At 53.6% G+C, this 115,343-nt stretch carries 94 protein-coding genes (2 of these 94 running past the window's edge); 47 read left to right on the top strand and 47 right to left on the bottom strand.

From position 1 onward, the window contains the following. Both ppdD and nadC read right to left on the bottom strand, forming a co-directional pair. A protein-coding gene (ppdD, locus tag IV433_RS07855) for a prepilin peptidase-dependent pilin (protein WP_195813733.1) crosses the window boundary here: on the bottom strand, nt 1-292 show its 5' portion. It extends 158 nt beyond the left edge of the window; 292 of the gene's 450 nt are visible here — the first part of the coding sequence; its start codon is at nt 290-292; its stop codon lies beyond the left edge, outside the window. A 292-nt stretch (nt 293-584) separates the two neighbouring features. Next, nucleotides 585-1,478 carry a carboxylating nicotinate-nucleotide diphosphorylase gene (nadC, locus tag IV433_RS07850; RefSeq protein ID WP_195813734.1) on the bottom strand — a complete coding sequence of 298 codons (894 nt, stop codon included), beginning with the start codon at nt 1,476-1,478 and terminating at the stop codon, nt 585-587. A 94-nt stretch (nt 1,479-1,572) separates the two neighbouring features. Between nadC and ampD the strand changes: the two genes are divergently transcribed. Beyond that, the gene (ampD, locus tag IV433_RS07845) at nt 1,573-2,145 is read left to right on the top strand and encodes a 1,6-anhydro-N-acetylmuramyl-L-alanine amidase AmpD (protein ID WP_195813735.1); all 573 of its coding nucleotides are present in this window, start codon (nt 1,573-1,575) and stop codon (nt 2,143-2,145) included. Nucleotides 2,146-2,201: 56 nt separating this feature from the next. After that, on the top strand, nt 2,202-3,056 hold the full coding sequence (gene ampE / locus IV433_RS07840; RefSeq protein WP_195813736.1) for a beta-lactamase regulator AmpE: 855 nt from the start codon (nt 2,202-2,204) through the stop codon (nt 3,054-3,056). 72 nt (nt 3,057-3,128) lie between these two features. Here ampE and IV433_RS07835 read toward each other — a convergent pair whose 3' ends face one another. The 3 genes from IV433_RS07835 to aroP form a co-directional block, all read right to left on the bottom strand. Beyond that, nucleotides 3,129-4,109, bottom strand: a complete 981-nt coding sequence (locus IV433_RS07835) for a glycoside hydrolase family 43 protein (RefSeq protein WP_195813737.1) — start codon at nt 4,107-4,109, stop codon at nt 3,129-3,131. After that, the gene (locus tag IV433_RS07830) at nt 4,102-5,538 is read right to left on the bottom strand and encodes an MFS transporter (protein WP_195813738.1); all 1,437 of its coding nucleotides are present in this window, start codon (nt 5,536-5,538) and stop codon (nt 4,102-4,104) included. Before IV433_RS07830 ends, IV433_RS07835 begins: the two co-directional genes overlap by 8 nt. Nucleotides 5,539-5,756: 218 nt before the next feature. Continuing rightward, nucleotides 5,757-7,127, bottom strand: a complete 1,371-nt coding sequence (gene aroP / locus IV433_RS07825; RefSeq protein WP_195813739.1) for an aromatic amino acid transporter AroP — start codon at nt 7,125-7,127, stop codon at nt 5,757-5,759. Nucleotides 7,128-7,556: 429 nt separating this feature from the next. Between aroP and pdhR the strand changes: the two genes are divergently transcribed. The 7 genes from pdhR (at nt 7,557) to yacL (ending at nt 23,016) form a co-directional block, all read left to right on the top strand. Continuing rightward, complete coding sequence (gene pdhR, locus IV433_RS07820) at nt 7,557-8,327, top strand: pyruvate dehydrogenase complex transcriptional repressor PdhR (RefSeq protein ID WP_013576986.1); 771 nt, start codon at nt 7,557-7,559, stop codon at nt 8,325-8,327. 164 nt (nt 8,328-8,491) lie between these two features. Further along, nucleotides 8,492-11,155, top strand: a complete 2,664-nt coding sequence (aceE, locus tag IV433_RS07815) for a pyruvate dehydrogenase (acetyl-transferring), homodimeric type (protein WP_195813740.1) — start codon at nt 8,492-8,494, stop codon at nt 11,153-11,155. A 13-nt stretch (nt 11,156-11,168) separates the two neighbouring features. Continuing rightward, a complete protein-coding gene (aceF, locus tag IV433_RS07810; RefSeq protein ID WP_195813741.1) occupies nt 11,169-13,058 on the top strand; it encodes a pyruvate dehydrogenase complex dihydrolipoyllysine-residue acetyltransferase in 1,890 nt (629 codons plus the stop codon). 213 nt (nt 13,059-13,271) lie between these two features. Further along, complete coding sequence (lpdA, locus tag IV433_RS07805; protein ID WP_165059027.1) at nt 13,272-14,696, top strand: dihydrolipoyl dehydrogenase; 1,425 nt, start codon at nt 13,272-13,274, stop codon at nt 14,694-14,696. Between the two features lie 488 nt (nt 14,697-15,184). Continuing rightward, a complete protein-coding gene (gene acnB, locus IV433_RS07800; protein WP_195813742.1) occupies nt 15,185-17,782 on the top strand; it encodes a bifunctional aconitate hydratase 2/2-methylisocitrate dehydratase in 2,598 nt (865 codons plus the stop codon). 443 nt (nt 17,783-18,225) lie between these two features. Beyond that, nucleotides 18,226-22,518, top strand: coding sequence for an Ig-like domain-containing protein (locus IV433_RS07795; protein WP_195813743.1), 4,293 nt, complete (start codon nt 18,226-18,228; stop codon nt 22,516-22,518). 132 nt (nt 22,519-22,650) lie between these two features. Then, nucleotides 22,651-23,016: a protein YacL gene (gene yacL / locus IV433_RS07790; RefSeq protein WP_195813744.1), complete on the top strand. Its 366-nt coding sequence runs from the start codon at nt 22,651-22,653 to the stop codon at nt 23,014-23,016. Nucleotides 23,017-23,019: 3 nt separating this feature from the next. Here yacL and yddG read toward each other — a convergent pair whose 3' ends face one another. From yddG to IV433_RS07765, 5 genes are all read right to left on the bottom strand, one after another. After that, entirely contained in the window at nt 23,020-23,898 is an 879-nt protein-coding gene (gene yddG, locus IV433_RS07785; RefSeq protein ID WP_195813745.1) for an aromatic amino acid DMT transporter YddG, read from the bottom strand. A 101-nt stretch (nt 23,899-23,999) separates the two neighbouring features. Next, on the bottom strand, nt 24,000-24,869 hold the full coding sequence (locus tag IV433_RS07780; protein WP_229893278.1) for a hypothetical protein: 870 nt from the start codon (nt 24,867-24,869) through the stop codon (nt 24,000-24,002). 438 nt (nt 24,870-25,307) lie between these two features. Next, a complete protein-coding gene (gene speD, locus IV433_RS07775) occupies nt 25,308-26,102 on the bottom strand; it encodes an adenosylmethionine decarboxylase (RefSeq protein ID WP_195813747.1) in 795 nt (264 codons plus the stop codon). 28 nt (nt 26,103-26,130) lie between these two features. Further along, the gene (gene speE / locus IV433_RS07770) at nt 26,131-27,006 is read right to left on the bottom strand and encodes a polyamine aminopropyltransferase (protein WP_195813748.1); all 876 of its coding nucleotides are present in this window, start codon (nt 27,004-27,006) and stop codon (nt 26,131-26,133) included. A 191-nt stretch (nt 27,007-27,197) separates the two neighbouring features. Continuing rightward, entirely contained in the window at nt 27,198-27,545 is a 348-nt protein-coding gene (locus tag IV433_RS07765; RefSeq protein ID WP_195813749.1) for a YacC family pilotin-like protein, read from the bottom strand. Nucleotides 27,546-27,757: 212 nt separating this feature from the next. On the opposite strand from IV433_RS07765, the gene cueO reads away from it, so the two are divergent. Both cueO and hpt read left to right on the top strand, forming a co-directional pair. Next, nucleotides 27,758-29,368, top strand: a complete 1,611-nt coding sequence (cueO, locus tag IV433_RS07760) for a multicopper oxidase CueO (RefSeq protein ID WP_195813750.1) — start codon at nt 27,758-27,760, stop codon at nt 29,366-29,368. Nucleotides 29,369-29,515: 147 nt separating this feature from the next. Beyond that, nucleotides 29,516-30,052, top strand: a complete 537-nt coding sequence (hpt, locus tag IV433_RS07755; protein WP_195813751.1) for a hypoxanthine phosphoribosyltransferase — start codon at nt 29,516-29,518, stop codon at nt 30,050-30,052. A gap of 116 nt (nt 30,053-30,168) precedes the next feature. On the opposite strand, the gene can is transcribed toward hpt, so the two are convergent. Further along, the gene (gene can / locus IV433_RS07750) at nt 30,169-30,825 is read right to left on the bottom strand and encodes a carbonate dehydratase (RefSeq protein ID WP_152327650.1); all 657 of its coding nucleotides are present in this window, start codon (nt 30,823-30,825) and stop codon (nt 30,169-30,171) included. Nucleotides 30,826-30,958: 133 nt separating this feature from the next. Here can and IV433_RS07745 point away from each other — a divergent pair, with 133 nt between their 5' ends. Beyond that, nucleotides 30,959-31,882: an ABC transporter ATP-binding protein gene (locus tag IV433_RS07745; protein ID WP_152327651.1), complete on the top strand. Its 924-nt coding sequence runs from the start codon at nt 30,959-30,961 to the stop codon at nt 31,880-31,882. Further along, complete coding sequence (locus IV433_RS07740; protein WP_195813752.1) at nt 31,882-32,652, top strand: ABC transporter permease; 771 nt, start codon at nt 31,882-31,884, stop codon at nt 32,650-32,652. Before IV433_RS07745 ends, IV433_RS07740 begins: the two co-directional genes overlap by 1 nt. A 67-nt stretch (nt 32,653-32,719) precedes the next feature. Here the strand turns inward: IV433_RS07740 and panD are convergent, their stop codons facing one another. From panD to panB, 3 genes are all read right to left on the bottom strand, one after another. Then, nucleotides 32,720-33,100 carry an aspartate 1-decarboxylase gene (gene panD / locus IV433_RS07735; RefSeq protein WP_101075221.1) on the bottom strand — a complete coding sequence of 127 codons (381 nt, stop codon included), beginning with the start codon at nt 33,098-33,100 and terminating at the stop codon, nt 32,720-32,722. Nucleotides 33,101-33,206: 106 nt separating this feature from the next. Beyond that, complete coding sequence (gene panC / locus IV433_RS07730) at nt 33,207-34,061, bottom strand: pantoate--beta-alanine ligase (protein WP_195813753.1); 855 nt, start codon at nt 34,059-34,061, stop codon at nt 33,207-33,209. A 14-nt stretch (nt 34,062-34,075) separates the two neighbouring features. Continuing rightward, a complete protein-coding gene (panB, locus tag IV433_RS07725; protein WP_195813754.1) occupies nt 34,076-34,870 on the bottom strand; it encodes a 3-methyl-2-oxobutanoate hydroxymethyltransferase in 795 nt (264 codons plus the stop codon). Nucleotides 34,871-35,028: 158 nt separating this feature from the next. Here panB and qseB point away from each other — a divergent pair, with 158 nt between their 5' ends. Then, entirely contained in the window at nt 35,029-35,706 is a 678-nt protein-coding gene (gene qseB, locus IV433_RS07720) for a quorum sensing response regulator transcription factor QseB (protein ID WP_195813755.1), read from the top strand. A gap of 5 nt (nt 35,707-35,711) precedes the next feature. Next, the gene (qseC, locus tag IV433_RS07715) at nt 35,712-37,070 is read left to right on the top strand and encodes a quorum sensing histidine kinase QseC (protein ID WP_195813974.1); all 1,359 of its coding nucleotides are present in this window, start codon (nt 35,712-35,714) and stop codon (nt 37,068-37,070) included. 5 nt (nt 37,071-37,075) lie between these two features. Here qseC and folK read toward each other — a convergent pair whose 3' ends face one another. The 6 genes from folK to thpR form a co-directional block, all read right to left on the bottom strand. Next, nucleotides 37,076-37,555 (bottom strand): 2-amino-4-hydroxy-6-hydroxymethyldihydropteridine diphosphokinase, encoded by a 480-nt coding sequence (gene folK / locus IV433_RS07710; RefSeq protein WP_195813756.1) that lies wholly within the window; start codon nt 37,553-37,555, stop codon nt 37,076-37,078. Beyond that, a complete protein-coding gene (gene pcnB, locus IV433_RS07705; protein ID WP_195813975.1) occupies nt 37,552-38,877 on the bottom strand; it encodes a polynucleotide adenylyltransferase PcnB in 1,326 nt (441 codons plus the stop codon). The genes folK and pcnB overlap by 4 nt, the downstream gene beginning before the upstream one ends. A 522-nt stretch (nt 38,878-39,399) precedes the next feature. Further along, nucleotides 39,400-40,266: a tRNA glutamyl-Q(34) synthetase GluQRS gene (gene gluQRS, locus IV433_RS07700; protein ID WP_195813757.1), complete on the bottom strand. Its 867-nt coding sequence runs from the start codon at nt 40,264-40,266 to the stop codon at nt 39,400-39,402. 62 nt (nt 40,267-40,328) lie between these two features. Then, on the bottom strand, nt 40,329-40,784 hold the full coding sequence (gene dksA, locus IV433_RS07695; protein WP_095924702.1) for an RNA polymerase-binding protein DksA: 456 nt from the start codon (nt 40,782-40,784) through the stop codon (nt 40,329-40,331). Nucleotides 40,785-41,028: 244 nt separating this feature from the next. Continuing rightward, nucleotides 41,029-41,748: a DNA/RNA nuclease SfsA gene (gene sfsA / locus IV433_RS07690; protein WP_195813758.1), complete on the bottom strand. Its 720-nt coding sequence runs from the start codon at nt 41,746-41,748 to the stop codon at nt 41,029-41,031. 23 nt (nt 41,749-41,771) lie between these two features. After that, a complete protein-coding gene (gene thpR / locus IV433_RS07685; protein ID WP_195813759.1) occupies nt 41,772-42,314 on the bottom strand; it encodes an RNA 2',3'-cyclic phosphodiesterase in 543 nt (180 codons plus the stop codon). Between the two features lie 94 nt (nt 42,315-42,408). Here thpR and hrpB point away from each other — a divergent pair, with 94 nt between their 5' ends. The 6 genes from hrpB to fhuB all read left to right on the top strand — a co-directional run bounded on the left by hrpB (nt 42,409) and on the right by fhuB (nt 54,010). Then, the gene (gene hrpB, locus IV433_RS07680; protein ID WP_195813976.1) at nt 42,409-44,853 is read left to right on the top strand and encodes an ATP-dependent helicase HrpB; all 2,445 of its coding nucleotides are present in this window, start codon (nt 42,409-42,411) and stop codon (nt 44,851-44,853) included. Between the two features lie 214 nt (nt 44,854-45,067). Continuing rightward, nucleotides 45,068-47,707, top strand: a complete 2,640-nt coding sequence (gene mrcB / locus IV433_RS07675; RefSeq protein ID WP_195813760.1) for a bifunctional glycosyl transferase/transpeptidase — start codon at nt 45,068-45,070, stop codon at nt 47,705-47,707. A gap of 294 nt (nt 47,708-48,001) precedes the next feature. After that, the gene (gene fhuA / locus IV433_RS07670) at nt 48,002-50,230 is read left to right on the top strand and encodes a ferrichrome porin FhuA (RefSeq protein ID WP_195813761.1); all 2,229 of its coding nucleotides are present in this window, start codon (nt 48,002-48,004) and stop codon (nt 50,228-50,230) included. 78 nt (nt 50,231-50,308) lie between these two features. Further along, the gene (gene fhuC / locus IV433_RS07665; RefSeq protein ID WP_195813762.1) at nt 50,309-51,121 is read left to right on the top strand and encodes a Fe3+-hydroxamate ABC transporter ATP-binding protein FhuC; all 813 of its coding nucleotides are present in this window, start codon (nt 50,309-50,311) and stop codon (nt 51,119-51,121) included. A gap of 1 nt (nt 51,122) precedes the next feature. Then, the gene (fhuD, locus tag IV433_RS07660) at nt 51,123-52,025 is read left to right on the top strand and encodes a Fe(3+)-hydroxamate ABC transporter substrate-binding protein FhuD (protein ID WP_195813763.1); all 903 of its coding nucleotides are present in this window, start codon (nt 51,123-51,125) and stop codon (nt 52,023-52,025) included. Continuing rightward, nucleotides 52,022-54,010, top strand: a complete 1,989-nt coding sequence (fhuB, locus tag IV433_RS07655; protein ID WP_195813764.1) for a Fe(3+)-hydroxamate ABC transporter permease FhuB — start codon at nt 52,022-52,024, stop codon at nt 54,008-54,010. The genes fhuD and fhuB overlap by 4 nt, the downstream gene beginning before the upstream one ends. Before the next feature lie 61 nt (nt 54,011-54,071). On the opposite strand, the gene hemL is transcribed toward fhuB, so the two are convergent. After that, complete coding sequence (gene hemL, locus IV433_RS07650) at nt 54,072-55,352, bottom strand: glutamate-1-semialdehyde 2,1-aminomutase (RefSeq protein WP_195813765.1); 1,281 nt, start codon at nt 55,350-55,352, stop codon at nt 54,072-54,074. Nucleotides 55,353-55,538: 186 nt separating this feature from the next. Here hemL and clcA point away from each other — a divergent pair, with 186 nt between their 5' ends. After that, the gene (gene clcA / locus IV433_RS07645) at nt 55,539-57,002 is read left to right on the top strand and encodes a H(+)/Cl(-) exchange transporter ClcA (RefSeq protein ID WP_195813766.1); all 1,464 of its coding nucleotides are present in this window, start codon (nt 55,539-55,541) and stop codon (nt 57,000-57,002) included. Between the two features lie 88 nt (nt 57,003-57,090). Next, entirely contained in the window at nt 57,091-57,450 is a 360-nt protein-coding gene (erpA, locus tag IV433_RS07640) for an iron-sulfur cluster insertion protein ErpA (RefSeq protein WP_369825840.1), read from the top strand. A 98-nt stretch (nt 57,451-57,548) separates the two neighbouring features. Here erpA and IV433_RS07635 read toward each other — a convergent pair whose 3' ends face one another. From IV433_RS07635 to mtnN, 3 genes are all read right to left on the bottom strand, one after another. Beyond that, on the bottom strand, nt 57,549-57,794 hold the full coding sequence (locus IV433_RS07635) for a hypothetical protein (RefSeq protein ID WP_152327667.1): 246 nt from the start codon (nt 57,792-57,794) through the stop codon (nt 57,549-57,551). A gap of 349 nt (nt 57,795-58,143) precedes the next feature. Beyond that, entirely contained in the window at nt 58,144-58,950 is an 807-nt protein-coding gene (gene btuF, locus IV433_RS07630) for a vitamin B12 ABC transporter substrate-binding protein BtuF (RefSeq protein WP_195813767.1), read from the bottom strand. Further along, nucleotides 58,950-59,654: a 5'-methylthioadenosine/S-adenosylhomocysteine nucleosidase gene (gene mtnN, locus IV433_RS07625; protein ID WP_195813768.1), complete on the bottom strand. Its 705-nt coding sequence runs from the start codon at nt 59,652-59,654 to the stop codon at nt 58,950-58,952. The genes btuF and mtnN overlap by 1 nt, the downstream gene beginning before the upstream one ends. 184 nt (nt 59,655-59,838) lie before the next feature. On the opposite strand from mtnN, the gene dgt reads away from it, so the two are divergent. The 6 genes from dgt to gudD all read left to right on the top strand — a co-directional run bounded on the left by dgt (nt 59,839) and on the right by gudD (nt 68,891). Continuing rightward, complete coding sequence (dgt, locus tag IV433_RS07620) at nt 59,839-61,353, top strand: dGTPase (RefSeq protein WP_195813769.1); 1,515 nt, start codon at nt 59,839-59,841, stop codon at nt 61,351-61,353. A 329-nt stretch (nt 61,354-61,682) separates the two neighbouring features. Then, entirely contained in the window at nt 61,683-63,128 is a 1,446-nt protein-coding gene (gene degP / locus IV433_RS07615) for a serine endoprotease DegP (protein WP_195813770.1), read from the top strand. A 217-nt stretch (nt 63,129-63,345) separates the two neighbouring features. Next, nucleotides 63,346-64,506, top strand: a complete 1,161-nt coding sequence (locus tag IV433_RS07610) for a CdaR family transcriptional regulator (RefSeq protein ID WP_152327672.1) — start codon at nt 63,346-63,348, stop codon at nt 64,504-64,506. Nucleotides 64,507-64,811: 305 nt separating this feature from the next. Next, the gene (locus tag IV433_RS07605) at nt 64,812-66,188 is read left to right on the top strand and encodes an MFS transporter (RefSeq protein ID WP_195813771.1); all 1,377 of its coding nucleotides are present in this window, start codon (nt 64,812-64,814) and stop codon (nt 66,186-66,188) included. After that, entirely contained in the window at nt 66,185-67,522 is a 1,338-nt protein-coding gene (locus tag IV433_RS07600; protein WP_195813772.1) for an enolase C-terminal domain-like protein, read from the top strand. The genes IV433_RS07605 and IV433_RS07600 overlap by 4 nt, the downstream gene beginning before the upstream one ends. Before the next feature lie 31 nt (nt 67,523-67,553). Beyond that, nucleotides 67,554-68,891: a glucarate dehydratase gene (gene gudD, locus IV433_RS07595; protein WP_195813773.1), complete on the top strand. Its 1,338-nt coding sequence runs from the start codon at nt 67,554-67,556 to the stop codon at nt 68,889-68,891. 92 nt (nt 68,892-68,983) lie between these two features. Here the strand turns inward: gudD and IV433_RS07590 are convergent, their stop codons facing one another. The 3 genes from IV433_RS07590 to IV433_RS07580 form a co-directional block, all read right to left on the bottom strand. After that, nucleotides 68,984-69,802: a shikimate 5-dehydrogenase gene (locus IV433_RS07590; protein WP_195813774.1), complete on the bottom strand. Its 819-nt coding sequence runs from the start codon at nt 69,800-69,802 to the stop codon at nt 68,984-68,986. Between the two features lie 95 nt (nt 69,803-69,897). Beyond that, the gene (locus IV433_RS07585) at nt 69,898-70,404 is read right to left on the bottom strand and encodes an AAA family ATPase (RefSeq protein WP_195813775.1); all 507 of its coding nucleotides are present in this window, start codon (nt 70,402-70,404) and stop codon (nt 69,898-69,900) included. A gap of 40 nt (nt 70,405-70,444) precedes the next feature. Further along, nucleotides 70,445-71,245, bottom strand: coding sequence for an isocitrate lyase/PEP mutase family protein (locus tag IV433_RS07580; RefSeq protein ID WP_195813776.1), 801 nt, complete (start codon nt 71,243-71,245; stop codon nt 70,445-70,447). A gap of 91 nt (nt 71,246-71,336) precedes the next feature. On the opposite strand from IV433_RS07580, the gene IV433_RS07575 reads away from it, so the two are divergent. From IV433_RS07575 to IV433_RS07565, 3 genes are all read left to right on the top strand, one after another. Beyond that, nucleotides 71,337-72,221 (top strand): LysR family transcriptional regulator, encoded by an 885-nt coding sequence (locus tag IV433_RS07575; RefSeq protein WP_195813777.1) that lies wholly within the window; start codon nt 71,337-71,339, stop codon nt 72,219-72,221. 69 nt (nt 72,222-72,290) lie between these two features. Next, entirely contained in the window at nt 72,291-72,944 is a 654-nt protein-coding gene (gene alkB, locus IV433_RS07570; RefSeq protein WP_195813778.1) for a DNA oxidative demethylase AlkB, read from the top strand. A gap of 107 nt (nt 72,945-73,051) precedes the next feature. Further along, on the top strand, nt 73,052-73,531 hold the full coding sequence (locus tag IV433_RS07565) for a cold shock domain-containing protein (protein ID WP_195813779.1): 480 nt from the start codon (nt 73,052-73,054) through the stop codon (nt 73,529-73,531). 57 nt (nt 73,532-73,588) lie between these two features. On the opposite strand, the gene IV433_RS07560 is transcribed toward IV433_RS07565, so the two are convergent. From IV433_RS07560 to IV433_RS07535, 6 genes are all read right to left on the bottom strand, one after another. After that, nucleotides 73,589-74,557 (bottom strand): Csu type fimbrial protein, encoded by a 969-nt coding sequence (locus IV433_RS07560; RefSeq protein ID WP_195813780.1) that lies wholly within the window; start codon nt 74,555-74,557, stop codon nt 73,589-73,591. Next, nucleotides 74,554-77,094 carry a fimbria/pilus outer membrane usher protein gene (locus IV433_RS07555; protein ID WP_195813781.1) on the bottom strand — a complete coding sequence of 847 codons (2,541 nt, stop codon included), beginning with the start codon at nt 77,092-77,094 and terminating at the stop codon, nt 74,554-74,556. Before IV433_RS07555 ends, IV433_RS07560 begins: the two co-directional genes overlap by 4 nt. Before the next feature lie 18 nt (nt 77,095-77,112). Next, nucleotides 77,113-77,925 (bottom strand): fimbrial biogenesis chaperone, encoded by an 813-nt coding sequence (locus IV433_RS07550; RefSeq protein WP_195813782.1) that lies wholly within the window; start codon nt 77,923-77,925, stop codon nt 77,113-77,115. Nucleotides 77,926-77,943: 18 nt separating this feature from the next. Then, on the bottom strand, nt 77,944-78,474 hold the full coding sequence (locus IV433_RS07545; RefSeq protein WP_152327685.1) for a Csu type fimbrial protein: 531 nt from the start codon (nt 78,472-78,474) through the stop codon (nt 77,944-77,946). 8 nt (nt 78,475-78,482) lie between these two features. Continuing rightward, on the bottom strand, nt 78,483-79,001 hold the full coding sequence (locus IV433_RS07540) for a Csu type fimbrial protein (RefSeq protein WP_195813783.1): 519 nt from the start codon (nt 78,999-79,001) through the stop codon (nt 78,483-78,485). A 62-nt stretch (nt 79,002-79,063) separates the two neighbouring features. Continuing rightward, nucleotides 79,064-79,609: a Csu type fimbrial protein gene (locus tag IV433_RS07535; protein ID WP_152327687.1), complete on the bottom strand. Its 546-nt coding sequence runs from the start codon at nt 79,607-79,609 to the stop codon at nt 79,064-79,066. 424 nt (nt 79,610-80,033) lie between these two features. Here IV433_RS07535 and IV433_RS07530 point away from each other — a divergent pair, with 424 nt between their 5' ends. Then, entirely contained in the window at nt 80,034-80,810 is a 777-nt protein-coding gene (locus IV433_RS07530; protein WP_195813784.1) for a YdcF family protein, read from the top strand. On the opposite strand, the gene IV433_RS07525 is transcribed toward IV433_RS07530, so the two are convergent. Then, on the bottom strand, nt 80,789-82,324 hold the full coding sequence (locus IV433_RS07525; protein WP_195813785.1) for an MFS transporter: 1,536 nt from the start codon (nt 82,322-82,324) through the stop codon (nt 80,789-80,791). The genes IV433_RS07530 and IV433_RS07525 overlap by 22 nt on opposite strands. 117 nt (nt 82,325-82,441) lie before the next feature. Between IV433_RS07525 and IV433_RS07520 the strand changes: the two genes are divergently transcribed. Beyond that, nucleotides 82,442-83,320, top strand: coding sequence for a LysR substrate-binding domain-containing protein (locus tag IV433_RS07520; protein WP_195813786.1), 879 nt, complete (start codon nt 82,442-82,444; stop codon nt 83,318-83,320). 16 nt (nt 83,321-83,336) lie between these two features. Here the strand turns inward: IV433_RS07520 and IV433_RS07515 are convergent, their stop codons facing one another. From IV433_RS07515 to IV433_RS07500, 4 genes are all read right to left on the bottom strand, one after another. Then, nucleotides 83,337-84,467, bottom strand: a complete 1,131-nt coding sequence (locus IV433_RS07515) for an aminotransferase class I/II-fold pyridoxal phosphate-dependent enzyme (RefSeq protein WP_195813787.1) — start codon at nt 84,465-84,467, stop codon at nt 83,337-83,339. Between the two features lie 27 nt (nt 84,468-84,494). Next, on the bottom strand, nt 84,495-85,319 hold the full coding sequence (locus tag IV433_RS07510) for an amino acid ABC transporter permease (protein ID WP_152327692.1): 825 nt from the start codon (nt 85,317-85,319) through the stop codon (nt 84,495-84,497). Continuing rightward, the gene (locus tag IV433_RS07505) at nt 85,319-86,137 is read right to left on the bottom strand and encodes a transporter substrate-binding domain-containing protein (RefSeq protein ID WP_195813788.1); all 819 of its coding nucleotides are present in this window, start codon (nt 86,135-86,137) and stop codon (nt 85,319-85,321) included. The genes IV433_RS07510 and IV433_RS07505 overlap by 1 nt, the downstream gene beginning before the upstream one ends. Nucleotides 86,138-86,300: 163 nt before the next feature. After that, on the bottom strand, nt 86,301-86,960 hold the full coding sequence (locus tag IV433_RS07500; protein ID WP_195813789.1) for a DUF1345 domain-containing protein: 660 nt from the start codon (nt 86,958-86,960) through the stop codon (nt 86,301-86,303). A 171-nt stretch (nt 86,961-87,131) separates the two neighbouring features. On the opposite strand from IV433_RS07500, the gene IV433_RS07495 reads away from it, so the two are divergent. Together IV433_RS07495 and IV433_RS07490 are read left to right on the top strand one after the other, a co-directional pair. Beyond that, nucleotides 87,132-88,424, top strand: coding sequence for a hypothetical protein (locus IV433_RS07495; protein WP_195813790.1), 1,293 nt, complete (start codon nt 87,132-87,134; stop codon nt 88,422-88,424). Continuing rightward, nucleotides 88,421-89,056 carry a LysE family translocator gene (locus tag IV433_RS07490; protein WP_195813791.1) on the top strand — a complete coding sequence of 212 codons (636 nt, stop codon included), beginning with the start codon at nt 88,421-88,423 and terminating at the stop codon, nt 89,054-89,056. Before IV433_RS07495 ends, IV433_RS07490 begins: the two co-directional genes overlap by 4 nt. Here IV433_RS07490 and IV433_RS07485 read toward each other — a convergent pair. Both IV433_RS07485 and IV433_RS07480 read right to left on the bottom strand, forming a co-directional pair. After that, on the bottom strand, nt 89,046-89,855 hold the full coding sequence (locus IV433_RS07485) for a helix-turn-helix transcriptional regulator (protein WP_195813792.1): 810 nt from the start codon (nt 89,853-89,855) through the stop codon (nt 89,046-89,048). The genes IV433_RS07490 and IV433_RS07485 overlap by 11 nt on opposite strands. 104 nt (nt 89,856-89,959) lie before the next feature. Beyond that, nucleotides 89,960-90,928, bottom strand: a complete 969-nt coding sequence (locus tag IV433_RS07480; RefSeq protein WP_195813793.1) for a GGDEF domain-containing protein — start codon at nt 90,926-90,928, stop codon at nt 89,960-89,962. 570 nt (nt 90,929-91,498) lie between these two features. Between IV433_RS07480 and IV433_RS07475 the strand changes: the two genes are divergently transcribed. After that, nucleotides 91,499-92,860: an APC family permease gene (locus IV433_RS07475; RefSeq protein ID WP_101075264.1), complete on the top strand. Its 1,362-nt coding sequence runs from the start codon at nt 91,499-91,501 to the stop codon at nt 92,858-92,860. 49 nt (nt 92,861-92,909) lie between these two features. Here IV433_RS07475 and IV433_RS07470 read toward each other — a convergent pair whose 3' ends face one another. Further along, nucleotides 92,910-93,233 carry an AzlD domain-containing protein gene (locus tag IV433_RS07470; protein WP_195813794.1) on the bottom strand — a complete coding sequence of 108 codons (324 nt, stop codon included), beginning with the start codon at nt 93,231-93,233 and terminating at the stop codon, nt 92,910-92,912. Then, nucleotides 93,230-93,898, bottom strand: a complete 669-nt coding sequence (locus IV433_RS07465) for an AzlC family ABC transporter permease (RefSeq protein WP_195813795.1) — start codon at nt 93,896-93,898, stop codon at nt 93,230-93,232. Before IV433_RS07465 ends, IV433_RS07470 begins: the two co-directional genes overlap by 4 nt. Before the next feature lie 98 nt (nt 93,899-93,996). Here IV433_RS07465 and IV433_RS07460 point away from each other — a divergent pair, with 98 nt between their 5' ends. Beyond that, nucleotides 93,997-94,545 (top strand): helix-turn-helix domain-containing protein, encoded by a 549-nt coding sequence (locus IV433_RS07460; protein ID WP_195813796.1) that lies wholly within the window; start codon nt 93,997-93,999, stop codon nt 94,543-94,545. Between the two features lies 1 nt (nt 94,546). On the opposite strand, the gene IV433_RS07455 is transcribed toward IV433_RS07460, so the two are convergent. From IV433_RS07455 to IV433_RS07445, 3 genes are read right to left on the bottom strand one after another with little or no spacing between them, the layout of a single operon-like run. After that, on the bottom strand, nt 94,547-95,512 hold the full coding sequence (locus IV433_RS07455; RefSeq protein WP_195813797.1) for an acyltransferase: 966 nt from the start codon (nt 95,510-95,512) through the stop codon (nt 94,547-94,549). Then, nucleotides 95,509-98,574, bottom strand: coding sequence for an efflux RND transporter permease subunit (locus IV433_RS07450; RefSeq protein WP_195813798.1), 3,066 nt, complete (start codon nt 98,572-98,574; stop codon nt 95,509-95,511). The genes IV433_RS07455 and IV433_RS07450 overlap by 4 nt, the downstream gene beginning before the upstream one ends. Before the next feature lies 1 nt (nt 98,575). Continuing rightward, on the bottom strand, nt 98,576-99,676 hold the full coding sequence (locus IV433_RS07445; protein ID WP_370530252.1) for an efflux RND transporter periplasmic adaptor subunit: 1,101 nt from the start codon (nt 99,674-99,676) through the stop codon (nt 98,576-98,578). Nucleotides 99,677-99,954: 278 nt separating this feature from the next. On the opposite strand from IV433_RS07445, the gene IV433_RS07440 reads away from it, so the two are divergent. Continuing rightward, on the top strand, nt 99,955-102,663 hold the full coding sequence (locus tag IV433_RS07440; RefSeq protein WP_195813800.1) for a cation-transporting P-type ATPase: 2,709 nt from the start codon (nt 99,955-99,957) through the stop codon (nt 102,661-102,663). Nucleotides 102,664-102,763: 100 nt separating this feature from the next. Here the strand turns inward: IV433_RS07440 and IV433_RS07435 are convergent, their stop codons facing one another. After that, nucleotides 102,764-103,375, bottom strand: coding sequence for a flavin reductase family protein (locus IV433_RS07435; protein WP_195813801.1), 612 nt, complete (start codon nt 103,373-103,375; stop codon nt 102,764-102,766). A gap of 476 nt (nt 103,376-103,851) precedes the next feature. On the opposite strand from IV433_RS07435, the gene IV433_RS07430 reads away from it, so the two are divergent. Further along, nucleotides 103,852-104,853, top strand: coding sequence for an IS110 family RNA-guided transposase (locus tag IV433_RS07430; protein ID WP_195813802.1), 1,002 nt, complete (start codon nt 103,852-103,854; stop codon nt 104,851-104,853). Nucleotides 104,854-104,885: 32 nt separating this feature from the next. On the opposite strand, the gene IV433_RS07425 is transcribed toward IV433_RS07430, so the two are convergent. Further along, nucleotides 104,886-106,099, bottom strand: a protein-coding gene (locus tag IV433_RS07425; protein ID WP_195813803.1) for an IS3 family transposase whose coding sequence is annotated in 2 segments (ribosomal slippage) — nt 104,886-105,757 and nt 105,757-106,099 — 1,215 coding nt in all. Because the reading frame shifts where the segments join, the coding sequence is not laid out codon by codon here. Between the two features lie 1,245 nt (nt 106,100-107,344). Here IV433_RS07425 and IV433_RS07420 point away from each other — a divergent pair. The 7 genes from IV433_RS07420 to IV433_RS07390 form a co-directional block, all read left to right on the top strand. Beyond that, nucleotides 107,345-107,848: a helix-turn-helix transcriptional regulator gene (locus IV433_RS07420; protein WP_255562293.1), complete on the top strand. Its 504-nt coding sequence runs from the start codon at nt 107,345-107,347 to the stop codon at nt 107,846-107,848. Between the two features lie 88 nt (nt 107,849-107,936). After that, nucleotides 107,937-108,632 carry an EAL domain-containing protein gene (locus IV433_RS07415; protein ID WP_195813805.1) on the top strand — a complete coding sequence of 232 codons (696 nt, stop codon included), beginning with the start codon at nt 107,937-107,939 and terminating at the stop codon, nt 108,630-108,632. Nucleotides 108,633-109,003: 371 nt separating this feature from the next. Further along, the gene (gene wbaP / locus IV433_RS07410) at nt 109,004-110,434 is read left to right on the top strand and encodes an undecaprenyl-phosphate galactose phosphotransferase WbaP (RefSeq protein ID WP_195813806.1); all 1,431 of its coding nucleotides are present in this window, start codon (nt 109,004-109,006) and stop codon (nt 110,432-110,434) included. 281 nt (nt 110,435-110,715) lie between these two features. Next, complete coding sequence (locus tag IV433_RS07405; RefSeq protein ID WP_229893277.1) at nt 110,716-111,855, top strand: polysaccharide export protein; 1,140 nt, start codon at nt 110,716-110,718, stop codon at nt 111,853-111,855. Then, on the top strand, nt 111,855-112,289 hold the full coding sequence (locus IV433_RS07400; RefSeq protein WP_229893276.1) for an arsenate reductase/protein-tyrosine-phosphatase family protein: 435 nt from the start codon (nt 111,855-111,857) through the stop codon (nt 112,287-112,289). Before IV433_RS07405 ends, IV433_RS07400 begins: the two co-directional genes overlap by 1 nt. Before the next feature lie 20 nt (nt 112,290-112,309). Continuing rightward, complete coding sequence (locus IV433_RS07395) at nt 112,310-114,481, top strand: polysaccharide biosynthesis tyrosine autokinase (protein ID WP_195813808.1); 2,172 nt, start codon at nt 112,310-112,312, stop codon at nt 114,479-114,481. A gap of 56 nt (nt 114,482-114,537) precedes the next feature. Then, nucleotides 114,538-115,343, top strand: the 5' portion of a protein-coding gene (locus tag IV433_RS07390; RefSeq protein WP_195813809.1) for a lipopolysaccharide biosynthesis protein. Its footprint extends 640 nt past the window's final position; only the first 806 of its 1,446 coding nucleotides appear in the window; the start codon lies at nt 114,538-114,540; its stop codon lies off the right edge, out of view.

Below are 115,343 nucleotides of genomic sequence, written 5' to 3'. Positions count from 1 at the left end.
GCTGGCCGGTCAGTGAAATCACGCCAGCAGTGACCTGCGTTTTACTGACATAACGGCTGGTGGCGGCTGCCGGGATGCCTTCGCTGCCTGCGTTGCAGCTGCTTAATGAGCCGGTATCAATGACGCACAGTTCGATGCCGGTTTTATACGGCACCATGGTTTGCAGCATGTCGGTCATTGCGGCTTTCTGGATGTAACTTTGGTAAGCGGGAATACCAATGGCGCTCAGAATCGCAATAATTGCGATCACGACCATCAGTTCAATGAGGGTAAATCCTTGTTGCCGTTGCATGGCGTTCTCCATTTGTGAGGCTGCTGGGTTGTTGCTCGGCAGCAAACTAAATGGGGAAGAAAATTTCTGCCAGTGCCTTTGGTGAGTTTTCCAGGATGCCTTCCACGGTCTTTACCGGAGACGACAAACGCGTCAAAACTTTTGCGGCATGTCTCTCAGCAATGAAAGACAAATGAAAAAGAGGCTGGCGGTCAGAAGTGTTGAGTGGGAGGGTATTGCGGCAAGATGAAATAGACCGAAGGGAAGTCGTGTTGCCCCTTAAATGGAATTCAGGGGCAACAGCGCAAAATGCTCAGCTAAAACGCATTGAGAGATCCATTGCGCGGACATGTTTGGTCAGGGCACCCACGGAGATGTAATCCACACCCGTTTCGGCAAATTCACGCAGCGTTTTCTCTGTGACGTTACCGGAGACTTCTAGCAGCGCGCGGCCAGCGGTCAGGGCAACGCCTTCACGCATCATCGGAACGGTGAAGTTATCGAGCATAATAATGTCAGCGCCGGCATCCAGCGCCTGCTGAAGTTCGTCGAGTGATTCCACTTCCACTTCAACAGGAACATCTGCGTGGATCCACAATGCGCGTTCAACGGCAGCTTTAATCGAGCCACAGGCAATAATGTGGTTTTCTTTAATAAGAAATGCATCGGCCAGGCCGAGACGATGGTTGCTTCCGCCACCGCACAGGACGGCATATTTCAGCGCTGTACGCAGACCCGGCAAGGTTTTGCGCGTGTCCAGCAACCGGGTTTTGGTGCCTTCGAGGATTTTTACGTAGTGATTTACTTCGGTAGCCACGCCTGAGAGTGTCTGGACGAAATTAAGTGCGGTGCGTTCGCCGGTCAGCAGCATGCGCGCAGAGCCGGTCAGCTCACACAATTTCTGATTTTCAGAAACAACATCGCCGTCTTTGACGTGCCATTTTACAGAAACTTTATCACCGGCCAGTTGGTGGAAGACTTCATCCAGCCAGCGTTGTCCGCAAAAAATACCGGCTTCGCGGGTGATGATCGTCGCGCTCGCATCTTTATCCTGCGGCAGAAGTTGTGCGGTTAAGTCGTTGTTAGCGTTGGCCTCGCCCCCGAGGTCTTCGCCAAGCGCCTGAGTCACAATGGCGGGGATATCATGCTGGATACGTTCGAGTAACTGTGCGCGGCGACTTTCAGGGCTGTAGCTGCGTGTAGACATACAAATACTCCGAAATGGCGGATAAGAAGGACAAAAAAACATGCTACCCTGTTGCTGTGATAAGTACCACACAAGCACATCATTGAGGCCTTTGATGCACTTAGAACATGGCAGGATTGCCGGAGCCCGGCAGGTCGTTTCCCCTCATTTTGATCTCCGTCCTGACGACGAGATCCCTTCTTTGCTGGTCGTCCATAACATCAGCCTGCCACCTGGAAAGTTTGGTGGTCCTTATATTGATCAATTATTTACCGGTACGCTGGATCCGCAGGATGATCCTTACTTTGAAGGGATCCACCAGCTGCGCGTAGCGGCACATTGCCTGATCCGACGAGATGGCGAGATTGTTCAGTATGTTCCATTTGATAAACGCGCGTGGCATGCCGGTGTTTCCAGCTGGCGCGGGCGTGAGCGCTGCAATGATTTCTCGATTGGTATTGAGCTGGAAGGCACCGATTTTGTGCCCTTTACGCAAGCGCAGTATCGCAGCCTTGCGGACGTTACCGGCTTGTTAATTAAGCACTATCCGATTAGTCTGGACGCCATTACCGGGCACAGCGATATTGCTCCGGGGCGTAAAACTGATCCCGGACCTGAGTTCGACTGGGCATTTTATCGCAAGCTGTTGGCATCGCCGGTAGGGCAAAATGAGCCTTCTGACCAGTGAGTGAAAAGGCGCCGGTTTTTTTGTTTTAAGAATGTGTAGAGAGAGAGTGATAGTCGATGACGTTATTTACTTTGCTGCTGGTGCTGGCTTGGGAGCGGTTGTTCAAACTGGGTGAACACTGGCAGTTGGATCATCGGTTTGAGTTCATTTTCCGTCGCGGGCGGCAGACTTCTTTAGTCAAAACGCTGGCGATTATGATTGTCTGGATGGCGATTATCTGGGCCATCTTACGTGCCTTGCACGGGTTATTCTTTGGTGTGCCTTCCCTCGTTATCTGGGTGATTTTGTGTCTGCTGTGCATCGGCGCAGGCATCAAACGCAAACATTACCGTGCCTATTTGAAATCTGCCCGTCAGGGAGATGCGGACGCCTGTAAAGAGATGGCGGAAGAGCTGGCGCTGATCCACGGTTTACCGAGTGATTGCACGGAAGAAGCCCGTTTGCGAGAACTGCAAAATGCGCTCTTGTGGATAAACTACCGTTATTATCTCGGGCCGTTGTTCTGGTTTGTGGTCTGCGGGCCTTACGGACCTGTTGCGCTGGGCGGATATGCCGTTCTGCGAGGTTATCAGACCTGGCTGGCGCGTCACATGACGCCACTCAAACGTTCGCAGTCCGGCGTCGACAGCCTGTTGCACGTTCTTGACTGGATCCCCGTTCGTCTTGCCGGTGCGGCGTATGCGCTGCTCGGGCACGGTGAGAAAGCGTTACCGGCGTGGTTTGCTTCGCTCGGCGATATTCATTCTTCGCAGTATCAGGTGCTGACACGGCTGGCGCAGTTCTCATTGGCGCGTGATCCGCATCTGGATCCCGTTCAGACGCCTCGCGCCGCAGTGGGTCTGGCGCGCAAGGTCACCATGATTATTCTGGTTGTGGTCGCGGTTCTGACGATTTACGGCGCGCTGATTTAAGGCCTGTTTATCGCAAAGTAAAAGCACGCATTAAAAAAGCCCGGCACATTTCTGTTGCCGGGCTTTTTGTTTTTATTGCGCCGTGTTTTTTTGCAACGTCAGTGGCCGGTTATCCGGGGCGGGAACGCCAAAGTCCGGCAGTCCGTTTTCATCCCAGACGAAGGTTTTAATCCGGGTATGACGGTTCGGGTCATACAGCGGGTCGCCCTCAATTTCAGTGTAATTTCGGGCATGGTAAACCAGCACGTCTTCGCCCTGTTCGTTGCGCGTAAAGCTGTTGTGACCGGGGCCAAACTGCCTGTTTTGCTTATGTGTGGTGAATACCGGTCGTGGCGATTTATGCCACGCTGCCGCATCGAGCAGATTGCTGCCGGTGTCTGCAGAGAGCAGCCCGATACAGTAATTTTCATCGGTCGCGCTGGCGGAATAAGTAATGAAAATTTTATCGCCGTGCTTAATCACTGCCGGGCCTTCATTTACCCAAAAGCCGATAATTTCCCAGTCCAGTTCAGGTTTGCTGAGCATGACGGGCGGTGATTTCAGCGTCCACGGATCCTCCATTTCGGCAATGTACAAATTAGAGTTACCCCGAATAGCCGGGTCTTTTTGCGCCCACAGATAATAGCTTTTTCCCTGATGGTCAAAGTGCGTTGCATCAAGCGAGAAACTGTCGATTGGCGTCTGGATCCGGCCTTTCTCCACCCATTTTCCCGTGAGCGGATCGGCATCTTCACACACCACCGCATACATGCGGTGCTGGAATAGTCCATCAACGATGTCCTGCGAGGGCGCAGCGGCGTAATAAATTACCCATTTTCCGTCAATGAAATGCAGTTCAGGCGCCCAAATCAGTGCGCTCATCGGGCCGGTATCGGGTTTCTGCCAGACCACGGTGGCAGGTGCGTCGGCCAGCCCCGTCAGCGTTGACGAACGCCGGATTTCAAGCCGGTCATATTCCGGAACCGAGGCAATAAAGTAATAGTGGCCATCGCTGTGCAGCCAGATGTGAGGATCCGCGCGCTGTTCAATCAGCGGATTCGGGTAATTACTCATGTTTCAGCTCCTTGCTGTGAAGGGGGGCAGAGGCAAGTTCTTGCGCCTGTTTTTCATCATGATATTCATTGAGTTCGCGGTAGTTGCGACGGCGAATTTCCAGATCAGCCTGAATTGTCCGCATGGTTTCGCGATCCACTTTCAGCAGGCGTACAACCCCCGCCGTAATGAGATAACCGACGCCGGGAATGACGGTAAACAGCAGCACAATCCCGTTGATGGCGTGGTCACTTTGTTGCGCCGCACCGGCGTTGTAGCCGTAAGCGGAGAGCAGGAATCCGACCATCGCACCCGCCACGGCCAGCCCGCATTTCAGGAAGAACAGGTTGCCGGAGAAGCTGATCCCGGTGACGCGTTTACCGGTTTTCCATTCGCCGTAGTCATCCACGTCGGCCATCAGCGACCAGTGCAGCGGCGAAGGGAGCTGATGCATGATGTTCAGGACAAAGTAAGCCACCAGGATCAGCGTTGTGGCGTGCGGGTCGAGGAAATAGAACCCGCAGGAGAAAATGGTCAGGATGATATTGGCCCAGAAGAAGACTTTCAGTTTGCAGTATTTGTCCGTCAGCGGTTTCGCCAGGGCGCTGCCAATCATCATGCCGACTACGCCGAGGCTGATAAACATACTGGCGAATGACGTCGATTTTTCCATCACCCAGGTGACGTAATACATGGTAGCCGCCATGCGGATGAAGCCGGGGCAGACATTACAAAAAGTCAGCAGCAGAATGCGAACCCACTGGTCGTTTTTCCACACGTCTTTCAGGTCGGATTTTAAGGCGTGTTTGGACGGCACGGCAGGCTGTATGCGTTCTTTCACTGAACTGAAGCAGAACAGGAACATAAACAGCGCGATGATTGCCATCACGCCCATCGACATCTGGTAGCCCTTAGCTTTGTCAGCGCCGCCGAAGAAATCGGCCATGGGCAGCAGGGTAGACGACAAAATCAGTGTGGCAATACCGACCATAAAGAAGCGGTAAGACTGGCAGGCGACGCGTTCGTGCGGGTCGGCGGTGATCACGCCGCCGAGCGAGCAGTACGGAATATTGATGGCGGTATAAGTCAGCGACATCAGGAAATAGGTGATGAAAGCATAGATAACTTTGCTGTTGTAGCTCCATTCCGGCGTGGTAAACATCAGTACGCTGAACAGAACGTAGGGCACCGATATCCATAACAAATACGGACGGAACCGGCCCCAGCGGGTGGTGGTGCGGTCAGCAATCGCCCCCATTATCGGGTCAGTAACGGCGTCGATAATACGCACCGACAACAGCAATACGCCGACCAGCGCCGGGGCAAGGCCGAAAACGTCAGTATAAAAATAATTGAGAAACAGCATGATGGCGCCGCCAATCATATTGCAGCCCGCATCTCCCATTCCGTACGCTACTTTCTCTTTGAACGACAGCGCGCCTTCCTTCATGGATGTTCTCCGGCTATTGGTTAAAAAGGTAAGTTGTTAAAAAACTGTTTGATAGCGTTGAGTATTGGCTGGAGAGGCGAAGAGGAGTCAGGAGGTAAGAGTCATGAAGATGGACGATTTGGTCATGTCGGACAAACTGTGACGCATATAACAAAGCGCCCCGGTAAGTGAAACTTAGCCGGGGCGCTTTACGTTTTTAGCAATGATAAACCGGGGGCTTACGCGTTAACCGATTTGCCACTTTGCTGATTTTTAATCCAGTAGCCAACGCCCAGGATCACCAGCCAGACCGGGATCAGCCAGACGGAAATCGCCATGCCCGGCGTGATCGCCATAATCACAAGAATTGCGGCCATGAACAGCAGGCAGATGTAGTTACCTACCGGATACAGCAGTGCCTTGAACTTGGTTTCGATCCCTTTGCGGTGCATCGCCTTGCGGAATTTGATGTGCGCAAGGCTGATCATCGCCCAGTTGATCACCAGTGCAGAAACCACCAGTGCCATCAGCAGGCCGAAAGCTTCACCCGGCATCAGGTAGTTAATCAGTACGCAAAGTGCAGTGGTTACGGCAGACACGAGGATTGATGCCACCGGAACGCCGCGCTTGTCGACATTGAGTAAGGCTTTTGGCGCGTTGCCTTGCTGAGCCAGACCAAACAGCATGCGGCTGTTGCAGTAAACGCAGCTGTTATAGACCGACAATGCTGCCGTCAGGATCACTACGTTCAGCGCGTTGGCGACCAGCGCATCACCCAGATCGTGGAAAATCAGGACAAACGGGCTGGTATCCGGCCCGACGCGGGTCCATGGCATCAGGGAAAGCAGAACCGCCAGTGAGCCCACATAGAAAATCAGGATGCGGTAGATAACCTGGTTGGTTGCTTTCGGAATGCTGACTTCAGGATTATCCGCTTCTGCCGCGGTAATACCGACCAGCTCAAGACCGCCGAACGAGAACATGATGATTGCCATCATCATCACCAGCCCGGTCATGCCGTGAGGCAGGAAACCGCCTTGCTCCCACAGGTTACGGACAGTCGCTTGCGGGCCTGCAGTGTCGCTAAACAGTAACCAGCCGCCGAACAGGATCATGGCGACAACGGCCACCACTTTAATGATGGCAAACCAGAATTCCATTTCCCCGAACACTTTGACGTTGGTCAGGTTGATGGCGTTAATCACCACGAAGAAGACCGCCGCTGAAGCCCAGGTTGGGATCTCCGGCCACCAGAACTGAATATATTTACCGACTGCCGTCAGTTCGGCCATCGCGACCAGAACGTAAAGCACCCAGTAGTTCCAGCCGGAAGCAAAACCGGCAAATCCGCCCCAGTATTTATAGGCAAAATGGCTGAATGACCCGGCAACCGGCTCTTCAACGACCATCTCGCCTAACTGGCGCATAATTAAAAACGCAATAAAACCAGCGATTGCGTAGCCGAGAATAATCCCGGGGCCCGCAGACTGGATGACGGAGGCGCTGCCCAGAAACAGACCTGTCCCGACAGCCCCACCCAGCGCGATCAACTGAATATGACGGTTTTTCAGGCCGCGCTTCAGCTCATCGCCTTGTTGTTGATCAACCATTTACCTGTCCTCTGTCATTGGGGCAAAACCCATAACATTCTGCGTGTTAGAAAGAATGTAAGGCGATAATTACACTTTTTGTATTTAATTATTTACGGCTGGATTGTGCCTAAAAAGCAGCATCATCTACCGTTCGGGCAAGAATAGTGTTATGCGCAAAAGTTTGCACGGGGTTTATGCACCGTCTGCATAACAAATAGCCAAATTGACTGGAAATTTGTTCAGGATCTAAAAAATGTGATCTGACGCAGAGAAAAATCGAGAGATGATAAGAATTTGTTAAATTGTGCGAGGGCGACGCATTTACTGGGTCACCATATGGACACAAGGTGAATACTTTGTTACTTTACGGCCACGTTTTTTAAATTGGTATTACCAATTGACTCCGGCAACTTACAGAGTCGCTACTCGCAGAGAACAACACATATTATGGCTTACAGCAAAATCAGACAGCCTAAGTTATCCGATGTGATCGAGCAGCAACTTGAGTTCCTGATCCTCGAAGGCACCTTGAGACCCGGGGAAAAGCTTCCGCCAGAGCGCGAACTGGCCAAACAGTTTGATGTTTCGCGACCTTCTCTCAGAGAGGCTATCCAAAGCCTGGAAGGGAAGGGACTGCTCCTGCGCCGCCAGGGTGGTGGTACTTTCGTCCAAAGTAATCTGTGGCAAAGCGTGAGTGATCCGCTGGCTGAGTTACTGGCCGACCATCCTGAATCACAATTCGATCTCCTTGAAACACGACATGCCCTTGAAGGGATCGCTGCGTATTACGCGGCGCTTCGTGGCACAGAGGAAGATTTGCAGCGCATTCGCGATTGTCACGTGGTCATTCAGACCGCACAGGACAGCGGAGATCTGGACGCAGAAGCCGATGCGGTTATGCAGTATCAGGTCGCTGTAACAGAAGCAGCGCATAATGTTGTGCTGCTGCATCTGGTTCGCTGTATGGGACCGATGCTCGAGAAGAACGTTCGACAGAACTTTGAATTGCTTTACTCACGCCGGGAAATGCTGGCCACGGTAAGCAACCACCGCGCCAGTATTTTCGAGGCGATTGTTGCACGGGAACCAGAAATAGCGCGTGCCGCATCTCACCGTCACCTGGCGTTCATTGAAGAAGTTTTGCTGGATCTCAGCAGGGAACACACCCGGCGGGATCGGTCTTTACGACGGCTCCAGCAACGAAAAGATGAAAGTTAACCTTCGGGGTTAATTTTGAGAGCCTTCATTTGAGGGCTCACGGCAACTACATGACGGGCCTGTCTTCGTGCGTTTTGTTCAGTATGAAGAGCTTTTGAAGCAAGAGCGCAGGAAGACAGGCTCCAGATAAACCAACGTATAAGATACAGATAAGGAAAAGCACCATGTCAGAACGTGTAAATAATGACGTGGATCCGATCGAAACTCGCGACTGGCTACAAGCGATCGAATCGGTCATCCGTGAAGAAGGTGTTGAGCGTGCGCAGTTCCTGATCGATCAGGTTCTGAGTGAAGCGCGTAAGGGCGGCGTCAGCGTCGCTGCTGGTGCTGCCAGCCGTAACTACGTCAATACCATCGCTGTTGAAGACGAACCGCAATACCCGGGTAACCTGGAGCTGGAACGTAATATTCGTACCGCAATCCGCTGGAACGCCATCATGACCGTTCTGCGCGCTTCCAAGAAAGACCTGGAACTGGGCGGCCACATGGCTTCCTTCCAGTCTTCTGCGACCGTGTACGAAGTGTGTTTCAACCACTTCTTCCGTGCACGTAACGAGAATGACGGCGGCGATCTGGTGTACTTCCAGGGCCACATCTCTCCGGGCGTGTACGCGCGTGCTTTCCTTGAAGGCCGCCTGACCGAAGACCAGATGAACAATTTCCGTCAGGAAGTTCACGGTAAAGGTCTGTCTTCTTATCCGCACCCTAAACTGATGCCTGAATTCTGGCAGTTCCCGACCGTTTCCATGGGTCTGGGCCCGATTGGTGCAATCTATCAGGCTAAATTCCTGAAGTACCTGGAACACCGCGGTCTGAAAGACACCTCCGCGCAGCGTGTTTACGCGTTCCTGGGCGACGGTGAAATGGACGAACCAGAATCCAAAGGCGCGATCACCATCGCGACCCGTGAGAAACTGGACAACCTGTGCTTCATCATCAACTGTAACTTGCAGCGTCTTGATGGCCCGGTAACCGGCAACGGCAAAATCATCAACGAACTGGACGGCATCTTTGCAGGCGCTGGCTGGAACGTGATCAAAGTGATTTGGGGCGATCGTTGGGATGCTCTGCTGCGTAAAGATACCAGCGGCAAACTGATCCAGCTGATGAATGAAACCGTGGACGGCGACTACCAGACCTTCAAGTCCCGCGACGGTAAATACGTTCGTGAACACTTCTTCGGTAAATACCCGGAAACTGCGGCACTGGTCAAAGACATGACCGACGACGAGATCTGGGCACTGAACCGTGGTGGCCATGATCCGAAGAAAGTCTTTGCTGCACTGAACAAAGCGGCAAATACCAAAGGCCAGCCTACCGTAATCCTTGCGCATACCATCAAAGGTTATGGCATGGGTGATGCGGCCGAAGGTAAAAACATTGCTCACCAGGTGAAGAAAATGAACATGGATGGCGTGCGCTATATCCGTGATCGTTTCAGCGTGCCGGTTTCCGATGAAAATCTGGAAAAACTTCCGTACATCACTCTGGAAAAAGACTCTGCAGAATACAAATACCTGCATGAGCGTCGTGCTGCGCTGAAAGGCTACCTGCCGACTCGTCTGCCTAACTTCACTCAGAAGCTGGAAATGCCAGCGTTGTCTGATTTCGCTCAACTGCTGGAAGAGCAGAAGAAAGAAATCTCCACAACCATCGCTTTCGTTCGTGCCCTGAACGTGATGCTGAAAAACGACTCCATCAAAGACCGTCTGGTCCCGATCATCGCCGATGAAGCGCGTACATTCGGTATGGAAGGTCTGTTCCGTCAGATTGGTATTTACAGCCCGAACGGCCAGCAGTACACCCCGCAGGACCGTGAGCAGGTTGCATACTATAAAGAAGACGAGAAAGGTCAGATCCTGCAGGAAGGTATCAACGAACTGGGCGCCGCTTCTTCCTGGCTGGCCGCCGCGACTTCTTACAGCACCAACGATCTGCCAATGATCCCGTTCTACATCTACTACTCCATGTTTGGTTTCCAGCGTATCGGCGACCTGTGCTGGGCAGCGGGTGACCAACAGGCGCGTGGCTTCCTGATCGGCGGTACTTCAGGTCGTACTACCCTGAACGGTGAAGGTTTGCAGCACGAAGATGGTCACAGCCACATTCAGTCTCTGACTATCCCTAACTGTATTTCTTACGACCCGTCTTACGCGTACGAAGTGGCAGTCATCATGCATGACGGCCTGGTTCGTATGTACGGCGACGCGCAGGAAAACGTTTATTACTACATCACTACGCTGAACGAAAACTACCACATGCCAGCAATGCCGGAAGGCGCTGAAGAAGGCATCCGTAAGGGTATCTACAAGTTAGAAACTCTGGAAGGTAGCAAAGGTAAAGTACAGCTTCTGGGCTCCGGTTCTATCCTGCGTCACGTTCGTGAAGCGGCTGAAATCCTGTCCAAAGACTACGGCGTAGGCTCTGACGTTTACAGCGTAACTTCCTTCACCGAACTGGCCCGTGACGGTCAGGACTGTGAGCGCTGGAACATGCTGCACCCAACCGAAACTCCACGCGTTCCGTACATCGCTCAGGTGATGACCGACGCGCCAGCGGTTGCGTCTACTGACTACATGAAACTGTTTGCTGAACAGGTTCGTACTTACGTTCCGGCCAGCGATTATCGCGTTCTGGGTACGGATGGCTTCGGTCGTTCAGACAGCCGCGAAAACCTGCGTCACCACTTCGAAGTGGATGCTTCCTATGTTGTGGTTGCTGCGCTGGGTGAATTGGCTAAACGCGGCGAAATCGAAACTTCTGTAGTGGCTGAAGCCATTAAGAAATTCGATATCAATCCAGAAAAAGTTAACCCGCGTCTGGCATAAGAGGTAAAGACAGATGGCTATTGAAATTAACGTACCGGACATCGGTGCAGATGCAGTGGAAGTCACCGAAATTATGGTGAAGGTGGGCGATAAAGTTGAAGTTGAACAATCGCTGATCACCGTTGAAGGCGATAAAGCTTCTATGGAAGTGCCTTCTCCACAAGCAGGCGTGGTCAAAGAAATTAAAGTTGCGGTCGGCGACACCGTCGAAACCGGCAAACTGATCATGATCTTCGAAGCTGCTGACGGTGCTGCTGATGCGGCACCTGCGAAACAGGAAGCGAAAGCAGAAGACAAACCTGCTGCTGCCGCACCTGCTTCCAGCGAAAGCAAAGAAGTGAACGTGCCAGATATCGGCGGCGACGAAGTTGAAGTCACCGAGATCATGGTCAAAGTGGGCGACACTGTCACAGCGGAACAATCGCTGATCACCGTAGAAGGCGACAAAGCTTCTATGGAAGTCCCTGCTCCGTTCGCGGGCAAAGTCAAAGAAATCAAAATCGCTGCGGGCGACAAAGTCAGCACCGGTTCTCTGATCATGGTCTTCGAAGTCGCAGGTTCTGGTGCAGCAGCACCGGCAGCGGCAGAAGCCAAATCAGAAGCGGCTCCGGTTGCTCCTGCACAAACCGGCAGTAAAGAAGTGAACGTGCCTGATATCGGCGGCGACGAAGTTGAAGTCACTGAAATCATGGTTAAAGTGGGCGACAAAATCAGTGCAGAACAATCACTGATTACCGTTGAAGGCGACAAAGCTTCAATGGAAGTCCCGGCTCCGTTCGCGGGTACCGTGAAAGAAATCAAAATCGCTGCGGGCGACAAAGTCAGCACCGGCTCTCTGATCATGGTCTTCGAAGTTGAAGGCGCTGCGCCTGCTCCGGCGGCGAAGAAAGAAGAAGCTGCTGCCCCTGCGAAACAGGAACAAAAAGCCGCTGCGCCTGCTGCTCCGGCTGCAAGCAAAGGCGAATTCGCTGAGAACGACGCTTACGTTCACGCCACGCCGGTTATCCGTCGTCTGGCCCGTGAATTCGGCGTTAATCTGGCGAAAGTAAAAGGGACAGGCCGTAAAGGTCGCATCCTGCGCGAAGACGTTCAGACTTACGTGAAAGACGCGGTAAAACGCGCTGAAGCCGCTCCGGCTGCTGCCACTGGCGGCGGTATTCCGGGCATGCTGCCTTGGCCGAAAGTTGATTTCAGCAAGTTCGGCGAAATCGAAGAAGTGGAACTGGGCCGTATCCAGAAAATCTCCGGTGCAAACCTGAGCCGTAACTGGGTGATGATCCCGCACGTTACACACTTCGACAAAACCGATATCACTGAGCTGGAAGCGTTCCGTAAACAGCAAAATGACGAAGCAGCGAAGCGCAAACTGGATGTGAAATTCACGCCAGTGGTCTTCATCATGAAAGCCGTTGCGGCTGCTCTTGAGCAGATGCCACGTTTTAACAGTTCTCTGTCCGAAGATGGCCAGAAACTGACGCTGAAAAAATACATCAACGTCGGTGTTGCGGTTGATACGCCTAACGGCCTGGTTGTTCCTGTCTTCAAAGACGTGAACAAGAAAGGTATCGCTGAGCTGTCCCGTGAACTGATGGCTATCTCCAAGAAAGCGCGTGACGGTAAGCTGACTGCTGCGGAAATGCAGGGCGGTTGCTTCACTATCTCCAGCCTTGGCGGTATCGGGACGACCCACTTTGCGCCAATCGTCAATGCGCCTGAAGTGGCTATCCTGGGTGTTTCCAAGTCTGCGATGGAACCGGTCTGGAACGGTAAAGAATTCGTTCCGCGTCTGATGATGCCAATGTCGCTCTCCTTCGACCACCGTGTAATCGACGGTGCGGATGGTGCGCGCTTCATTACCATCATCAACAACGTACTGTCTGACATTCGCCGCCTGGTGATGTAAGCCAAAAAGCCGGCCAAACGGCCGGCTTTTTTCTGGTAATCTCTTTCTGCCGTCAGAGATTATCAGGTGGAAAACGTAAATCGTATGCCGTTTGTTGTTTCAAATATGTTAACAATTTTGTAAACTGCGGGCGGATAGAACGACCCGGTGGATGATGGGCGTTGCAGCATAAAAATGACGTCTGACCCGCCGGAAATAAATTAAGAGGTCATGATGAGTACTGAAATTAAAACTCAGGTCGTGGTACTTGGGGCGGGCCCTGCAGGCTATTCTGCTGCTTTCCGTTGCGCTGATTTAGGTCTTGAGACAGTTCTGGTTGAACGTTATTCCACCCTGGGTGGCGTGTGCCTGAACGTAGGCTGTATCCCTTCAAAAGCTCTGCTGCATGTTGCTAAAGTTATTTCTGAAGCAAAAGCTCTGGCAGAACACGGTATTGTTTTCGGTGAGCCGAAAACCGATATCGACAAAGTGCGTCTCTGGAAAGAGAAAGTCATCAACCAGCTGACCGGTGGTCTGGCAGGTATGGCGAAAGGCCGTAAAGTCAAAGTCGTTAACGGCTTGGGCAAATTTACCGGTGCAAATACTCTGGTTGTTGAAGGCGAAAATGGTCCAACGACCATCACTTTCGACAATGCAATCATTGCGGCGGGTTCCCGTCCAATCAAACTGCCATTCATTCCTCATGATGATCCACGCGTATGGGATTCTACCGACGCACTGGAACTGAAAACCGTCCCTGAGCGTCTGCTCGTGATGGGCGGCGGCATCATCGGTCTGGAAATGGGCACCGTTTACCACGCTCTGGGTTCTCAGATTGACGTGGTAGAAATGTTTGATCAGGTCATTCCTGCGGCTGATAAAGACGTGGTGAAAGTCTTCACCAAGAAAATCAGCAAGCAATTCAACCTGATGCTGGAAACCAAAGTGACAGCCGTAGAAGCCAAAGAAGATGGCATTTACGTCACCATGGAAGGCAAAAAAGCGCCAGCCGAACCACAGCGTTATGACGCTGTGCTGGTGGCAATCGGTCGCGTACCTAACGGTAAGCTGCTGGAAGCCGGCGCTGCGGGCATCGAAGTTGACGACCGTGGCTTCATCCACGTCGACAAACAAATGCGTACCAACGTGCCACACATCTTTGCTATCGGCGACATCGTCGGTCAGCCAATGCTGGCGCACAAAGGTGTTCACGAAGGTCACGTGGCAGCCGAAGTTATCTCCGGCAAAAAACACTACTTCGATCCGAAAGTCATTCCGTCAATTGCCTACACTGAGCCGGAAGTTGCCTGGGTTGGCCTGACTGAGAAAGAAGCGAAAGAAAAAGGCATCAGCTACGAAACCGCCACCTTCCCGTGGGCAGCTTCAGGCCGTGCTATCGCTTCCGATTGTGCAGACGGTATGACCAAACTGATCTTCGACAAAGAATCTCACCGTGTTATCGGTGGTGCGATTGTCGGTACCAACGGCGGCGAGCTGCTGGGCGAGATTGGTCTGGCAATCGAAATGGGTTGTGATGCAGAAGATATCGCGCTGACCATCCATGCTCACCCGACTCTGCACGAGTCCGTGGGTCTGGCAGCAGAAATCTACGAAGGCAGCATCACTGACCTGCCAAACCCGAAAGCGAAAAAGAAATAATTCTTGCCTGACGGTATGAATAAGCGGCGCTGAAAAGTGCCGCTTTTTTTACGTCTGAAAAACGGCGCCCGATATATTGGAAAGCGTCTTGCAAAGACAATCTTTAGGATTGTTTTTCACGCGTTTTTTTGTGCCTTTTTTCTCCCTTTCCGACTATTTAGTCCCTTGTGCCAATAAGGTTGTTGTGATGATCTAGAAGGCGAATTGGGATGAACAGCCGATCCGTCTGTGCTCAACGATTCAGCAAAGATTTAATGTTGCTTTTATGTGAACGAATTAACAAGCGGGCAAAATCCTGCTATGCTGCTTCGGCGCTAAAGGGCACTGTGCTCAGGTTCAGGACGTAAAGTTTCCGATCAAGAAACCCTCTTACCCGCAGTGTCCCCGAGTCATCAGACAGCTTTAATTTCCCTGTCCCTACAGGCATGACGTGATGCTGATGATGGAAGCCAGGCATAATAAATGACAATGAGAGCGAGGAGAAAGTCGTGCTAGAAGAATACCGTAAGCACGTAGCCGAGCGTGCTGCAGAGGGCATCGTCCCTAAGCCACTTGATGCTTCACAGATGGCAGCGTTGGTTGAGTCCCTGAAAAATCCGCCAAAAGGCGAAGAAGAAACTCTGTTAGACCTGCTGATTAATCGTGTTCCGCCGGGCGTTGACGAAGCCGCCTATGTAAAAGCCGGGTTCCTGGCTGCCGTCGCCAAAGGCGAAACTACCTCCCCGTTGGTCACTCCTGAAAAAGCCATTGAACTGTTAGGCACCATGCAAGGTGGCTACAACATTCATCCGCTGATCGACGCACTTGAAAACGAAACGCTGGCGCCGATTGCCGCCAAAGCGTTGTCCCATACGCTGCTGATGTTCGATAACTTCTACGATGTGGAAGAAAAAGCGCAGGCAGGCAACGAACACGCTAAGAAGATTTTGCAGTCCTGGGCAGATGCCGAATGGTATCTGTCACGCCCGCAGCTGGCTGAAAAAATCACCGTCACCGTCTTCAAGGTGACCGGCGAAACCAACACCGATGATTTGTCACCGGCTCCGGATGCCTGGTCCCGTCCAGATATTCCGTTGCACGCGCTGGCCATGCTGAAAAACGAACGCGAAGGTATCCATCCGGATCAACCTGGCAGCGTCGGCCCGATCAAACAGATCGAAGAACTGAATAAAAAAGGCTTCCCGCTGGCCTATGTCGGTGACGTGGTCGGTACCGGTTCTTCCCGTAAATCTGCGACAAACTCCGTGCTGTGGTTCATGGGCGACGATATCCCTCATGTGCCGAACAAACGCGGCGGCGGCGTCGTGCTGGGTGGCAAAATTGCGCCAATCTTCTTCAACACTATGGAAGATGCCGGTGCGTTGCCGATTGAAGTGGACGTTTCTAACCTGAATATGGGCGATGTGATCGACATCTATCCGTACAAAGGTGAAGTCCGTAAACACGAAACCGGTGAAGTGATTGCCACTTTCGAACTGAAAACTGACGTTCTGCTGGACGAAGTTCGCGCCGGTGGCCGTATTCCGCTGATCATCGGCCGTGGTTTAACCACCAAAGCCCGTGAATCGCTGAAACTGCCTCAGAGCGAAGTATTCCGCATCGCGAAGCCGGTTGCTAAAAGCAACAGAGGCTTCTCGCTGGCGCAGAAAATGGTGGGCCGCGCCTGTGGCGTTGCCGGTATTCGTCCGAACGAATATTGCGAACCAAAAATGACGTCTGTGGGTTCTCAGGACACCACCGGCCCGATGACCCGTGATGAGCTGAAAGACCTGGCGTGCCTGGGCTTCTCCGCTGATTTAGTGATGCAGTCATTCTGTCATACCGCCGCATATCCTAAGCCGGTTGACGTGACCACGCACCACACGCTGCCGGACTTCATTATGAACCGCGGCGGTGTTTCCCTGCGTCCGGGAGACGGTATCATCCACTCGTGGCTGAACCGTATGCTGTTGCCGGATACTGTCGGCACCGGCGGTGACTCCCATACCCGTTTCCCGATCGGGATTTCGTTCCCTGCGGGTTCCGGTCTGGTGGCGTTTGCCGCCGCGACCGGCGTAATGCCGCTGGATATGCCAGAATCCGTTCTGGTGCGTTTCAAAGGTGAAATGCAGCCGGGTATTACCCTGCGTGATCTGGTTCATGCCATTCCTTACTACGCCATCCAGGAAGGTCATCTGACCGTTGAGAAGAAGGGTAAGAAAAACCTCTTCTCTGGCCGTATTCTGGAAATCGAAGGCTTGCCGGAACTGAAAGTTGAACAGGCATTTGAACTGGCGGATGCGTCCGCAGAACGTTCAGCGGCCGGTTGTACGATCAAACTGGATCAGGCGCCAATCAAAGAATACCTGAGCTCTAACATCGTGCTGCTGAAGTGGATGATCTCAGAAGGTTACGGCGATCGTCGTACCATCGAGCGCCGCATCAAAGGCATGGAAGAGTGGCTGGCGAATCCGAGCCTGCTCGAAGCCGATGCTGATGCAGAATATGCGGCGGTGATCGAAATCGATCTGGCTGAAATCAAAGAGCCGATCCTTTGTGCACCGAACGATCCGGACGATGCGCGTCTGCTGTCTTCTGTTCAGAACAGCAAAATCGACGAAGTATTCATCGGTTCGTGCATGACCAACATCGGTCACTTCCGCGCTGCCGGTAAACTGCTCGACAGCCATAAAGGCGCGTTGCCAACCCGTCTGTGGGTTGCACCACCGACCAAAATGGATGCCGCGCAGCTGACCGAAGAGGGCTATTACAGCGTCTTTGGTAAGAGCGGTGCGCGTGTTGAAATCCCGGGCTGTTCACTGTGTATGGGTAACCAGGCGCGTGTGGCCGACGGTTCTACCGTGGTTTCCACTTCAACGCGTAACTTCCCGAACCGTCTGGGCAACGGCGCCAATGTTTATCTGGCCTCCGCTGAACTGGCGGCCATCGCGTCTCTGCTCGGTCGCCTGCCGACACCAGAAGAATATCTCGGCTACATGGCTGAAGTGGATAAGACCGCGGTGGATACTTACCGTTATCTGAACTTCGACAAGCTGAGTGAATATACGGATAAAGCTGACGGCGTGATCTTCCAAACTGCAGTCTAAATTTGTATATTATCTAACCAGATAAAAAGGAGGCTTCGGCCTCCTTTTTCTTTAACTATTATTACGTTGCGTTTTTATTTTTTAATTATTTAGCACACGTAAATATATCATTTACTAGACCCTGTTAGAGCCTACCCGTTAAATGCTCCCCCTTGCGCGAGCAAATAACGGATCTTCTTTATTTTCGCGTAGTCGAGTTTCTCATCTCCTGAGCGAAAACAATAATGCAACTAAATAAATCAATATGTGTATTACAAATAGGCGTGCAGTTTTTATATTCGTCACTGTGCGTCTACTCATTTTCATTTGATGCTGAGGCTGATACTGGATTATCCCGTTCAAAAACGAGCGTTTCCGCTGCGGCCGCACCGTCGCCGGATACGGATAATGAAGGCTCTGGTACTGAAGAAGAGCTTGCCGGTTTGGCGACTCAGGCTGGAAGTATGCTACAACGCGAGGCGATGAAAAGCCGCCTCGTATCAGGTTCAACCGGAAAGGCAGCTCAAAGCGTAGAAGACTGGCTGAACCAGTTTGGGACGGCGAGAGTGAACGTTTCTGCTGATGAGAATTTGTCGCTGGAGCAAATTGAATTAGACGTTTTGCTTCCGCTTTATGATGATAAAACCAATTTATTTTTTACTCAGTTAGGCACCCGGCGTGCGGATGATCGCAACATAATAAATACCGGGCTGGGTTATCGCCATTTTTCAGATAAATGGATGTGGGGGGCTAATACATTTTATGACCGTCAAATATCAGAGAATCACCATCAGCGATTTGGATTCGGCAGTGAATTAGGTTGGGATTATTTAAAGATATCTGCCAATGGCTATCTGCGTCTTACTGAATGGATGGCGTCTTCACGTTATGAAAATTATGACGAGCGCGTGGCGAATGGTTTCGATATTCGTATGGAAGGCTACTTACCTTCTTACCCTCAGCTCGGTGCCAGTGCCGTATTTGAAAAATATTTTGGTAATGACGTTGATCTCTTCAATGACGAAGACAATCGCCAGAAAGATCCTTACGCCGTCACTGTCGGGCTTAATTACACGCCTTTCACACTGATAACCGCCGGGATCAGCCAGAAAATGGGCAAAGGTGACACGCAGGATACGCAGTTCAACCTGAGTTTCAGCTACGCGCCATCCGTGAGTCTTGATAAGCAGCTGGATCCGTCTGAAGTCGCGATACGACGTTCCCTGCTGGGCGGGCGGCAGGATCTGGTTAACCGCAACAATACCATCGTGCTGGATTATCGTAAGCAGGAGGCTATTTCACTGGGGCTGCCGGATAAAGTTGAGGGGATTGAAAATATCACCCTGCCTGTTAATGCCGTGATTAACAGCAAATATGGCATTGATCGTATTGACTGGCAGGCTGATGATCTTGTCCGACAGGGCGGCGAAATTAAACAAGACAAGCGCTCCGGCCAGTACAGTATTACGCTGCCGAATTATCAATTTGGCGGTGTCGAAAACCACTATGTCGTGAGTGGCAAAGCGTTTGATACCAAAGGTAATGGCTCCAATCTCAGCCAGATGAATGTCTATGTAACAGGAGCAGACGCCGCAACCTGGCAGGCAACAACGTCGGTTTCGCCTTCCTCTTTGTTAGCCGACGGCAATAGCACATCAACAATCACAGTGAAGATTCTCAGCAGTAAATCGCAACCGGTGACGGGTCTTGCCGGGCAGCTCACTGCAACAATCCGTTTTACCGCCTCTCCGCCACAGGGTGCTGTGCAAACCAGCGCACCGGTTCAGGACGCATCACTATCAGCATTTAAAGAAGTTTCTCAAGGCGTCTATACCAGTACCTTTACCAGCGGAAACACGGCCGGAACAGCCACTATCACGCCTGCAGCAAACGGGAAAACTACACTGCCCTCTGCCAGCATTGAATTGCACAGCGCTGACACAACGGCATCGCTGAATACGCTGACAGCGTCAAAAACCAGCGCACTGGCGAACGGAACCGATAACATCCAGCTGACGGTTAGAGTGCTGAACGTCGAAGGATTGCCGTACAAAGGCATCAATGTGCTGTGGAGTGCGGACAATGCGAAGGCGTTGTTGTCTTCGGCTCAGGGCGTCAGTGATGAAAACGGGCTGGTGACGGTGAATGTCAGCAGCCCGGAAGTAATAAACACCACGGTTTCAGCGCAGCTGGAAAGTGGCGAAACAGCAAACAGTGACGTGCTGAGCTTTGGTGTGGATATGTCTACGGCGTTGGTAACCCGTATTAGCACCGATAAAGTTCAGGCCGTTGCCGATAACAACGACAAGGTGACGCTGAGCGCCGCTATCGTCAATGCGCAGAACCAACCCCTTGATGGCGCGCCGGTTGACTGGAAAATCGAGCAGGGCAGCGGTACTCTCAGCGCCGCGCAGGGTATTACAGACGCAGACGGTAACGCGCAGGTGACACTGACTTCTGCAATGGCAAACAGCGTGATTGTCTCCGCACGATCCGGCACCACCGGGGCTAAGAATACCGATTCGATATTGTTTGCCGCGGATACCAGCACCATGAACATTACCAGCCTGACGCTGGATAAAACGCAGGCACTGGCGAATGGTACCGATGCGATCTCGTATGTCGTCACCGTTTTGGATGCTAATGGCAACAGAGTGGAAGATGCACCGGTGTCCTGGAGTAGCGATTCTGCGTCCGCCGTCTTATCGGCAACTACTGTCAGCACTAATGCTCAGGGGCAGGCGACTTTGCTGGTCACAAGTCAAGCCGCAGGTAACGTCATCATTTTTGCAAAATTACCGCAGGGCACGGCGAGTCAGGCACAAGCCGCCAGCTTTACGATGGATGCCAGCACGGCGCAGGTGAACAGCGTAACGGCTGACAAAACACAGGCTCTGGCCAATGGAAAAGAAACCGTGACATGGACCGCCACGGTGAAAGATGCCAATCAGAATCCGGTTGCGGATGCGCAGGTGAAATGGGGCAGCGATAACCCTAATCTTACGCTGGCGAACAGCATCACAACCACTAACGCCAGCGGTATGGCTACAGTGACAGCAACCTCCATGAAAACGGCAGACGCTATTGTCACGGCAACACTCCCGACGACCGGGAGCAACGCGAATGCAGGAAAAGTGAGCTATATCGCCGATGCCAGCACCACCCAACTGAGCCCGTTGACAGCTGATAAAACGGAAGCGCTGGCCAGTGGTGCAGATTTCATCACGCTCTCGACAATGGTGACCGATGTTTACGATAATCCGCTGGCCAATACTGACATAGCGTGGAATAGCAATCCTGCGTCCGGGACGCTGTCGGCTGGCAGCACTAAAACCGATGCGCAAGGTCTGGCAACAGTGACGCTATCTTCTGAGGTGCCAAGTAACTATGTAGTAACTGCCTCAGCAAACAGTGCCACGGCGACTTCACCGTCCCTGTCATTTATCGCCGATTCTGTCACCGCGAAAATCGCGACGCTAACGGCAGATAAGACGACCGGTATCGTCGCCGGTGTGGATTCTGTGGCATTACAGGCAACGGTGCTGGATGCCAGCAACCATCCGTTGTCCGGTATCACCGTGAACTGGAGCAGTAACAATGCCAATGGAATCTTTACAGCGACGGCGGGCGTTACAGACTCGAACGGAGTTGCAACTGCCACGCTGAACTCAACGCTTGCGCAAAGCACGGTAATCAAAGCCAGCACAACCAACAGCGAGAAAACGTTGTCCGCAGAGTTCGTAGCTGACAATAAAACCGCGCAAATCACGTTAGCTGCTGACAAGATTCAGGCTACGGCAAACGGCACGGATATTGTGACCTGGAAAGCGACGGTGCTGGATGCTAATAACAATCCGGTTAAAGCCAGCAATATCGACTGGAAAAGTGACAACACGCTGGTGAATCTGGCTAGCGCTAACAACCAGACAGGAGAAGATGGCACCGCCCTGATGACAGGCACTTCATTGAAATCAGGTGCTGCGATAATAACGGCAACGCTGACTCAGCAACAACGTAGCGCGAGGGCAGCAGCGGTGAGTTATATCGCCGACATCGATACGGCAGAGATAGTTGCACTAACGAATGACAGTTCATTTATCAAGTCTACTGGTGCGGATGTTGTGACATATTCAGCGACTATCCAGGATAGCAATAAAAATCTGATTACCAACGCCACGGTTAATTGGGCAACGACGGCGGGTGATTTGTCAGCCAGTACCAGTATTACAAACAATAATGGCATCGCGGTTATTGGACTGTCGAGTTACGATAGAGGGAGGATTACTGTTACAGCAAGCATTGCAGGCGCGAGCAAAACTAACAGCAATGTGAGCGTTATCTATCAAACGAGTTCGTCCTGGGAGATCAGTGGTACAACTGCGCAGGTTATGTCAGATAAGATCGTTGCAGCCAGCTCGTCGGGTTTCCTGGCTGTAGCACCCACCGGAGGACCAACATCATTAGTCAGTTCAGAAAAAGGAAGTGCCCCGTTAACCGTACTAATGAAAGATGAAGCGGGTAATCAGGTGACGGTTAATTTTGGGGGGCAGCGCGTTTCATCGTGCTCAACACTCAGCTTCAACTCCACTGCAAACTGTGGTGATCCTCTGAGAATTACGCCGAAATTGACGTATTCAGCAGATGATAACCCAACCCTTCGTGCGGGTGTTTATTCCGGAGTTATGCATTTTGTTGCAACTGATGGTGGTAGATCCAGTTATAGTTATCTGGTAGATATTAATCTGACTGTCCAATAATTTATCGATAACGTAAATAACAGACAGCACAATTCAAACCGCTCATTTAATGATGAGCGGTTTTTTTGTTGTATCTTGACGCTATGCTCAGGCCGTAATAGTCTGCCGCGCTTATCAGCAAGAGGAAAAACCATGGATTACGATTTTCTGCGCGATATCACCGGTGAGGTCAAAGTCCGCTTCTCGATGGGCCATGAAGTGCTTGGTCACTGGCTGAATGAGGAAGTGAAGGGCGATCTGAGCGTACTCGATGCTGTCGAAGCCGAGCTGACTGCGCTCAAAGGCAGCGAGCGCCAGACCCAGCGGGTCGGCCATGAATATACGCTGCTGCTGGCCGATGACGAAGTGATGATCCGCGCAAATCAGCTGGATTTCGACGGCGATGAAATTGAAGAAGGCATGAGTTATTACGACGAAGAAAGCCTGGCGTTTTGCGGTGTCGAGGACTTTCTGCAAGTCCTCGCCAAATACCGCAGTTTTGTGACCACTTACCGCTAAATTTCACTTCCCGCGCGAGGCGGTCCAGCACAGTAACGAACCGCCGACGACCATCAGCACGCCCGGCCAGAAACTCGCGCCCGGCAGCGTGTGCAGCCACAATCCGGCAATCAGAATCGACGACAGCGGCGTGAAATACGACAGCGCCGCGACCAGTGTCGCATTGCCTTTTTTCATCGCCAGATCCCAGCACTGATAAGATATTGCCGTCACCGCACCCATCGCCAGCAGCTCAAGAATGGCCGGTAGCGTCAGGCTGATCCGGTTCGAAGAATACGTGAAGTACAGCGCCCACAGCACCGCACCGGTCGCCAGCAGAAACAGCGGCAGAACGCCTTTGCCCTTGCACATCACGCGCACCAGATTGGAATACAGCGCCCACGACACCGCCGCGCCCAGCGCCAGACTGTAGGCCACCGGGTTACCGCGCACGTTACGCATCAGCTGATGGATATCCAGCCCGTGGCCGCCGCTGATCGCCCACAACACACCGGTAAAAGCCAGCACAACGCCCGGCCAGATCCACCAGCGCACCCGCAGTTTTAATAACGGAACGGCAAAAAGCAGCGTCAGGCTTGGCCAGAGATAATTGATCAGCCCGAGTTCCAGCGTCTGCTGGCGGGTATGGGCCAGACCAATCGCCAGTGAAAATGCCACCATATAAAAGACAAACAGCAGGCCGCAGACAATCAGATATGACGCAGATTCTCCGCGCAGCGACGGTCTTCCGCCCGCCATCCAGACCATAATCCCGCTGACGGTATAAATTGATGCGGCGGCGCCAAAAGGCCCCAGTGATTCAGACAGACTGCGAGTGAGCGCCACGCTCATGCTCCACAGCAAAATGGCAAGAACGCCAAACAGCGTTGCGAAACGATCCATCGGAAAGGTAAGCCTCAGAAGAAGAAGGCTTTAAAGATAAGCGATTGTTGCGTTGGTGGAAACCGCAACAATCGACTTAACAGGCTCTTTAGGAGAATGCATTAAAAGTAGAAACCGACTTCGAGGCCGAGTGTGGACGTGGTGGTCGCAGGCTGGTAATAACCCACGGTGCTTCCGTTCAGGTCGCCCTGTTTCTCGTCCGATTTGCCGTATTTCTGATGCACGTAGCTGGCTTTAACAAAGACGTCGTCGTTAATATTCCAGGTCAGGCTGGTAAACGGCGAAAGCTTTGATTTCGGCTCCAGCCAGACTGCGCCCTGATTGCTGTGCGTCCAGGTTTTAATCGGATACAGCGCACCGCCTTCCAGGCTCAGTCGAGAGTCGGCGGTCACCTGCCAGTTAGCGCCCAAAGAGGCTTTGGCATAAGGCTGCAAAGACACTTCAACCGCGGTATAGCGTCGCGTTCGATCTTCGCTGGCGATATAGACATTGTCAGAGCGGATGTTACGCAACCATACCTGGCCGCCAAGCGCACCTTTCATATCGAAAGACACACTCTCTGACGCCCGGTAACGGTAACCGCGCGTCAGATCCGCACTGTAGCCAGTGTAATAGGTTTTCCCCTTGAGCGATCCGTTCGGCACATTGGCCTGATCGTCCAGAGTACTGCCTTTGTAATTAACGATCCCGAACATAACACTCATGTCCCAGGCTTTTAATAAACCTTCTCTGGCATCGAGATAATTATTGGATCCGAAATTAACGCGCAGGCGCGGGCCATGTTCAGCAACATATTTACCGTCCATATTATCGACGGATTCGTCCCACTTATAATATTCAGCACCATAACTGACATAGTGCCGCATCCCTTCAGTATTATTGCTTAACAAACTTTCCCCGGCCCGGGAAACCCCGGAAACCAATAAAGAACTCGTGACCAGCAGGCTGGATACGGTCTTTAATTTACTCATTGTCATTTTTTATTTCTGCTTTCTGGTGGATGGAGCTGGTTGCTTAGTAAGCAATAGGGGGATGCTAATAAACGGAGGGGGATAGATAAAGGAATTTATCGATTTTTAAGAAAATAGCGATCTTTTGATCTGCATTAAGTTAAATTAAAGGTGATATATAAGTTTGATTTGATTTATAGTCTGTATATTAGTTTTATAATTTAACTTAATTCACAGATCGTTGATCGAATAATTTGGTTTAAGTAAGGATTTTATTGGGGTTTAACTATTAATTTGCCTTAAGAAGTATAGCCGGTTTTTAATCCGGTAAATATATTTTACTTAAGTAATGCTTATTGAGTTTTAATTCCATTATATAACCAGGGTTAATATGACATGTGATAAAACAAAAAAAGACCGGACATCCCGCGATGCCCGGCCTTTTCTTTTATCCGCCGGTCAGACGGCTGGGAGATTCCGGCCGTAGTAAATTTCCTGCATTTCTTTGTACAGCAAATCGGTGATTTCCTTGCGTTCCTGCTCGCTCAGTTCTTCCGGATTTGCATTAAACAGATAATGCTTGAGATCGAATTCTTTCAGCAACATCTTGGTATGGAAGATATTTTCCTGATACACGTTCACGTCCATCATCTTGTACAACCCTTTCATGTCCTGCGACATAAAGTTCTGAATCGAATTGATGGAATGGTCGATGTAGTGCTTCACGCCGTTCACGTCACGGGTAAAACCGCGGACGCGGTAATCGATGGTGACGATGTCAGATTCCAGCTGGTGGATGAGGTAGTTCAGCGCTTTCAGCGGTGAAATCACGCCACAGGTGGAAACTTCGATGTCGGCGCGGAACGTACACAGGCCGCCTTCAGGATGGCTTTCCGGATAGGTATGCACGCAGATATGGCTTTTATCGAGGTGCGCGACCACGGAATTTGGCAGCGGGCCCGGATGTTCGGTGGTATCGACATCACTGGGGTCAATCGGCTCTTCGCTCACCAGAATCGTGACGCTAGCGCCCTGTGGCTCGTAATCCTGCCGCGCAACGTTAAGAATGTTTGCACCAATAATCGAACAGGTTTCGGTGAGGATCTCGGTTAAGCGGTTGGCGTTATATTCTTTGTCAATGTAGGCAATATAGCCGTCACGATCGGCTGCGCTTTTGGCGTAGCAGATATCGTAGATACAAAAACTCAGGCTTTTGGTCAGGTTATTGAAGCCATGCAGTTTTAGTTTTTGCAATTTAGTTCACCCCCTTACGGATGCAGTATCAGCGCGCAGCTGACAGGGCATTCAGTAAATACTGCGGCAAGGCAAAGCTGCCGTGATGAATCGCCGGATTGTAATAACGACAGGTAATCCCTGCGGCGTCGAAGCGCGCCTGCAATGTCTGGCTGTCGATCTGGCGGTAAGCCGGGTTATTGGTCGCCCAGGCGAAGGTCATGATGCCGCCGTAATAAGTCGGGATCGCGGCCTGATAGAAACTGACATCACTGAAATAGTGGCTCAGTTTGGTGTGGCTGTTGACCGCTTCATCCTGCTGAAGGAAGCAGACGCCGTTTTGCGCCACGAAAATGCCGCCCGGATTCAGGCAACGCGCGCAACCTTCGTAGAAGGCCGAGGTGAACAGGCTTTCTCCCGGACCGATCGGATCGGTGCAGTCTGAGATGATCACATCAAACGTTTCAGCGGTCTGATTCACGAAATTCACGCCGTCTTCAATCACCAGATTAAAACGGGCATCATCGTAAGCACCGGCATTATGATTGGGCAGATACTGGCGGCAAAATTCCACCACGCCGGCATCAATTTCCACCATCGTGACCGATTCCACGCCTTTATGACGGCAGACCTCACGCAGCATTCCGCCGTCGCCACCGCCGATGATCAGCACTTTTTTGGCATCGCCATGCGCCAGTAACGGAACGTGTGTCAGCATCTCGTGATAGATAAATTCATCACGTTCGGTGGTTTGCACTACGCCGTCGAGCGCCATCACGCGGCCCAGCGCCGCATTCTCAAAAATTACCAGATCCTGGTGTTCAGTTTTCTCACGGTACAACTCTTTTTCGACGCTGAAGTACTGGCCAAAATGGGCGTGCAGCGTCTCATACCATATTTCTTTGGGTGACGAGTTCCGGGACATGTCTTTGTTTCTCCTGAGCATTCGCAGCCATAAAAATGGGCGCACATGATAGCTAACTCTGCCTGCGCATGCACGGTTGAATTTCAAACAGATAAATTTAGCTTAATTGTAGCTGAGCGAGGTGTGACGCGGATCCGGAGAGGGGAAATGAAACGCTCCGGCATCAGGCTGACGGAGCACTGCGGGGGAATTTAGTTGGTATAAGCCAGCAGACTCAGTGAATCGCGCGCCAGAGATTTGCATTTGGTCGGTTTCGGTACTGCGATGCCGCTCAGGTCGCGATAACTGTCTTCGCCCATTGCCTGCATATTGAAGCTGTTGTAGTTGCTCAGATCCCAGCGATTTTGCTGTGCGAAAAAGACGATCGCCCGTTTGATTTGGGTATTAGGCAGCTGTTCGTAGCCGCAGTTATTTTTCAGATAAACGAAGACTGCGGTCAGATCCGCCAGATCTTCCGCTTCTGACTCACTCAACGCCTGACTGGCGGAGGAGAAGCCGAGCAGCGACAGTAACAGCAAACACAATGTTGTTCTTTTCATGGAAGTGTTCTTGTTCTTTTAGATTGAAAGATTAGAAAAACCTGGCTCAAAGCGAATCGAAATGACGTTACCATATTTGCGATGAGTGGCACCAAATTTCTTTTCTGCGTGCCCGCCACTTGACCTTCCCCTTAGTGGAGGGTTTAGGCTGTCGTACTATTATGGCAGTTTTATGCCGTTCGTCTGGCAATTTTCCATCATAAGGACTGAACATGAACCGTCGCGATTTCGTGAAGTGGACAACGCTCCTGGGCGCCGCCAGTACGTTACCTGGCTGGAGCCGGTTTGCGCTGGCCGCTGACCGCCCGGCGTTGCCCATTCCCGCACTGCTTGAACCGGATGCCCGCAGCGCGATTTCGCTTTCCCTGCAACGTGGTCAGAGCCAGTTCTTGCCCGGGGTGAATACACAAACCTGGGGCGTGAACGGCAATCTGCTGGGGCCTGCGCTGCGCGTGCGGCGGGGCAAACCGCTCAATGTCACGGTCAAAAACAATCTGGACGTCGCGAGCACCGTTCACTGGCACGGGCTGGAAATTCCCGGTGACATTGACGGCGGTCCTCTGGGGCTGATCGCGCCGGGCCAGAGCCGCAGCGTGAGTTTGCAGCTCGATCAGCCCGCCGCGACCTGCTGGTTTCACCCGCATCCGCATCAGACCAGCGGCTATCAGGTGGCAATGGGCCTGGCCGGATTAGTCCTGATTGAAGATGAAGGCAGCGACGCATTACAGATCCCAAAACGTTGGGGCGTGGATGATATTCCGGTCATTTTGCAGGATAAACGCCTCAACGCCGCCGGACAGATTGATTACCAGATGGACGTGATGACTGCCGCAGTCGGCTGGTTCGGCGAGCACATGCTGACTAACGGCGCGATTTATCCGCAGCACGGCATTTCGCGCGGCTGGGTGCGTTTTCGTCTGCTCAACGGCTGCAATGCGCGTTCGCTGCACATCGCCACCAGCGACCAGCGGCCGATGTACGTTATTGCCAGCGACGGCGGTTTTCTGTCCGAGCCGGTAAAAGTCAGTGATTTGCCGTTGCTGATGGGTGAACGTTTTGAAGTGCTGATTGATTGCAGCGACGGTAAAGCGTTTGATCTGGTCACATTGCCGGTGAAACAAATGGGCATGACGCTGGCACCGTTCGATAAACCGTTGCCGGTGCTGCGTATCCAGCCGACGCTCACGCAAAGTGGTGGCACGCTGCCGGATTCCCTGATCAAATTGCCCGCGCTGGTTTCTGTCGATAATTTGCCTGCACGCTGGCTGCAACTGATGATGGATCCGCAGCTGGATCAGCAGGGCATGGCCGCGCTGATGAAACGCTACGGGCACAACGCGATGGCCGGAATGAGCATGGATCACGGCGGCGGTGACATGGATATGGCGGCGATGCCGGGGATGTCCGGTTCAGGTCATGACGGCCACGGCAGTATGGCCGGAATGGATATGGAAAAAGCGGCCGGAAGTTACGATTTTATGCAGGGCAATAAAATCAACGGCAAAGCCTACGACATGAACGTTCCTGCGTTCGATGTGAAACAAGGGCAATACGAGAAATGGACGATTTCCGGCGAAGGCGACATGATGTTGCATCCGTTCCATATCCACGGCACACAGTTCCGTATTCTTTCTGAAAACGGCCAGCCGGTCGCGCCGCACCGTCAGGGCTGGAAAGATATCGTCCGCGTCGAAGGCGCCCGCAGCGAAGTGCTCGTCCGCTTCAGCCATCTGGCTGACAAACAGCACGCGTACATGGCGCACTGTCATCTGCTGGAACACGAAGACACCGGCATGATGCTCGGATTTACGGTTTCGGCGTAAGCCGCCTTTTATCGCGTGTTGCTTATGGCTGAACTGCACCGGCGTTACTCATCGGCGGGTTCTTTGATATAATCCCTTCCACTATATGGTCGCCGTTTCTTCTGAAAACGGCGATAAATATTCTTAAATCAGGTGGTTAGTCTTTATATGAAACATCGCGTTGATGTCATGATTTCCGAACAGGAAATCAAAAACCGAATTGAAGAGCTGGGCCGTAAAATTACCGGGCACTACCGTGACAGCGGCAGCGAAATGGTACTGGTCGGGCTGCTGCGCGGTTCCTTTATGTTCATGGCCGATTTATGCCGCGCCATTGATGTGCCGCATGAAGTCGATTTCATGACCGCATCAAGCTACGGCAACGGTATGTCCACCACCCGTGACGTCAAAATCCTGAAAGATCTCGATGAAGACATTCGCGGCAAAGACGTTTTGATCGTCGAAGACATCATTGACTCCGGCAACACACTGAGCAAAGTGCGTGAAATCCTGCAACTGCGCGGCCCTAAATCACTGGCAATTTGTACCCTGCTCGACAAACCAGAACGCCGTGAAGTTGAAGTTAAAGTGGAATACGTCGGTTTTGCGATCCCGGACGAATTCGTCGTCGGTTTCGGCATCGACTACGCCCAGCGCTATCGCCATCTGCCATATGTCGGCAAAGTGGTTATGCTGGACGAATAGAAACAGGCTATCCGCTTTCGCCATTCTCAGAAGTCAGTGGGTACAGAAAAAAGCACTAAAAAAGGCACATTTTTGTGCCTTTTGTTTTTTGATTTTCTGTAGAGTGGAGCGGTTTGTTATTGCGGGTTGCCGTTCAGTAAGGCGGAGACGCCCTGACGGTAGCGCTGTTCCAGCGTTTCACGGCTGGTGGCGTCGACTTCGAGATTGCGCAGTCGTCCGTCCTGAATGCCGTAAACCCAGCCGTGCAGGGTGACTTTCTGGCCGCGTTTCCAGGCTGATTGCATCACGGTGGAGTGGCCGAGGTTGTACACTTGTTCCACGACGTTCAGCTCACACAATTTATCGAGACGCTGATTCGGTGACAGTTCGCCCAGCAGGGAGCTGTGTTTGTACCAGATGTCCCGGATATGCAATAACCAGTTATTAATCAAACCCAGTTCAGGGTTTTCAACCGCTGCCTGTACGCCACCGCAACCGTAGTGACCGCAAATGATGACGTGTTCCACTTCCAGTACGTCGATAGCATATTGCACAACGGACAGGCAGTTGAGATCAGTATGGATAACCAGATTGGCGACGTTACGGTGAACAAACAGTTCGCCCGGTTCAAGCCCGGTCAATTGCTCAGCGGGAACGCGACTGTCGGAGCAACCGATCCACAGAAAACGGGGTTTTTGAGATTGGGAAAGTCGTTCAAAGAAGCCAGGATCTTCGTCGATCATGGTCTTGGACCAGTTGGCATTATTACTGATGAGCTTTTCTATATCATTCATTGAGGTTAATAGCCTGTAACGAGCCAACAGCGATGGAGTAATATAGGGCAATGCTCCGTCTTTTAAAACCGATTCAACATCTCCTTTTACGCATTCCTACAACAGGGTTTTCACAACAAGGTACGCTTCCTTTATGAATTATGCATTGGAACTGGAAAAGTTAACCAAAACTTACGCCGGTGGTGTACAGGCTTTGCGCGGTATCGATCTGCGCGTCGAAGCCGGCGATTTTTATGCCCTGCTGGGGCCAAACGGTGCGGGTAAATCGACGACCATCGGCATCATCAGTTCACTCGTAAACAAAACCGCCGGTAAGGTTCAGGTGTTTGGTTACGACATCGACAAAGATATCGTCAACGCCAAGCGTCAGCTCGGGCTGGTGCCGCAGGAATTCAACTTCAATCCGTTTGAAACCGTGATGCAGGTTGTCGTCAACCAGGCCGGTTACTACGGCGTGCCGCGTCCGCTGGCGCTTCAGCGTGCCGAAAAATATCTGACCCAGCTGGATCTGTGGGGCAAGCGCAATGAGCGTTCCCGCATGCTTTCCGGCGGGATGAAGCGTCGTCTGATGATTGCCCGTGCGCTGATGCACGAACCGAAACTGTTGATCCTCGACGAACCGACTGCCGGTGTGGATATCGAACTGCGTCGCTCGATGTGGGGCTTCCTGAAAGAGCTGAATGCGCAGGGCACGACCATTATTCTGACCACGCACTATCTGGAAGAAGCCGAAATGCTGTGCCGCAATATCGGCATTATTCAGGGCGGCGAACTGGTGGAAAACACCAGCATGAAAGCGTTGTTGTCCAAGCTGAAATCCGAAACCTTTATTCTGGATTTAGGGGCGAAAAGCCCGCTGCCGGTGCTGGAAGGTTACCGCAGCCAGCTGACAGATACGTCAACGCTGGAAGTTGAAGTCATGCGTGAACAGGGCCTGAACTCCCTGTTCAGCCAGCTGAGCAAGCAGGGCGTGCAGGTATTGAGTATGCGTAACAAAGCCAACCGTCTGGAAGAGCTGTTTGTCACGCTGGTGAACGGCAGCGGGGAAAAGAAATAATGTCGCAACTGTATTGGGTAGCACTCAAAAGTATCTGGCTGAAAGAGATCAACCGGTTTGGCCGGATCTGGATCCAAACGCTGGTTCCGCCGGTGATCACCATGACGCTTTATTTCATCATCTTCGGCAATCTGATCGGTTCGCAAATCGGCAGCATGCATGGTTTTACTTACATGCAGTTCATCGTGCCTGGCCTGATCATGATGGCGGTAATCACCAACTCTTACGCTAACGTGGCTTCGTCGTTCTTCAGCGCGAAATTCCAGCGCAATATTGAAGAGCTGCTGGTTGCACCGGTGCCAACGCACGTGGTGATCGCCGGTTATGTCGGCGGCGGCGTGGCGCGTGGGATCTGTGTGGGGATCCTGGTCACGGCGATTTCGTTGTTCTTCGTGCCGCTGGTGATCCATTCCTGGTGGGTGATTGCGCTGACGCTGCTGCTGACCGCGATCCTGTTCTCGCTGGGCGGTTTGCTGAATGCGGTGTTTGCCACCACATTTGATGATATCAGCCTGATCCCGACGTTCGTGCTGACACCACTGACGTATCTGGGCGGCGTGTTTTACTCGCTGTCGCTGCTGCCACCCATCTGGCAGGCGATTTCAAAGCTGAACCCGATCGTCTACATGATCAGCGGTTTCCGCTACGGGTTCCTTGGCGTCAGTGACGTTCCGCTGATCTTCACGATGAGCGTGCTGGTAGCGTTTATCGCGGTGTTTTATCTGCTGGCGTGGTACTTGATTGAGCGCGGGCGTGGTTTACGTAGTTAATGCCGTTAGGATTATAAAATGAGAAACGGGGCAATCCATGCCCCGTTTTTTTTGGCCTGATTCGGGCTCAAGCCACCTGAACCGGCACGGCTTTCGCGGTGCGTTTCAGCTGGTTTTCACCTTCAAAATAAGCCACTTTCGGTTTGTGCTGGCGGGCATCAGCGTCAGACATCTGCACGTAAGAACAGATGATCAGCAGATCGCCGACACAGGCGCAGCGCGCCGCAGCGCCGTTAACCGAAATAATACGCGAACCGCGTTCTGCCGCGATGGCGTAAGTTGAGAAACGCTGACCGTTATCAACGTTATAAATATCAATCGCTTCGTACTCTAAAATGCCTGAAGCATCGAGAAAGTCCTGGTCGATGGCGCAGGAACCTTCATAGTGCAAATCTGCCTGAGTCACGTGAACCCGGTGCAGTTTGCCTTGCAGCATAGTGCGGATCATCACATATACCTTACTTGCGTAAAAAATCAGGGAACCCGCCGGGCGGAGATAATAAAATTCCGATATTTCCGGCGGCCAACATAGTTGCCGATTTGAGCTGCGCTGTCTACTGCGTCAGATCAACCTCTTGATTATCAATCAGCCGGGCTTTCCCTAACCATGCTGCCATCAGGATCACCGCGGACGTGCTGTCGACGGACAATTCCTGCAAGGTTTTGGCATCACGAATAAACAACTCATCTGGCGTAAATCCGGCTTCACGCAGCTGTTGCCCGGTTTCCTGCAACATCTCTTCAACGTGACGCTCGCCCTGGCTCAGACGCTCCGCCAGCGCGTTCATGATTTTGTTCAGCTGAGGCGCTATTTTACGCTCTTCAGGAGTCAGATAACCATTGCGCGAACTCAGTGCCAGACCGTCTTTGGCGCGTACAATCGGTACGCCAATAATTTCAATGTCGTAGCCCATGTCTTCCACCATCGTGCGCAGCAGCGCCAGTTGCTGGAAGTCTTTCTGGCCGAAACAGGCCACCTGCGGCTGCACCAGATTGAACAATTTGCTGACAATCGTCGATACACCACGGAAATGCCCCGGACGGCTCGCGCCTTCCAGAATGGTAGAAATCACCGGTACATCGACCTGCGTCTGCGTTGTCAGGCCTTTCGGATAAACCTCCGCCGGAGACGGGGCAAACACCAGATCCACGCCGCGCTTGTTCAGCTTTTCGCAGTCTTCCTGCAACGTGCGCGGATAACGCTCGAGATCGTCCGGGCGTTCGAACTGCATCGGATTCACGAAAATACTCACCACCACCACATCGCCGCGCGCTTTCGCTTCTTCCACCAGCGTCATATGGCCTTCGTGCAAATTCCCCATGGTCGGCACCAGGGCAATACGTTTGTTATTCTTACGGAAATCGCGGATCTCGCGACGCAGCAGCGCCACGCTGTCAATTATCAGCACACTTCTTCTCCCGATTATTTAAAGGAATGCTCTTCGCCCGGATACACGCCCTGCGCGACCTGATCGACATACAAACGCACCGCGCTGCGGATATCGCCCGCTTCCGCGAGGAAGTCTTTGGCAAATTTTGGCGTATGGCCACCGGTAATGCCGAACGCGTCATGCATCACCAGAATCTGTCCGTCGGTCACGTTACCGGCACCGATGCCGATCACCGGGATGCTCAGTTCTTCGGTCACGCGGCGCGCCAGTTCAACGGGCACACATTCCAGCACCAGCAGCTGCGCGCCAGCTTCTTCGAGCATCATCGCATCTTTGATAAGCTGGTTTGCGGCCACTTCGTCGCGCCCCTGCACTTTGTAACCACCAAAAATGTTCACCGATTGCGGCGTCAGGCCGAGATGGCCGCACACCGGAACGGCGCGCTCGGTCAGCATTTTAACCGTATCGCACAGCCAGCTACCGCCTTCGAGTTTCACCATATTGCCGCCGGCACGCATCAGGATTGCCGCGCTTTCGAACGCCTGTTCCGGCGTGGCGTAACTCATGAACGGCAGGTCTGCCAGCAATAAAGCGTGAGGCGCGCCACGGCGCACGCAGCGCGTATGGTAAGCAATTTCCTCAACCGTCACCGGCAGGGTGGAATCCTGCCCCTGAACGACCATCCCGAGGGAGTCACCAATCAGCATGACGGTGATGCCCTGCTCAGCAAACAGCTGTGAAAAGCTGGCGTCATACGCGGTAATGGTCGCAAATTTATGTTTTTCCTGCTTCCATTGGCGAAGCTGGCTCAGCGTTGTTGGTTTCATGAACACTTTCCTTTGAATAATTCATCGGATGAATATGATGCCAGTATTCTACTGTATGAGCCGAAATGCAGACAGCAAGATCAGCAACGGACTCCATGATCCAGGTCTTAAGAAGTGATTAAGAAGCTTCGCCTATAATGAAAAAAACGGAGGGAACCATGCGAATTCTATTGGTTGAAGACGACAAAATGATTGGCGACGGCATCAAAGCCGGGCTGACAAAACTGGGGTTTACGCTCGACTGGTTTACCGACGGGCTGACCGGCAAAGCCGCGCTTGACAGCGCGCCGTACGATGCGGTGATCCTCGATTTAAGCCTGCCGGGAATGGACGGCATGGAGCTGCTGCGTAAATGGCGCAAGGCCGGTCGTGACACGCCGGTGCTCATCCTCACGGCGCGCGATGCGCTTGAACAGCGCGTCAGCGGATTGCAGGCCGGGGCGGATGATTATCTGTGTAAGCCGTTTGCGCTGGTGGAAGTGGCCGCGCGTTTACAGGCGCTGATCCGCCGCCGTCATGGCGTGGTTACGCCAAAAGTGACGCACGGCGCAGTGGAATTCGATCCGGCAGCCCGAAGTGTAACGCTCAATGGCGAAACCGTCACGCTCACGCCGCGTGAAGTCGCGGTGCTGGAACTGTTTCTCAATAACAAAGGCCGCGTGTTGGCGCGCACCCTGATTCAGGAAAAACTGTACAACTGGGACGATGAAGTCAGCAGCAACGCGGTTGAAGTGCATATCCACCATCTTCGCAGCAAACTCGGCAAAAGCTTCATCCGCACCGTTCACGGCGTGGGTTATACGCTGGGCGATGTGCCGTCCGGGGAGAGTGCGTGAAGGAGCTGAAAAACCTGAGTCTGCGTCTCCGGCTGATCCTGCTGTTTACCGTGCTGGCGCTGCTGACGTGGCTGATTGCCAGCGGCGTGGCCTGGCACCAGACCCGCAAACACATCAACGAAGTGTTTGATACGCAACAGATGTTATTCGCTAAACGTCTGGCCGCCACCGGGCTGGGCGACCGGCTGAATATGCAAAAAGACGCCGAGCTGCCGGACACCAAAAAGATGGTCCGCAAAGGTTCACGTGGCCATACCGATGACGATGCGCTGACGTTTGCCATTTTTAATCAGCAGGGCGACATGCTGCTCAACGACGGCGAAAACGGCAAACGTATCCGCTTCGACGGCAACACACAGGGCTTTAAAGATGACGAACTTAAAGGCGACAACGACGACTGGCGTATGGTCTGGCTGACATCGCCAGACGGGCAATATCGCGTGGCTGTCGGTCAGGAATACGACTACCGTAATGATATGGCCTGGAGTTTAGTCAGCGGGCAACTGACGCCGTGGCTGGCTTCATTGCCGGTATTGCTGCTGGCGCTGATTGTGATGGTGACGCTGGAACTCCGACCGCTGCGTCGGGTGGCAGAAGGGCTGCGTCAGCGATCGCCGGAAGATGCCACGCCGATTGTCACCGATCGTCTGCCCGGTGAAGTCCTGCCGCTGGCAAACGCGCTGAATTATCTGTTCGACCGTACCAGTGAAATGCTGGTCCGCGAACGCCGGTTTACCTCCGATGCCGCGCACGAATTACGCAGCCCGCTGGCGGCATTGCGCGTGCAAACCGAAGTGGTGCAGCTGTCCGGTGACGACACCGAAATGCGCGAGCATGCGCTGGAAAACCTGACCACCAGTATCGATCGCGCCACGCGGCTGGTGGATCAGCTGCTGACGCTGTCGCGGCTGGAAATTTTCTCAGAACCGGAAGAACTGGAGATCATCGACTGGCCTTCGTTGCTGGCACAAAATCTGGCCGAACAGGATTATCGTGCGCACAGCAAAGGTATCGAATTACGTTTTGAAGAGCAGGGAACGCCGCCGCAAATGCGCGGACAATCTCTTCTGCTTTCGCTGATGGTGCGTAATCTGCTGGATAACGCCATTCGTTATTCTCCGGCGGAAACCACGGTCTCGGTCACGCTGAATGCGCAGGGATTAACGGTAGAAGATCAGGGGCCGGGGATCTCGGAAGAACATCTGGCGCGGCTCGGCGAACGTTTTTACCGGCCACCGGGTCAGGAGCAAACCGGCAGCGGTCTGGGGATTTCGATCGTACAGAGGATCGCACAGTTACATCAGTTGCGGGTAGAGTACCGGAACAAAACAGAAGGGGGATTACAGGTGCGGGTAAGTCGCTGAGCGGCCTACCATTTTGTCAGGCCATTCAGCGGAACGCGATCCAGTACGCTTTGCAGCGTTTCGCCATCCGGGAACACCAGATCCGGTGCCAGATCCGCCAGCGGGTACAGCATAAACTCGCGGTTCTTCATATGGTAATGCGGCACAGTTAAACGCTCCGTGTCGATCACCCGATCGCCATAAAACAGCATATCCAGATCTAATGTCCGCGGGCCCCAGCGTTCGGCTTTGCGGACACGTCCCTGATTTTGCTCGATGGCCTGGGTGCAATCGAGCAGCTCTTCCGGCGGTAATAACGTATCGAGCGACACCACGGCGTTCAGATAATCAGGCTGATCCTGCGGCCCCAGCGGCTTGCTGCGGTAAAACGGAGAGACAGCCACAAAGCGGGTGCGCGGCAAATGTGCCAGCGCCTCCAGCGCGCAATTTACCTGGTCGAGAGGTCGTGAGAGATTGCTTCCCAGAGCCAGGTAAACGCGGATCATTGACCGCCATCCTTACGGGGAGTGCGTTTACGCGGACGACGTGTCCGTGCGCGACGCGCAGGCGTTGCATCGTCACCGAGCGTGCCGAGCATGGCTTTCTGCGAGGCCGGTGTGGCTTCCTGGAATTCACCCCACCACTGCGCCAGACTTTGCAGTTCGCGATGCTGTTCAACTTCAGCGCGCAGAACCAGTAAATCGTAAGCGGCACGGAATTTAGGATGTTCCATCAGCTTGTGCGCACGTTTGCCCTGACGGCGGGACAGACGCAGCTGCAATGCCCAGATATCACGCACCAGCGTGGTAATACGTTTTGGAATTGCCAGCGTGCGACATTGTTCGTCGAGCACGTCGTTCATGGCCAGCGCGAAGGCGTCGTAATACGTCAGACCGCCTTCCTGCGCCAGTTTCTGTGCATGTTCAATCACCGGATACCACAACATTGCCGCGAACAGGAACGCCGGATTGACGCGCTGATCGTTCTGCAAACGGTAGTCGGTATTTTTCAGAACCTGCAACAGAATATGTTCCATCGGGCTGTCGCCATGCTCAGTAAACTGGCGGGCGATCAGCGGGAACAGCGGCTGGAACAGCTGGTATTCACACAGTTTTTTGTACGTGGCATAACCGTAGCCGGCTTGCAGCAATTTCAGCGATTCTTCAAACAGGCGCGCAGGCGGAATTTCCTGTAGCAGGGTCGCCAGACGTGGGATCGGCTCAGCGGTTTCCGGGCTGATCTTCATGTCGAGTTTTGCAGCGAAACGCACCGCACGCAGCATACGCACCGGGTCTTCGCGGTAGCGGGTTTCCGGATCGCCTATCAGCCGAATGATGCCGTTTTCCAGGTCACGCAGGCCGCCGGTGTAATCACGGACGGTGAAATCAGCCACGCCGTAATACAGGCTGTTGATGGTGAAATCGCGGCGCTGGGCGTCGTCTTCAATCGTGCCGAAGATGTTATCGCGCAGCAGCATGCCGTTCTGGGCCTGCTGGGAAACGTTTTTATCGTCGGTTTCTTCGTACTGTTCGTGATGACCACGGAATGTGGCGACCTCGATGATTTCCGGGCCGAACATTACGTGGGCCAGACGGAAACGGCGGCCAACCAGACGGCAGTTACGGAAAAGTTTGCGCACCTGATCAGGCGTTGCATTGGTCGTAATATCGAAATCTTTTGGCTTTTTATCCAGCAGCAAATCGCGCACGCCACCGCCTACCAGGAAGGCTTCATAGCCAGACTTATTCAGGCGGTACAGGACTTTCAGGGCGTTTTCGCTGATATCACGACGGGAAATATTGTGCTCATCGCGGGGAATGATGGTCATCGCACGGGTTTCGCCCGCGTAATCAAATGACGGGCGTGGCTTCTGGACGTGCTCGGTACGCGGAGCGCGCTGTTCGCTGCGTTCGCCACGGCTGTCGGTACGTTCACCGCGATTGTCGTTACGTTCGCCACGCGGCTGATAAGGCGCAGAGCGACGGTTGTTGTTACGACGCTCGCCCCGGTTTGCGTTGTCATCCCGACGGCCACGGTTTTCGCGGCGTTGCTCGTTGTCACGACGTTCAGGATGGTTTGCCTTCACAGTGTTTTCAGCCACAGGAGACGGATCGCGACGGGAATTGTCCTCACGATTAACTTCTCCATGAAGTGCGGCTTCGTCATGAACAGCCTTTTCTTCACGAACGACTTTATCTTCACGGACCAGCACCTTACGGCAAAAATTGGCTACTCGGGTAAAAATGGTACACCTCGATAGTGACTGAAAAAATTGGCGTGACGCAAAAACAGCGGCTAATCATAGCTCACGATAGCCTCTTTGAGAATGCCGATGTCAGTTCAGCGTTGATTAAGCGCCCTGACGCGGTATCTCAGAGGGCGTCCAGTGCGTTGTCGCCCAGCGTAATAATAAAGGCAAAGTGTAATCCTGCCAGTTTTCCGGCAGCGTTTGGCCTAAAAATTTCAGTGCGTTAATGATTACCGGCCGCGGATCGCCTTCAGGCAGCGCCGGTGCATGATTTTGTTTCGAAAGCTTGTCGCCATTTTCATTCAGTGCCAGCGGCAAATGCAGATATCCCGGTTGCGGATAGCCCAGATGCCGGTAAAGCGAAATCTGGCGCACGGTGGGCTCGATGAGATCGGCTCCGCGCACAATATGATTCACGCCCTGAAAATGGTCATCAACGACCACCGCCAGATTGTAGGCAAACAGCCCGTCGCGGCGGCGGATAATAAAATCTTCTTCGGCCAGCTGGCTTTCGGCCTGTAAATGCCCCTGAAAATCATCATCAAAACCATAAACCGGTAAGGTCTGATGCAGGCGAATTGCCGCGTTTTCTGCACCTAAATTCAGGCCACGGCAGTGACCGTCGTAAAAACCGCCGCTTTGGGCAATACGCTGGCGGGTACAGGTGCAGTAATAGCTTTTTTGTTGCTGATACAGCCAGTCCAGCACTTCGCGGTAGGCGTCATGACGTTTGGATTGCCAGACGACGTCGCCGTCCCATTCCAGACCATAGCGTTCAAGCGTGGCCAGAATGCGCTCAGCAGAACCGGGAATTTCACGCGGCGGATCGATATCGTCAATGCGAACCAGCCACTGACCGTTTTGGGCGCGCGCATGCAGATAACTGCCGAGTGCGGCAATCAGCGAACCAAAATGGAGGTCACCGGAAGGTGAAGGCGCGAAACGGCCCGTATATTGATTTTGTGGCATAAGAATGGGGTCGTGCTTTTAAAGGGAACGCGGTGCATGACGCACCGCGTGGAACCCGGGACTTAGCCAGCCATCTGCTTTTCGCGGATTTCTGCCAGAGTCTTACAGTCGATACACAAGTCAGCGGTCGGACGTGCTTCAAGACGGCGGATGCCAATCTCAACGCCACAGGAATCGCAATAACCGAAATCCTCGTCTTCCACTTTTTTCAGTGTTTTTTCAATCTTTTTGATCAGCTTACGTTCACGGTCACGGTTACGCAGTTCGAGGCTGAATTCTTCTTCCTGAGCGGCACGGTCGACCGGATCAGGGAAGTTTGCAGCTTCATCCTGCATGTGTGTAACGGTACGATCTACTTCATCCCTGAGCTGATTGCGCCATGCTTCAAGAATCTTTTTGAAGTGAGCCAGCTGAGCGTCGTTCATGTACTCTTCGCCCGGCTTCTCTTGATACGGCTGCACCCCAGCGATAGCGAGAATGCTCAAGGACGACGTCTTACGGGTTTGGCCTTCTTGCATGATGCTTCTCCTACATAACACGCACTATGTTCATCCACCTTAACGTTTACAGATTTTCTGCAAATGAGAGGCTTCGAACACTTCGATCCCCAACGGGGGAAAAAATCAGGCCGCTATAAATAACAGAAGGCAACGAGGTTGGCAATTATTCCTGACAGGTGCTTGACAAGCCTGTGAGGAAAAGCGTATTCGCGACCTGTATTTATGCCGCCGACGGCTAATAACAGGGTTATCCGAACTGGGTTTATCCGTTTAATGATTTCGTGACCAGCGGTAATCGTTCTGTGAGGCGGATACCCTCAGCAGAAAGTGCGGCACCGTAGCACATCACTTCTACACCTTTTTTCTGAACCTGCGTCAGCAATTCTGAGTAACGGGGATCAATATGGTGTGCAGCAGACACGCTTTCAATGCCTGAATGTAAAACAGCGAAGAAAAGTACCGCTCGCTGCCCCTGTTCTGCCATCGACTGTAACTCGCGCAAATGCTTCTGGCCGCGCAGCGTGACTGCATCCGGGAAGAATCCCTGACCTTCGTGCAGCAGCGTGACAGATTTCACTTCAATATAGCAGTCAGGTTGATTTTCTGCCTGTAACATCAAGTCTATACGGCTATTTTCGGTGCCGTATTTTACTTCCGCCGATAAATTACTGTAACCGGATAATTCCGGTATGCGACCGGCTTCTATTGCCTCGCGCACCAGCTGGTTTGCCCGCAGCGTATTCACGCAAATCCAGTGATGTTGCTGCGTTTCGGTCAGCTCCCAGCTGTGGGCATATTTACGTTTGGCGTTATCAGAGGTGGAATACCAGACGGTATCGCCCGGCGTGGCGCAACCGGTCATTGCGCCGGTGTTGGCGCAGTGCAGCGTGAGTTCACGGCCATCGGGGGTGATGACGTCTGCGAGAAAACGTTTGTAACGTTTGATCAGGGTAGCGGGTTGAAGCGCTGGCTCGAAATGCATGAGAGTTTCCGTATAAAAGAGATTCAGGTGGCCGGAATGTCAGCCAGAGGCCAGCTTTGCAGGCAGCGGTAACGGGTACGCCCGCGTTTGTAAGTCGATTCGTAAAGACTGAATTCTTCGGCGTCCAGTTGCCAGTCAGGCGTGGCGGGTGGGATCGCCACCGGTCGCGTGGCGCTGCGGTACAACGACACGTGCGGATGAAACGGCAGCGTACTCTGATGGCAGCCGTTACGCGCGGCGTGAGAGCGCAGCACCGAAGCCAGTTGCAGCAGCGCATTGGGCGCGCGCTTCGTGCCAATCCAGACCACGCCGGAACCCGGCCAGTGACCGATATCGTCCAGACACAGGCTAAACTTTTGCGCCTGAATGCGCCCGGCGATGCGGGTCAGCGCATCCGTTTTGAGTTCGCTGATTTCGCCCAGAAACGCCAGCGTAATGTGCAGGTTCACCGCCGTGACGGGGCGGCCGGTGTCCTGCGGAAAGTTATTGGCACGCCATTTGATGACCTGCTTTTGTAACTTTGCAGGTAACGCTAAGGCGAAAAACAGGCGGCGCTCGACAGACATATTCATTCCTGGTTTAAAAAAATCACGACATACCGGATCTGGCGCTAAATGCTACAATGCCCGCCGTTTAAAGTTAACTCTCATGGAGAATTCATTGTCTTCTTTGCCGGTCAGCGCCGTACTTGAACCGCTTTTAATCGCCCTTAAGCAGGCACCGCAAGTGTTACTGCTCGCGCCGACCGGTGCCGGTAAATCGACCTGGCTGCCGTTGCAGTTGCTCAAACAGGGCAATCTGCCGGGGAAAATCCTGTTGCTGGAACCGCGTCGTCTGGCGGCAAAAAATGTCGCTTTCCGTCTGGCGCAGCTGCTGGGCGAAACGCCGGGGCAAACCGTCGGTTACCGTATGCGCGCCGAAAGCAAAACCAGCGCGGCGACGCGGCTGGAAGTCGTGACTGAAGGCATTCTCACCCGCATGGTGCAGGCGGATCCTGAACTGACCGGCGTTTCGCTGGTGATCCTCGATGAATTCCATGAGCGCAGTTTGCAGGCCGATCTGGCGCTGGCGCTGCTGCTCGACGTACAAAATGCGCTGCGCGATGATCTGAAACTGCTGATCATGTCCGCGACGCTCGACAATCTGCGTTTATCGCCGCTGCTGCCTGATGCGCCGGTGATCGTCTCCGAAGGCCGCAGTTTTCCGGTTGACCGTCAGTATCTTTCCCTCGCCACCCACGAAAGGCTGGACGAAGGCGTTTCCCGCATGGTCAGCCGCCTGATGAGTGAAAATCACGGCTCAATGCTGCTGTTTTTGCCCGGCGTTTCCGAAATTACCCGCGTGCAAAATCTGCTTTCGGGCAAGGTGGCAGGCGATGTCGATCTCTGCCCGCTTTATGGCGCGCTCTCTTTAGAGCAGCAGCAAAAAGCCATTCAGCCTTCACCCGCCGGACGTCGCAAAATCGTGCTGGCGACCAATATTGCGGAAACCAGCCTGACCATTGAAGGTATCCGGCTGGTGGTCGACAGCGGTCTGGAGCGCAGCGCGCAGTTTGACCCGCGCAGCGGCCTGACGCGTCTCGTTACGCAGCGCATCAGTCAGGCGTCGATGACCCAGCGCGCAGGCCGCGCAGGGCGTCTGGAGCCCGGATTGTGCTGGCATCTGTTCAGCAAAGAGCAGGCGGAACGCGCCAGTGCGCAGGCCGAAGCGGAAATCCTGCAAAGCGATCTGAGCAGTTTCTGGCTGGAGTTGTTGCAGTGGGGTTGTCAGGATCCGGCGCAGCTTCAGTGGCTCGATGCACCGCCCGCGGCGGCGTTGTCGGCGGCAAAATACCTTTTACATCAGCTTGGCGCGACCGACGCTCAGGGCAAACTTACCGCCGACGGGCAGCGCATGGCGCAACTCGGCTGTGAGCCCCGGCTGGCGGCGATGTTGATTTCTGCGGCGCAGCAAAGCCCGGACGCGCTGGCGACGGCAGCGCTGCTGGCAGCCATGCTCGAAGAACCGCCACGCGGCGGGTTGCCGGATATTGATTACTGGTTCAGCCGTCCGCAGGGAAACTGGCAGCGGCGCGCAAAACAGCTGGCGCAGCGCACCGGCGGGAAAAGCGGTGATGCCGATTCGTCGCTCGCACCGTGGCTGCTGGCGCGCGCATTCAGCGACCGTATCGCCCAGCGACGCGGTGAAGATGGCCGTTATCTGCTGGCGAACGGGCTGGGCGCGTCATTGCCGCAGGACGACGGATTAACCCGCGCGCCGTGGCTGGTTGCGCCGCAATTATTGCAGGGCAACAACAGCCCGGACGCCCGAATTTTGCTGGCAATTTCGCTCGATATCACACAACTGCCTGCGCGGTTGCCGGACGTCGTGAAAGAGCAGACGGCGGTCGAATGGGATGAAGAAAAAGGGACGCTGCGCGCGTGGCGGCGCTGGCAAATAGGGCGTCTGGTGCTGAAAGCGAATCCTTTGGCAAAACCGGAAGATGCCGAGCTGCAACAGGCGCTGATCGACTGGATCCGAACGCAGGGTTTGCAGGCGCTGACCTGGTCGGTGGCCGCCGAACAATTGCGGTTGCGCCTGACCTGTGCGGCCAAATGGCTGCCGGAGGCTGACTGGCCAGCGATGGACGACGAGGCGCTGCTCGGCGGGCTGGAAAGCTGGTTACAGCCTTCTTTACAGGGCGTGCGTTCGTTAAAATCGCTGCAACAGGTTGATTTGCATGATGCCTTATTAAGGCTTTGTGACTGGCAACAACGTCAGCGTCTTGACGCCGCTTTACCGACGCATTACACCGTCCCGACTGGCAGTCGCCTGCCGATCCGCTATTATGCAGACCAGCCACCGGCGCTTTCGGTGCGGATGCAGGAAATGTTTGGCGAAGAACGCAGCCCTAAGCTTGCCGAAGGGCGCGTGACCGTGGTGCTGGAATTGCTGTCTCCGGCGCAGCGGCCTTTGCAAATTACCGCCGATCTCGCGGCGTTCTGGCAGGGCTCGTACCGCGAAGTGCAGAAAGAAATGAAAGGGCGCTACCCGAAACATCCGTGGCCTGACAACCCGGCTGAAGCAGCGCCGACGCGGCGAACCAAGAAGTATTCCGCGCAATAAGCGTGGCGACGAAATTGTTCAGGAAAGGTCGCTTTTTTTCAGACCTTTCTTCTGGAAGTTAACCAAAGCCGGGCACAGAGTAAGCGCCTTGCTGCCCGCGTTGCGGGATAAAAAAGTATCCGTTTGAATCGAATATGAAAATGACTCAGCTAAACAGAATCATTATGCAGAATAACTTTATGACGAACACAGCAGTACGTGGGGAGAATGACTGATGTCTGGCGATGATCGCGAGCCAATTGGCCGTAAAGGTAAACCCGCCGGGCGCAAGCCTGCGCGGACTCGTCCGGTTCGCCGCAGCCGTCGGGATGACGACTACGACGAATACGAAGAAGAGGAACTCGATGACGAGTATGAGGATGAAGATGATTACGAAGAAGAACGGGGATCTCGCATGAGCCGCAAAGCACCGCCGCGTAAAGCGAAAAAAGGCGGCAAGAAGAGCCTGAAACGCCGTATTTTCTGGCTGCTGGTCAAGCTGTTCATCGTCTTTGCCATTCTGCTGGGCATTTACGCGGTCTATCTGAACCGTGAAATCCACAGCCGTATCGACGGCGGTAAAGTCTGGCAATTACCGGCGGCCGTTTATGGTCGTCAGGTAAACCTTGAGCCGGATATGTCCATCAGCAAAGCTGAAATGGTCGGGCTGCTGGAAGGCACGCAATATCGCGAAGTGACGCGCATCACCCGTCCGGGCGAATTTACCGTTCACGCGAACTACATTGATTTACTGCGCCGTCCGTTTGATTTCCCGGAAGGCAAAGAAGGGCAGGTTAACGCGCGTCTGATGTTTGATGGCAACAGCCTGTCAGAAATTAAAAACCTGGATAATCAGCGTGATTTCGGGCTGTTCCGCCTGGATCCGCGTCTGATCACCATGTTGCAGGCGTCCAATGCTAACGGCGAACAGCGTCTGTTCGTGCCGCGTTCCGGCTTCCCGGATTTGCTGGTTGACACCTTGCTGGCAACGGAAGACCGCCATTTCTACGAGCACGACGGGATTAACTTCTATTCCATCGGTCGTGCTGTGGTGGCGAACCTGACAGCCGGTCATGCGGTGCAGGGCGGCTCAACGCTGACCCAGCAGTTGGTCAAAAACCTGTTCCTGACCAACGAACGCTCGCTGAGTCGTAAGGCGCGTGAAGCGGTGATGGCGGTCTTGCTCGACGCCGATTACAGCAAAGATCGCATCCTTGAGCTGTATCTGAACGAAGTGTATCTCGGCCAGAGCGGTTCTGATCAGATCCGCGGTTTCCCGCTGGCGAGCCTGTACTACTTTGGCCGTCCGGTGAACGAACTGAGCCTCGATCAGCAGGCATTGCTGGTCGGTATGGTGAAAGGCGCATCGCTGTATAACCCGTGGCGTAACCCGGCGATGGCGCTGCAACGTCGTAATCTGGTGTTGCGTTTGCTGGTCGATCAGAAAGTTATCGATCAGGAATTGTATGACATGCTGAGCGCCCGTCCGCTGGGCGTACAGCCAAAAGGCGGGGTGATTTCACCGCAGCCTGCGTTCATGCAGATGGTGCGTCAGGAATTGCAGGCCAAGCTGGGCGATAAAGTTCAGGACATGTCCGGGGTGAAAATTTTCACCACGCTGGATCCGATTTCTCAGGATGCGGCGGAAAAAGCGGTTGAAGAAGGCATTCCGTTACTTCGCAAGAAAAGCGGCCTGAACGACATCGAAACGGCGATGGTGATTGTTGACCGTTATACCGGTGAAGTGCGTGCGATGGTCGGCGGAGCGGAAACGCAGTTTGCCGGTTTCAACCGCGCCATGCAGGCGCGCCGTCAGGTCGGTTCTCTGGCTAAACCGGCGACCTATCTGACTGCGCTGTCGCAGCCGGATAAATACCGCCTGAACACCATTCTTGCCGACCAGCCGCTGAACCTGAAACTGGCGAACGGCCAGATCTGGTCGCCGAAAAACGATGACCATCAGTTCCGCGGTCAGGTTCTGCTGGTGGATGCGCTGGCGCGTTCCATGAACGTTCCGACGGTTAACCTCGGGATGGCGGTGGGTCTCGACAACATCACCAAAACGCTGATTGATTTGGGGATCCCGAAAGAATCCCTGAACCAGACGCCGTCGATGTTGCTCGGTGCAATCGCGCTGACGCCGATGGAAGTGGCGCAGGAATACCAGACCATTGCCAGCGGCGGTAACAAAGCGCCGTTGTCGGCGGTGCGTTCGGTGATTGCGGAAGACGGCACGGTCTTGTACCAGAGCTTCCCGCAGGCGGTACGTGTGATCCCTTCTCAGGCCGCTTATCTGACATTGTACGCAATGCAGCAGGTGGTTCAGGAAGGGACATCGCGCGCGCTGGCGAACAAATTCCCGAAACTGCATCTGGCCGCGAAAACCGGGACATCGAACGAACTGCGTGACAGCTGGTTTGCCGGTATCGACGGCAATCAGGTTGCAATCACCTGGGTTGGCCGCGATAACAACGGCCCGTCTAAACTGTGGGGTTCTACCGGTGCGCTGGTGCTGTATGGCCGCTATCTGGAAAACGGCACGCCTCAGCCGCTGGATCTGCAAATGCCGGAAGGTATCAGCCCGATGAATATCGACGGTGCAGGTAACTTTGTGTGTGGCGGCGGTGGCGGTATGCTGGGCGGTGGTACCGTACGTTCCATTCCGGTCTGGACCGATTCACCGGATGCTATGTGCCAGGCTTCTGTTTCTGCCGTTCAGCAACAACAACAGCAGCAGATTCAGCAACAACAGCAGCAACAACAACAGCAGCAACAACAACAGCCTCAGGGGCAGCAACCTCAGGCGCAGGACGAGAAGAAAGACAGCAACGGTGTTGCCGGTTGGATCAAGGACATGTTCGGTTCCGGCCAGTAACAAATTGTTGATTTCAGAAACATTAAAGGGCGCGATGAGAATCGCGCCCTTTTTAATTGTTATTCTTAACTCAAATTTCCCCGTCGTGTTTTACATTCCCGTCAGGTCTTTCACAACTCATTCCGTATAATTCATAGGCGTTTTTACCCATGTTTAACATGGGGATACTTTTTATTCATTCAGCCAATCTATGAGTCAAATAGGCTTGCAGAGCCCCGCGCAATGCGCATATTATGCGACGGTCATAATAATAATTATCGTTTACATTCCCATTACCACTCCAGAGATAATGCAATGGCTTCTCAATGCTCGCTTTCAAACTCAGTCCAAAAAGGCGCATTTAAGCGTCGGACGCTCGCGTTAACCATTACCGCCGTTCTGGGCTCCACCGCGTTTTACGCAGGTGCAGCAACCACAGCAACCGCGAAAGAAGATACGATTAATGTTACCAGTTCGGCGTCTGCGCAAGCCGGGCAGGAATCCGCATGGGGCCCTGCGGCGACCATCGCTGCAAAACACAGTGCGACCGGGACTAAAACCGATACACCACTGGTGAAAACCCCGCAGTCTGTTTCCGTGGTCACCCGCGAAGAAATGGACATGAAGCAGCCTGTGACGGTGAAAGAAGCGCTGGGTTATACGCCGGGTGTCTTCGCCAGCCGTGGTAGCTCCAACACCATTGATGCTATGGCAATCCGTGGCTTCACCTCTGTGAATACCAACCAGTATCTCGACGGTATCAAACTTCAGGGTGATAACTATTCTGAAGTGTCGATGGATCCGTACATGCTTGAGCGTGTTGAAGTGTTGCGTGGGCCGTCTTCCGTTTTGTACGGTAAAAGCAACCCGGGCGGCGTTGTCAGCATGGTCAGCAAGCGCCCGACCACTGAACCACTCAAAGAAGTACAGTTCAAAATGGGTACAGATAACCTGTACCAGACCGGTTTCGATTTCAGCGATGCCATCGACGATGCGGGCGTGTATTCCTACCGTCTGACCGGTGTGGCACGTAGTCAGGATGCGCAGCAGGAAATGGCGAAAGAAAAACGCTATTCCATTGCTCCGTCTTTCTCATGGCGTCCTGATGATAAAACTGATTTCACCTTCCTGAGTAATTTCCAGAACGATCCGGATGCGGGTTACTACGGATGGTTGCCACGTGAAGGCACCGTTGTGCCGTATTACGACGCCAATGGTAAAGCGCATAAACTGCCGACAGATTTCAACGAAGGCGAAGCGGGTAACCGCATGTCCCGTAATCAGAAAATGGTCGGTTACAGCTTCGCGCATCAGTTTGATGATACCTGGACAGTTCGCCAGAACCTGCGTTACACCAAACTCGATACGGAATATAAATCGGTTTACGGCTTCGGCTACCTCGGCAACGGCAACATTACGCGCAGCTATGTTCAGTCCAAAGAGAAGCTGGCAAACTTTGATGTTGATACGCAGGCACAAGCTAAATTCGGTACCGGTGATGTTGATCACACCGTGCTGGCAGGCGTCGATTACATGCGTATGCGTAACGATATTGATGCGGATTACGGCAGCGCAAGTAATCTGAATCTGGCGAATCCGCAGTACGGCAACGGCAATGTCTCGCTGTACTTCCCGTATGAGATCCTCAACCGTCAGGAACAAACGGGTCTGTACGTGCAGGATCAGGCGGAATGGAACAAGTGGATCCTGACCCTCGGCGGTCGTTACGATTTCGCGAAAAGCTCAACCTTTACCCGCACAACGAACACTTCTGCGCAGATCAACGACGAGCAGTTTACCTGGCGCGGTGGCTTGAACTACCTGTTTGACAACGGTATTTCTCCGTACTTCAGCTACAGCGAATCCTTTGAACCGACTGCCGGCGCGACCAAAGAAGGGAAACCGTTCGATCCTTCAATGGGCAAACAGTACGAAGCCGGGATCAAATACATCCCGAACGATCGTCCGATCAGCCTGACCGCGGCGGTATACCAGCTGACAAAAGACAAAAACCTGACCGCCAACCCTGCTGATGCCGCCTTTAGCGTTCAGTCTGGTGAAATACGTTCGCGTGGTGTTGAACTCGAAGCCAAAGCTGCGATTAACGCTAACATTAACGTGACGGCGTCTTATACCTACACTGATGCCAAGTACACGCATGACACCACTTTCGAAGGCAAACGCCCCGTTGAAGTACCGGCAAATATGGCGTCTCTGTGGGCGGATTACACCTTCCACGAAACGGCGCTCAGCGGCCTGACCGTAGGCTCCGGTGTGCGTTATGTCGGGGCCAGCTCCAGCTTCTACACAACGAACGGTGTAAATGCAGACAAAGCGAATGAAGCATTCAATGTCTCTTCATACACACTGGTGGATGCAACGGTGAAATACGATCTGGGTCGTTTCGGCCTGCCGGGTTCTTCCGTGGGCGTGAACATCAACAACTTGCTGGATCGTGAGTACGTTGCCAGCTGCTACCGCGATTACGCCTGTTACTGGGGTTCAGATCGTCAGGTTGTGGCAACAGCCACCTTCCGTTTCTAAAAGCTTTAAGAAGTTAAATCCGGGCACGCTGGTCGTGCCCGTTTCCAATTCACGTCCAGACGTCACGTAGAAAATCTTATGCCTGATAACAACGTACACCCGTCTTCATCGCTGCCTGACAGCGTCTTCCGCCTGCAAGAAGTCAGCTTTTCAGTGCCGGGGCGAACGTTGCTCGCGCCACTGTCACTGACCTTCCCGCAGGGGAAAGTGTGCGGGCTGATTGGCCATAACGGCTCCGGGAAATCAACGTTGTTAAAAATGCTGGGACGGCATCAGCCGGCGACGTCCGGAACGATTTATCTGAATGAAACGCCGCTGGCCCAGTGGGACAGCAAAGCGTTTGCGCGTCAGGTGGCGTATCTGCCGCAGCAACTTCCGGCCGCAGAAGGCATGACGGTGCAGGAACTGGTGGCGATTGGCCGCTATCCGTGGCACGGCGCGCTGGGGCGTTTTAAACATCAGGACAAAGAAAAAGTCGAAGAAGCCATTGCGCTGGTGGGCCTGAAACCGTTCGCACAGCGCCTGGTCGACAGCCTCTCGGGCGGCGAGCGTCAGCGTGCGTGGCTGGCGATGATGGTCGCACAGGACAGCCGTTGCCTGTTGCTCGACGAACCGACTTCCGCGCTGGATATCGCGCATCAGAAAGATGTGCTGGCGTTGATCCAGCGCCTGAGCCGTGAGAAAGGCTTAACCGTGATCGCGGTATTGCATGATCTGAATATGGCGGCGCGTTATTGCGATGAACTGATGGCATTGCGCGGCGGCGAGATGATCGCGCAGGGCGCGCCGGAAGACATGATGCGCGGTGACGTTCTCGAACAAATTTATGGTATTCCGATGGGCATTCTTCCGCATCCTGCGGGCGGTGCGCCGGTAAGCTTCGTATACTGATATGTCTGATATTCAACGTTATTCAGGGCTGACGCGCCGTCGTCTTTTACAGATGATGGCGCTGTCCCCGTTACTGACTTCCCTGCCAGCGCTGTCTGCCTCGCGCCCTGATCTGAGCCGCATTGTTACCCTCGAATGGTTACCTACCGAGTTGCTGATTGCGCTCGGCGTGATGCCGCTGGCGATTGCTGATATTCCCAATTACAACCTGTGGGTGGCGGAACCGCCGCTGGCGCCCGGCGTTATCGATGTCGGCCAGCGCACCGAGCCTAACATGGAGCTTATCCAGCAACTGAAACCTTCTTTGTTGCTGATAACGCAAGGTTATGGCCCGGACACCCAACAGCTGGAAACTATCGCGCCGGTGCTGGGTGTGAAAGCCAATGACGGCAGCGCGAAGCCGATGCAGCTGGCGATCAAATCGCTGCATAAACTGGCGGATATGCTCGGTTTGCAGGATCGCGCCGAACAACATTTGCAGGTGTACAACGACGCCATTGCGAAAACGCATGAGCTGATGAAACCGGTCGCGCAGCAACCGGTGCTGCTGATGACCTTTATCGACCCGCGCCACGTTCTGGTGTTTGGTCAGGGCAGCATGTTCCATGAAATCATGGGCGATGTCGGGCTGACCAACGCGTGGGGCGGCGAAGGCAGTTTCTGGGGCAGCGTGTCGGTAGGCGTTGAGCGCCTTACCCGCATTAAAAATGCCCGCGTGCTGTGCTTTGATCACGGCAGCGCAGACATCATGGATGCGGTTGCCAAAACGCCGCTGTGGAAATCGATGCCTTTCGTCCGTTCAAATCAGTTCAGCGTTGTCCCCGCCGTCTGGTTCTACGGCGCAACGTTCAGCGCCATGCATTTCTGTAAAATCCTGAACAGCACACTGGGGAGACCGGTATGAACCGCCGTTCACTCAGCGTTTCGCTGATCCTACTTTTAGTTCTGGCGCTGGCAGCCGGTGCGCTCAGTATTTACAACCTGCACCAGCAATTGCCTTATCACTTATGGCGCGGCGCGTTCTGGCAGCCGGACATCGACGATGTTCAGCAGATGCTTTTCCATTACAGCTCACTGCCGCGTATCGCCGTCGCGCTCCTGGCCGGTGCCGGTCTGGGGCTGGTCGGTTTGCTATTCCAGCAGGTATTACGTAATCCGCTGGCCGAACCCGCGACGCTGGGGGTTTCGGCGGGCGCACAGCTCGGCCTGACGATCGCCACACTCTGGGCGCTGCCGGGCGGCATGATCACTCAGCAGTTTGCTGCGATGACTGGCGCGGTGGTGATCGGCGGGCTGGTGTTCGGGATCGCATGGGGTAAACGCATGTCGCCGGTGACGCTGATCCTCGCCGGTCTGGTACTCGGCCTGTACTGCGGCGCGGTGAATGGCCTGCTCGGGATCTTCAACTATCAGAGCCTGCAAAGCCTGTATATGTGGAGCAGCGGTTCGCTGACGCAGCAGGACTGGGACGTCGCGACGTTTTTACTGCCGCGCGTGATTATCGTCTGGCTGCTGGCGTTCCTGTTACAGCGCCCGATGACGCTGCTCGGGCTGGATGACGGCGTCGCGAAAAACCTCGGTTTAGGCTTGTCGGCGGCGCGTCTGGCGGTGCTGGCGCTGGCGATCCTGATGAGTGCGCAGCTGGTCAACGCCGTCGGGATCATCGGTTTTATCGGCCTGTTTGCGCCGCTTCTGGCGAAAATGCTCGGCGCACGTCGCCTGACTGCGCGTCTGGTGATGGCCCCGCTGATTGGCGCATTGCTGCTGTGGTTCACCGATCAGGTGATGCAGTACGTGACGCAAATCTGGATGGAAATCCCGACCGGTGCCGCGACCGCGTTAGTCGGTGCGCCGCTGCTGCTGTGGCTGCTGCCGCGTCTGCGAAACAGCATGACACCGCCGCCGATGAATCAGGGCGACAATGTGCCCAATGAACGTCACCATCTGGTGCGTTGGGTTGCGCTGGCTTTACTGGTGCTTCTCGCCGGACTGGTGATCGCGCTGATGGTCGGGCGTAATGCGACAGGCTGGAGCTGGGAGACGGGCGCAGATTTGCAGGCGTTGCTGCCGTGGCGTTTACCGCGCGTACTGGCGGCGCTGGCGGCAGGGATTATGCTGGCATCTTCCGGCGTGCTGATTCAGAAACTGACCGGTAACGCGATGGCGAGCCCGGAAGTGCTGGGGATCAGCTCCGGTGCGGCGACCGGCGTCGTGGTGATGATGTTTATCGTTCCCGGCGATGCGTTTGTGTGGCTGCTGCCTGCGGGCAGTGCCGGTGCGGCGTTAACGTTGCTGGTGATTATGGTCGCCTCCGGCCTGCGCAGTTTCTCGGCGGAACGGATGTTGCTGACCGGCATTGCGCTGAGTACCGCTTTCACCACGCTGATGACGCTGCTGCTGGCCAGCGGTGATCCGCGTATGGGCGGTTTGCTGACCTGGCTTTCCGGTTCGACCTATTCAGTCACTGCGCCGATGGCGTGGCGAACGCTGGCGCTGGCCGCCGTGCTGATGGTCATCGTGCCGTTCTGCCGCCGCTGGATAAACATCTTGCCGCTCGGCAGCGTGACCGCGAAATCCGTCGGGTTGGCGCTGACGCCAACGCGTGTGGCGATCCTGCTGCTGGCCGCCGTGATGACGGCTGCCGCAACGCTGACCGTCGGGCCGCTGAGTTTTGTCGGGCTGATGGCACCGCATATGGCGCGCATGATGGGATTCCGCCGCGCCGTTCCGCAGTGGATGGTGGCAAGTATTCTCGGCGGTCTGCTGATGGTCTTCGCGGACTGGTGTGGCCGTATGGTGATCTTCCCAAACCAGATCCCCGCCGGTTTGCTCGCGACCTTCATCGGCGCGCCGTACTTTATCTATCTGCTGAGAAAGCAGGCGAGTTAACGTGTTTTGCTAATAAAAAAGGGGCCAGATGGCCCCTTTATGCCTTCTGCCAAATAGCGGCTTAAAGCTTAGCGAAACAACGGCGTGCGGCGTCGATGGTGCGCTGAATGTCTTCCTGTGTGTGGGCCAGAGACATGAAGCCCGCTTCGAACGCGGAAGGTGCCAGATAAATGCCTTCTTCGAGCATCATGTGGAAGAATTTCTTGAAACGCTCAACGTCGCATTTCATCACGTCCTGATAGCCCGTGACGGTTTTGGCATCGGTAAAGAACAGGCCAAACATGCCGCCGACGTGGTTCACCACGAACGGAATGTTCTCTTCTGCTGCGGCTTCACGTAAACCTTCCGCCAGCTGTGTAGTGCGTTCGGTCAGGGTCTGATGAACGCCTGGCTGTGCCACCTGCGTCAGGCAGGCGATACCGGCGGCCATCGCAATCGGGTTACCGGAAAGCGTACCCGCCTGATACACCGGGCCGGTTGGCGCCAGTGCTTCCATCACGTCACGGCGTCCGCCAAATGCGCCCACCGGCATACCGCCGCCGATGATTTTGCCCAGACAGGTCAGGTCAGGCGTTACGTCGTAATAATCCTGAGCACCGCCCAGCGCGACGCGGAAACCGGTCATCACTTCGTCGATAATCAGCAGTGCGCCGAACTCATCACAAATTGCACGCAGGCCCGGCAGGAATTCCGGCAGTGGCGGCACGCAGTTCATGTTGCCCGCGACCGGCTCAACGATGATACAGGCGATATCGTCCGGGAACTGTTCAAACGCCGCGCGGACCGAATCCAGATCGTTATAGGTGCAGGTCAGGGTATGTTTGGCGAAATCAGCGGGCACGCCCGGCGAGTTTGGCTGGCCGAGAGTCAGCGCGCCGGAACCGGCTTTCACCAGCAGGCAGTCGGCGTGGCCATGGTAACAGCCTTCGAATTTGACGATTTTATCGCGATGTGTGAAGCCGCGCGCCAGACGGATAGCGCTCATGGTCGCTTCCGTACCGGAGTTCACCATGCGAACCATGTCCATGCTTGGCACCAGTCCGGTGACCAGCTCGGCCATTTTGACTTCCATTTCGGTCGGTGCGCCAAAGCTCAGGCCGCGTTGCGCCGCTTCAATCACCGCATTGCGGATTTCCGCGTTGTTGTGGCCGAGCACCATCGGGCCCCACGAGCCGACGTAGTCGATATAGGCTTTGCCATCGGCATCAAACAGGAACGCGCCGTCTGCGCGCGCAATGAATAAGGGGACGCCGCCGACGCCGGAGAAGGCACGTACCGGCGAGTTAACACCGCCCGGGATTAGCGCTTGCGCCTGCGTGAACAGACTTTCTGACTTACTCATTATTCGGCTCCTGAATTGCTGGGTTCTGTATGTGATAAGAATGTTGATGCGCCCATTCTAGAGAAGTGAGCGGCGTTATCAAACCGTAAACCGTGCGGCATATTGTTGCAGATCCTGTCAGGCGGGCATTTTGTATGATTAAATCCATCAATCTTTCCCAACTCTTTCCACATAACCTTTCACCTAATGAATGAATCAGACTCTGAACATTTAGATAATCCGCGCCTGCGCGGTCCGCGTAAACGCAGTGAAGTGCTGCGCCTTTTCCTGCGCCGCGATAAGACGCCGGTGACGATTTTGATGGTCGCGGCGGTGGCCGGTACCGTCGCCGGGCTGCTCGGCGTAGCGTTCGAAAAAGCGGTGAACTGGGTAATGCACCTGCGCCTCACCGGCTTAGGATTTTTCAGCGATTACTGGATCCTGCTGTGGCCGCTGACCTTTGTGGTTTCCGCCGTGCTGGCGATGTTTGGCTATTACCTTGTGCGGCGTTTTGCCCCGGAAGCGGGCGGCTCCGGCATCCCTGAAATTGAGGGCGCGCTGGAAGAATTGCGGCCCGTTCGCTGGTGGCGCGTTATCCCGGTGAAGTTTTTTGGCGGGATGGGCACGCTTGGCGCCGGCATGGTGTTGGGCAGGGAAGGGCCGACCGTGCAGATGGGCGCAAACGTCGGGAAAATGATGGTGGATATTTTCCGGCTGCGCAGCGCCGAAGCGCGCCATTCTTTGCTGGCAACCGGCGCGGCGGCGGGGCTTTCGGCCGCTTTCAACGCACCGCTGGCGGGGATCCTGTTCATTCTCGAAGAGATGCGCCTGCAATTCCGGTACAGCCTGATTTCCATCAAAGCGGTGTTTATCGGCGTAATTATGTCGAGCATCGTCTTCCGCATTTTCAACGGCGATGGCGCGGTGATTGAAGTCGGGAAACTGGCGAACGCACCGCTCAACACGCTGTGGCTCTATCTGGTGTTAGGCATGGTATTTGGCGTGGTAGGCGTCAGCTTTAACGCGCTGATTTTCCGTACACAGGATATGTTTGCGCGCATTCACGGCGGCAATCTGAAGAAAATCCTGATTATCGGCGGCATTCTGGGCGGCTTTTGCGGGTTGCTCGGGCTGGTTCAGCCGGAAGCGGCGGGCGGCGGCTTTGCGCTGATCCCGCTGGCGGCGGCCGGGAAATACAGCCTGCTGATGCTGCTGTTTCTGTTTGTTGTCCGCGTCGCGACCACGTTATTGTGCTTCGCCTCCGGTGCACCTGGCGGGATTTTCGCGCCGATGTTAGCGCTCGGCACTTTGCTGGGCACCGCATTCGGCACCGCGGCGATGTACTTTTTCCCGCAATATGGCATTGAGCCCGCGACTTTTGCGATTGCCGGAATGGGCGCGTTATTTGCGGGCAGTGTACGTGCGCCGCTCACCGGAATTGTGCTGGTGCTGGAAATGACCGATAACTATCAGCTCATTTTGCCGATGATTATTACCTGTCTCGGCGCAACGCTGCTGGCTCAGTTTTTGGGGGGTAAGCCCTTGTATTCAGCCATTCTGACCCGCACCCTGCAACGGCAGGAACGTGAAAATGCCGAAAAAGCGGAAGCAGAATCTGAGACTAAAGGCACCATTAGTCAGGACAGCGCGACCAAAACACCCCATACTTGAAGCATTAACTCAGGTATAAGATAATGAGTACATTATTCAGACAGTCAATCCGGCGGCCTGAACAAATGCGGATTGGGAGCGAGAGATTATGAGCGAAGCATTGTTGAATGAAACTGCTGCGTTGCCGTTACAGTTTACTGAAAACGCAGCGAAGAAGGTGAAGAACCTGATTTCTGATGAAGAAAACCCGAACCTGAAACTGCGTGTTTATATCACCGGTGGTGGTTGCAGCGGTTTCCAGTACGGTTTTACCTTTGATGACAAAATCAACGACGGCGACATGACCATTGAGAAATCAGGTGTGGCGCTGGTAGTCGATCCAATGAGTCTGCAATATCTGGTAGGCGGCTCCGTGGATTACACCGAAGGTCTGGAAGGTTCACGTTTCGTGGTGACGAATCCAAACGCGAAGACCACATGTGGTTGCGGCTCGTCTTTCAGTATCTAACTGATTTGCCCGATTAAAAAAAGCCCGTTTGCTGATGCATACGGGCTTTTTTAATGGTTGATGGCGCACGCTGAGGTAAGTAAGCATTCACATGCAACTTACCATTCCACCGTCACCAGTTTGGAATCCGTGCTGATGCCCGGAACGGAAGCGAGCATCATTTCGCTGATGTGCGGCTGCATCATCGTGCGGCTGGCGCAGGTTACGGACGTGCCGGAGTGCGCCACATCAACTTTGCAGGTCGGTAAAATGGTCAGGCTGATGTGGATCTCGCCACTTGTCATGCCCGCGACCGCGACCAGCGGGCTCAAAGCCAGCAGCACGCTGAGGAGGAGTACTTTCATTAATATTTTTTCCTGCTGGTGTAATCACAATAAAAATCAGCCGGGGGCTGAGAAGGTTATCGGTAATGTTTTCGTGGCCTTTAATCCAAAATTCTTATGATTTGGATGCCAGTCATGCCTTTTAGTGACGTTATTTTTAACGTTCTGGCGTGACTTTTATTATTTCGTTTGTACAACAAAGAGATAATGTTCAAGCGGGGAAAGTGCACGAACCGGATAATTCTACGACAGGCATGTTACCAGATGACAGGGCTGCATTCTTGATTTTGGTTAATAAAAGAACAATTCGGAAAAGTGCCACAGCGCACAGATTTTGGCAGGAAGACGTTTTGTTAGTAAGCATTCACCTTTAAGGCAAGGCAGCAAGCTGAGGGCAGAGCTGTTGTGCTGCCAGCAAAATACGTGGCCCCGCGCGGCTGAACCAGTCTGGCTCGAGTGCGATAACCTGCGCATTGAGCAGGGAATGCCAGTAGCCTTCAATGATCGCTTTTTGCGATTTTCCTCCCGATATAACAATAACCTGTGGCTGACGGCTTAAAACCTGCTCCCGGCTGACCTGAGGCCACGGAACACGGCTGTCGGCGAAAACGTTTTTTGCGCCACAGACTTCCAGCACTTCACTTTGCATTGTTGCGGATGAGGCGGTAAACAGCGGCTGAGTGCCGAACTGGATAAATACCGGAACCGGCTTTTCGCGGTGATACTTTTGCTTCAGCGCCTGCCATTGCTGGCGAAAATCACGGGCTGCCTGCTGAGATTTTGCAGGTTCCGGGCTGTAGGCTGCCAGCTGTTCCAGCGCCTTTGCCACATCTTGCGCATTCTGCGGATCGAGATAAATGACCCTGATGCCCAGAGACGTGAGCTGATCAAGCGGACGCTGTGGATTACCGCCGCGCCAGGCGAGCACCAGATCCGGTTTTAGCGTCACAATGCGCTCGACATTGATTCCCTGCCAGTTCGCGACCTGCTCAAGCTTGCTGGCCTGAGGCGGGAAGTCGGAGTAAGCACTAACTCCGACCAGCCGATCGCCCATGCCCGCAGCAAACGCCAGTTCTGTCAGATTAGGCGCGAGGCTGATCACCCGCTGCGCCGGTGCCGCAGTCGCCATCAGGGGCAGCGACAGGCAGATCAGCAAAAGACAGAACCGGCGCATCATCACTCTTCGGAAGCAGCCAGTGCTTTCAGCATGGCATCAACCATCAGCGTGGATTGCTGTGCAGCAACCACCAGGAACTCTTCAAAGCTCAGGTGAGATTCGGTGTCTGCGACGTCAGAAATGGCACGCACAACCACGAAAGGCGTGTCGAAAAGATGGCAAACATGGCCAATTGCGGCAGCTTCCATTTCCACGGCAGCGACGTTCGGGAAGGTGGCACGAATGCGGGCCAGAGGCGCTGCACCGTTGATGAATGCGTCACCGCTGCACACCAGACCGCGCACGGCGTTCAGGTCCAGCTCGCGGATACAGGTTTCAGCCAGTTCGATCAGGAAAGGTGCCGCCACGAAAGCTGCCGGGCAACCCGCCATCTGACCCGGCTCATAACCAAATGCAGTCACATCCGCGTCGTGGTAGCGAACTTCATCGGAAACCACGATATCGCCGACTTTCAGCGTTTTCGCCAGACCACCGGCAGAACCGGTATTGATCACCACATCCGGGCGGCAATGTTCCAGCAGCAGCGTCGTACCCATCGCCGCAGACACTTTACCGATGCCAGATTTCAGCAGCGCGACGTCCACACCGTTCAGCTGACCGGTATAGATTTCGCAGCCAGCACGCTCGATAGTCTGACGGTTGATGATTTTGTCGCGCAGCAGGGTCACTTCCTGCTCCATTGCGCCAATAATGCCTACTTTCATATGAATACTCGCAGATTGGGGTGAAATGAACCGCAGCAGGTGCGGAATTGACGGTTTAATAACGAAAACAATGTGCGATAGTCTATCATGGCTAAAGGGAAGAGATAATGCGTTTGGGCCGTGGGTTTTGTTACGCAAAACGCGGGCTGGCCGGGCGCGTGAGTGGCTGAAAAGGTGGGAAATCATGTCCGGGATCGATTTTAAAGCGAAATTCAATTTTCAGCGCCCGTTTAGCGCCCCGATTGAGGCGCGGGATGCATATGATGTCGTCCGGCAGTTTGAGAGCGACCGGGGACGTATTATCAATTCTGCCGCCATCCGCCGTCTGCAACAAAAAACACAAGTCTTCCCGCTGGAGAAAAACGCCGCCGTCCGCAGCCGCCTGACGCATTCCCTCGAAGTTCAGCAGGTGGGGCGCCACATTGCGAAAGAAATCCTGCACCGCCTGCGCCGTCAGGGCAAGCTCGAGGTTTACGGGCTGGACGACGTGACCGATCCGTTCGAAAGCGTGGTTGAAATGGCCTGCCTGATGCACGACATCGGCAATCCGCCTTTCGGGCATTTCGGCGAGTCGGCGATTAATAACTGGTTCAAAAAGCGCATGGATATCGAAAGCTGTGGCGAAACGCCGCCGGAAACCGATTCCTGTCTGGTGGCCTGTTTGCGGCTGACGCCGGACGAGGCGGCGCTGAATCAGCTGCGCAGTAAAATCCGTTACGACCTCAGCAATTTTGAAGGCAATGCTCAGGCCATTCGCCTGGTGTTTACGTTGCTCAAACTCAATCTGACCTACAGCCAGACCGCCTGCATCCTGAAATATACCCGTCCGGCGTACTCAATGAACCGCCTGCCTTCGCACGATTATCTGATGAAAAAGCCCGGTTTTTATCTGGCTGAAGAAACGTTCATCAAAGAGCTGCGCAGCGAACTCGGATTAGGGGAGTTCAACCGTTTCCCGCTGACCTACATTATGGAAGCCGCAGACGATATTTCTTACTGCATCGCCGATCTGGAAGATGCGGTTGAGAAAAATATTTTCAGCGTCGAAGAACTCTATAAATATCTGACGCGTGAATGGGGCGACATTGAGAAGAATGACATCTTCGATAAAGTGGTTCGCACCGCGTATGAAAAAATGGATAAAGCGAAAACATTCCGTAATCCGGTGGATTATTTCTTTATGGAACTTCGCGTTCAGACGGTTAAACAGCTGGTGCCTCACGCGGCGCGCAGATTCATTGATAATATAGAAGATGTTTATCAGGGAACCTTTAATCATGCGCTGCTCGAAGATGATAGCCAGGCGAACCGTTTGTTAGAGATTTATAAATCCGTCGCATTCAAACAGGTATTCAACCACCCGGAAGTCGAGGAGCTGGAATTACAGGGTTACCGGGTGATCAGCGGATTACTGGATATTTACAGTCCGTTGCTGGATATGCCATTGTCTGATTTTAGCCAGCTGGTTGAGGAGGATACGCACAGGAAATATCCTATAGAAACCCGTCTGTTGCATAAGATTTCTGCCAAACACCGTCTGGCGTATAACAATGCCGTCGTGGCGCTCGAAGGCGCAGGCGTTTCGGAATTTTCCGCGCAGGAGTTCTATTACCGGGCGAGAATGATTCAGGATTATATCAGCGGCATGACAGATCTGTATGCGTACGATGAATATAGACGTCTGATGGCGGCAGAATAATTTACCCGTCATACTTCGCATTGCAGATGCGTTGGCCGCATTCAGTCGCCCAAATCACTGACTACAGTCAGCTCATCGGGACTTCTTCAATTGCCGCCTTCCTGCAATACGAATTATTTAGGGTAAAAGTTAAGGGTTAAATTTAAACGTCTTTTATTTTCTTTACGAAACTGTCCGAAAAAGCGCCATTTGTAAATAATGACAATACTTTTTTACCATTGTCAGTATGACCCTGATGAACTTCACGCTATTAATACCATCTCAGTATCACGACTACCAAGCAACGCGACTATTTTGGTTGCCACAATAATTTTAAGAGATCCTGAAAAATGAAAAAATCGACTTTATTCCTCAGCGCGTTAGCGTTAAGTGTTGGTATGGCAATGGCCCCGGTTTCGTCTGCTCTGGCTGCCGAAACCGCATCTTCGAGCACCACACAGCTGCCAAGCCTGGCACCGATGCTTGAAAAAGTGATGCCGTCCGTGGTGAGTGTGAACGTTGAAGGCAGCGCGCCGGTGAAAACACCGCGCATGGGCCAGCAGTTCCAGCAATTCTTTGGTCAGAACTCTCCGCTGTGCCAGGACGGTTCGCCGTTCCAGGGCTCCCCGGTTTGTCAGGGCGGCGGTCAGGGACCTGACGGTCAGCCAGCCCCTGAACAGAAAGAAGATTTCCGTGCGCTGGGTTCAGGCGTGATTATTGATGCGGATAAAGGTTATGTTGTGACCAACAACCACGTTGTTGATAACGCGACAAAAATCAGTGTCCAGCTGAACGATGGCCGTAAGTTCGATGCGAAAGTGATCGGTAAAGATCCACGTTCTGACATCGCGGTTATTCAGCTGCAAAACGCCAAAAACCTGACCGCGATTAAGATCGCCGATTCCGAGCAACTGCGCGTGGGTGACTACACCGTGGCGATCGGTAACCCGTATGGTTTAGGCGAAACCGTGACATCCGGTATCGTGTCTGCGCTGGGACGTTCCGGCCTGAACATCGAAAACTATGAAAACTTCATCCAGACGGATGCGGCGATCAACCGCGGTAACTCCGGCGGCGCGCTGGTTAACCTGAACGGTGAACTGATTGGTCTGAACACGGCGATCCTGGCACCGGACGGCGGCAACATCGGTATCGGCTTTGCGATCCCAAGTAACATGGTGAAAAACCTGTCCAAACAGATGATCGAATTCGGCCAGGTGAAACGTGGCGAACTGGGCATCATGGGTACCGAGCTGAACTCCGAGCTGGCGAAAGCGATGAAAGTAGACGCACAGCGCGGCGCATTCATCAGCCAGGTCATGCCGAAATCTGCCGCAGAAAAAGCGGGCATCAAAGCGGGCGATGTGATCCTGAGCATGAACGGCAAGCCAATCAGCAGCTTCGCGTCGTTCCGTGCGGATATCGGCACCATGCCAATCGGCACCAAAGTGACGCTGGGTCTGCTGCGTGAAGGTAAACCGGTGAACGTTGACGTGACCATTGAGCAAAGCACGCAAACGCCTAAAGTGGAATCCGGCAACATTTTCACCGGCATTGAAGGTGCTGAGCTGAGCAATGGCACCGCGGGCGACCAGAAAGGCGTGAAAGTTGACGAAGTGAAACCGGGTTCAAAAGCCGCGAGCATTGGCCTGAAAAAAGGCGATGTGATCCTGGGCGTGAACCAGCAGAAAGTCGCTAACTTAGGCGAGCTGCGTAAAATTCTGGATACCAAGCCGTCTGTACTGGCGCTGGATATTCAGCGTGGTGACTCTTCAATCTACCTGCTGGCGCAATAATCCGCAGATAGTCCTCACAAGGCACGCTCCGGCGTGCCTTTTTTTATGCTTTTTTCTCCCGATCCGCGCCTGAATTTTCTTGGGCATTTGCTTAAAAATGTGACCTTACCCGCAACTTCAATAGGTGCTTTCGCTCTTTGGGCATTTGCATAATGTGTCGGCGTAAGCCGCTGGGTATGCTGGTCTGACAACGATAAAACAGGCAAGGCAGGGGATCATGTCAGCGTATCATCTTGATGCAAAGCTGGCGCAACAGATTGTTGCCCGAACAATGCAAATCATTGATAGTAATGTGAATGTCATGGATGGACGGGGAAGAATAATCGGTAGCGGTGACGATCAGCGTCTTGGCGAATTGCACGAAGGTGCGCTGTTGTCCATTTCGCAGGAACGTATTGTCGATATCGATGAAGGTGTTGCACGGCATTTGCACGGAGTGCGTCCGGGTATCAACCTGCCGCTGCGCATAGATGGCCAGATTGTCGGCGTGATTGGCCTGACCGGCAACCCGTCGCAGCTGCGTCAGTACGGCGAACTGGTGTGCATGACCGCCGAAATGATGCTTGAGCAGGCGCGTTTGTTACATATGCTCGCGCAGGACAGCCGTTTGCGCGAAGAACTGGTGCTGAACCTGATCCGCGTGGACGAACTTTCCCCAGCGTTAATGGAGTGGGCGCAGCGTCTGGGCATTGACCTGAACCGTCCGCGCGTGGCGGCGGTGGTCGAAGTCGACAGCGGCCAGCTCGGCGTGGATTCCGCGATGGCGGAGCTGCAACAGCTGCAAACCTTACTGACCACGCCGGAGCGCGATAACCTGATCGCGATTGTTTCGCTCACCGAAATGGTGGTGCTGAAACCGGCGCTGAACAGCTACGATCGCTGGGATCCGGACGGTCACCGGCAGCGAATCGATCATCTGTTGTCGCGCATGACCGAAACCGGTCGTCTGCGCGTCCGTATTTCCCTCGGCAACTTCTTCAGCGGCCCCGGCAGTATTGCCCGGTCGTATCGCACCGCGAGAACCACCATGACCGTCGGCAAGCAGCGCATGCCCGAGCAGCGTTGCTACTTCTATCAGGATCTGATTTTGCCGGTGCTGCTCGACAGCCTTCGCGGCGGCTGGCAGGCCGATGAACTGGTGCGGCCGCTGGCGCGTCTGAAAGCCACCGACGGCAACGGATTACTGCGGCGTACACTGGCGTCGTGGTTTCATAATAATGTGCAACCCACGGCAACGTCTAAGGCACTTTATATTCACCGTAATACGCTGGAATATCGTTTAAACCGTATTTCGGAATTAACCGGTTTGGATCTGGGGAATTTTGACGATCGCCTGTTGTTGTATGTGGCACTTCAATTAGATAACGATCAGGTTTAATTAATCTGTGCGTCCTGAAAGTATTTCTTTAGCGGATATTTTCAGGACGAAATTGCCGAATTTAATTAAACGTGACGTCAATCACAAGCCATTCTATTTTCGTGAACTGACTCGCATGGTACTGGGCATTCGCCTCAAGATAAATGCAAACCGCTTTCCATGCTTGTCACTTTGCCTAATGAGTTGGTTTCCGGTTGTTCTTATACTGGCATTCTTCCTTCCTCTCTGAACCCTACAGTTCTGTGGCTGGCTGGAATGACTTATACCTTGGGGTATTTGCATCACTCTCAATTCCGGAGAACATCATGGAAACAATCGTTTCATCAGCCAGTGCCGTGAAAAAAAGAACTAATGCGCGCTACTGGATCGTGGTGATGTTATTTATCGTCACATCATTTAATTACGGCGACCGCGCGACGTTATCTATTGCCGGGTCGGCAATGGCGAAAGATATCGGTCTCGATTCTGTCGGGATGGGATATATATTTTCGGCATTTTCCTGGGCCTACGTTATCGGACAAATACCCGGTGGCTGGTTACTGGATAAATTCGGTTCCAAAAAAGTTTACTTCTACAGTATTTTCATCTGGTCATTATTCACATTGTTGCAAGGGTTCGTCGATATATTCAGCGGCTTTGGCATCGTAGTTTCCCTCTTCGTATTACGTTTCCTGGTCGGCCTGGCTGAAGCGCCTTCTTTCCCGGGCAACAGCCGGATTGTTGCGGCATGGTTCCCGGCACAGGAACGCGGAACAGCGGTTTCGATTTTTAACTCCGCACAGTATTTCGCTACCGTGATTTTTGCCCCGATTATGGGCTGGCTGACACAGGCCGTAGGCTGGTCACACGTCTTCTTCTTCATGGGCGGACTGGGGATCATCCTGAGCTTTATCTGGCTGAAAGTGATCCACGATCCAAAAGATCATCCGGGCGTCAATCAGGCCGAACTCGACTACATGGAAGCCGGTGGCGCGCTGATCAATATGGATCAGAAAGCCACTAAAAAGGCGAAAGTCAAAGGCGAGAAAGCCTCACAGCTCAAACAGTTAATGAAATCGCGCATGATGATCGGCATCTATATCGGCCAGTATTGCATCAATGCGCTGACTTACTTCTTCATCACCTGGTTCCCGGTTTATCTGGTTCAGGCGCGCGGAATGTCCATTCTTAAAGCGGGCATGGTGGCGTCGGTTCCGGCCATTTGCGGCTTCCTCGGCGGCGTGCTGGGCGGGATTATTTCCGACTGGCTGATGCGCAGAACCAACAACCTGACGCTGTCACGCAAAGCGCCGATCGTTATCGGTATGCTGCTGTCGATGTCGATGATTGCCTGCAACTACGTCGATACCGAATGGATGGTCGTCGGGATTATGGCGTTCGCCTTCTTCGGCAAAGGGCTGGGCGCGCTGGGCTGGGCGGTTATGGCCGATACCGCACCGAAAGAAATCAGCGGGCTGAGCGGCGGGCTGTTCAACATGTTCGGTAACGTTTCCGGCATCATCACCCCGATTGCGGTCGGCTACATTATCGGTACCACCGGTTCGTTTAACGGCGCACTGATTTTCGTCGGGATCCACGCCCTGCTCGCCGTCATCAGCTACGTCTTTATTGTCGGCAAAATTGAACGTATCCAGTTGAAACCTCTCGTATCTGCCACCGCAGGAAAAGGAGCATCACGATGAGTACGCAATCTTCTCCGGTCATCACTGATATGCAGGTTATTCCTGTGGCCGGTCACGACAGCATGCTGATGAATATCGGCGGCGCACACGGTGCTTACTTCACCCGTAACATCGTGATTCTGACGGACAGCGCCGGGAACACCGGCGTGGGCGAAGCGCCGGGCGGCGAAGTGATCTACAACACGCTGGTGGAAGCCATCGCGCAGGTCAAAGGCCAGGAAGTGGCGCGGATGAACCGGCTGGTGCATCAGATTCACGTGGGTAATCAGTCGTCGGATTTCGATTCGTTTGGTAAAGGCGCGTGGACGTTCGAGTTGCGCGTCAATGCGGTGGCGGCGCTGGAAGCTGCGCTGCTGGATCTGATGGGTAAATTCCTCGGCGTGCCGGTGTGCGAACTGCTCGGGCCGGGCAAACAGCGCGACGAAGTGACGGTGCTCGGTTATCTCTTCTATATCGGCGACCGGCAGAAAACAGATTTACCGTATCAGGAAGGCGCGCGCGGCGTTCACGACTGGTATCACCTGCGTCATCAGAAAGCGATGAACAGCGACGCCGTGGTGCAGCTGGCGGAAGCCGCGCAGGATCGCTACGGCTTTAAAGATTTCAAACTCAAAGGCGGTGTACTGCCCGGCGAGCAGGAAATTGACGCGGTGAAAGCGCTGGCAAAACGTTTCCCGGATGCGCGGATTACCGTCGATCCGAACGGCGCGTGGCTGCTCGATGAAGCGATTGATTTATGTAAAAACCTGCACGGGATCCTCAGCTATGCGGAAGATCCGTGCGGCGCGGAGCAGGGTTTTTCAGGCCGCGAAGTGATGGCCGAGTTCCGCCGCGCCACCGGTTTGCCGGTCGCCACTAACATGATTGCCACCAACTGGCGCGAGATGCAGCACGCCGTGATGTTGCAGTCCGTCGATATTCCGCTGGCGGATCCGCACTTCTGGACCATGCACGGCGCGGTACGCGTGGCGCAGTTGTGCGATGAGTGGGGCCTGACCTGGGGCTGCCATTCCAACAACCATTTCGATATTTCTCTGGCGATGTTTACCCACGTTGGCGCGGCCGTACCGGGTAAACCGACGGCGATTGATACGCACTGGATCTGGCAGGAAGGCAACCAGCGCCTGACCAAAGAGCCGCTGCAAATCGTCAACGGGAAAATAAAAGTGCCGGAGAAACCGGGGTTAGGGATTGAGATCGACATGGATCAGATCCACCGCGCCCACGAACTGCACAGAAAACTGCCGACCGGCGCACGCAACGATGCGGCGGCGATGCAGTACCTGATCCCCGGCTGGACATTTGATCGCAAGCGCCCGGCGATGGGCCGCTGATTACGGAATCCGAATTCACTAAGGAGTTAGCATGACCTCTTCATCTACACCAAAAATTGTTTCCATGCAGGTGATCCCGGTGGCCGGGCACGACAGCATGTTGCTCAACCTCAGTGGGGCACACGCGCCTTTTTTCACCCGTAACATCCTGATCCTCAAAGACAGCAGCGGGAATACCGGCGTGGGCGAAGTCCCGGGCGGCGAGAAAATCCGCCAGACTTTGGATGATTCCGCGTTGCTGGTGATTGGCAAAACGCTGGGCGAATACAAAAACGTTATGACCGCCGTGCGCGAAAAGTTTGCTGACCGCGATGCTTCCGGCCGCGGGCTGCAAACTTTCGATTTACGCACCACAATCCACGTCGTGACCGCGATTGAAGCGGCGATGCTGGATCTGCTCGGCAAACATCTGGGCGTCACCGTCGCATCTCTGCTCGGCGACGGTCAGCAGCGCGACGAAGTCGAAATGCTTGGCTACCTGTTCTACGTTGGCGACCGCAATAAAACGTCGCTCGGCTACCAGAGCCAGCCCGGCGACAACTGCGACTGGTATCGTCTGCGCCACGAAGAAGCCCTGACGCCTGCCGCCGTGGTTCGTCTGGCCGAAGCCGCGTATGAAAAATACGGCTTCAATGATTTCAAACTGAAAGGCGGCGTGCTGGCCGGCAGTGAAGAAGCCGAAGCCGTGACCGCATTGGCGCAACGCTTCCCGCAGGCGCGCATCACGCTGGATCCGAATGGCGCGTGGTCGCTGAATGAAGCCATTGCGCTCGGCAAACAACTGCGTGGCGTGCTGGCCTATGCGGAAGATCCGTGCGGCGCAGAGCAGGGTTTCTCGGGGCGTGAAGTGATGGCGGAATTCCGTCAGGCCACCGGCTTACCGACTGCGACCAATATGATCGCCACCGACTGGCGTCAGATGGGCCATACCATCCAGCTGAAATCTGTGGATATTCCGCTGGCGGATCCGCATTTCTGGACCATGCAGGGCTCGGTGCGCGTGGCGCAGATGTGCCACGAATGGGGCCTGACGTGGGGTTCTCACTCCAATAACCACTTTGATATCTCGCTGGCGATGTTCACACAGGTTGCCGCCGCTGCGCCGGGCAAAATCACCGCCATCGATACGCACTGGATCTGGCAGGAAGGCAATCAGCGCCTGACCAAAGAACCGCTGCAAATCAAAGGCGGTAAAGTGCGCGTGCCGGAACAACCGGGGCTGGGCGTTGAGCTGGATATGGATCAGGTGATGAAAGCTCACGAACTCTACAAAGGGATGGGGCTGGGCGCGCGCGATGACGCTCAGGGCATGCAGTTCCTGGTGCCGGACTGGAAGTTTGATCCGAAGAAACCCTGTCTGGTTCGTTAGCCGTCAGATTCAAAAAAATTGGTGCAGTAATGGCCACCGCCCTGACGTTGCCGTCAGGGCTTTTTTGTTTTTACGTCAGGTGATTACAACCCTCAGCTCCGCGCGTGCGTTGCCGCGGCTTCGATCAGTTCGTCGGACGGGCGTTTGCCGGTGTACAGTACGAACTGTTCGACGGCCTGAAGTGCGGCGACTTCTGCGCCGGTGATGACTTTTTTGCCGTGCTCACGGCCGTAGCGGATAAGCGGCGTTTCGACCGGCAGGGCGACGACGTCGAAAACGATGCTCGCGCGGTCAATGACGTCGGGCGCAAAGGCCAGTGAACCGGCTTCCGGGCCACCGGCCATACCGATTGGCGTGACGTTGACAACCATATCGACGGCTAAATCACCGACGTCGGCTTTCCATTCGTAACCGTATTCTTCTGCCAGCGCGCGGCCATTGGCTTCGTTGCGCGCAATAATATAACCGGTTTTGAAACCGGCATCACGGATGGCGGCGACCACCGCTTTGCCCATTCCACCGCTGCCGCGCAGCGCGAAGACCGCATCGCGCGGGACTTTATGGCTGTCGAGCAGTTTGGCGACGGCAATATAATCGGTGTTATAGGCACGCAGGAAGCCGTCGTCATTGACGATGGTATTCACGGACTGAATGGCGGTAGCGGAAGGATCCAGTTCATCGAGGAACGGAATGCAGGCTTCCTTGAACGGCATGGAAACCGCGCAGCCACGGATACCGAGTGCGCGAACGCCTTTGACGGCGGCTTCAATATCTTTCGTGCTGAACGCCTTGTAGACGAAGTTCAGGTCTAACGCCTGATAAAGGTAGTTATGAAAACGGGTACCGAAATTTCCCGGACGACCGGAAAGGGACATGCACAGCTGCGTGTCTTTGTTGATTTCCCGACTCATGATGCTCTCCTGATAGGGTAGGTTTGGCTTTGGTAAACCTTAGCTGAAACGATACAACCCTACAATCAGCGCGTTCCTTCATGAGCGGTTCCCGTTTACGCGGAGTTTTCGTTATCGTATTGAATAATCGTAAAACCTTCTTCCGCCTGAGGTTCAGCAAAATGTCGGGAGATAAGCTCAAACTGCTCATCGGTCACCGCAAAATCATGCGTGCCGGACTGATTCCGGACGTGCAAACGGGATTTACAGACGTCGGCGGAGACATTCAGAAAATGCAGGCGATGATCCGTGCTCGATTCGTGAATGATGCTCATCATCCACTGGCGGTTCGCGACGGTATTGGCCGGAAAATCCAGCACCACGGAAACTCCGGCGCTGAGCAGCGAAACTACGTGCGGGGCGATGGCGCTGCGCAGTTTTGCCGAGCAGCGGACGTAATCCTCGATCGTGCGCATTTCCTCTTTAAACAGCGCGGATAACCAGCGGTCTTCGCTGACAACCACCGTGACAGGCTGCTTTGCCAGTTCGCGCGCCAGGGTGGATTTCCCGGAGGCAATTTTTCCGCACAAGATATGCAGCATTGCCTGATTTTCGGTGTTCATTGTCTGCCTCTCCGGTTTGATGTCTTTGTTTTTCAGCAGGTTAAAATAACACGTTGATTTCAGAATAAGGTGCTGCATTTTCTATCATCGGCGTCATCGCATCGTCCTGCAAAAAACCGCTGACCAGCCGCGCGTTATGCGCCCACAAAGTCTGCGGCAGCCAGGAACCGGCGCTGAGGCGGCGCACGCCCGCACGCGCCAGTTCTTCCACCGGCGCAAGCCCCGGCCAGACTGCAACATTGAGCAGCAGCGGCGTGCTTTCGGCGATGTCGCGCATCTCATTCAGGTCGGCTAATCCGAGCACAAAAAGCCCGTCAGCGCCTGCGCGGTGGCAGGCCTGTGCCCGCACCATGACTTCGGCGGCGCGGTGTTCTGCGGACACCAGATGGCGGGCGTAAACGTCGGTACGCACATTAATGTACAGATCCACGCCGCGCCGGATGCACGCGTTGCGGATGGCCTCGACTTTGGCATACAGGAGATCGGGATTATCCGCGCCGTCCTCGATATTAATGCCGGTGACGCCGACGTCGGCAAGCCGCAAAACGTTAACCGCGACCTGTGCCGGGGAGTCGCTGTAACCGCCTTCAATATCCGCAGAAAGCGGAACCGAAATCACCCGGGCGATAGACGCCGCGCGCGCCACATACTCATCCACCGGCAGCGCATTGCCGTCGCGATACCCCAAGGACCAGGCGACGCCCGCGCTGGTGGTGGCAATGGCCGCCGCGCCAAGAAGCTCTGTCTGGCGTGCGCTGCCTGCGTCCCAGGCGTTGGGTAATTTCAGCGGTTTATCCTGCAAATGCAGGGCGTGAAAGGCGGAGAGAGAAGGCGTTTTCATAAAATGTTCCTCGAAAAAGAAACATTCTAATCATGCATAATTTTCTTGATAATAGTCGGAAATAACATTCATTGATTCCCTGAGAGCAATAATGAACGCGCCGTCGCTGCACTTAGTGCAAACCTTTGTTGCTGTGGTTGAACACAATAGCTTTGCCCGAGCCGCTGATGCGCTGGGGATCACGCCGTCGTCCGTCAGCCGCTTTATCAAAGCGCTGGAACAGCAACTGGGCACCCAGCTGCTGAACCGGACCACACGGGCGATGTCGCTGACTGAATCCGGGAAACGCTATTTTGCCGAGTGCCATCAGGCGCTGTTGCAGCTGAGAAACGCCGCCGAAACCGTGCGCGATGAACAGAAACTGCCGTATGGCGAACTGGTGGTCAGCGCGCCGGTGGCGTTTGGTCACACGCATATCGTGCCGTATCTGAGTGCGTTTCTGGCGGCGTATCCGCGGGTGCAGCTGGATTTGCGTCTGACCGATGACTACGCTGATCTGGTTGCCGACGGCATCATGCTGGCGTTTCGTATTGGCCGCATGAAGGATTCCTCGCTGATTGCCCACAAAATGCTGGAGAACCGGCGGATCCTGGTGGCCGCACCGGCTTATCTGGCAAAACGCGGTGTGCCGCAGGCGCTGGAAGATCTCAACGGGCATGAATGTATCGTCTCTTCGGCCAGCCAGGACGGCCTGCTGTGGCGGCTGTTTTCGGGTGCAGAAGAACGCACGCTGGCACCGAAAGGATCGGTGAAAGTGGATAACGCGGATGCAGCGCGGCGGCTTTGTACCGACGCACACGGCATCGCTTTTCATTCGGCAGTCACGATGGCAGCGGCGATTGCCGCAGGAAGTCTGGTGCAGGTTTTGCCGCAATGGACGGGGCGGGAAACCGGTGTGTATTGCGTGCGGCCTAACCGGCGTATCGGCCCGGCGGCCACGGTATTTCTTGAGTTTTTATCTTCACGCTGGCGTTGAAAATGATGGCCTGATGCTCAAAAGGCGACATCCGTTATACTTAATGCATACGCAAACGCGGAGGCTGACATGAATTTGGATCTTTTTGATCATCCCGATTTCCACCCGCACTGGCGCGAAGATCTTTTCCCCGGCGCGGTGGTGCTGCGTGGCGCTGCGCGGGAAAACGACACGGCGTTGCTGGCGGAGATCGACCGGATCGCCGGGCTGGTGCCTTTTCAGTATCGCGCGACGCCGGGCGGTTATGCGATGTCCGTGGCGATGACCAACTGCGGCGATGTCGGCTGGGTGACGGATAAAGCCGGTTATCGTTATCAGACCACGTCGCCGGAAAGCCATCAGCAATGGCCCGCGATGCCTGAGCTGTTTCGCGAAATCGCGGTGAAAGCCGCAGAGCAGGCCGGGTTTCCCGGTTTTAATCCGGACGCCTGCCTGATTAACCGCTATCAGCCGGGCGCCAAAATGAGCCTGCATCAGGATAAAGACGAGCATGACTTCGGGCAGCCGATTGTCTCGATTTCTCTCGGATTACCGGCGGTGTTTCAGTTTGGCGGGCTGGAGCGCAGCGACAAAACGCAGCGCATCACGCTGACGCACGGTGATATCGTGGTGTGGGGCGGCCCGTCGCGGCTGCGTTATCACGGCGTTTTGCCGCTGAAAGCGGGCGAACATCCGCTCACAGGTTCGTACCGGTTTAACCTGACTTTCCGTAAAGCGGTATAACACGGCAGGCCGGGCTGTAAAGCACAGGACTTTATCCTCATTCTGCTTTACACTGCCGCCCTGCAAAATCTGACATGTTGAACGAATAATTACTTAGGCGGTAAGCGATGAACGGCGTAATCACAACCTGGTTTGAAGATAAAGGTTTCGGTTTTATCAAAGATGAAAACGGCGATAACCGTTATTTCCACGTGATTAAAGTCGCAAACCCTGAGCTGATTAAGAAAGATGCGGTGGTCACTTTTGAGCCGACGACCAACAACAAAGGCCTTTCCGCCTTTGCGGTCAAAGTGGAACCGGAAAGCAAATACATCTTTATTGCCGGTGAGCGCATCAAAATCACCAGCATCAAATCCTTCCTGGCTTTCAATGAAGAAGTCCCGGCAGAAACCAAAGTCGACAAAGAAAATGCCGTGCTTTCCGTCGGCCTGCTGATGAACCGTATTCGTCCGCAGGAAGAAGAGAAAAAAGCCGCGACGCGTACCATGAAAAAGCTGCTGATCACCACCTTCCAGAACAGCACCTACGTGTTTACGGAAGATGAAATTGACGTGGATGCCACCGTCAAAACGCTGAAAGCGCTGTAAGTTTTTTAACGTTTCCAAACCGGTGCGCGCTCGCTGCACCGGTTCTGTTTCTTCCTTTTAGTACGTCACTGTCACCGTCACTGTATCGCTGTAAGAACCTGCGGGCTGATTTGCCTGCGTCAGATTCACGGACGCCGTGTATGGGAATGACTGCGAAGTGCCGGTTCCGGTCGCGCTGCTGTTCGTTGCGGCGGTCCAGACCGTGCTGTCACCTTTGAAAATCTGGTATTGCAGATAGCTGGTAACTGAATTGGCGGTAGATGACATCTGCCGGTATGCGCCGGTGCCCGCCACGCTGCTGGTCAGGTTCACGGAATAGGCGGCGTTCAGGGTACAACGCACGCTGATAGTGTTCGCCACGACCGTCGTCAGGCCGGAAGGCAGGGCGGCGCTGCCAAAACCGACGTTGGGCGCGCTGTCGATATAGCAAAAACTGGTGACATTCAGGGTCAGATTCACATTCCCAGAAACACTCCCGGTATCCGCGAGACACAGCAATGTACCCACAGCGATGGAACACATATTCCAGGTCCAGTTAATCGGAACTGTATCGATATAGGTTCCGGCTGCCAGATTGGAAATGGCAACCGGGCGGACGTAGAGCGGCAATGTACTGTTGGGGCCGGAAAATAATCCCAACAGGCCGAGCGCGGTGCTGCTGCTCCAGGTGATGGTATCGCCCTGATTATAAACGGCACTGCAGCTGGCATCTTTACACAAACTGTACGGCAGATACTGGCCGGTGACGGCGCTGTAAAGGCGTGGCTGTGTTCCGGTCGGATGTGTTGTTGTTCCTATAAGCGCCGTGATGGTGTTGGTGCCGCCCACGTTAAGCAGACCGCCGGTACAGCTTAATCCGCTGCCGCCAGAGGTGATCAGCGGAGTGGAACTGACGGCAAAAGAATTTTGTGTCCCCAATGTGATGGTGGATGCTGCTGTAGTGCAACCAGCCCGGGCCATTGACGATGCCGCAAGCAGCATCACCAGCAACACGCCGTGGCGTATCTGCCGCCAAAAAATTCTCATGATTTATCTCCTGCGCTTGTACCCTCTGTCGTTACCGGACATGCCAGCGGGCCAATCTGCTCAATACTCTGATGTTTAGGATCCAGATCGAAACTGATCCGGCATACCGAATGATCTTCCTGCTGAATATTCAGCACGTTGTGTTCCTGCAAATGGGAGAAGTACACCAGCCCGTCATAGCCGGTTACGGTGGTTTGCTGAGAGTTTTGTTCCGTTACCAGCGTCCCGAGTTTCAGCGGTTGCCCGGTTTTGTCGTGGAGGGTGATATTGGCGGAAAGGACTTTTTCCACGCTAAATTTCACCACTACGCCGCTGCCTTGCTTCACCGCAATCCGGTCGTTGACGTTATTGGCGACCACGTCTGCCGGGAGCGGAAGCGTGTCGATTTCCACTTTGGCGGGATAATACGAGCTGACGGTCGGGATCAGGAGATGTCCGTTGCTGTCTGTTTTGCCCATTTTTTGATTCTCGAACAGCACCGGCACGTCGGCGTAATGGCCGGTATCCACCACGATAAAGGCGTCATTAATTTTGTCCGACAGGAACCAGTCGTTCGCCATAAACACCACAGAACCGCTCAGATCCGCCCAGTTGGTGTAATCGCCCTGATTACCGTAAAAGCCGCCCTGAACCGTGGCGTAATGGGATTTCCAGGTGGCATCGGCCTGCTGATACGGATTGTTACCGCCGCTGTAAGCCAGATTCCAGCCCAGACCCCCGTCGGTCGGCGTCGCTTTACTGGCGCCAATTTGCTCCTGATAATTTCCTGAACTGTCACGCTGCACGCCTGCATTCATATTGATATTGGTGCCGATCGGGATAATGAACTGGAGCTGTGCGCTGTAGCCGTTATCGCCCAGCGTTTTGTTGAGCGATAAAAACATGCTGCTCTGGCCCCACAGCGAGCGGCTGTAAGAGAAGTTCACCAGCCGGGTATGGGAATTGTCATAGGCTTCGACGTCGTAATACCCGATGCCCATGGTGCCGTTCGACGAGCCAAAGGGCGATGTGCTAAACGTCACCTGATCCGCCTGACGGCTTAACCGCGTGTTACTGGTGTAAGACGTAATATCCTGATAACCCACCGTGCGTTTTGAGCGCAGTGCGGACAGGCTGAAAATATTGGAATAGTAGGAATAGCCGAGGGTGTACTGGCTGCCGTCTTTTTTGTCAGTCGCGCTTACGCCCAGCGGATTACTGATTTCTCCGCTGGAATTGGGAATACCCGGGTTCGCGCCGTTAGGGTAAGTACTCTGGTTATCAGGAATATTACTGCCATCCACCGGCGGCCGGTCGGCTTTACTCATGCTGCCCGAGAGACTCAGCGTTCCCCAGGTGCCGACCGCGACATCCCCCCCTAAACCACCGAGCGTTAATCCCTGCGCGATTTCGGTATGGCCCGAAAGCGTCAGGTAATTGCTCAGGCCGTAACGATAGATACCGCTGAAGGCCGCATCGGAATAATCACCGTTGGACAGGCCATAATTCTGGCGAACCGCGCCGAGCGAGAAATCAAAGTCGCTGAGGTTTTTGCGCAGCAAGGTGTTGGAAACATAAAACGGTACGCTGGTCGAAACTTGTCGCCCGACAGCATCCGTCGTCACGATCGTGGCTTCACCGGCGCCGTTGATATACGGCACGTTGGTCAGGGTAAACGGGCCGGAATTCAGGTTATTACTGCTGGCTTTGAAGCCATTGAGGAACAAATCCACGGTGGTCGGTACGGCGGCTGTCCCGCTGTATTGCAGCAGCGGATACGTCACCAGATCCGGACGAACCGCAAAATTACGGCTGATGCGGATACCGCCCATGCGCGCAGAGTTGCTCCATGTCAGGGAGTCGCTGACGAAATCCCCGACCTGATAACTGATGAGATCTTTTTCGTCGGTAAAACGCCAGAAAGTGTCGTAACGCAGATAGCCATCCTGCGAAGTCTGTGCGCCGTTGGAGGGCACGCTGTCAATGTTGTAGCGGTAAGTTCCGGTGTTGGTGACAATCCCCAGGCTGCTGAAAAAACGCTGTTCCATCCAGGTGGCGACTGACCGTGCGCCGCCGGGGGGATCGGTGTAATACGCATCGTAGTTAAACAGCAGACCGTTACTGCTTTTCGATGGTGTGTAGTTCATCAGCGGATCGCCGCTGACGTTCTGATTTGGCAGCCACGCATCCGGCACCTGTAAAATCAGCTGCTGTGTTCCCGAGTCATAACGGGCTTTCACGTCAGGCAGCTCGCCAACATTAATCAGCCTCGTCTGACCATTAATGTGAACGTGATTTTTCGCCAGCACTCCGGCTTCGACAAAATACGCATTATTGCGATAGGTAACAGGCACCACCTGATTATCCGTCTGGCCGTTCACCACGACAGACAGATAAAACATGGCATCCGTCACCACCGGCGCCGCACGCGGGGCGTCCGGCAGCGATGAATATTCCTGCGCCTGCACGGCAAACGTGGACAGACATAACAGGCACAGGCTTCCCCGGAAATACAGCTTAGGCTGATAACCCGATCGGGGAAGAGGTCTGATTGGCATCCGTTGCGGCTCCTGCTGTTACTGGCCGCGGGAAATGACAATCGGTTTGGTATTATCGGCAATCTGCGCATTAAGCTGCTCGCCGGGCGTGACGCCCGCAGGCAACGGCCAGCGCATCTGTTGCCCCGGTAACACGTAGCCCATAAAGCCGCCGACCATGGTCTTCACGCCCTGCTTCTGATTGCCGTTTGCTGACCAGAACACGTTGCTCAGACGCGCATGGACGATGCCGGTATTGCGCACCTGCAAATAGGTTTTACCGCCGTCAGAAATCGTGCGCCACGACAGCACCGGGCGCGACGCCGTGGACGGATCGCGTTTCATATCCGGGCGATCGTTAGTCCACAAACTGCCGCCATCCATAAACAGCGGCAGCAGATAACGCATCTGCAATTGCAGCCCGACCACTGCTTTATCTTTCCCCTGGCCGGCGTTATTCAGCGGGGATGGGATCTCATCAATAATGATGCGGTAGGCCTGTTCGGTATTCGCCTGCACCGGCGTGTTGCGGATCAGTCTGATCAGCTGGCGCTGACCCGGTGGTACCGTAGCAAAAGGCGGGCTGGCGACTACATTGGTTTGATCCGCGTATCGCTCGTTAAAATTATCCTGTTTCCAGGCCAGCACGCGCACTTGTAAAGACACCGGTTCCGCGCCACGGTTCTCCAGCCACAGGGCGGATCCGTTCTGATCGGCTTCAATAATCTGATAGACCGGCCAGACAAGCACGGAACTGGCGGCCTGCGCGGCAGGCGCTAACAGCAGGGCACAGGCCAGCGCGATGGTTGAAATAATTCGGGAAAAAGTCGTGCGTAAAAACAGTGTATTCATATTCCATATCCTGATGATTCAATAAGTTAACGTTACGGTGACGGTATCGGTATAAGTCCCGGCGGAAGGCAGGGTGGTCACAGCGTATAAACGTGCATAAACCGGGTAGGTTTGTGTGGTTGCAGGAAAACTGGCCACGGATTTAACCAGTGCGCCGTTGCCCCAGACCTGACTGCGGGCGGCATCCTGAAAAAGCTGATAGCCCAGTTGCTCTGTGCTGGTGGTGTTTTGCAGAAAGCGGCGCGTCGCGCTGCCGCCATGAGTGCCGTAATCCATGGCGATACTGACGGAGGTTCCCGGCGTACAGGTCACTACCACTGATCCGGCACCGGCAACGCTGGTGGTGTCGACGTTGGCGGGGATGGAGGACATTGAGCCGAAGTTGATGGTGCCGAGGTTGGTGGTTGGGCTGGAAAACGAGCTGCCAAAAGCGCAGCCATTGGTGAGGGTGGCGGTGACGGTAAATGCTGCCGTGGCGGTTGCGGCCCGCGCTGCGCTGCAAAACATCAGCGGCAGGAGAATCAGCGGGGCGAGCAGACGGCCAGGCATGGCAGCCTCTACCAGGACACGGTGACGTTCACCGTGTCCTGGTAAACACCGGCGGCCGGTGTGGTTTGAGCCGGAACGCGGCCATAAACTGTCGCCCACTGATCGGCACCGTTGCCGGTATTGCTCACGCCGGTGGTGTTATCCCAGACTGTCGTGCGCGCCGCCGTGGTATAGAGATTATATTGCAGGGACACCGCGCTGTTGGTGGTGTTGACCATTCTGCGAGCCGTCACCACACCGCTGCTGCCACCATCCATAACAATTTTGTAGGCCAGCCCGTTCACGCATTTCACGCGAATTGAGCCCGCCAGCTGAGCGCTGGTGGCATTAATCGCGCTGGTCAGCGAAGCATAATTGCCAAAATTCAGCGTACCAAAACTGGTACTTCCGGACGTCGTGGTTCCCGCCTCGCAGGCGGGCAACAACGTGGCGCTGACGCCGATTGTTGCCGCCTGACTTAAGGGAATGCTGAACGGCATCGACACCAGCAGGATAGCTGGCAGGAGCAGCAGTACCTTGATGTCCATGGTTTTCCTTCCTTGAATCAAAAATCCTTCAGAGGCTAAACCGGCCCTGAGGGAATAAAGCTTTACCAGGAAAGAGTGGCAACAACGGTATCGTTATAAGTTCCTGCGGCTGGCGTTGTGCTGGTCTGGTCAGCAGGCAGCACGCGGCCATAAATCGGGATATTTTGCGCCGTCGTCCCGGTGGTCAGGGTGATTGGCGTATTGATCGCGATTTCAGTGGTACGTGCGGTATCGGAGTAGAGACGGTAAGGAATGCTGGTTCCGCTTGAGGTCATCGTGCGCAACCCGCCTGTCGCCGCAAGGCCGCCATTGAGTGACAGCGTTGGTGTCAGGCCGGTGCTACAGGTGATGGTGACCGCGCCGGTGCCATTGGCACCAAACACGGTGCCGTTGATCACGCTGGTCAGGTCGGCATAGTTACCAAAGTTTAAGGTACCCCACTGGTTAGTCCCACCCGTTGAAGTACCGTTGCCAACGGTACACCCGGTGCTGATGGTCAGTGAAACGCCCACTTGCCCTGTTAAGGTACCGGCTGCTTGCGCGCCTGCGGCTAACGTCAGTGTTGCCGCGGCCAGAATAGCCAGTAATAAAGAATTTTTTTCGCCCATGATGACTCCCAATAACTGCTTACACTGGTGTGTATTCATGCAACGGCGTTGCATGTGGAAATCCTCTGGTGGTCAGTAATTTAACGCTAAAGACTGCAAGAAAACCGGACAAGAAACGGCGTGCAGGCCGGGATTTGTATTTTTCAGTCACTGCTGAAAGAGTCCCTGACCTTAACCTCATGATGAAAAACGCCGTTATGGTTAAATATAAGTTAATAAATTTACCTTAAGGGGATATTTTAGGCATTTTTGATAATAAGGATAAAAATTCTATAAATGTGAAATTGATAGTTTTTTATCCCAACATTATGTTTTTTACAGGTCTGTGCGGTGCGTGGTGACAGAGAAAAGATGAAGTTTATTAACCATTCTTTGTGTGTTGTTAACGGGTTATGATGCTGTATTCCCCCGAATGGAGACTGTGATGTTTTCTGATCCCGTTATTGCTGATATGAACCGCCTGGCGCGTTTTCTCTCTTTTGACCAAACTGCCGGAAAGGGGCCGTCAGGCACTTCGCCGCTGCTCATCCTGCTGGGCAACGCAATTTTACCCACCGCAGAAGCGGCGTTTCAGGCGCTGGCGCAAGGGCGCGTGACACGCCTGCTGATTGCCGGCGGCATCGGGCATTCGACCCGTTTGCTGTATGACGCGGTGCAGCAATATCCGGTTTACCGGAATGTCGCCACCGAAGGTCGCAGTGAGGCTGAGGTGTTGTACGACATCGGCTTACAGCATTTCGGGCTTTCCCCGGAAAATATCCTGCTTGAAACGGCCTCGACCAACTGTGGCGATAACGCATTACAGGCGCGGCGCGTGCTCGACGGATCCGGGGACCGGAATACGGACATTATTCTGACGCAGGATCCGCTGATGCAGCTGCGCACCGACGCCAGTTTCCGCCACGTCTGGCGCGATCGTCCGGATGTCCGCTTCACCAGCTGGCCGGTGCTGGTGCCGCAGCTGGTGCGCGAAGGCGAAAGCGTGAGATTTGCCGGAACTGCGCAGGCCGGTTTGTGGACGTTGCCGCGCTTTATCTCCCTGCTGCTGGGCGAAATCCCGCGCCTGCGTAATGCGCCGGGAGGCTACGGCCCGCGCGGGGCGGGCTTTATTGCCGAAGTTGAAATACCGGCAGAGATTGAAGACATTTATGCGCGGCTGCGCCCGGTTCTTGAAGCCGGTTACGGCGACAGATCCTTCTGACAGACGGCGGCAGTTTCTGCCGTCTCCTGATGATTTCCGCGCAGCGCCAGTAAAACCACCAGCGCGGAAAACAGCGTAATACCCGTCAGACACAGCAACAGCGGGTGCAGCGAGGCGGCATAAAGCGCCTGAAGCTGCGCCGTGCTGGCCTGCGGAATGAGCTGCTGTGCGACCGCCAGATTGCCGGTCGCCAGCCGCTGCGCCGCCTGACTGATTTCCCCACCGGTAAATTGTGCCGCCAGTGCGTTATGGGTGAGCGCTGAGAGAATGGCGCCGACAATCGCCAGCGAAATCCCTTCACCGGCCACGCGCGTGGTGCTGAAGATTCCGGTCGCCATGCCTGCCCGCTCTTTTGGCACAACGCTGACTGAAAGCCCGTCCATCAAACCCCAGGGTAAACCCGTACCAACGCCAATAATCAGCATCGGCGCGATCATGCCGGACAGATCCTGCGCCAGCACCGCGCGGCTCAGCCAGCCCAGCCCGGCCGCAGCAATCACCAGCCCGGCGGTACACAACACGCCCGCCGGTATCCAGCGCGTCAGCCACGCGGCCAGCAGCGGCACGACCAGCATCGGTACTGACAGCGCCATCATCATCAGCCCGGCGCGCTCTTCGCTCAGCCCGGTCACGCCGATAAACAACATCGGCAGTACCACCAGCAGCACCACAAAACAGAAACCGGTCGCCAGCGGCAGCGCCTGCACGCCGATAAAACGCACGTAGCGGAACAGCGATAAATCCAGCATCGGGTTTTTTACACGAAGCTCAACCGCCACGAAAATCCCCAGTAACACCGCCGCACCCGCCAGCATCGCCAGCACCTGCGGGCTGTTCAGGCCGGACTGCGGAATTTCCATCAGCGCCCAGGTCAGCAAAGCCAGCATGGCGGTAAACGACACCGTGCCCGGCCAGTCGATACCGGCGGCCTGCGGATTTCGCGTTTCGCGCATTTTCGACGTGCCACTCAGCAGCGAAATCAGCGCGATGGCAGCGGCGGAGAAAAAGACCGAACGCCAGCCGAAATGCGCGATAAGCAATCCGGCCAGAAACGGCCCGAACGCCAGCCCGACGCCAAAACTGCTGCCCATCAGGCTGAACGCGCGGGTTCGCGCTGCGCCGTCAAATTCCTGCGCCAGAGCCGCCGCACCGCCCGCCAGCGCACCGGCGGCGGCAATCCCCTGCGCGCCGCGCAGTAAATCAGTCCACAGCAAACTGCTGCTGAAGGCCTGTAACAACGAAAGCAGGGCGAACAGCGAAACGCCGCTGATAAACACTTTTTTGCGGCCGATTTCATCCGCCAGCGCACCGGCGGCCATCAGAAAACAGCCAAACGTCAGCATGAAAGAATTGGTTATCCAGCTGAGCGCCTGTGCGCTGCCGCCGAGCTCACGGGCGATGGCGGGCGTGGCGACCGCGCCGCTGACGAAATTGAGCGGCAGGATCACCGCCGCCAGACAGACGGTGAACAGAACCCGCAGGCTGCCGGTGTTGTGCGTGGATGAGGTATTCATTGGTTTCCCCAACGGAAAGAGTCGTGACATGGATGATAAAATGTCAGTAATCTTGCGGAAACAGGCTGCAGGTCCGATGATTAAGGACTAAAACGCTCGAATATCGGGAAGGGTAAAGTGGAAAATCTGAACGGTTTACTGGCGTTTGTCCGCGCGGCGCAAAGCCAGAGTTTTGCGGCAGCGGCAGAACGCATGGGCATTTCGGCGTCGGCGGTGGGGAAAAGCGTGGCGCGTCTGGAGGAAAAGCTCAACGTTCGGCTGTTTAACCGCAGCACGCGACGCATCAGCCTGACCGATGAAGGGCAGCTTTTTTTCGAACGCTGCCAGAATATCGTCACGCAACTGGAAGAAGCCGAGCAGGAGCTGGTGCGGATTTCCGCCGTGCCGCGCGGTAAATTGCGCATCACCGCGCCGGCCATCGGTTACCGCATGCTGTTGCCACATTTGCCGGAATTTCGCGCACGTTTTCCTGACGTTGAGCTGGATCTGGATTTCAGCGACCGTATGGTGGACGTCATCGATGAGGGGTTTGATATCGCCATCCGCAGCGGCGAGCTGAACAGTTCGCAGATGATGTCGCGCCGTCTCGGGCCGTTCCGCTTTGCCATCGTCGGCAGTCCCGGTTATTTCGCGCAACACCCGGCTCCGCTGACGCCGGGCGATTTACGTCATCACGCCTGCCTGCGTTACCGGTTTCCGGGCAACGGACAATGGCAGGAGTGGGAACTGAGCGAAACGCCGGAGGAGCTGCCGCTGGCGCTGAGCAGTAATAATCTGGAATCGATACTTCAGGCGGCGGTGCAGGGGCTGGGAATGGCGTATGTGCCGGAGTTTATCGTGCGCAATTATCTGGCCTCCGGCGAGCTGATTTCGGTGCTGGACAGCTTTCAGAAAGAGGGCGGCAAATTCTCGGTAGTCTGGCCGAGCAGCCGCCATATGTTGCCCAAAGTGCGGGTGTTCATTGATTTTCTGACCGAAAAACAGGTACTGGGATAAGCGTTTTTTCAGTGAGTTACCGCTTGTCCAGCCATTTGCCCATTTCCCCCAGCGCCTGTTCCAGATTTTCGCGGCCAAAACCAATGCGCAGAAAATCTTCCGAAACCGGCGTCAGTTCAGAGGCGTAAGTCACGGACGGAATGACCATCACCCCGGTTTCTTCCACCAGTGTGGTGGCAAATGCTTCTGCGCCTTCCGTCCCCAGATAACGCGGAAACGCCAGTACACCGGCCTTTGGCACGGAAAGCCGGAACAGATGCGGATAGCGCGCCAGAAACTCTGTCAGCGCAGCGAGCTGGCTGCGCGAACGCGCCATGACTCGCTCAAGGATCGGTGCGCGGGCGTTGAGCGCAATCGTCGTCAGGAACTCGCCGGGCATGGAATTGCAGATCGACAGATACTGCTTCATGCGTTCGAGTTTCAGCATCCATGCGTCATCCTGACACGCCACCCAGCCGATACGCAGGCCGGGCAATCCGTAGGCTTTTGACGTCACATTCAGCGAGATCCCGCGTTCGTAAATATCGGCCAGCTGCGGCAGACGATCCGCCGGATCAAACTCTGTCTGCCGGTACACTTCATCGGAGAAAATCCAGATCCCGCGTGCGCGGCACATTTCCACCAGATCCGTGAGTTGCTGACGCGAAATCAGCGCACCGGTCGGGTTATGCGGGAAGTTTATCGCCAGCACTTTGGTGTTTTCACGCAGCGCAGCCCGCACTTTTTCCACGTCCAGCGCCCAGTCGTTGTTTTCATCGAGCGCCACGCCGGTGACGGAACAGCGCGACAGCGGCACGCTTTCCAGCGACTGATAATTGGGCGTTATCACGACCGCGTGATCGCCTGGTTCGAGCAGCATCTGAAAACTGGCATAAATCGCTTCGTCGGCACCGGCAAAACTGATGACCTGCTGCGGCGTAATGTGCCGGTACGTGGAGGCGATGGCCTCGAGAAGTTCAGGCGTTCCGCGCAGCGGCGGGTAATCCAGCACGGTTTGCATGAAGGGCGCGCGGTGCTCTTTTCCCGCCAGTTCGAACAGCGTATCGATGCTCATCGATTCCGGGTAAGACGACGACAGCGGAAAACGGACGGCGTGTTCCAGCCGCGAGAGGTAGCTGATTAAACGAAAATCTTCTGGAAAGGACATGGCGTACCCGTTAATAAAATTTAGACATCAGCGGCGCTGGCCCTGCGCAAAACGGCGCTCAAGACGGCTTTGCAGCAGCTCTAAGACAATCGACATAATCCAGTATATCGCAGCCGCCGTCGCCAGCATTTCCATATAACGATAGGTGCTTCGCCCGTAGGATTGCGCGAGAAAATTCAGCTCCCACAGCCCCATCAGCGAGACCAGCGACGAATCTTTCAGCATGGAGATAAACATCGACCCGGCGGGCGGAATAATAATGCGCAGCGCCTGCGGTGCGGTGACGTGAACCGCCACCGTCCAGCGAGAAACGCCCAGCGCCAGCGCGGCTTCCTGCTGGCCGCGCGGCACGGAAAGCACGCCGCTGCGGATGGTTTCCGCCAGATACGCGCCATAGTTCATCGACAGCGCGATAATGCCGGAGCTGAGCGCGCCGAGCACAATCCCGACCTGCGGCAGCGCCAGATAGATAATTAATACCTGAACCAGCAGCGGCGTACCGCGAAACAGCGAGGCGTAAAACGTGGCGCAGCCAAACGCCAGCGCATTTTTGGACATCCGCCCGAGCGCGGTGATCAGGCCAATCAGCAGGCAGAAAAACATCGAACAGGCGGTGATCATAATGGTCAGCGCCGCGCCCTGAATAAAGCCGTCCGGCGACAGACGCAGGCCGAGCAGGAACGGCAATTTCTGGCTGATCAGGCTCCAGTCCAGCCCCATTTTGCTGAAAGTGCCGAGCAGCAGGCTGAGCAGAATCAGCCACGTCAGCCCGGTTTTAAATTTAAACGCGTGCGCGTGGTGCCAGCGTTCCGGCGTTTCCACCTTCGGCTGGCTGTCCGGGATTTGTGGCATCACGGTACCTCGTGCGTAATATCTTCACCCAGCCAGTGCTGGGAAATTTTGGCCAGCGTGCCGTCGTCGCGCAGCGATTTAATCGTGTCTGCGACTTTTTTATCCCATTCGGCGTCACCTTTGTCCGTCGCCACCCAGTTCGGTTCGGCGTACAGCTCGGTGACAATTTTGAACACCGGCGCACGCTTGATGCGGGCATTGGCGGTGGCTAAATCAGACACCACGCCGTCCAGACGCACACCCGGCCCCAACGCCAGATTCTGGAACGCGACTTCTTCGTCACTCGGGATCACCTGCACGTTATCGAACGGGAAGTTCAGCGGTTTTGCGCCCGGGATCACCAGCGCTTTTTGCAGGTACGTTTCATAGGTCGAACCGATGCCGACACCGATTTTCTTATTGCTCAGATCCGCAGCGGATTTGATGCGGTCATCTTTCTTATTCACCACCAGCACGGCCGGAGAGTTGTAGTACGGCGTTGGGAAATCCAGCACTTTGGCGCGCTCGGTGTTTGGCGTCATCGAGCAGATACAGGTATCCCAGCGCCCCTGCCATTTACCGCCGACAATGGTTTCCCAGCCCGGCGCAATAATTTCCAGCTTCACGCCCATGCGCTGCGCCACGGCTTTGGCGACATCCACGTCAAAGCCTGCCAGCTGATTATTGTCATCAATAAAACCAAAAGGCGGATAGTCATTGACGATGGCATTGCGCAAAACGCCGGTTTTGGTCACGCGATCCAGCGTCGTCCCGGCAAAAGAGGTGGCAGAAAACAGCGTGGAGGCCAGCAGGGTCAGGGCAACGAACGAAGTGCGCATAAGCAAAGTTTCCTTAAACGTAACCGAATTGGGAGAATATTGTGAAAACCTACACTAAGTTTTAGACGTATAGAAGTCCAAAATTCGCCTTTTCAGACTTACAGTGAACTCTGCCGAAAATCCCCCGAAATACAGCGTATTACTTCAATCATTAAGTCAGTAATTAGCTTAGCAATCCCGCGCCGACGTTAATGGAAAACCCGAGAATGGCCAGATTGAAGACGAACGAAATCACCGACTGCAACAGCGCAATCTGCCGCATATCGGTGGTGCCGGTCGCCACGTCGGCGGTTTGCGACGCCACGGCAATGGTGAAAGAGAAATAGAGAAAATCCCAGTAACCGGGTTCGTCGGGCTTTTCCGGGAAAATCATCGGCGTGCAGTCTTTGCTGCGCCGCAGATAGTGATGATGTGCGTAATGCATGGCGAACGACGTGGGCAGCAACGCCCAGGAGGCAATCAGCGTGGTGGCGGTCAGCAGAATGTGCAGCGCCCGCGCGGTGCCGGTGAGATCTTTAAGCGACCCCAGCTCCATCAGGATCGCCAGAATGCTCACCAGACAGGTCAGCGTCACCAGCGTCAGCACGATGCTGGCACTTTCATCCTGCGTTTTGGCGATGTGCGGAATGTCTTTCGGCTCGGTGCGCAGCATCCGCAGCCACAGGAAAAACAGGTACAGCCATGCCAGCACATTCCAGCCGATCATCAGGCGCTGCAACGTCCCAAGATGCGCGGGAAGGGCGAAAAAACAAATCAGCCCGGCAACGATTGAAATCACCAGCCGGGAACGGGCATGCAGGTAATGACGAAGGGAAAGACTCATGATGTTAGGCGCTTAGCGAAAAAGGGATGGATACGTTAAGGGTAGACGCAGATGGCAGGCTTGTATTGGTGGCGGTTTTCACTTCCTGGCGTCTGCGCAATTTCTTCCAATACCCGGTTTCGCGGGAGTGATTTAGTAGGTTGTCTCCATTGCGCTTAAGGGTTTGAAATCATGTTTACAACCTCATTTTGGCCAGCCGCGGCGGCATATCAGGTTTCAATGATGGATCTGGATGCACCGGAAAATTTAAGTCCTAAAGCTCTGCAAACTATTCACTACTGCCTGCGTCTCACGGAAGCGATTAATCAGCTGGAAGCCGCCTGCGAAAGCCGTTTGCTGGATGCACTGCGCGAGGAAATGTCGATCCAGTGTTTCCGTCTCGCGCCGATGTTTGATGACCCTGATACCCGCCGCGGGCTGTTTTTACGCGCGGAAGTGCTGGCGGACGACAGCTGCGGGAAAACCGTGCTGCCGCAAATCGCCGGGCTGAATGAACAGCAGCTGGTGCTGGGCATCGGCAATACCTCGACGTGGGTCGGGAAATCCAAACAGAGTTTTTACTCATCGTGGTTTGGTGAACCCGCGCCGGTGTTGCAGGAAATCTCCGACGTGATGGACGATTTATTCCCGGAAAGTTTGCTGTATCTGCAAAAGGAAATTGCCGGTGATTTGCTGGCGATGCCGGGTTGTGCGTACAAAATTATCAACCTGTTTGGCATTGCCGGTGAAGCCAATACCTATCCGAAACATTTCGCCTATTTCTTCCCGGAAGATGAGGGGCTGAAGTATTCGCCGGTCAAACGCACCGTGGTTTTCGCCAACACTTACCTGCAATTATTCGAACTGTTTTCGCGCACCGAAGCGGCAAAAATGGGCTGGCCGGAAGACCGGCTGCCGGACAGCCGCGTGTGCCAGCGTTATCTTATTGCGTGGTTCCGCGGGCACGACCTTGGACATTCGCTGGTGCGCAACGAGAACGTCTTCCCGAAACTCAGCAAGATTGATCGCTGGGGATCGATGATGGTGCAGGAAGCGCTGGCCGATCAGTTTGGCCTGCTGATGTGCCTCACACCAGAGGTGGCCGGTGGTCTGCAACTCGACCGCACCGTGCTGGCGCGGATCTACTTCCTTGAAATGCTGCGCTACCTGCGTCGCGGGCCGTCGAGCTATCCCGACGCCGGGGCGGCCTGGATCCAGTTCAACTACCTGCGTGAACACGGCTGCATTGAGCTGACCGCGGATTCCATCGACTTCCACCCGGATCTTTTCTTTACCCAGATGGCGGATCTTACCCGGCTGATGAGCGAAGAGTTGCTGGGAGGCGATGCGGAACGGGCAAAATACTTCATGCTGGAACGCTGCCCGCACACCAATCCGGAGGATGTCGATGTGCTGATGGCGCGTCTGGGCACCACCAATGACATGATTGAATACAACCAGTTAATTAAGAGAGTTCCGTTATGATGCCGTTTTCAAATGGATTTTTGCTCAGCCTGTCGCTGTGTCTGGACATCGGGATTGCCAATATCGCCATGATTACGCTGGCGATGCAACGCGGCTATTTTCACGGATTCTGGCTGGGCATTGGCACCTGCATCGGCGATCTGATTTATGCCGTGCTGGCGCTGGCAGGGATGACGCTGTTGCTGCAATACCAGAGCGTCCGCTGGGTGTTGTGGGTCGGCGGCTCGCTGATGCTGATGTGGTTTACCTACAAAATGATCCGCGCGGCGCTGGCTCCGGCGGGCGATCTGAACGCCGGCGATAACGGGCAACCGCGTTCGGTTATGCGCAACTTCGGTCGTGGCGTGTTGCTGGCGATGTCCTCTCCGACGGCGATCCTGTGGTTTGCCGCCGTCGGCGGGGCGCTGATTTCCCGCATGGGGCAGGGCGGGACAGTGGAAGCGTCGTGGTTCCTGACCGGATTCTTTATCGCCGGTGTGTTCTGGACGATCGTGCTGTGCTGCGTCGGCAGCTGGGGCGGAAAAATGCTCGGCACCAAAATGCTGAAATACTCTTACGTGGCGTCGGCGGCGATATTCTCCTACTTCGCGCTGTACGTGGTGATCACCGGCTACCGCGAATTTATCGTGTAATCGCGTGGCTGTGAGAGGCGTTCAGCGACAGCGAATAAAGATGGGGCGTGATCCCCATCATTTTGCGAAACGTATTGATGAAGTGGCTTTGATCGTAAAAGCCCAGGCGGATTGCCACGTCCAGCGCGTTATTGTTTTTGCGCAGCTGGTTGCGGGCTTCGAGCAGCCGCAGCTGCATATGGTATTGCAGCGGCGGCATGCCGATATGCTGGCGGAAAAGCCGGACAAAATGAAATTTACTCAGCCCGCTGATTTGCGCCAGCGTATCGAGATGTATTTTCCGCGTCAGATGGTCGCGCATAAAATCCAGCGCCAGGGTTATCGGGCGCAGCGACTGCTCCTGCTCTTTCGCCGGTTCTTCCAGCAGCGCGCCGAGCAGCCACAGCAAATTCTGCTCCTGATCTTCATCATTGAGCGTGCGTTTGTAATGGCACAGTGCGGAAAACAGCGCGGGATTACTCAGAACGCCTTCGGTCAGCACCGGCGCGTGGTGGTCTGAACGCAGATTGTGATCGACCGACACCTGACGCAGCAACGCCTGCGGAATATGCACGCTGAGGAACTCGACCTTTTCATCGCCGAACAACGAGGACTGCACCGTTGACGGGTTATAAATCGTGATATCGCCGCCGCGCACCAGCTCAGTTTTACCGTGCAGCCAGATTTCTTCCGTGCCGGTAAGGTTGGCGCTGATGACGTATTCGTCGTGGGTGTGACGCGGAAATGACGAATTACTCGCGGTCAGATGCGAGCATTCAATGTCGTTAGCCATCGTCCATTCAGAAATAGAAAGAGACACATCACCCCCATAAATCATTGCTGAGCGAAAAAAAACGAACCAACCCTTTTTCTTATGCAAAATTTATAGCACAAACTTTTAACACTGAAAGCGAGGAAAATTCATCACGCGCGAAGGGGAAAAGCCTCCGTTCCCAGCATGACGCCATTCTTTCCATGGTGCTTTATCGCATACATCGCCCGGTCGGCGAGCAGCAGCGCTTCACTGAAATCATCGCTGCCGTTCACTTCATCAATCCCTATCGACGCGCCAATCTGCGCATTGCCGTTATCCAGCTCAAACGGGATCGTCGCCGCATTCAGACACGCCTGCGCTACGCGTTTAATCACCGGATTGTTCAGTGAATACGGCATCAGCAGCACAAATTCATCACCGCCCAGCCGCCCCGGAATGACACCCGGCGGGCACGCTTCCTGAAAACGCTGGCTAAGACGCATCAGAACTTCATCGCCGCTGCGATGGCCGAGCGTGTCATTCACATGCTTAAAATCATCCAGATCGATAAACGCCACACACAGCGGCCCGGCATTTTTCAGTGCTGCAAACTGATGCTGTAACGCATGGCGGTTCGCCAGCCCGGTCAGCGGATCGTGGTTCGCCAGCGTCGCCAGCTGCTGCTCGTAATTCTTCTCTTTGGTCATATCGATGTGGGTACCCGTCACTTTCAGCGGGCGTCCGGCGTCGTCCCGTTCGGTGACGCGGCCACGATCGAGCACCCAGGTAATGGTGCCATTTTTCGCCTGCATCCGGTGCAGCGCCTCATAAAACGGCGTCTTGCCTTCCAGATGATTGTAAAAAGCCGACAGCACATCGTCCCGGTCGTCCGGGTGTAAATGCTCGCGCCAGACTTCAAAGCGCGCGCTCAGCTCCTTCGGCTGATAACCCAGCATTGATCCCCAGCGGCGGTTGTAAATCACCAGTTTTCCGCTGGGCACGTCGAGCTGCCACAAACATAAACCGGTTCCATCCAGCGCGGCACTCAGCTTGTTCCGGGCGTCGTGCGCGATGCGTTTTAGCCGGGCATTGTGCTTCTTCAGGTTCTGGAGTTGTTGTAAAAGTGAGGAATCAGACATTTCTTATTTTATGAGCAAATAATCTTCATTCTTGCCACGGACCCTGATTTTGTAAACATCAGGTGTGAAAAAGACGTCAGAGGAGCGGATTTTCGGAATTTGCCCATAAGTGAAACCGGGAAAGTACAGCGGCGTTCCGGGGCGGTAAATGTTAAATAAGAAGCGCACTCGTTATTTTTAAACATGGGTTGTCGATATATCTCCGGATGCAATAACGGCGTGTTTAATTATTTTCACATTATAAAAACATTTCATTCCACCCCTTCGAAAGCGCTTTGACAATACGTGCCGGTTTTGGCGGATTATTTTATTTATTGCCTGTGTTTATCCTGAGCAGCCTTGTCAATTCGCTACTTAATCAGGCAAAATATGCGGCCCGCAAAACGGGCTGATTCACTCTTTCTTCATTAACGAAATCATTCTTCGTACAAGAAAACATTCAAAAACCAGAGGCCGGGCTTAGTACCGGATAGATATTTACTTTCAGAAATCGACAGTCTTGTCGCAAGGAAACATAAATGGTGCACCACTCTTTTTATGTGACGTCATCCGTCATGGGAAATTCACATCATGTCGGATAACATCGCAACAGGTACCCCTTCCCGCGTGGAACTGCGTAAAACCCTTACGCTGATTCCGGTTGTCATGATAGGCCTGGCCTATATGCAACCCATGACCTTGTTCGATACGTTCGGTATTGTCTCCGGCCTGACCGACGGCCATGTGCCGACGGCCTATGCCTTCGCGCTGATCGCTGTTTTATTTACGGCGCTGAGCTACGGCAAACTGGTGCGCCGCTATCCTTCTGCGGGCTCCGCTTATACATACGCGCAAAAAGCGATTCATCCGGTTGTCGGCTTTATGGTGGGCTGGTCGTCGCTGCTCGATTACCTTTTCGCGCCGATGATTAATATTCTGCTGGCAAAAATCTATTTCGAAGCGCTGGTGCCTTCCGTGCCGTCGTGGATATTTGTCATCGTGCTGGTCGGCTTTATGACGCTGTCGAATTTACGCAGCATCAAAACCGTCGCCAATATTAATACCCTGGTCGTCGTCTTGCAGATCGTGCTGATTGTTGTGATTACCGGCATGGTGATTTACGGCGTTAACCACGGCACCGGTTACGGTACGCTGGCCAGTTCGAAACCGTTCTGGGGCGAAAATACCCATACTGTGCCGCTGATTACCGGCGCCACCATTCTGTGCTTCTCTTTCACCGGCTTTGACGGCATCAGCAATTTGTCGGAAGAAACGAAAGACGCCGAGCGCGTGATCCCGCGGGCGATTTTCCTGACGGCGTTAATTGGCGGTGCCATCTTCATCGGCGCAACCTATTTCCTGCAACTGTATTTCCCGGACATCTCCAGCTTCAAAAACCCGGATGCCTCGCAGCCTGAAATCATGTTGCAGGTTGCCGGGCGCGCCTTCCAGTTTGGCGCGCTGATTTTCTCCAGCATCACGGTTCTGGCTTCAGGCATGGCGGCGCACGCGGGCGTTTCGCGCCTGATGTACGTCATGGGCCGCGACGGCGTATTCCCGAAACGCTTTTTCGGCTACATTCATCCGAAATGGCGTACGCCGTCTTTCAACGTGTTACTGGTTGGCGCGATTGCCCTGATGGCGATTAACTTCGATCTGGTGACGGCGACGGCGCTGATTAACTTCGGTGCGCTGGTGGCATTTACCTTCGTGAACCTGTCTGTGATTTCGCAGTTCTGGATCCGCGAGAAGCGCAACAAAACCTTGCTGGACCACTTCCAGTATCTGCTTTTACCAATGTGTGGCGCGCTGACGGTCGGTGCGTTGTGGGTGAATCTGGAAGAAGGTTCTATGGTGCTGGGGCTGATCTGGGGCGCAGTCGGCTTCATCTATCTGGCCTGCGTGACCAAAAGCTTCCGCAACCCGGTTCCTCAGTACGAAGACGTGGCGTAATAAATTTATGAATAACGATGGCTCCTCCGGGAGCCATTTTTGTTTCTGTTCAGGCGATCCCTGCCCAGCGCATCAGCGCGGTTACGACCGCCGCCGCGATAATAATGACGATCAGCGGTGCCTTTCGCCACGCTAAAAACAGCGCCACGCCGACGCCTGCTACCCGCGCAAATCCGCCAAAGTGATGGCCTTCAAACAACGCTGACGTGGCCGCAACGGCCAGTAACAGAATCGTGGCGGAATCTGACAACATCGTCTGTGTTGCCGGTGAAAAATTCAGGCGCGAGCCCAGCCGGTAACCGGCCATGCGCATCGCGAAAGTTCCGGCCGCCAGAACAACGATCCCGGCAATCCATAACGTATGTTGCGTCATTTTTTGTTTCTCCAGGCCAGTAATCCCAGCAGTGAAAACAGCACCGGCATTCCGGCGGGCACAAAAGGCACGGCAGCGACAGAAATCAGTGCGCCGGACGCCGCCGGGATCAGCGTTCGGCGCTTTCTCAGTGCCGGGAAAATCAGCGCCAGCAAAATGGCCGGGAACACGGCATCCAGCCCGATGGCTTTGATATCAGGGATAAACTGCCCGATGTACGCCCCGGCAATTACGCTGACCGGCCAGAACAGCGCAATGCCCGCGCCGCACAGCCAGTAGGCTTTTTTGCGTTTCTCATGGGTGGGCTGGGAGATGCCGAATACCACGCTTTCATCGTTCATGATGTGGCAGCCGAGCCAGCTGAGCAATTTACTGCCCACCAGATCTTTCACGGCGATACCGAACGGCAAATGGCGGGCATTCACCAGTAAACCGGCAGCCGCTGCGGCGAACGGGCTTCCGCCACCGCCGACAATCGCGATAAATAAAAACTCCGAAGCGCCGGCGAGCACCAGCAACGAGAGCATCAGCGGCACCCACAGCGGGAAGCCTCCGGCGACCGCCAGTGAACCGTAAGAAATCCCCACCAGGCCGTCGGCGAGACAGACCAGAAAGATGGCTTTCACCACATCTTTTCCCAGCGGTGAAAAGAAACGTGCTTGCATAATTCAATCCCATAACGAACGAGTATTCATTATAATGAACACTTCTTGATCGTTCTTCAAGTCGAACGATCGTTCGTTATACTGATCGGAGTGCCGTAATGTCTCAACCTATCAGCGTTATTTCCAAAGGTCTGGTGCGTGAACGTCAGCGCGCGGGCTTGTCTCTGGCAGAAGTCGCCCGCCGCGCCGGTGTGGCTAAATCGACGCTTTCACAACTCGAAGCCGGTAACGGTAATCCAAGTCTGGAAACGCTGTGGGCGCTGTGCGTGGCGCTGAATATTCCCTTCGCGCGGCTGATGGAGCCCGAAGTGAATAAAATGCAGGTGATCCGGCGCGGCGAAGGCCCGTCGGTGGTGGCGGAGCTGGCGGATTACAAAGCGGTGCTTCTGGCAACCTGTCCGCCGGGCGCGCGGCGCGATGTCTATTTGCTGACCACGCAGCCGGGCAGCGACCGCGTTTCCAGCCCGCATCCGCAGGGTTCGGTGGAACATATCATCATCACACAGGGGCGTGCGCTGGTCGGGCTGGTGGATTCACCGGTCGAGCTGAACGCCGGTGACTACATTTCATATCCGGCCGACGTTGAGCATATTTTCAGGGCGCTGGAGCCCGACACCATGGCCGTGCTGGTGTCGGAGCAAAGCTAAATCAAAACGTAATCAGCTTTTTCGTCAGATTGCTTTTGAGCAGCAGCATGGACGACACCACCGAAAGCAGGAATGTCATCAGAATGACCAGCAGTTTGGCGGTCAGGGAATTGATCGGGATCCACTCGATAAGCAGATTGAAGAAGGTGTAATGCAAGATATAAACGCCGGTCATGGTCTTACCTAGCGAGCTGACCATTTCGCTGACCGGTAGCCGCGTGGCGTCCGGTTTTACGCCGTTTGCGGCAATGATGATTAAGATCACCAGAATATAGACCTGCGAGCCGGTCAGAATAAAGCTGTTGCGTTCAACGTTGAATATCGAGAAGAAAAAGTGCTTCTCATAAAACCACGTAAAGGTATAAACAAACGGGATCGCGATGGCGGCGTATTTCGCGATGCGCGGGCGGCTGTAAAGTGAGGAAACCACCGGATCGTAAAGCAGCTGGCCGGTCAGATAATAAAGCACCCACGTCCAGATGCGGAATTGCGCGGGCGCGGAGAAGCTTTTACTTTCAGTGAAATAGATCGCCAGCAGATCATAGGCGAAAGAGAAAATCAGCAGCGCCAGAACCAGTGAGGCCAGGATCACCCGGCGTTTCGCCAGCCATTCCACCACCGGATGAAAGGTGTAAATGATCACCAGCGAAAAGATGAACCACGGCTGGATCAGATAGCCTTTCTGATACGGTCCCCACAGATAATAAATCGAGAACCAGAAGATAAATATCGTCAGGATCCCGCGTATCTTTTTCATCTGCCATTCCGGCGTGTGCTGGGAATCGGCGTCCATATATCCGGTCACGACAAAAAACAGCGGCGTGGCGATGGTGGAAATAAAGGTCAGAAAGGCCAGGATCTGATCGTAGTTATAATTGTAATTATCGTACGTGTTATAGACGGTGAAAAAGGTCACGGCGGTCAGGCAGCCGAGCGTTTTAATAATGTTCAGTCCCGTTGTGTTCATTGTTGAATTCGTTGTCCTTCACGATGGAAACAGTTGTAAATCACCGGCAGAACCAGAAGCGTCAGCACGGTCGCAAACCCCAGACCGAACATGATAACAACCGCCATGCTCTGGAAAAATACATCAAGTAACAACGGCGCGAGCCCGAGCACGGTGGTAAACGCCGTCAGCAGGATAGGGCGCAGGCGTGACGTGGCTGCGTAGATAATCGCTTCCGTCTGGTTTTTCTCTTTCTTCTGCTGGCCGATTTCTTCGACCAGCACGATACCGTTGCGGATCAGCATGCCGCTCAGGCTGAGCAGGCCAATCAGCGCCATAAACCCGAACGGAATGCCGGTCAGCAGGAAACCAAACGTCACGCCAATCAGCGCCAGCGGTACTGTCAGCCAGATGGCAATCGCATTTTTCACCGAACTGAACATCAGCACCGTGATGATAAACATCATCAGGAAGCCAATCGGCAGCGTGGTAAACAGGCCTTCCTGCGCCTCGGCGGAATTCTCCGCGTCGCCACCCCATTCAATGCTGTAACCGTGCGGCAAGGTCAGCGCCTCAACCTGCGGTTTTATCCGCGCGAGCATATCGCCGGACGTTTCGCCGGTGGCCGCATCGGGGTCGGTTTGCACGGTGAGCATGCGGATACGGTCGCGACGCATGATCAGCGGATCTTCCCATTCCACTTTGAAATCACTGACCACGTTGCTCAGCGGAATAAACTGCTGGCGCGTCTGGCTCCAGACCATGATATTCGCCATGTGATCGACATCCAGCCTTTCCGCGGCAGGCGGGCGTAACACGATGGGCATGAGCGTGGAGCCATCGCGGTAAATCCCGACCGTGCTGCCGCTGAAATTCATCTGTAAGGCGCTGTCGACTTCACCTTTATCCACGCCCAGTTCACGGCCCAGATACGGGGAAAATACCGGTCTGACCATTTTGCTGCGATCCTGCCAGTCGTTGCGTACGCCGTCGGCCGCGCCGTCATCAAGGATGATTTTATCCACCCGGCTGGCGATGCTGCGCAGCGTATCCGGGTCGGAGCCTTTAATGCGCACTTCAATGGCGCTGTCGCCGGACGGTCCGAACATGATGCGTTTGAGCCGCGCATTCACCTCGGGGTAATTTTTCTGGATATCCTGCTCGGTGTGGCGAACCAGTCCGGCGATTTTCCGCTGGTCGTCCATCCGCACCATAATCTGCGCGTAGTTGGAATACTGGCGCTGGCCGTTATAGGTCAGAATGAAGCGCATGCCGCCCTGACCGACGGTGGTCACGGTGTTTTCCACGCCCTCCTGTTTACTGATGTTCTGTTCTATTTCGCGGGCGACGCGGGCGGTGTAATTGATATCGGTGCCGTAAGGCAGCCAGAGATCGACGAAGAAAATCGGCGTGTTGGAAGACGGGAAAAAGTTCTGCCGTACAAAGCCGAATCCCCAGACGGACGCCGCGAGCAGCGCCGCCAGCGTGACCAGCGTGACCGTCTGGCGTACCAGCAGCGCCGACAGCAAACGCCGGTAAACGCGGAAAATCCAGCCGCCGTACGGGTCAGCCTGTTCATCCGGTTTTTTCTCCGGCACCGGCATATTGGCAAACGCCCATTTGACCAGCACCGGCGTGAGCGTCAGCGCCGTCACCCAACTGAGCATCAGCGAAATCAGTAATACCTGGAACAGCGATTTACAGTATTCTCCGGTCGAATCCTGAGACAGCCCGATAGGCGCAAACGCCAGAATGGCGATGACCGTCGCGCCCAGCAGCGGCAGGGCGGAGCGTTTAATAATGTGCGAAATTGCACTCATCAGCGGATTGCCCTGCTGTCGGGAAATCAGCACGCCTTCCACCACCACAATCGCGTTATCCACCAGCATACTCAGCGCGATAATCAGCGCGCCGAGCGAAATGCGCTGAAGCTCGATGCCAAATAAATACATGATCAGCAACGTGCCGAGCACGTTCAGCGCCAGCGACACGGCGATGATAATTCCGCTGCGTAATCCCATGAATATGAGCAAGACGCCGACCACAATCGCCAGCGCCATCAGGAAGTTAATGATGAAACCGTCAACAGATTTCTTCACTTCGGCAGCCTGATCGTAGAAGACTTTCAGCTCGATCCCGGCCGGTTTGTCGGCGCTGAGCTGCTTCATTCTGGCTTCGATGGCGTGGCCGATATTCATGACATTCACGCCGGGAATATAGGAGACACCAATGGTCAGCGCGTTGCGGCCATTGGCGTGGTAAATATTGCCGGGATGATCCGTCACGCCCTGCGAAACCGTGGCGATGTCGCGCAGATAAATGCTGTGCGTGGAACCGGCCGGGCTGATGAGGACATTATTGAGTTCATCGATATTCTGAAAACCGCCGGTCGGATGCAGACGGATGGATTCACTGCCGACCGTCATACTGCCCGCGTCGGAAACCATATTTTGCCGGTTCAGCACATCCGCCAGACGCGCCAGCGTGACGCCGTAAGCCGCCATTTTCGCCCGCGAAATCTCGATGTAAACCTGCTCGGGAATGACGCCGCCAATCGCGACTTTGCCCACACCGGGCACCAGAACCAGTTGCCTGCGAAGCTGCTCGGCGTACGCGCGCAGTTCGGGGTTGGTAAAACTGTCACCGTAAACCGAGAAAAAGTATCCGTACACGTCACCGAAATCATCGTTAACGAACGGCGGACTGACGCCGGGCGGGAATTGCAGCGTCGCGTCATTCACCCGGCGGCGCAGTTCATCCCAGATTTGCGGCAGTTCGGAAGAGTGATAGCGGGCATCGATATTCACGGTGATTTGCGATAAACCGACGGCAGAAATTGACGTGATGTTATCGACGTAAGGCAGGCGCTGAAGCGCGTTTTCCAGCGGCAGCGTGACTTCTTCTTCTACCTGTTGCGAGGATGCGCCCGGATACTGGACGGAAACCACCGCCGTTTTGATGGTAAACGCCGGATCTTCCAGCCGCCCGATGTTGAACAATGCAATTAACCCGCCCACGCCGAGCAGCAGGATCACCAGCCAGACGCGCGTCGGGTTACTGATAAAACTCTCGTTGATCCCCATATTACAGGCCCCGTTCCCGTGTCCAGATGCGAACCGGTTGCTGCGCATGTAATTCACCGACACCGGCGGCGACAACGCGGTCGCCCTGTTTCAAACCGGCTGTAATTTCAATGCCCTGCGAGGTGAGTTTGCCGACGGTGACTTTGCGATCTTCAACGTGCAGAGTGTCGCCTTCTCCGGCGATCACCCAGACGTGCGGGTCGTTGCGCTGCGTGTTGTCCGGATTAAACACGGCTTCAACCGGGATCACCAGCGTGGAGTCCGGCGTGGCCGTGGCGAGATTGGCCGGGTTCACCGTAACGGTGCCGCTCAGCCCGGCTACCGCCGGGAAGTTTTCCGGACGCGGCATGGTCAGCGTCACCTGCCAGGTCAGCGTGTTGGCTTCGCTGCTGGCGGTGTGTTCTTTATAAGTCGCGGTGAATTCGCGGTCGGGAAGCTGGTTGATGCGTACCCGCGGGCGGTAATCGGCGTTACGCATATCAAGGCTGGTGAAGAGGTTTTCCGGCACGCTGAAAATAACGTCCAGCACATCGGAACGGCTGAGCGTCGCCACCGGCTGACCGGCGGCAATCACCTGATGATTACGCACATTCAGCCGGGCAATGACGCCGCTGAAAGGCGCTACCAGATTGAGATCATTGAGTTCTTCCTGCGCAATTTTCAGCGCCGCTGCCGCAGAATCCCGGCTGGCTTTATGCACTTCAAGTTCAGCCTGAGAAACGACATGGCGACGGGCGAGGGTCTGATAACGCTCGAACTGGCGCTGAGCGAGTGTCGCGGCACTGCGGCGATCGTTGAGCCGCTGGCGGGCGTCGTTGTTGGTGAGACGGGCGAGAACTTGCCCCTGTTTCACGGCTTCACCTTCGCGCACATCAAGCGTCTGCAACTGACCGGCGCGCTTAAAGGCAATGTCGGTGTTATCGCCTGCGAGAATACGTGCCGGAAAAACGCGGGTACTTAGCGGGCTGGCCGCTTCGGCGGTGGCAATTTTTACCTGACGCGGCGGCGCGGGCGCGTCCGCCGTTTTCTGGTCGCAGGCGCTTAACGCTAAAGCGAGGGCCAGAACGAGAGAAAAACGGATCTTCAAAATACTTCCCCTCATGCAACTACACGCGAAATTAATAAATCCCGGCAGAATATATAAGGGCTTTTGATAAACAGGATTCGGTATATTCTGCCTTCGACGTATTCCCATTGGAACTGTGCGGTGACTTATTGTTTTTCTTTAATAATTTGTTTTTTCAGGCAACCCGTTAACACTATTTAACACGGTATATTATAGTTTATACAGCTTTAGGTATCTTGCCAGAATCAACACGACAATTAATTCATTATCCGCTTCATTCATGAACCATTTCAGGGGTCAAGGAGTCAGGCATCATGAATAATCCAGCACCAGCTTCCGGTAATAAAACATCGGAAAAATTGTGGTATCAGCACACCGTAGAAGAGAGCCTGGCCGGGCTTCAATCCGGGCCAGCCGGGCTGACACCCGAAGAAGCCAAAAACAAACTGCAACATTACGGCCCGAATGTTCTGCCGCAAAAAGAAGGTAAGTCTTTATTTATTAAGTTTATCTCTCACTTTAAAGACATCCTGATTTATATATTACTGGCCGCGGGTGTGGTCACCGCAATAATGGGGCACTGGGTCGACACGCTGGTGATATTAGCGGTGGCAGTTATCAATGCGCTTATCGGCTTCATCCAGGAAAATAACGCTGAAAAATCATTGAAGAGCATCCAGAATATGCTCTCCAGTGAGGCGCTGGTATTACGCGGTGGACAACAGGTTACCGTGGGAACCGACGAAATTGTGCCGGGAGATATTGTTCTGTTACGCCCCGGCGACAAAATTCCTGCCGATTTACGCCTGATTGACGTGCACAACCTGCGTGTTGAAGAAGCGATTCTGACCGGCGAATCCACCGTCGTCTCGAAAAAAACCGATTCGCTGGAAGGCGAGAAATCCATCGGCGACCGCAAAAACCTTGCGTTCTCGGGAACGACCGTCAGCTCCGGGACTGCCAGCGGCGTGGTGTTTGCCACCGGTGGCCAGACGGAACTCGGCCACATCAATGAAATGCTTTCCTCGATTGAAGACAACAAAACGCCGCTGCTGGTGCAGATAGATAAACTGGGTAAATCCATTTTTATCATCATTCTGTTCATGATGGTGGCGCTGCTGATCTTCGGTTTCCTGCTGCGCGATATTCCGTTTGGCGAGCTGCTGCTTTCGGTCATCAGCCTGGCCGTAGCCGCCGTTCCGGAAGGGCTGCCGGCGATTATCTCGATCATCTTGTCGCTCGGCGTGCAGGCGATGGCGCGTTCCAAAGCCATTATCCGTAAGCTGCCGACGGTCGAAACCCTCGGCGCAATGTCAGTGATTTGTTCGGATAAAACCGGCACGCTGACCATGAATGAAATGACCGTGAAAGCGGTGATTCTGGCCGATAACGTCTGGACCGTCGAAGGCAACAGCTACGAACCGATGGGCAGTTTTTCTCTTGCCGGTTCGGCGGCGCAGGTGCCGCCAGATTCCTCGCCGTTGCTGACGCAATTCCTGCGCACGGTCGATATCTGTAATGACAGCACGTTAAAACAGGACGCGCAGGGCCACTGGGGCATTACCGGCGGGCCGACGGAAGGCGCGCTGAAAGTGCTGGCCGCGAAGGCGCATTTGCCGGAATTGCCGTTTAACCTGAGCAGCAAAATTCCATTCGATTCGCTCTACAAATACATGGCGGTGGCGGGCGATAAAAACGGTGAGGCTCAGATTATGCTCACCGGCGCACCGGATGTTTTGCTGAAACTTTGCCAGTATCAGCAGACGCCGGACGGTGCCGTTCCGTTAGATCACGCCTATTGGGAATCGGCGATTACCCGATACGCCAGCGAAGGTTTGCGTATGGTGGCGGCGGCCTGGAAGCCGGTGGATCAGCCGGTGACGGCGCTCGATCACCCGGAACTCAGCCACGGCATGGTACTGATTGGCATTGCAGGCATGATGGATCCGCCGCGTCCGGAAGCGATTGTGGCGATCGGTGAATGTCAGCAGGCGGGGATCCGCGTCAAGATGATCACCGGTGACCATCAGGAAACCGCGATGGCAATCGGTAAAATGCTCGGGATCGGCAACAGCGAAAACTCGATCACCGGGTATGAACTGGAGCATATGAATGACGATCAGCTGCGGGTTGCCGCGACGCTGTTTGATATCTTCGCCCGCACCAGCCCGGAACATAAACTGCGGCTGGTAAAAGCGTTGCAGGAAACCGGTGAAATTGTCGGGATGACCGGCGACGGCGTGAACGATGCGCCAGCGCTGAAACAGGCGAACGTCGGTATCGCGATGGGGATCAAAGGGACGGAAGTGACCAAGGAATCGGCGGATATGATCCTGGTGGATGACAACTTTGCCACCATCGCCAACGCGGTCAGGGAAGGGCGCCGGGTTTATGACAACCTGAAAAAAACCATTCTCTTTATTATGCCGACCAACCTGGCGCAAGGGTTGCTGATTATTATCGCCATTCTGATGGGGAATTTTCTGCCGTTAACGCCGGTACAAATTCTCTGGATGAACATGGCAACCTCGGCCACGCTGTCATTTGGTCTGGCGTTTGAAGAGGCGGAAAGCCGCGTGATGCGCCGTCCGCCGCGTAACGTCAGCGCACACGTGATGGACAAATATGCCATCTGGCGCGTGGCGTTCGTCGGTTTGCTGATTTCCGTCAGCGCCTTCATGCTGGAAGCCTGGCTGCAACCGCGTGGATATGAACCGGAATTCATCCGTACCGTGCTATTGCAGACGCTGGTGACCGCGCAGTGGGTTTACATGATCAACTGTCGCGATTCGGATAACTTCTCCCTCAGCCGCGGGCTGCTGGAAAATAAAGGGATCTGGATTGTCACCGTTGTACTGTTCGCGCTTCAGGCAATCATTATTTATGTGCCGCTGATGAACACACTGTTCGGTACGCGCCCGCTGCCGTTTATCTACTGGATCATCGGCCTGCTGATCGGCGTCGCGCTGTTCGTGATTGTCGAGATAGAGAAAGTGCTGACGCGCGGCTGGCGTAAGAGTTAGAGAGAAACCCATATCCTGAACGGCGAAGGTAGCCGTTCAGGATGTTTTTTTCGCAAGCCGGATTTTTGTGTCAGGTTAAGGCTTATGAAGTGAAAGCTTTCTACTCACTGCATCTGAAGTTTTTCCCGAGCGCTTCGCCCAGGGAAAAATAATGACGGAAAACGTAATACAGAGGCTTCCATTTCCCGACATTAAACCTGACATTGCCCGTTTCCAGTTTCAGCATTTCTTCTGATACATGAACATTTAACACTTTCGCTTCCATTGATATCATCTCATTCCTGTGGCTACCCAGAAACATCGCGTTGACGACCCTGGTTTCTATTTGAACAGGGCATTCCTTTATTCTTCCCGGCTTAATGTCATGACTTTCTGTTTCTGTCAGGCCGCTGCATGAAAATTTATCACTCTCAAAATAGTACCCCATTTTTTTCTTGGAATCGGGTAGAGACTCCTTTCCTGTCGTTGCTGCTAAGAACTCAACATTTTCCCACAAAGAACTGTCAGGAATATTCAGAACAACTTCAGGGCGTTTTATCAAATTTTCATAGCACTTTCCTGACGTTCCAAGGCCGAAGACGATGCTCTGATCGAGTATCCACCATGAAGATATCGGGCTTAGGTTTGTTGTTCCGTCATCATTCTGACTGGATAAAATTGCTACTGGATTTCCAAAGTACAGAGAAAGTAAATCGACCCGTTGTGTGCTCATACCTACCCCCTTATTTGTCAGAAGGATGAGCATATTTTCATTAACATACTCATGTTTCGCCAGAGAACGAAATATGCCAGTTCAACCCTAAATGCCACCCTGTCTAAGTGGCTCCTGGCTTCATTTTTTAGGCCGAATATTCTGCTCGTCTCCGACAATCGAAACAGGAAGCGGCTGGCCGTTTTTGAAATCGTCGGAGTGCAGATCGAAAGGAGCCGCTATGGCGGAGCCGGAAAGGCACTGCTGGCCTGTGAGCAATAAGGTTTTTTATCACGCCGCCACGGAACAGGGAGCCAGCGTCATCGGAAACTGGCCGCGTGAAGGTTATAAATTCAATTTCCTGCCGTGCTTCAGCATTGTTAAATCGATTAATTAGCCCGCAAACAACCCGCCACGAGGCGGGTTTAATGAGATGGTCACCCCCACCCTGTGAGCGGTACGCTGACAGGGTGTTTTTCTTTCTGAAGGGGATCATCATGCAAAACGTTACGCTCATCGGTATCGACCTCGGCAAGCATTCGTTCCATGTCCACGCTCAGGATAAAAGCGGCCATGCATTGCTACGTAAGAAGTTTTCTCGCACCCAGTTAACCGCCTTTCTTTCCACATGTTCTGCCGCCACCGTTGTGATGGAGTCCTGCGCCGGCGCGCACTTTATGGCCCGACACATCAGCCAGCTCGGCCATCAGGTTAGGCTCATTTCACCGCAGTTTGTTCGGCCTTTTGTAAAAAGTAACAAGAATGATTTTATTGATGCAGAAGCTATCTGTGAAGCGGCATCGCGGCCCTCTATGCGCTTCGTTACGCCACGAACGGAAGACCAGCAGGCGATGTCTGCACTGCATCGCGTTCGTGATGCACTTGTCAGGGAGCGCGTCAAAACCACTAACCAAATGCACGCTTTCCTGCTGGAGTTCGGGATAAGTATGCCGCGCGGCATTGCCGTTATCCGGCGTCTGTCCGCGGTGCTTGAAGAACATCAATTTCCCCCTTATTTAACCCGCCTGCTTCTCCGGCTTCATCAGCATTATTCCTATCTCAGCGAACAGATTGAAGGGCTCGAACAGGAGCTAAAAACGCACATGGCGGAAGATGATACCGCACAGCGTTTGCTGACCATCCCTGGCGTCGGAATGATAACGGCCAGCCTTCTGGCAACGAAGCTGTGCGATGGGAAAAACTACGCCAGCAGTCGGGACTTTGCCGCTTCGACGGGGCTGGTCCCGCGACAGTACAGCACGGGAGGAAAAACGACGCTGATGGGGATAAGTAAGCGAGGGGATAAAAATCTGCGACGGCTTTTAGTCCAGTGCGCACGGGTTTTTATGCAGCGGCTCGAGCATAATCCGGGGCGACTGGCTGAGTGGGTGAAGGTACAGCAGACGCGGCATCACTCAAACGTGGTGGCCTGCGGATTAGCCAATAAACTGGCCCGAATAGCCTGGGCGGTGACGGCACATCGTACCGCCTTTAGCTGACCAGTCCTGATATAGGTTGACACTTTTCAGCCTCAAAACGCCCGATGAACTTCATCGGGCGTTTTGTATTTTAACGACTGATGGGGCCGCTGCGTGTTGTAGATTTCCACCGACTCCCTGACCATCTTTCTTGCCTGCATGATATCTGCCGGTTTAACAAGCAGATATTCCATTTTCAATATCCCATTTACCCGCTCCGCCAGCGCGTTCTGATAACAGTCATATCCGTCCGTCATTGAGCAGATCACGCCATGTCGCTCATGTAGCGCCTGATATTCCTTTGAACAGTACTGGATACCACGATCCGAGTGATGCACCAGCGGACATGTGCTGCGTCTGCTCGCCAGCGCCATTTTCAGCGCATTCGCCACATGATGGGTATGCAGACTTTCATGTACATGATACCCCACGATTTTCCTCGACCAGGCGTCGGTGACCAGGCTGACGTACGCCGTTCCGTTACGTAGGGGAAGGTACGTAATATCCGCTACCCATACCTGCTCCGGACGGCAGGCAATAACCTGCTTTTCTCCTGACTTCAACAAATTAGGGTGACGATAAAAGCGATGATGGCTATTCGTCGTTTTGTGATACGCCCGTTTTGGCATGACCAGTAACCGCGAGCAACGCAGTATCTGGAACAGACGATCCCGACCAACGTGTAACGCCGGTTCTGGCTGCTGCCGCAACAAGTAATGCAATTTGCGCGTGCCCAACCGGGGCTGGTGCCGCCGAATGTCCATGACGTGTTCAACGACTTGTCGCGCCTGTCTTTCTCTTCCGCGCTCACGTTGTAAAGACTGATACCACGCCTGTCGGCTAATCCCTATGAACTGGCAAGCACGCGTTACTGTGAGTCCCGGCGTTTGTGCTTGCGCGATAAGGTGGCCAGCTGCTTTTTTGTTAGCGTGGCTCCGAACTCCGTGTTCATGACCTTCACGACGGCTTCGAAAAACTGCGCTTTAACTTCAGATTCAGCAAGTTGCTGTTCGAGTTCTTTAATTCTCTGCTCGGGAGTAAGAGGTAATTTTGGCATGTTGGCTCCGCACGTTCTTGCAGGAGAAGGAGGGTACCAGTCAAGTTGACCGTATTTTCGCAACCATTTCATGACGGTGTGGCTGCCTTGAATACCATACCGGTCTTGCGCCTCGCGGTAAGTCATTTCGCCTTTTTCGACCTGTTCGACTACGGCCAATTTAAAGGATAGAGAGTAATCGCGTTGGGTACGTTTAACATATTGGTTCATCACATTTTCCTCAATATACGAGTTAAATGTGTCAACGCTATTTAGGACGGGTCAAGCCAATAAAAAGAGCTAACAGTTAGCGGCTGTTAGCTCTGAGGTATTACCGGGTTACCATCTGGTTTTGCGAAGACTGATTATTGATGACATGAACGGCACAGCGACCTGCGGATGAACCTGACATAAAAAATGGCTCTTTGAAGCCGTCGGTTTTTTAAGGTTCAGCAGGTGCGGACTTCATCGTGGCGCGGGCAACGTAGAGTTACCCATCAGACGCCGTATAGATTTAAGCAAGCCCATCATAAATCAAAATCGGTGTTGCAAAAATGGGGGTGACCATAGATTTTTATGCCTGCCGTCAGTACGTTATTGCTGTTCATTTTGCTTGCAGGGTTTTACAGGCGCATTACTGCGGCTATCTGCCAGAATCTTCACCCTTATTTAGCAATTAATGCTATTGCGCTTAAGACTCTTCTTGATTAGGAAAATTATAGTTGAGTAATAAAATTCCTAAAGCGGCTTGAAAATAAAGCACTAAGTATATTTAGTGGTCTCTTTAAGATAACTCCTAGGTAATTATCTGAATTAGAAAAAAGTTATTTTTGTGCCATAAGCATGTACAAAATTCCAATAGTTTAGTTTTTTAACAGAGTTTTTCAGAAAATAACCCAATTTTGAAATATGGATGTTTAATTTTGGTGAAAATTAAAACCAAAATTTGCACTAAAAAAGAATAATGCTCTGTTGTAGTGTAAATATTTAGACTAAATCGGGTGTAAACAAATTCGTGAGAATGCGATTAGTTCCTAATAAGATAGTTCTTAGATTTTTGCAGTCATATCAGTCAAAAGCGTCGTATAGCTCACATTTCTGTGAATCATTAGGAAGATAAGTAAGAATTCGCCTAGGAAAGAGGTAGGTTAATAACGATAAGAATGTGTAAATCGATCGGTCAAACCTATTGTTGCTCGTGATTATGAGCGAGAAAAACGATTTGAAGAGTTTCCGCTGCGTATTACTCTACATACAGTCACTGGAAAGGAAAAATATGAATTAAAACGCAGGTAAACTTCGTTTTCTTTATATCGTTCTGAAAGTGCTTTATTCTCCCCCGTTCTCCCGGAGTAGAGTTTTAGCGTTTTTAAAACCACAAAATTAGGCGGCCCAATGCCTCGGGTAATTATCTGGAGTGAGTGCCAGTTTACGAAACTGGCGTTGAAAGAAATAATCTCCAAGAAGGTGCCTTACGTGAACGGTGTCATTTCCTTTGACCAAAGCGAACAGGTGCAATTGTATACAAAGGATTATCTGATCATTGACCCGTCAGCGGGCGGTTTCCACAAATGCTACGAGTTTTTGAGAGAGAATCTGAATGTTTTGGACCCGGAACGGATACTCATTGTGTCTTCGGCGGTGGATGTCCTGATGCTTGAACTTCTTCTGAAAAAAGAATTTAAATTTCTGAAGAAGAAAAAAGATTTATCCGATGTGGAGAATGCCGTGGAACAGTTTATCCAGCTGCGCGGTACCCCGATAAACAAGGAGGCGTTTAATTATAATATCACGCGAATGGAAGAGAAGGTTTTGGTGATGATGATGTCCGGCCTTTCTGTCACCAGCATCTCAAATATACTGAAACTGAGTGTGAAAACTATCAGCGTGCACAAATGCAATTCATTAAGAAAAATAGGTGTGGATGCCAGCAGCAGTTCGGCATTGTTCTTTTTACACCGACATGCTGTAGGAAGTTGAGTTAACCGATAAAAATAAAGAGCATTAAAGATAATTTCTACTTTGAATCAGTTTTATTCGGCTATTGCTGTTTATTTCAGGGGACGGTATGCAATCGGTCACACGTGGTTATCCGGGACATATTTTTGAACCTATCGTCACAGCATCCGGTGGCTTACTGGGTTTCGAATTAGTAAGAAGATCGTACAAAGTAGAAAGTCAATCAGATTCAGATGGTTATGAATATAAGTTATCTCCCGAAGATAAGATAAAAGTATTTTTCAACCAGGTCACTCTTGCCTGCGTCAATGCCAACATATTTACCGATAATGATTTTCTATTATCCGTAAATATCGATTATGACATCGCCTGTCATATCGTGAGCAACACAGCACTGCGGAACGTGTTAGAGCAACACCGCTTTATCAGGCTGGAAGTGGATCAGAATTTCCCGGAGTTTACGCAGGAAGCTCCGCGTAAGGTAATCCGGTCATTATCAGCATTCTGTACTTTATGGTTAGACAACTTTGGGGCCGGGAACACCAGCCTTTCACTGGTTATGAACGAATCGTTTGAATATATAAAGATCGACGAAAGTTTTTTTTGGCAACACCAGGGAACCCAGTCCTTTAGAAAAACGATTGAACACCTCACGCCTTACTGTCAGGGCGTTATTGTTAAAGGTGTCGAAAATGCACAACATGTAGAATATCTAACGGGCAGCAATATTCATGGCATGCAGGGAATATTGTGGTCCTCCTATAATCAGGAGGAACTGATTCAGTCATTTTTTTCGAATAGCTGAGTCTTATCGCCATAAAGTTTTAAAGCATTGATGACCTTTGTAAACGCTGAGGAAGTTTCGCCTGATATTTAATGGCGAGGCTTCCCTGCGCGGAAAACTATTGGAAAAATATTTTGGCAAATTGGTGGCCGTAAACCAGGGGCGGTAGCATAGCTAAAAATAACAGGGAATGCTGACCTGTTATTCATTGGGAGTGACGGGGCTTTGTATTTATTTCACTGGCTGAACACCTCACGCTAAAATTTAAAATCCTCCAAAAATTAGAAAGACGGATGCTGATAAGCTGACTTGCAGCATTTCATTTATCATCATGAAAATGAATTTCCCGGACGCGGAGAATCATTTTTATCACACAGCGTTGTGAGGGGTATATGACATATCTCACCAGAAACCTTTGGTCGAGTTTATTACTCGCCATATCCGACTTCCTCAGCTTTACCCTCTCTCTGTATCTGGCTAAATGGATCCTCAGCCATGTGATGACGCATTTTGAACTGCGTATTCCTGATGCCCAGACGTCGGGATGGATTGCGCTGCACACCTTGCTGGCAATTTGTTGTGTCGGGTGGTTTCACCTGCGGTTGCGACATTATTACTACCGCAAAACATTCTGGTTTGAACTTAAAGAAATCCTTCGCACTTTACTGATTTTCGCCTTAATTGAAATTGCCGTGATTGCCTTCGCCAAATGGTATTTTTCACGTTATCTCTTTGTGCTGACCTGGATGTTGGTGCTGGTTCTGGTGCCCGTGGCGAGAATGCTCACCAAACGCACGCTCAATAATCTGGGCTGCTGGCAGCGCGACGCCATTATTATCGGCAGCGGTGCAAATGCGAGAGAAGCCTATAATGCGATTAAAGCCGACAAAAATCTCGGTCTGCGAGTCACACGATTTATCTCGAGTGAACCTCAGGACAAGCCCGGCGATAAAATCGACAACGTTGCGATTATGCCGTCGGATGAGAAATGGGTGCGGGCGAACGTCGATAAGAAAACCCAATTCATTGTGGCCGTCGAGTCGCACCAGAGTGGTATACGTAACGCCTGGCTGCGGGTTTTCATGATTAACGGCTTCCGTTCTGTGTCCGTCATCCCGACGCTGCGCGGCATGCCGCTGGATAACACCGATATGTCATTTATCTTTAGCCATGAAGTGATGATATTCCGGGTACATCAGAACCTGGCCAAATGGTCTTCGCGGGTGACTAAGCGCGCATTCGATATCGCCGCCTCTCTGGCCATCATCGCCTTGCTGTCGCCGCTGCTGATTTACATCAGCCGTAAGGTAAGAAAAGACGGCGGCCCGGCGATTTACGGGCACGAGCGGATCGGACAATCCGGCAAACCGTTTAAATGCCTGAAGTTCCGTTCGATGGTCATCAACTCTAAAGAAGTGCTGGAAACGTTATTAGAAACCGATCCGCAGGCGCGTGAGGAGTGGGACCTGACATTCAAGCTTAGAAATGATCCGCGCATTACTTCTATCGGACAGTTCCTGCGCCGCACCAGCCTGGATGAATTACCGCAGTTATTTAACGTGTTGAAAGGAGAAATGAGTCTGGTCGGGCCGCGGCCGATTATTACCGCTGAGCTGGGACGTTATTACGATGAAGTGGAATATTACCTGCTGAGTAAACCGGGGATGACGGGGCTCTGGCAGGTGAGTGGCCGCAGTGAAGTGGATTATTCCACCCGCGTTTATCTTGATGCGTGGTATGTAAAAAACTGGTCTATGTGGAATGACATTGCCATTTTGTTCAAAACCGTAGGTGTTGTTCTTCGTAAAGAAGGTGCTTATTAATTTTTATAATAACCGGCGGTAATGCCGCTGGTTTGTTTTTATGTTAATGGTGGTTTTATAAATTCATCAGACAGACCTCACAGAATAAACTTTAAATTTAACTTTTTGTTCAACGCATTGAATACGCGCTATTTACCAGCGCGTAAACGCATTGATATGAAAGTGTTTTTATATTTTTTTAATATCTACGCACAGTAATGAGCAATCGACATTGCCCGATTGGAATAGGAAGTCTCGTTGAGAGGCAGATATTAAACCTGAACTACAGATGATGTGAGATAATGAAAAATAGCTTTTTTAATATTTCGATAATGATATCTACGTTCGGCTTGCTAAGCGGTTGTACTGTGATTCCGGGACAGCATTTGAACACAGTGGGAAAGAACGTCGTTGAACAGCCGGACAATAATTACAATATTGATAAACTCGTCAATATTTATCCTCTGACACCAACACTGGTAGACAATTTACGGCCTGCATCGGTCATGGCGCGGCCTAATCCGCAGCTAGACCAGCAGTTAAAAAATTATGAATACCATATCGGCGTCGGCGACGTATTAATGGTTACCGTCTGGGATCACCCTGAGCTGACGACACCTGCGGGGCAATACCGCAGCGCGAGTGACACGGGTAACTGGGTCAATTCCGATGGCACGATTTTCTATCCGTATATTGGCAAATTAAAGGTCACCGGCAAGACGGTCAGCCAGGTGCGGCAGGACATCAGCAGTAAGCTGGCGACCTATATTGAGAGCCCGCAGGTTGATGTCAGCATCGCCGCTTTCCGTTCCCAGAAAGTGTATACAACCGGCGAAGTGATCAAATCCGGCCAGCAGCCGATTACCAATATTCCTCTCACCATTATTGATGCGATAAATGCCGCGGGCGGCTTAGCGCCGGACGCCGACTGGCGAAACGTGGTGCTGAACCACAACGGGCAGGACACCTCCATTTCATTACACGCGCTGATGCAGAAGGGTGACCTGACGCAGAACCGGTTGCTGTATCCGGGCGATATTCTTTTTGTGCCGCGCAACGACGACCTGAAAGTGTTTGTGATGGGAGAAGTCGGGAAACAAAGCACGCTCAAAATGGACCGCAGCGGTATGACGCTGGCCGAGGCTTTGGGGAATTCCGAGGGCATTTCGCAAAGCATGGCGGACGCCTCCGGGATCTTCGTTATCCGTTCTCTGAAAGGCAGCAACCAGGGGAAAATCGCCAACATTTACCAGCTGAATGCCAAAGATGCCTCATCGATGGTGATGAGCACGGAATTCCAGTTGCAGCCCTACGACATTGTCTACGTGACGACCGCACCGATTGCACGCTGGAACCGTGTTATTTCGCAGATCGTGCCGACGATTACGGGTGTACACGACTTGATTGAGGCTGGCCGGTTTGTACGGCAGTGGAATCCGTAATGTTTGATTCTATTTTGATCGTCTGCACGGGCAATATCTGCCGTTCTCCGATTGCGGAGAGATTATTAAGGCAGATATTACCTGACAGGAAAATTGATTCGGCGGGTGTGTCGGCATTGGTGGATAACGCCGCTGACCCGTCTGCCGCTGCCGTGGCTAAAAAGCACAATCTGGAGCTTGATGGCCACCGGGCTACGCAATTTACCTCTGCGCTAGGGCGTCAATATGACCTCATTCTGGTGATGGAAAAATCTCATCAGGAGCAGATAAGCCGTGTCTCACCTGAGGCGCGCGGCAAAATCATGTTGTTAGGTCATTGGGTCGGAAGCAGAGAAATTCCCGATCCCTACCGCAAAAGTCAGGAAGCCTTTGAATCTGTTTACCGGTTAATTGATCAGGCCTGCCAGTCCTGGTTACTGAAACTGAACGGATAAACCATCAGGGAAACCATCGCATGTCACCAGTAATTTCTAAAACCCCCTCTTCGCCAGATTCAGATGAAATAGATTTAGGTCGCTTAATCGGTGAGCTTATCGACCACCGCAAACTCATCATCAGCTTAACCGCTTTGTTTACCGTGCTCGCCGTGGTCTATGCGCTATTTGCGACGCCGATTTATCAGGCTGATGCATTAATTCAGGTAGAACAAAAACAAGGCAATGCCATTTTAGAAAGCCTTAGCCAGGTCTTGCCGGATGCACAACCGCAGTCTGCCCCAGAAATAGCACTTTTACAGTCAAGGATGATTTTGGGCAAAACGGTCGAAGACCTGAATTTACAGGCCGTCGTGCAACAGAAATACTTCCCGATTTTCGGGCGTGGCTGGGCAAGACTGACCGGTGAAGTGCCGGGCAATCTGACAGTCACGCGTTTATATCTGCCGCAGGATGGCAGCGATGTGCCGAAAATAGTGGTTAAGGTGGTAGATAAAAATCACTATCTGGTCGAAGGGGATGACTTCGAGCTGAAAGGTGTGGTCGGTGAGTTGCTTAATGAGAAAGGCATCTCGCTGATGATCAATGATATTCAGGCGCAGCCGGGAACGCGGTTTAATGTTAATTATCTGACGAAGCTGAATGCTATCAATAATTTACTGGATGCATTCAATGTCGCCGACCAAGGTAAAGATACTGGGATCCTGACACTGACACTGAACGGCGATAACGGAGATCTTACGGCGGCTATTTTGAATAGCATCAGCCAGAATTATCTGGACCAAAATATCGCACGGCAAGCAGCTCAGGATGCCAAAAGTCTGGATTTCCTCAACCAGCAGCTTCCGCAGGTGCGCGCAGACCTGAATACATCAGAAGATGCATTGAATGCTTACCGCCGGCAAAAAGACTCTGTCGATCTTTCGCTTGAAGCTAAATCTGTACTGGATCAAATCGTGAACGTTGAAAGTCAGCTGAACGAGCTGACTTTCCGTGAGGCAGAGATTTCTCAGCTGTATACAAAAGACCATCCGACCTACAAAGCGTTGCTGGAAAAGCGCCAAACGCTGCTTAAAGAAAGGGACCGGCTGAATAAGAGCGTTTCAGCTATGCCGGGTACGCAGCAGGAAGTGGCCAGACTGAGCCGTGACGCGGAATCTAACCGCGCTATCTATATGCAGTTACTTAACCGGCAGCAGGAACTGAGCATCGCGAAATCCAGCGCAATTGGTAACGTACGTATAATTGATCCGGCGGTAACGGAACCCAAGGCCGTCAAACCTAAAAAAGTTCTGGTTGTTCTGGTGGGGCTAATCCTGGGGGCGTTTATTTCTATCGGGATCGTTCTGCTACGTGTGTTCTTGCGTAATGGGATCGATTCCCCTGAACAGCTTGAAGAGCGGGGAATCAATGTTTACGCCAGCATTCCTCTGTCTGAATGGCTAAGCAAGAAAAGTAAACCAGGTAAAAATAAGGCAACGAATAAAAAGCGAAAAGGTGAAGAGACTAACTTTCTTGCGGTTGAAAACTCAGCAGACCTGGCTATTGAGGCCATCCGTAGTCTTCGCACCAGTCTTCACTTCGCCATGATGGAAGCAAAAAATAATGTATTGATGATTTCAGGTCCCAGTCAAAGTGCGGGGAAAACATTCATCAGTAGCAACCTTGCGGCCGTTATTTCACAAACAAATAAACGGGTTCTCTTTATCGATGCAGATATGAGGAAAGGGTATTCGCATAAATTATTTAAAACAGGGTTGGAGAACGGGTTATCAGACATATTGTCAGGCAAGGTTGAACCTGAAAATGCTGTCAGGAATATATCATCGGTAAGTATTGATTTTATTTCACGCGGTGAATTACCGCCAAACCCGGCAGAATTGCTGATGCATGAGCGCTTTGGGAAACTGGTGAACTGGGCATCGCAAAAATACAGTCTGGTCATTATCGATACGCCACCGATTCTTGCAGTAACCGATGCCGCTATTATCGGCCGGTATGTAGGAACGACCCTGTTGGTAGCGCGTTTTGAAATGAACACCGTTAAAGAAGTTGAAGTAAGTATTCGCCGCTTTGAGCAAAGTGGTGTGCCTGTCAAAGGATGCATACTGAATAGTGTAGTGAAAAAAGCCAGTAGCTATTATGGCTACGGGTATAGCCACTATGGCTATGCATATTCTGATAATAAATGAGAGTACGCCAAGGATGGCAATGAATCATTTAATCTAAAAACTAATTAGAATATCACATGACAACAAGAACTTTAAAAGAACGGACTATTTCAGGATTGATTTGGAATGCCGTTGAAAGATTTATGGTACAGGGCGGGCAGTTTGTAATTCGAATCATGATTGCCAGAATGATTACACCCGCAGAGTACGGACTTGTAGGAATGGTTGCTGTTTTTTTAGTCCTGTCAGATGTAATCATAAATGGAGGTTTTTCACAGGCATTGATACAAAAAAAGGACCGTACAGATTTAGACTACTCGACTGTCTTTTATATTAATCTTACATTAGGTGTGATTATTTATATCTTGCTATATTGGTTTGCTCCGGAGATAGCAAGTTTTTATAAAGATGATAGGCTAATAGAAGTAATCAGGCTACTATCTATTAGTATAGTGATTAAATCGTTAAGCGTAGTGCAAATTGCCAAGCTGAGTATTGAACTAAATTTTAGACTAAAAACTCTGGTGAATTTTTGGGCTGTTTTAATTAGCGGAGTATTTGCTATTTATTTGGCCTATGCAGGCTATGGTGTATTTTCATTGATTTATCAGGCAATTATTTACTCAGCTATAGTTACAATTTTATTTTTTATAATATCAAAGTGGAGACCCAGTCTGGAGTTTTCATTTTCCAGAACAAAAGAACTTTTCAGCTTCGGTTCTAAGGTTTTTCTGGCTGGTTTAGCTGCTGTTTTATCTGATAATTCGTACTCAATCTTGATTGGACGAATATTCACAAGTAAAGAAGTCGGGTTCTATTCGCAAGGACGTAATCTTCCGGATCTACTTTCTGTTAATCTATTCAATGTGCTGCAAGGTGTTTT

Source organism: Rahnella laticis (genome assembly GCF_015644585.1).
Classification (GTDB): domain Bacteria; phylum Pseudomonadota; class Gammaproteobacteria; order Enterobacterales; family Enterobacteriaceae; genus Rahnella; species Rahnella laticis.
The sequence above is the reverse complement of the archived record's forward strand: the minus strand, read 5'-3'. Positions and strand labels throughout refer to the sequence as shown.

What these genes read in the sequence shown, in the direction of transcription:
- nadC (WP_195813734.1), bottom strand. Translation starts at nt 1,478, where the DNA reads ATGTCTACACGCAGCTACAGCCCTGAAAGTCGCCGCGCACAGTTACTC.
- ampD (WP_195813735.1), top strand. Translation starts at nt 1,573, where the DNA reads ATGCACTTAGAACATGGCAGGATTGCCGGAGCCCGGCAGGTCGTTTCC.
- ampE (WP_195813736.1), top strand. Translation starts at nt 2,202, where the DNA reads ATGACGTTATTTACTTTGCTGCTGGTGCTGGCTTGGGAGCGGTTGTTC.
- IV433_RS07835 (WP_195813737.1), bottom strand. Translation starts at nt 4,109, where the DNA reads ATGAGTAATTACCCGAATCCGCTGATTGAACAGCGCGCGGATCCTCAC.
- IV433_RS07830 (WP_195813738.1), bottom strand. Translation starts at nt 5,538, where the DNA reads ATGAAGGAAGGCGCGCTGTCGTTCAAAGAGAAAGTAGCGTACGGAATG.
- aroP (WP_195813739.1), bottom strand. Translation starts at nt 7,127, where the DNA reads ATGGTTGATCAACAACAAGGCGATGAGCTGAAGCGCGGCCTGAAAAAC.
- pdhR (WP_013576986.1), top strand. Translation starts at nt 7,557, where the DNA reads ATGGCTTACAGCAAAATCAGACAGCCTAAGTTATCCGATGTGATCGAG.
- aceE (WP_195813740.1), top strand. Translation starts at nt 8,492, where the DNA reads ATGTCAGAACGTGTAAATAATGACGTGGATCCGATCGAAACTCGCGAC.
- aceF (WP_195813741.1), top strand. Translation starts at nt 11,169, where the DNA reads ATGGCTATTGAAATTAACGTACCGGACATCGGTGCAGATGCAGTGGAA.
- lpdA (WP_165059027.1), top strand. Translation starts at nt 13,272, where the DNA reads ATGAGTACTGAAATTAAAACTCAGGTCGTGGTACTTGGGGCGGGCCCT.
- IV433_RS07795 (WP_195813743.1), top strand. Translation starts at nt 18,226, where the DNA reads ATGCTACAACGCGAGGCGATGAAAAGCCGCCTCGTATCAGGTTCAACC.
- yacL (WP_195813744.1), top strand. Translation starts at nt 22,651, where the DNA reads ATGGATTACGATTTTCTGCGCGATATCACCGGTGAGGTCAAAGTCCGC.
- yddG (WP_195813745.1), bottom strand. Translation starts at nt 23,898, where the DNA reads ATGGATCGTTTCGCAACGCTGTTTGGCGTTCTTGCCATTTTGCTGTGG.
- IV433_RS07780 (WP_229893278.1), bottom strand. Translation starts at nt 24,869, where the DNA reads ATGAGTAAATTAAAGACCGTATCCAGCCTGCTGGTCACGAGTTCTTTA.
- speE (WP_195813748.1), bottom strand. Translation starts at nt 27,006, where the DNA reads ATGTCCCGGAACTCGTCACCCAAAGAAATATGGTATGAGACGCTGCAC.
- IV433_RS07765 (WP_195813749.1), bottom strand. Translation starts at nt 27,545, where the DNA reads ATGAAAAGAACAACATTGTGTTTGCTGTTACTGTCGCTGCTCGGCTTC.
- cueO (WP_195813750.1), top strand. Translation starts at nt 27,758, where the DNA reads ATGAACCGTCGCGATTTCGTGAAGTGGACAACGCTCCTGGGCGCCGCC.
- hpt (WP_195813751.1), top strand. Translation starts at nt 29,516, where the DNA reads ATGAAACATCGCGTTGATGTCATGATTTCCGAACAGGAAATCAAAAAC.
- can (WP_152327650.1), bottom strand. Translation starts at nt 30,825, where the DNA reads ATGAATGATATAGAAAAGCTCATCAGTAATAATGCCAACTGGTCCAAG.
- IV433_RS07745 (WP_152327651.1), top strand. Translation starts at nt 30,959, where the DNA reads ATGAATTATGCATTGGAACTGGAAAAGTTAACCAAAACTTACGCCGGT.
- IV433_RS07740 (WP_195813752.1), top strand. Translation starts at nt 31,882, where the DNA reads ATGTCGCAACTGTATTGGGTAGCACTCAAAAGTATCTGGCTGAAAGAG.
- panD (WP_101075221.1), bottom strand. Translation starts at nt 33,100, where the DNA reads ATGATCCGCACTATGCTGCAAGGCAAACTGCACCGGGTTCACGTGACT.
- panB (WP_195813754.1), bottom strand. Translation starts at nt 34,870, where the DNA reads ATGAAACCAACAACGCTGAGCCAGCTTCGCCAATGGAAGCAGGAAAAA.
- qseB (WP_195813755.1), top strand. Translation starts at nt 35,029, where the DNA reads ATGCGAATTCTATTGGTTGAAGACGACAAAATGATTGGCGACGGCATC.
- folK (WP_195813756.1), bottom strand. Translation starts at nt 37,555, where the DNA reads ATGATCCGCGTTTACCTGGCTCTGGGAAGCAATCTCTCACGACCTCTC.
- pcnB (WP_195813975.1), bottom strand. Translation starts at nt 38,877, where the DNA reads ATGACCATCATTCCCCGCGATGAGCACAATATTTCCCGTCGTGATATC.
- gluQRS (WP_195813757.1), bottom strand. Translation starts at nt 40,266, where the DNA reads ATGCCACAAAATCAATATACGGGCCGTTTCGCGCCTTCACCTTCCGGT.
- dksA (WP_095924702.1), bottom strand. Translation starts at nt 40,784, where the DNA reads ATGCAAGAAGGCCAAACCCGTAAGACGTCGTCCTTGAGCATTCTCGCT.
- sfsA (WP_195813758.1), bottom strand. Translation starts at nt 41,748, where the DNA reads ATGCATTTCGAGCCAGCGCTTCAACCCGCTACCCTGATCAAACGTTAC.
- thpR (WP_195813759.1), bottom strand. Translation starts at nt 42,314, where the DNA reads ATGTCTGTCGAGCGCCGCCTGTTTTTCGCCTTAGCGTTACCTGCAAAG.
- mrcB (WP_195813760.1), top strand. Translation starts at nt 45,068, where the DNA reads ATGTCTGGCGATGATCGCGAGCCAATTGGCCGTAAAGGTAAACCCGCC.
- fhuA (WP_195813761.1), top strand. Translation starts at nt 48,002, where the DNA reads ATGGCTTCTCAATGCTCGCTTTCAAACTCAGTCCAAAAAGGCGCATTT.
- fhuC (WP_195813762.1), top strand. Translation starts at nt 50,309, where the DNA reads ATGCCTGATAACAACGTACACCCGTCTTCATCGCTGCCTGACAGCGTC.
- fhuD (WP_195813763.1), top strand. Translation starts at nt 51,123, where the DNA reads ATGTCTGATATTCAACGTTATTCAGGGCTGACGCGCCGTCGTCTTTTA.
- fhuB (WP_195813764.1), top strand. Translation starts at nt 52,022, where the DNA reads ATGAACCGCCGTTCACTCAGCGTTTCGCTGATCCTACTTTTAGTTCTG.
- hemL (WP_195813765.1), bottom strand. Translation starts at nt 55,352, where the DNA reads ATGAGTAAGTCAGAAAGTCTGTTCACGCAGGCGCAAGCGCTAATCCCG.
- clcA (WP_195813766.1), top strand. Translation starts at nt 55,539, where the DNA reads ATGAATGAATCAGACTCTGAACATTTAGATAATCCGCGCCTGCGCGGT.
- erpA (WP_369825840.1), top strand. Translation starts at nt 57,091, where the DNA reads ATGAGCGAAGCATTGTTGAATGAAACTGCTGCGTTGCCGTTACAGTTT.
- IV433_RS07635 (WP_152327667.1), bottom strand. Translation starts at nt 57,794, where the DNA reads ATGAAAGTACTCCTCCTCAGCGTGCTGCTGGCTTTGAGCCCGCTGGTC.
- btuF (WP_195813767.1), bottom strand. Translation starts at nt 58,950, where the DNA reads ATGATGCGCCGGTTCTGTCTTTTGCTGATCTGCCTGTCGCTGCCCCTG.
- mtnN (WP_195813768.1), bottom strand. Translation starts at nt 59,654, where the DNA reads ATGAAAGTAGGCATTATTGGCGCAATGGAGCAGGAAGTGACCCTGCTG.
- dgt (WP_195813769.1), top strand. Translation starts at nt 59,839, where the DNA reads ATGTCCGGGATCGATTTTAAAGCGAAATTCAATTTTCAGCGCCCGTTT.
- degP (WP_195813770.1), top strand. Translation starts at nt 61,683, where the DNA reads ATGAAAAAATCGACTTTATTCCTCAGCGCGTTAGCGTTAAGTGTTGGT.
- IV433_RS07610 (WP_152327672.1), top strand. Translation starts at nt 63,346, where the DNA reads ATGTCAGCGTATCATCTTGATGCAAAGCTGGCGCAACAGATTGTTGCC.
- IV433_RS07605 (WP_195813771.1), top strand. Translation starts at nt 64,812, where the DNA reads ATGGAAACAATCGTTTCATCAGCCAGTGCCGTGAAAAAAAGAACTAAT.
- IV433_RS07600 (WP_195813772.1), top strand. Translation starts at nt 66,185, where the DNA reads ATGAGTACGCAATCTTCTCCGGTCATCACTGATATGCAGGTTATTCCT.
- gudD (WP_195813773.1), top strand. Translation starts at nt 67,554, where the DNA reads ATGACCTCTTCATCTACACCAAAAATTGTTTCCATGCAGGTGATCCCG.
- IV433_RS07590 (WP_195813774.1), bottom strand. Translation starts at nt 69,802, where the DNA reads ATGAGTCGGGAAATCAACAAAGACACGCAGCTGTGCATGTCCCTTTCC.
- IV433_RS07585 (WP_195813775.1), bottom strand. Translation starts at nt 70,404, where the DNA reads ATGAACACCGAAAATCAGGCAATGCTGCATATCTTGTGCGGAAAAATT.
- IV433_RS07580 (WP_195813776.1), bottom strand. Translation starts at nt 71,245, where the DNA reads ATGAAAACGCCTTCTCTCTCCGCCTTTCACGCCCTGCATTTGCAGGAT.
- IV433_RS07575 (WP_195813777.1), top strand. Translation starts at nt 71,337, where the DNA reads ATGAACGCGCCGTCGCTGCACTTAGTGCAAACCTTTGTTGCTGTGGTT.
- alkB (WP_195813778.1), top strand. Translation starts at nt 72,291, where the DNA reads ATGAATTTGGATCTTTTTGATCATCCCGATTTCCACCCGCACTGGCGC.
- IV433_RS07565 (WP_195813779.1), top strand. Translation starts at nt 73,052, where the DNA reads ATGAACGGCGTAATCACAACCTGGTTTGAAGATAAAGGTTTCGGTTTT.
- IV433_RS07560 (WP_195813780.1), bottom strand. Translation starts at nt 74,557, where the DNA reads ATGAGAATTTTTTGGCGGCAGATACGCCACGGCGTGTTGCTGGTGATG.
- IV433_RS07555 (WP_195813781.1), bottom strand. Translation starts at nt 77,094, where the DNA reads ATGCCAATCAGACCTCTTCCCCGATCGGGTTATCAGCCTAAGCTGTAT.
- IV433_RS07550 (WP_195813782.1), bottom strand. Translation starts at nt 77,925, where the DNA reads ATGAATACACTGTTTTTACGCACGACTTTTTCCCGAATTATTTCAACC.
- IV433_RS07545 (WP_152327685.1), bottom strand. Translation starts at nt 78,474, where the DNA reads ATGCCTGGCCGTCTGCTCGCCCCGCTGATTCTCCTGCCGCTGATGTTT.
- IV433_RS07540 (WP_195813783.1), bottom strand. Translation starts at nt 79,001, where the DNA reads ATGGACATCAAGGTACTGCTGCTCCTGCCAGCTATCCTGCTGGTGTCG.
- IV433_RS07535 (WP_152327687.1), bottom strand. Translation starts at nt 79,609, where the DNA reads ATGGGCGAAAAAAATTCTTTATTACTGGCTATTCTGGCCGCGGCAACA.
- IV433_RS07530 (WP_195813784.1), top strand. Translation starts at nt 80,034, where the DNA reads ATGTTTTCTGATCCCGTTATTGCTGATATGAACCGCCTGGCGCGTTTT.
- IV433_RS07525 (WP_195813785.1), bottom strand. Translation starts at nt 82,324, where the DNA reads ATGAATACCTCATCCACGCACAACACCGGCAGCCTGCGGGTTCTGTTC.
- IV433_RS07515 (WP_195813787.1), bottom strand. Translation starts at nt 84,467, where the DNA reads ATGTCCTTTCCAGAAGATTTTCGTTTAATCAGCTACCTCTCGCGGCTG.
- IV433_RS07510 (WP_152327692.1), bottom strand. Translation starts at nt 85,319, where the DNA reads ATGCCACAAATCCCGGACAGCCAGCCGAAGGTGGAAACGCCGGAACGC.
- IV433_RS07505 (WP_195813788.1), bottom strand. Translation starts at nt 86,137, where the DNA reads ATGCGCACTTCGTTCGTTGCCCTGACCCTGCTGGCCTCCACGCTGTTT.
- IV433_RS07500 (WP_195813789.1), bottom strand. Translation starts at nt 86,960, where the DNA reads ATGAGTCTTTCCCTTCGTCATTACCTGCATGCCCGTTCCCGGCTGGTG.
- IV433_RS07495 (WP_195813790.1), top strand. Translation starts at nt 87,132, where the DNA reads ATGTTTACAACCTCATTTTGGCCAGCCGCGGCGGCATATCAGGTTTCA.
- IV433_RS07490 (WP_195813791.1), top strand. Translation starts at nt 88,421, where the DNA reads ATGATGCCGTTTTCAAATGGATTTTTGCTCAGCCTGTCGCTGTGTCTG.
- IV433_RS07480 (WP_195813793.1), bottom strand. Translation starts at nt 90,928, where the DNA reads ATGTCTGATTCCTCACTTTTACAACAACTCCAGAACCTGAAGAAGCAC.
- IV433_RS07475 (WP_101075264.1), top strand. Translation starts at nt 91,499, where the DNA reads ATGTCGGATAACATCGCAACAGGTACCCCTTCCCGCGTGGAACTGCGT.
- IV433_RS07470 (WP_195813794.1), bottom strand. Translation starts at nt 93,233, where the DNA reads ATGACGCAACATACGTTATGGATTGCCGGGATCGTTGTTCTGGCGGCC.
- IV433_RS07465 (WP_195813795.1), bottom strand. Translation starts at nt 93,898, where the DNA reads ATGCAAGCACGTTTCTTTTCACCGCTGGGAAAAGATGTGGTGAAAGCC.
- IV433_RS07460 (WP_195813796.1), top strand. Translation starts at nt 93,997, where the DNA reads ATGTCTCAACCTATCAGCGTTATTTCCAAAGGTCTGGTGCGTGAACGT.
- IV433_RS07455 (WP_195813797.1), bottom strand. Translation starts at nt 95,512, where the DNA reads ATGAACACAACGGGACTGAACATTATTAAAACGCTCGGCTGCCTGACC.
- IV433_RS07450 (WP_195813798.1), bottom strand. Translation starts at nt 98,574, where the DNA reads ATGGGGATCAACGAGAGTTTTATCAGTAACCCGACGCGCGTCTGGCTG.
- IV433_RS07445 (WP_370530252.1), bottom strand. Translation starts at nt 99,676, where the DNA reads ATGAGGGGAAGTATTTTGAAGATCCGTTTTTCTCTCGTTCTGGCCCTC.
- IV433_RS07440 (WP_195813800.1), top strand. Translation starts at nt 99,955, where the DNA reads ATGAATAATCCAGCACCAGCTTCCGGTAATAAAACATCGGAAAAATTG.
- IV433_RS07435 (WP_195813801.1), bottom strand. Translation starts at nt 103,375, where the DNA reads ATGAGCACACAACGGGTCGATTTACTTTCTCTGTACTTTGGAAATCCA.
- IV433_RS07430 (WP_195813802.1), top strand. Translation starts at nt 103,852, where the DNA reads ATGCAAAACGTTACGCTCATCGGTATCGACCTCGGCAAGCATTCGTTC.
- IV433_RS07415 (WP_195813805.1), top strand. Translation starts at nt 107,937, where the DNA reads ATGCAATCGGTCACACGTGGTTATCCGGGACATATTTTTGAACCTATC.
- wbaP (WP_195813806.1), top strand. Translation starts at nt 109,004, where the DNA reads ATGACATATCTCACCAGAAACCTTTGGTCGAGTTTATTACTCGCCATA.
- IV433_RS07405 (WP_229893277.1), top strand. Translation starts at nt 110,716, where the DNA reads ATGAAAAATAGCTTTTTTAATATTTCGATAATGATATCTACGTTCGGC.
- IV433_RS07400 (WP_229893276.1), top strand. Translation starts at nt 111,855, where the DNA reads ATGTTTGATTCTATTTTGATCGTCTGCACGGGCAATATCTGCCGTTCT.
- IV433_RS07395 (WP_195813808.1), top strand. Translation starts at nt 112,310, where the DNA reads ATGTCACCAGTAATTTCTAAAACCCCCTCTTCGCCAGATTCAGATGAA.